At 43.3% G+C, this 115,343-nt stretch carries 111 protein-coding genes, 1 tRNA gene, 2 pseudogenes and 4 riboswitches (2 of these 118 running past the window's edge); of the genes and pseudogenes, 21 read left to right on the forward strand and 93 right to left on the reverse strand.

Annotation, left to right across the window (positions count from 1 at the left end; translation table 11 throughout):
• The 4 genes from DEHRE_RS08885 to DEHRE_RS08890 all read left to right on the forward strand — a co-directional run.
• Positions 1-313, forward strand: the 3' portion of a protein-coding gene (locus DEHRE_RS08885) for an epoxyqueuosine reductase QueH (protein WP_019226365.1). 224 nt of this gene lie to the left of the window's left edge; the window shows 313 of its 537 coding nt (coding positions 225-537); its start codon lies beyond the left edge, outside the window; the stop codon is at positions 311-313.
• A 288-nt stretch (positions 314-601) separates the two neighbouring features.
• Positions 602-742, forward strand: coding sequence for a hypothetical protein (locus DEHRE_RS15005; RefSeq protein ID WP_015043034.1), 141 nt, complete (start codon positions 602-604; stop codon positions 740-742).
• A gap of 47 nt (positions 743-789) precedes the next feature.
• Positions 790-927: a hypothetical protein gene (locus tag DEHRE_RS15010; RefSeq protein WP_019226364.1), complete on the forward strand. Its 138-nt coding sequence runs from the start codon at positions 790-792 to the stop codon at positions 925-927.
• A gap of 210 nt (positions 928-1,137) precedes the next feature.
• Entirely contained in the window at positions 1,138-1,563 is a 426-nt protein-coding gene (locus DEHRE_RS08890) for a CBS domain-containing protein (protein ID WP_019226363.1), read from the forward strand.
• A gap of 101 nt (positions 1,564-1,664) precedes the next feature.
• Here DEHRE_RS08890 and tatA read toward each other — a convergent pair whose 3' ends face one another.
• The 11 genes from tatA to DEHRE_RS15485 form a co-directional block, all read right to left on the reverse strand.
• Entirely contained in the window at positions 1,665-1,868 is a 204-nt protein-coding gene (gene tatA / locus DEHRE_RS08895) for a twin-arginine translocase TatA/TatE family subunit (protein ID WP_019226362.1), read from the reverse strand.
• A gap of 69 nt (positions 1,869-1,937) precedes the next feature.
• Positions 1,938-2,729: an SDH family Clp fold serine proteinase gene (locus tag DEHRE_RS08900; protein ID WP_019226361.1), complete on the reverse strand. Its 792-nt coding sequence runs from the start codon at positions 2,727-2,729 to the stop codon at positions 1,938-1,940.
• 267 nt (positions 2,730-2,996) lie between these two features.
• Entirely contained in the window at positions 2,997-3,965 is a 969-nt protein-coding gene (locus DEHRE_RS08905; RefSeq protein ID WP_019226360.1) for a polyprenyl synthetase family protein, read from the reverse strand.
• 3 nt (positions 3,966-3,968) lie between these two features.
• Positions 3,969-4,307: a Sec-independent protein translocase subunit TatA/TatB gene (locus DEHRE_RS08910; protein ID WP_019226359.1), complete on the reverse strand. Its 339-nt coding sequence runs from the start codon at positions 4,305-4,307 to the stop codon at positions 3,969-3,971.
• Positions 4,304-5,089 (reverse strand): twin-arginine translocase subunit TatC, encoded by a 786-nt coding sequence (gene tatC, locus DEHRE_RS08915; RefSeq protein WP_019226358.1) that lies wholly within the window; start codon positions 5,087-5,089, stop codon positions 4,304-4,306. Before tatC ends, DEHRE_RS08910 begins: the two co-directional genes overlap by 4 nt.
• 196 nt (positions 5,090-5,285) lie before the next feature.
• Positions 5,286-6,044, reverse strand: a complete 759-nt coding sequence (locus DEHRE_RS08920; RefSeq protein ID WP_019226357.1) for an isoprenoid biosynthesis enzyme family protein — start codon at positions 6,042-6,044, stop codon at positions 5,286-5,288.
• Positions 6,045-6,245: 201 nt separating this feature from the next.
• Positions 6,246-8,318, reverse strand: coding sequence for a (Fe-S)-binding protein (locus tag DEHRE_RS08925; RefSeq protein WP_176714442.1), 2,073 nt, complete (start codon positions 8,316-8,318; stop codon positions 6,246-6,248).
• Between the two features lie 69 nt (positions 8,319-8,387).
• Positions 8,388-9,584, reverse strand: a complete 1,197-nt coding sequence (locus DEHRE_RS08930; RefSeq protein ID WP_019226355.1) for an electron transfer flavoprotein subunit alpha — start codon at positions 9,582-9,584, stop codon at positions 8,388-8,390.
• Positions 9,585-9,598: 14 nt separating this feature from the next.
• Positions 9,599-10,387, reverse strand: a complete 789-nt coding sequence (locus DEHRE_RS08935; protein ID WP_019226354.1) for an electron transfer flavoprotein subunit beta/FixA family protein — start codon at positions 10,385-10,387, stop codon at positions 9,599-9,601.
• Positions 10,388-10,763: 376 nt separating this feature from the next.
• Positions 10,764-11,093 (reverse strand): toprim domain-containing protein, encoded by a 330-nt coding sequence (locus tag DEHRE_RS08940; RefSeq protein WP_025205825.1) that lies wholly within the window; start codon positions 11,091-11,093, stop codon positions 10,764-10,766.
• A 230-nt stretch (positions 11,094-11,323) separates the two neighbouring features.
• Entirely contained in the window at positions 11,324-11,455 is a 132-nt protein-coding gene (locus tag DEHRE_RS15485) for a hypothetical protein (protein ID WP_019226352.1), read from the reverse strand.
• A 190-nt stretch (positions 11,456-11,645) separates the two neighbouring features.
• On the opposite strand from DEHRE_RS15485, the gene DEHRE_RS14430 reads away from it, so the two are divergent.
• Complete coding sequence (locus DEHRE_RS14430) at positions 11,646-11,792, forward strand: DUF3102 domain-containing protein (protein WP_083221945.1); 147 nt, start codon at positions 11,646-11,648, stop codon at positions 11,790-11,792.
• A 165-nt stretch (positions 11,793-11,957) separates the two neighbouring features.
• Here the strand turns inward: DEHRE_RS14430 and DEHRE_RS08945 are convergent.
• From DEHRE_RS08945 to spoIVA, 3 genes are all read right to left on the reverse strand, one after another.
• Positions 11,958-12,034, reverse strand: a tRNA-Pro gene (locus DEHRE_RS08945).
• 114 nt (positions 12,035-12,148) lie between these two features.
• Entirely contained in the window at positions 12,149-12,595 is a 447-nt protein-coding gene (locus DEHRE_RS08950; protein WP_019226351.1) for an ACT domain-containing protein, read from the reverse strand.
• A 157-nt stretch (positions 12,596-12,752) separates the two neighbouring features.
• Complete coding sequence (spoIVA, locus tag DEHRE_RS08955) at positions 12,753-14,234, reverse strand: stage IV sporulation protein A (RefSeq protein ID WP_019226350.1); 1,482 nt, start codon at positions 14,232-14,234, stop codon at positions 12,753-12,755.
• A 252-nt stretch (positions 14,235-14,486) separates the two neighbouring features.
• Between spoIVA and DEHRE_RS08960 the strand changes: the two genes are divergently transcribed.
• The gene (locus DEHRE_RS08960; protein ID WP_019226349.1) at positions 14,487-14,666 is read left to right on the forward strand and encodes a hypothetical protein; all 180 of its coding nucleotides are present in this window, start codon (positions 14,487-14,489) and stop codon (positions 14,664-14,666) included.
• Positions 14,667-14,781: 115 nt separating this feature from the next.
• Here the strand turns inward: DEHRE_RS08960 and DEHRE_RS08965 are convergent, their stop codons facing one another.
• The 9 genes from DEHRE_RS08965 to DEHRE_RS09005 form a co-directional block, all read right to left on the reverse strand.
• A complete protein-coding gene (locus tag DEHRE_RS08965) occupies positions 14,782-15,792 on the reverse strand; it encodes an NAD(P)H-dependent glycerol-3-phosphate dehydrogenase (RefSeq protein WP_019226348.1) in 1,011 nt (336 codons plus the stop codon).
• 7 nt (positions 15,793-15,799) lie between these two features.
• The gene (gene plsY, locus DEHRE_RS08970) at positions 15,800-16,393 is read right to left on the reverse strand and encodes a glycerol-3-phosphate 1-O-acyltransferase PlsY (protein WP_019226347.1); all 594 of its coding nucleotides are present in this window, start codon (positions 16,391-16,393) and stop codon (positions 15,800-15,802) included.
• A 36-nt stretch (positions 16,394-16,429) separates the two neighbouring features.
• Positions 16,430-17,761, reverse strand: coding sequence for a ribosome biogenesis GTPase Der (gene der, locus DEHRE_RS08975; RefSeq protein ID WP_019226346.1), 1,332 nt, complete (start codon positions 17,759-17,761; stop codon positions 16,430-16,432).
• Positions 17,754-19,082, reverse strand: a complete 1,329-nt coding sequence (locus DEHRE_RS08980; protein ID WP_019226345.1) for a DUF512 domain-containing protein — start codon at positions 19,080-19,082, stop codon at positions 17,754-17,756. Before DEHRE_RS08980 ends, der begins: the two co-directional genes overlap by 8 nt.
• A 144-nt stretch (positions 19,083-19,226) precedes the next feature.
• Complete coding sequence (locus DEHRE_RS08985) at positions 19,227-20,345, reverse strand: FtsW/RodA/SpoVE family cell cycle protein (protein WP_019226344.1); 1,119 nt, start codon at positions 20,343-20,345, stop codon at positions 19,227-19,229.
• Between the two features lie 89 nt (positions 20,346-20,434).
• Positions 20,435-22,483 carry a bifunctional 4-hydroxy-3-methylbut-2-enyl diphosphate reductase/30S ribosomal protein S1 gene (locus DEHRE_RS08990; protein ID WP_019226343.1) on the reverse strand — a complete coding sequence of 683 codons (2,049 nt, stop codon included), beginning with the start codon at positions 22,481-22,483 and terminating at the stop codon, positions 20,435-20,437.
• Between the two features lie 88 nt (positions 22,484-22,571).
• Positions 22,572-23,153, reverse strand: coding sequence for a lysophospholipid acyltransferase family protein (locus tag DEHRE_RS08995; protein WP_019226342.1), 582 nt, complete (start codon positions 23,151-23,153; stop codon positions 22,572-22,574).
• Between the two features lie 4 nt (positions 23,154-23,157).
• Positions 23,158-23,835 carry a (d)CMP kinase gene (gene cmk / locus DEHRE_RS09000; RefSeq protein WP_019226341.1) on the reverse strand — a complete coding sequence of 226 codons (678 nt, stop codon included), beginning with the start codon at positions 23,833-23,835 and terminating at the stop codon, positions 23,158-23,160.
• Positions 23,836-23,941: 106 nt separating this feature from the next.
• A complete protein-coding gene (locus tag DEHRE_RS09005) occupies positions 23,942-24,604 on the reverse strand; it encodes a CPBP family intramembrane glutamic endopeptidase (RefSeq protein WP_019226340.1) in 663 nt (220 codons plus the stop codon).
• 112 nt (positions 24,605-24,716) lie between these two features.
• Between DEHRE_RS09005 and DEHRE_RS09010 the strand changes: the two genes are divergently transcribed.
• The gene (locus DEHRE_RS09010) at positions 24,717-24,896 is read left to right on the forward strand and encodes a hypothetical protein (RefSeq protein WP_015043061.1); all 180 of its coding nucleotides are present in this window, start codon (positions 24,717-24,719) and stop codon (positions 24,894-24,896) included.
• Between the two features lie 157 nt (positions 24,897-25,053).
• On the opposite strand, the gene DEHRE_RS09015 is transcribed toward DEHRE_RS09010, so the two are convergent.
• The 10 genes from DEHRE_RS09015 to DEHRE_RS09060 form a co-directional block, all read right to left on the reverse strand.
• Positions 25,054-25,473 carry a HutP family protein gene (locus tag DEHRE_RS09015; protein ID WP_019226339.1) on the reverse strand — a complete coding sequence of 140 codons (420 nt, stop codon included), beginning with the start codon at positions 25,471-25,473 and terminating at the stop codon, positions 25,054-25,056.
• 161 nt (positions 25,474-25,634) lie between these two features.
• Positions 25,635-26,093: a hypothetical protein gene (locus DEHRE_RS09020; protein WP_019226338.1), complete on the reverse strand. Its 459-nt coding sequence runs from the start codon at positions 26,091-26,093 to the stop codon at positions 25,635-25,637.
• A gap of 261 nt (positions 26,094-26,354) precedes the next feature.
• On the reverse strand, positions 26,355-27,602 hold the full coding sequence (locus DEHRE_RS09025) for a BaiN/RdsA family NAD(P)/FAD-dependent oxidoreductase (protein WP_019226337.1): 1,248 nt from the start codon (positions 27,600-27,602) through the stop codon (positions 26,355-26,357).
• A gap of 126 nt (positions 27,603-27,728) precedes the next feature.
• Positions 27,729-28,763, reverse strand: coding sequence for an NADH-quinone oxidoreductase subunit I (locus tag DEHRE_RS09030; protein WP_025205827.1), 1,035 nt, complete (start codon positions 28,761-28,763; stop codon positions 27,729-27,731).
• Between the two features lie 2 nt (positions 28,764-28,765).
• Positions 28,766-29,473 (reverse strand): FadR/GntR family transcriptional regulator, encoded by a 708-nt coding sequence (locus DEHRE_RS09035; protein ID WP_019226335.1) that lies wholly within the window; start codon positions 29,471-29,473, stop codon positions 28,766-28,768.
• A 70-nt stretch (positions 29,474-29,543) separates the two neighbouring features.
• Positions 29,544-30,302 carry a pseudouridine synthase gene (locus DEHRE_RS09040; protein WP_019226334.1) on the reverse strand — a complete coding sequence of 253 codons (759 nt, stop codon included), beginning with the start codon at positions 30,300-30,302 and terminating at the stop codon, positions 29,544-29,546.
• Positions 30,303-30,369: 67 nt separating this feature from the next.
• The gene (locus DEHRE_RS09045) at positions 30,370-30,909 is read right to left on the reverse strand and encodes a spore maturation protein (RefSeq protein ID WP_019226333.1); all 540 of its coding nucleotides are present in this window, start codon (positions 30,907-30,909) and stop codon (positions 30,370-30,372) included.
• On the reverse strand, positions 30,906-31,487 hold the full coding sequence (locus DEHRE_RS09050) for a nucleoside recognition domain-containing protein (RefSeq protein ID WP_019226332.1): 582 nt from the start codon (positions 31,485-31,487) through the stop codon (positions 30,906-30,908). The genes DEHRE_RS09045 and DEHRE_RS09050 overlap by 4 nt, the downstream gene beginning before the upstream one ends.
• A gap of 116 nt (positions 31,488-31,603) precedes the next feature.
• Complete coding sequence (ytfJ, locus tag DEHRE_RS09055) at positions 31,604-32,038, reverse strand: GerW family sporulation protein (protein ID WP_015043070.1); 435 nt, start codon at positions 32,036-32,038, stop codon at positions 31,604-31,606.
• Complete coding sequence (locus tag DEHRE_RS09060; RefSeq protein WP_019226331.1) at positions 32,031-32,726, reverse strand: DUF2953 domain-containing protein; 696 nt, start codon at positions 32,724-32,726, stop codon at positions 32,031-32,033. The genes ytfJ and DEHRE_RS09060 overlap by 8 nt, the downstream gene beginning before the upstream one ends.
• 152 nt (positions 32,727-32,878) lie before the next feature.
• On the opposite strand from DEHRE_RS09060, the gene cls reads away from it, so the two are divergent.
• Positions 32,879-34,336 (forward strand): cardiolipin synthase, encoded by a 1,458-nt coding sequence (cls, locus tag DEHRE_RS09065; protein WP_019226330.1) that lies wholly within the window; start codon positions 32,879-32,881, stop codon positions 34,334-34,336.
• 94 nt (positions 34,337-34,430) lie between these two features.
• Here cls and ybaK read toward each other — a convergent pair whose 3' ends face one another.
• The 7 genes from ybaK to DEHRE_RS09100 all read right to left on the reverse strand — a co-directional run bounded on the left by ybaK (position 34,431) and on the right by DEHRE_RS09100 (position 38,687).
• Positions 34,431-34,907 carry a Cys-tRNA(Pro) deacylase gene (gene ybaK / locus DEHRE_RS09070; protein ID WP_019226329.1) on the reverse strand — a complete coding sequence of 159 codons (477 nt, stop codon included), beginning with the start codon at positions 34,905-34,907 and terminating at the stop codon, positions 34,431-34,433.
• Between the two features lie 36 nt (positions 34,908-34,943).
• A complete protein-coding gene (locus tag DEHRE_RS09075; RefSeq protein ID WP_019226328.1) occupies positions 34,944-35,405 on the reverse strand; it encodes a Fur family transcriptional regulator in 462 nt (153 codons plus the stop codon).
• A 279-nt stretch (positions 35,406-35,684) separates the two neighbouring features.
• Positions 35,685-36,194: an HD domain-containing protein gene (locus DEHRE_RS09080; protein WP_019226326.1), complete on the reverse strand. Its 510-nt coding sequence runs from the start codon at positions 36,192-36,194 to the stop codon at positions 35,685-35,687.
• A gap of 209 nt (positions 36,195-36,403) precedes the next feature.
• The gene (locus DEHRE_RS09085; RefSeq protein WP_019226325.1) at positions 36,404-37,249 is read right to left on the reverse strand and encodes a DegV family protein; all 846 of its coding nucleotides are present in this window, start codon (positions 37,247-37,249) and stop codon (positions 36,404-36,406) included.
• An 18-nt stretch (positions 37,250-37,267) separates the two neighbouring features.
• Positions 37,268-37,489 (reverse strand): tautomerase family protein, encoded by a 222-nt coding sequence (locus tag DEHRE_RS09090; protein ID WP_025205828.1) that lies wholly within the window; start codon positions 37,487-37,489, stop codon positions 37,268-37,270.
• A 91-nt stretch (positions 37,490-37,580) separates the two neighbouring features.
• Positions 37,581-37,853: a putative signal transducing protein gene (locus DEHRE_RS09095; protein WP_025205829.1), complete on the reverse strand. Its 273-nt coding sequence runs from the start codon at positions 37,851-37,853 to the stop codon at positions 37,581-37,583.
• A gap of 96 nt (positions 37,854-37,949) precedes the next feature.
• On the reverse strand, positions 37,950-38,687 hold the full coding sequence (locus tag DEHRE_RS09100) for an EcsC family protein (protein WP_025205830.1): 738 nt from the start codon (positions 38,685-38,687) through the stop codon (positions 37,950-37,952).
• A gap of 131 nt (positions 38,688-38,818) precedes the next feature.
• On the opposite strand from DEHRE_RS09100, the gene DEHRE_RS09105 reads away from it, so the two are divergent.
• Entirely contained in the window at positions 38,819-40,345 is a 1,527-nt protein-coding gene (locus DEHRE_RS09105; protein ID WP_019226321.1) for an FAD-dependent oxidoreductase, read from the forward strand.
• A 44-nt stretch (positions 40,346-40,389) separates the two neighbouring features.
• Here the strand turns inward: DEHRE_RS09105 and DEHRE_RS09110 are convergent, their stop codons facing one another.
• The 10 genes and pseudogenes from DEHRE_RS09110 to nirJ1 form a co-directional block, all read right to left on the reverse strand.
• Positions 40,390-41,187 (reverse strand): inositol monophosphatase family protein, encoded by a 798-nt coding sequence (locus DEHRE_RS09110; RefSeq protein ID WP_019226320.1) that lies wholly within the window; start codon positions 41,185-41,187, stop codon positions 40,390-40,392.
• A gap of 33 nt (positions 41,188-41,220) precedes the next feature.
• Positions 41,221-42,360, reverse strand: coding sequence for a GGDEF domain-containing protein (locus DEHRE_RS09115; RefSeq protein WP_019226319.1), 1,140 nt, complete (start codon positions 42,358-42,360; stop codon positions 41,221-41,223).
• A 20-nt stretch (positions 42,361-42,380) separates the two neighbouring features.
• Entirely contained in the window at positions 42,381-43,025 is a 645-nt protein-coding gene (locus DEHRE_RS09120) for a class II aldolase/adducin family protein (RefSeq protein ID WP_019226318.1), read from the reverse strand.
• Positions 43,026-43,044: 19 nt separating this feature from the next.
• A pseudogene (locus DEHRE_RS09125) lies at positions 43,045-44,072 on the reverse strand (3-deoxy-7-phosphoheptulonate synthase).
• Between the two features lie 189 nt (positions 44,073-44,261).
• Positions 44,262-45,431, reverse strand: a complete 1,170-nt coding sequence (locus tag DEHRE_RS09130) for a Ger(x)C family spore germination protein (RefSeq protein WP_019226317.1) — start codon at positions 45,429-45,431, stop codon at positions 44,262-44,264.
• The gene (locus tag DEHRE_RS09135) at positions 45,428-46,489 is read right to left on the reverse strand and encodes a GerAB/ArcD/ProY family transporter (protein ID WP_019226316.1); all 1,062 of its coding nucleotides are present in this window, start codon (positions 46,487-46,489) and stop codon (positions 45,428-45,430) included. The genes DEHRE_RS09130 and DEHRE_RS09135 overlap by 4 nt, the downstream gene beginning before the upstream one ends.
• 32 nt (positions 46,490-46,521) lie before the next feature.
• Positions 46,522-48,183: a spore germination protein gene (locus DEHRE_RS09140; protein WP_025205831.1), complete on the reverse strand. Its 1,662-nt coding sequence runs from the start codon at positions 48,181-48,183 to the stop codon at positions 46,522-46,524.
• 187 nt (positions 48,184-48,370) lie between these two features.
• The gene (gene ahbB, locus DEHRE_RS09145; RefSeq protein WP_019226422.1) at positions 48,371-49,363 is read right to left on the reverse strand and encodes a siroheme decarboxylase subunit beta; all 993 of its coding nucleotides are present in this window, start codon (positions 49,361-49,363) and stop codon (positions 48,371-48,373) included.
• Complete coding sequence (nirJ2, locus tag DEHRE_RS09150) at positions 49,364-50,365, reverse strand: putative heme d1 biosynthesis radical SAM protein NirJ2 (protein WP_025205832.1); 1,002 nt, start codon at positions 50,363-50,365, stop codon at positions 49,364-49,366. It lies immediately after the preceding gene.
• A gap of 21 nt (positions 50,366-50,386) precedes the next feature.
• Entirely contained in the window at positions 50,387-51,577 is a 1,191-nt protein-coding gene (gene nirJ1 / locus DEHRE_RS09155) for a putative heme d1 biosynthesis radical SAM protein NirJ1 (RefSeq protein WP_025205833.1), read from the reverse strand.
• Between the two features lie 281 nt (positions 51,578-51,858).
• On the opposite strand from nirJ1, the gene DEHRE_RS09160 reads away from it, so the two are divergent.
• Positions 51,859-52,359: a hypothetical protein gene (locus DEHRE_RS09160; protein WP_025205834.1), complete on the forward strand. Its 501-nt coding sequence runs from the start codon at positions 51,859-51,861 to the stop codon at positions 52,357-52,359.
• 301 nt (positions 52,360-52,660) lie between these two features.
• The gene (locus DEHRE_RS09170; protein WP_025205836.1) at positions 52,661-53,197 is read left to right on the forward strand and encodes a hypothetical protein; all 537 of its coding nucleotides are present in this window, start codon (positions 52,661-52,663) and stop codon (positions 53,195-53,197) included.
• A 19-nt stretch (positions 53,198-53,216) separates the two neighbouring features.
• Here DEHRE_RS09170 and DEHRE_RS09175 read toward each other — a convergent pair whose 3' ends face one another.
• From DEHRE_RS09175 to DEHRE_RS09225, 11 genes are all read right to left on the reverse strand, one after another.
• Positions 53,217-53,570 (reverse strand): GIY-YIG nuclease family protein, encoded by a 354-nt coding sequence (locus DEHRE_RS09175; protein ID WP_025205837.1) that lies wholly within the window; start codon positions 53,568-53,570, stop codon positions 53,217-53,219.
• Positions 53,571-53,573: 3 nt separating this feature from the next.
• The gene (locus DEHRE_RS09180) at positions 53,574-54,053 is read right to left on the reverse strand and encodes a DUF6530 family protein (protein WP_015043096.1); all 480 of its coding nucleotides are present in this window, start codon (positions 54,051-54,053) and stop codon (positions 53,574-53,576) included.
• Between the two features lie 294 nt (positions 54,054-54,347).
• Positions 54,348-54,737 carry a PaaI family thioesterase gene (locus DEHRE_RS09185; RefSeq protein WP_025205838.1) on the reverse strand — a complete coding sequence of 130 codons (390 nt, stop codon included), beginning with the start codon at positions 54,735-54,737 and terminating at the stop codon, positions 54,348-54,350.
• A gap of 29 nt (positions 54,738-54,766) precedes the next feature.
• Positions 54,767-55,870 (reverse strand): o-succinylbenzoate synthase, encoded by a 1,104-nt coding sequence (gene menC / locus DEHRE_RS09190; RefSeq protein WP_025205839.1) that lies wholly within the window; start codon positions 55,868-55,870, stop codon positions 54,767-54,769.
• Positions 55,867-57,315 carry an o-succinylbenzoate--CoA ligase gene (menE, locus tag DEHRE_RS09195; protein ID WP_015045141.1) on the reverse strand — a complete coding sequence of 483 codons (1,449 nt, stop codon included), beginning with the start codon at positions 57,313-57,315 and terminating at the stop codon, positions 55,867-55,869. Before menE ends, menC begins: the two co-directional genes overlap by 4 nt.
• A gap of 92 nt (positions 57,316-57,407) precedes the next feature.
• Positions 57,408-58,250, reverse strand: a complete 843-nt coding sequence (gene menB / locus DEHRE_RS09200) for a 1,4-dihydroxy-2-naphthoyl-CoA synthase (protein WP_015045142.1) — start codon at positions 58,248-58,250, stop codon at positions 57,408-57,410.
• 40 nt (positions 58,251-58,290) lie between these two features.
• Complete coding sequence (menH, locus tag DEHRE_RS09205; protein WP_015045143.1) at positions 58,291-59,142, reverse strand: 2-succinyl-6-hydroxy-2,4-cyclohexadiene-1-carboxylate synthase; 852 nt, start codon at positions 59,140-59,142, stop codon at positions 58,291-58,293.
• A gap of 15 nt (positions 59,143-59,157) precedes the next feature.
• Entirely contained in the window at positions 59,158-60,888 is a 1,731-nt protein-coding gene (gene menD / locus DEHRE_RS09210; RefSeq protein ID WP_015045144.1) for a 2-succinyl-5-enolpyruvyl-6-hydroxy-3-cyclohexene-1-carboxylic-acid synthase, read from the reverse strand.
• Positions 60,889-60,995: 107 nt separating this feature from the next.
• A complete protein-coding gene (locus DEHRE_RS09215) occupies positions 60,996-62,159 on the reverse strand; it encodes an isochorismate synthase (RefSeq protein ID WP_015045145.1) in 1,164 nt (387 codons plus the stop codon).
• Positions 62,160-62,417: 258 nt separating this feature from the next.
• Positions 62,418-63,629, reverse strand: coding sequence for an NADP-dependent isocitrate dehydrogenase (locus tag DEHRE_RS09220; protein WP_015045147.1), 1,212 nt, complete (start codon positions 63,627-63,629; stop codon positions 62,418-62,420).
• 147 nt (positions 63,630-63,776) lie between these two features.
• Positions 63,777-65,030 carry an MFS transporter gene (locus DEHRE_RS09225; protein ID WP_025205840.1) on the reverse strand — a complete coding sequence of 418 codons (1,254 nt, stop codon included), beginning with the start codon at positions 65,028-65,030 and terminating at the stop codon, positions 63,777-63,779.
• Positions 65,031-65,340: 310 nt separating this feature from the next.
• On the opposite strand from DEHRE_RS09225, the gene rsgA reads away from it, so the two are divergent.
• A complete protein-coding gene (gene rsgA / locus DEHRE_RS09230; protein WP_025205841.1) occupies positions 65,341-66,417 on the forward strand; it encodes a ribosome small subunit-dependent GTPase A in 1,077 nt (358 codons plus the stop codon).
• A gap of 149 nt (positions 66,418-66,566) precedes the next feature.
• On the opposite strand, the gene DEHRE_RS09235 is transcribed toward rsgA, so the two are convergent.
• The 4 genes from DEHRE_RS09235 to DEHRE_RS09250 form a co-directional block, all read right to left on the reverse strand.
• Entirely contained in the window at positions 66,567-69,404 is a 2,838-nt protein-coding gene (locus tag DEHRE_RS09235) for a phosphodiester glycosidase family protein (protein WP_025205842.1), read from the reverse strand.
• A gap of 142 nt (positions 69,405-69,546) precedes the next feature.
• Positions 69,547-70,377 (reverse strand): class I SAM-dependent methyltransferase, encoded by an 831-nt coding sequence (locus DEHRE_RS09240; RefSeq protein WP_025205843.1) that lies wholly within the window; start codon positions 70,375-70,377, stop codon positions 69,547-69,549.
• An 87-nt stretch (positions 70,378-70,464) separates the two neighbouring features.
• Positions 70,465-72,045 carry a glycosyltransferase family 2 protein gene (locus DEHRE_RS09245; RefSeq protein WP_025205844.1) on the reverse strand — a complete coding sequence of 527 codons (1,581 nt, stop codon included), beginning with the start codon at positions 72,043-72,045 and terminating at the stop codon, positions 70,465-70,467.
• Between the two features lie 84 nt (positions 72,046-72,129).
• Positions 72,130-73,218, reverse strand: coding sequence for a glycosyltransferase family 2 protein (locus DEHRE_RS09250; RefSeq protein WP_015045153.1), 1,089 nt, complete (start codon positions 73,216-73,218; stop codon positions 72,130-72,132).
• 134 nt (positions 73,219-73,352) lie between these two features.
• On the opposite strand from DEHRE_RS09250, the gene DEHRE_RS09255 reads away from it, so the two are divergent.
• Positions 73,353-74,378, forward strand: a complete 1,026-nt coding sequence (locus tag DEHRE_RS09255; protein WP_427846241.1) for a DNRLRE domain-containing protein — start codon at positions 73,353-73,355, stop codon at positions 74,376-74,378.
• Here the strand turns inward: DEHRE_RS09255 and DEHRE_RS09260 are convergent.
• On the reverse strand, positions 74,345-75,445 hold the full coding sequence (locus DEHRE_RS09260; RefSeq protein ID WP_025205846.1) for a tetratricopeptide repeat-containing glycosyltransferase family 2 protein: 1,101 nt from the start codon (positions 75,443-75,445) through the stop codon (positions 74,345-74,347). The genes DEHRE_RS09255 and DEHRE_RS09260 overlap by 34 nt on opposite strands.
• A gap of 118 nt (positions 75,446-75,563) precedes the next feature.
• Here DEHRE_RS09260 and fliB point away from each other — a divergent pair, with 118 nt between their 5' ends.
• The gene (fliB, locus tag DEHRE_RS09265; RefSeq protein WP_242836926.1) at positions 75,564-76,838 is read left to right on the forward strand and encodes a flagellin lysine-N-methylase; all 1,275 of its coding nucleotides are present in this window, start codon (positions 75,564-75,566) and stop codon (positions 76,836-76,838) included.
• Between the two features lie 87 nt (positions 76,839-76,925).
• On the opposite strand, the gene DEHRE_RS09270 is transcribed toward fliB, so the two are convergent.
• Positions 76,926-78,314 carry a hypothetical protein gene (locus DEHRE_RS09270; RefSeq protein ID WP_015045157.1) on the reverse strand — a complete coding sequence of 463 codons (1,389 nt, stop codon included), beginning with the start codon at positions 78,312-78,314 and terminating at the stop codon, positions 76,926-76,928.
• Between the two features lie 219 nt (positions 78,315-78,533).
• Here DEHRE_RS09270 and DEHRE_RS09275 point away from each other — a divergent pair, with 219 nt between their 5' ends.
• Positions 78,534-79,433: a glycosyltransferase gene (locus DEHRE_RS09275; RefSeq protein WP_015045158.1), complete on the forward strand. Its 900-nt coding sequence runs from the start codon at positions 78,534-78,536 to the stop codon at positions 79,431-79,433.
• Between the two features lie 118 nt (positions 79,434-79,551).
• Here DEHRE_RS09275 and mscL read toward each other — a convergent pair whose 3' ends face one another.
• Both mscL and DEHRE_RS09285 read right to left on the reverse strand, forming a co-directional pair.
• On the reverse strand, positions 79,552-79,956 hold the full coding sequence (mscL, locus tag DEHRE_RS09280; protein ID WP_015045159.1) for a large-conductance mechanosensitive channel protein MscL: 405 nt from the start codon (positions 79,954-79,956) through the stop codon (positions 79,552-79,554).
• An 85-nt stretch (positions 79,957-80,041) separates the two neighbouring features.
• Positions 80,042-82,213 (reverse strand): two-component system sensor histidine kinase NtrB, encoded by a 2,172-nt coding sequence (locus DEHRE_RS09285; RefSeq protein ID WP_242836927.1) that lies wholly within the window; start codon positions 82,211-82,213, stop codon positions 80,042-80,044.
• A 185-nt stretch (positions 82,214-82,398) separates the two neighbouring features.
• Between DEHRE_RS09285 and DEHRE_RS09290 the strand changes: the two genes are divergently transcribed.
• Entirely contained in the window at positions 82,399-82,833 is a 435-nt protein-coding gene (locus tag DEHRE_RS09290) for a response regulator (RefSeq protein ID WP_025205849.1), read from the forward strand.
• Positions 82,834-82,838: 5 nt separating this feature from the next.
• On the opposite strand, the gene galU is transcribed toward DEHRE_RS09290, so the two are convergent.
• The gene (galU, locus tag DEHRE_RS09295; RefSeq protein ID WP_025205850.1) at positions 82,839-83,753 is read right to left on the reverse strand and encodes a UTP--glucose-1-phosphate uridylyltransferase GalU; all 915 of its coding nucleotides are present in this window, start codon (positions 83,751-83,753) and stop codon (positions 82,839-82,841) included.
• Positions 83,754-84,148: 395 nt separating this feature from the next.
• Here galU and DEHRE_RS09300 point away from each other — a divergent pair, with 395 nt between their 5' ends.
• On the forward strand, positions 84,149-85,441 hold the full coding sequence (locus DEHRE_RS09300; RefSeq protein WP_015042798.1) for an IS30 family transposase: 1,293 nt from the start codon (positions 84,149-84,151) through the stop codon (positions 85,439-85,441).
• Between the two features lie 616 nt (positions 85,442-86,057).
• On the opposite strand, the gene DEHRE_RS09305 is transcribed toward DEHRE_RS09300, so the two are convergent.
• Positions 86,058-87,782, reverse strand: a complete 1,725-nt coding sequence (locus DEHRE_RS09305; protein WP_025205851.1) for an ABC transporter ATP-binding protein — start codon at positions 87,780-87,782, stop codon at positions 86,058-86,060.
• A 293-nt stretch (positions 87,783-88,075) separates the two neighbouring features.
• Positions 88,076-88,159, forward strand: a riboswitch (cyclic di-GMP riboswitch).
• 120 nt (positions 88,160-88,279) lie between these two features.
• Here DEHRE_RS09305 and DEHRE_RS09310 point away from each other — a divergent pair.
• The gene (locus DEHRE_RS09310; protein WP_025205852.1) at positions 88,280-89,986 is read left to right on the forward strand and encodes a golvesin C-terminal-like domain-containing protein; all 1,707 of its coding nucleotides are present in this window, start codon (positions 88,280-88,282) and stop codon (positions 89,984-89,986) included.
• Positions 89,987-90,038: 52 nt separating this feature from the next.
• On the opposite strand, the gene DEHRE_RS09315 is transcribed toward DEHRE_RS09310, so the two are convergent.
• From DEHRE_RS09315 to DEHRE_RS09340, 7 genes are all read right to left on the reverse strand, one after another.
• Positions 90,039-90,497, reverse strand: coding sequence for a S24/S26 family peptidase (locus DEHRE_RS09315; RefSeq protein ID WP_025205853.1), 459 nt, complete (start codon positions 90,495-90,497; stop codon positions 90,039-90,041).
• Entirely contained in the window at positions 90,485-91,375 is an 891-nt protein-coding gene (locus DEHRE_RS09320; protein WP_025205854.1) for a hypothetical protein, read from the reverse strand. Before DEHRE_RS09320 ends, DEHRE_RS09315 begins: the two co-directional genes overlap by 13 nt.
• 110 nt (positions 91,376-91,485) lie before the next feature.
• Positions 91,486-91,626, reverse strand: coding sequence for a hypothetical protein (locus DEHRE_RS14810; RefSeq protein ID WP_158208299.1), 141 nt, complete (start codon positions 91,624-91,626; stop codon positions 91,486-91,488).
• 320 nt (positions 91,627-91,946) lie between these two features.
• Positions 91,947-93,080, reverse strand: a complete 1,134-nt coding sequence (locus tag DEHRE_RS09325) for a radical SAM protein (RefSeq protein ID WP_025205855.1) — start codon at positions 93,078-93,080, stop codon at positions 91,947-91,949.
• A 33-nt stretch (positions 93,081-93,113) separates the two neighbouring features.
• The gene (locus DEHRE_RS09330) at positions 93,114-93,380 is read right to left on the reverse strand and encodes a PqqD family protein (protein WP_025205856.1); all 267 of its coding nucleotides are present in this window, start codon (positions 93,378-93,380) and stop codon (positions 93,114-93,116) included.
• Positions 93,381-93,461: 81 nt separating this feature from the next.
• Positions 93,462-93,986 carry a VanZ family protein gene (locus tag DEHRE_RS09335; protein ID WP_025205857.1) on the reverse strand — a complete coding sequence of 175 codons (525 nt, stop codon included), beginning with the start codon at positions 93,984-93,986 and terminating at the stop codon, positions 93,462-93,464.
• 44 nt (positions 93,987-94,030) lie between these two features.
• Complete coding sequence (locus DEHRE_RS09340) at positions 94,031-94,579, reverse strand: hypothetical protein (RefSeq protein ID WP_144284045.1); 549 nt, start codon at positions 94,577-94,579, stop codon at positions 94,031-94,033.
• Between the two features lie 76 nt (positions 94,580-94,655).
• Between DEHRE_RS09340 and istA the strand changes: the two genes are divergently transcribed.
• Both istA and istB read left to right on the forward strand, forming a co-directional pair.
• Positions 94,656-96,170: an IS21 family transposase gene (gene istA / locus DEHRE_RS09345; RefSeq protein ID WP_025205859.1), complete on the forward strand. Its 1,515-nt coding sequence runs from the start codon at positions 94,656-94,658 to the stop codon at positions 96,168-96,170.
• Complete coding sequence (gene istB / locus DEHRE_RS09350; RefSeq protein ID WP_025205860.1) at positions 96,163-96,903, forward strand: IS21-like element helper ATPase IstB; 741 nt, start codon at positions 96,163-96,165, stop codon at positions 96,901-96,903. Before istA ends, istB begins: the two co-directional genes overlap by 8 nt.
• A gap of 374 nt (positions 96,904-97,277) precedes the next feature.
• On the opposite strand, the gene DEHRE_RS14815 is transcribed toward istB, so the two are convergent.
• The 4 genes from DEHRE_RS14815 to DEHRE_RS09370 form a co-directional block, all read right to left on the reverse strand.
• A complete protein-coding gene (locus tag DEHRE_RS14815) occupies positions 97,278-97,418 on the reverse strand; it encodes a hypothetical protein (RefSeq protein WP_158407243.1) in 141 nt (46 codons plus the stop codon).
• 90 nt (positions 97,419-97,508) lie between these two features.
• Positions 97,509-97,584: riboswitch (cyclic di-GMP riboswitch) on the reverse strand.
• Between the two features lie 23 nt (positions 97,585-97,607).
• Positions 97,608-99,677, reverse strand: coding sequence for a beta-galactosidase (locus tag DEHRE_RS09360; RefSeq protein ID WP_158407244.1), 2,070 nt, complete (start codon positions 99,675-99,677; stop codon positions 97,608-97,610).
• Positions 99,678-99,736: 59 nt separating this feature from the next.
• Positions 99,737-99,812: riboswitch (cyclic di-GMP riboswitch) on the reverse strand.
• Between the two features lie 29 nt (positions 99,813-99,841).
• A riboswitch (cyclic di-GMP riboswitch) is annotated at positions 99,842-99,917 on the reverse strand.
• 69 nt (positions 99,918-99,986) lie between these two features.
• Positions 99,987-101,075: an Ig-like domain-containing protein gene (locus DEHRE_RS14125; RefSeq protein WP_025205863.1), complete on the reverse strand. Its 1,089-nt coding sequence runs from the start codon at positions 101,073-101,075 to the stop codon at positions 99,987-99,989.
• A gap of 67 nt (positions 101,076-101,142) precedes the next feature.
• A complete protein-coding gene (locus DEHRE_RS09370; RefSeq protein WP_025205864.1) occupies positions 101,143-102,747 on the reverse strand; it encodes a beta-galactosidase in 1,605 nt (534 codons plus the stop codon).
• 88 nt (positions 102,748-102,835) lie between these two features.
• Between DEHRE_RS09370 and DEHRE_RS09375 the strand changes: the two genes are divergently transcribed.
• Positions 102,836-103,939, forward strand: coding sequence for a nucleotidyltransferase domain-containing protein (locus DEHRE_RS09375; protein WP_025205865.1), 1,104 nt, complete (start codon positions 102,836-102,838; stop codon positions 103,937-103,939).
• Here DEHRE_RS09375 and DEHRE_RS09380 read toward each other — a convergent pair.
• The 11 genes and pseudogenes from DEHRE_RS09380 to DEHRE_RS09425 form a co-directional block, all read right to left on the reverse strand.
• Positions 103,936-104,688 (reverse strand): CpsD/CapB family tyrosine-protein kinase, encoded by a 753-nt coding sequence (locus DEHRE_RS09380; RefSeq protein ID WP_025205866.1) that lies wholly within the window; start codon positions 104,686-104,688, stop codon positions 103,936-103,938. The two genes, DEHRE_RS09375 and DEHRE_RS09380, sit on opposite strands and share 4 nt — an antisense overlap.
• 17 nt (positions 104,689-104,705) lie before the next feature.
• Positions 104,706-105,377, reverse strand: coding sequence for a YveK family protein (locus tag DEHRE_RS09385; RefSeq protein WP_025205867.1), 672 nt, complete (start codon positions 105,375-105,377; stop codon positions 104,706-104,708).
• Positions 105,378-105,401: 24 nt separating this feature from the next.
• Positions 105,402-105,815 carry a UDP binding domain-containing protein gene (locus DEHRE_RS15570; RefSeq protein WP_427846248.1) on the reverse strand — a complete coding sequence of 138 codons (414 nt, stop codon included), beginning with the start codon at positions 105,813-105,815 and terminating at the stop codon, positions 105,402-105,404.
• 75 nt (positions 105,816-105,890) lie between these two features.
• Positions 105,891-106,720 (reverse strand): annotated as a pseudogene (locus DEHRE_RS15575) (UDP-glucose dehydrogenase family protein); the annotation flags it as partial.
• 138 nt (positions 106,721-106,858) lie between these two features.
• Positions 106,859-107,842, reverse strand: coding sequence for an SDR family NAD(P)-dependent oxidoreductase (locus DEHRE_RS09395; protein WP_199269234.1), 984 nt, complete (start codon positions 107,840-107,842; stop codon positions 106,859-106,861).
• A 22-nt stretch (positions 107,843-107,864) separates the two neighbouring features.
• The gene (locus DEHRE_RS09400) at positions 107,865-109,322 is read right to left on the reverse strand and encodes a lipopolysaccharide biosynthesis protein (protein WP_025205869.1); all 1,458 of its coding nucleotides are present in this window, start codon (positions 109,320-109,322) and stop codon (positions 107,865-107,867) included.
• Positions 109,323-110,567, reverse strand: coding sequence for an O-antigen ligase family protein (locus DEHRE_RS09405; protein WP_158407245.1), 1,245 nt, complete (start codon positions 110,565-110,567; stop codon positions 109,323-109,325).
• A gap of 30 nt (positions 110,568-110,597) precedes the next feature.
• On the reverse strand, positions 110,598-111,692 hold the full coding sequence (locus DEHRE_RS09410; protein WP_025205871.1) for a glycosyltransferase family 4 protein: 1,095 nt from the start codon (positions 111,690-111,692) through the stop codon (positions 110,598-110,600).
• 306 nt (positions 111,693-111,998) lie between these two features.
• Positions 111,999-113,216: a glycosyltransferase gene (locus DEHRE_RS14130; RefSeq protein WP_025205872.1), complete on the reverse strand. Its 1,218-nt coding sequence runs from the start codon at positions 113,214-113,216 to the stop codon at positions 111,999-112,001.
• Positions 113,217-113,251: 35 nt separating this feature from the next.
• Entirely contained in the window at positions 113,252-114,379 is a 1,128-nt protein-coding gene (wecB, locus tag DEHRE_RS09420; RefSeq protein ID WP_025205873.1) for a non-hydrolyzing UDP-N-acetylglucosamine 2-epimerase, read from the reverse strand.
• A gap of 5 nt (positions 114,380-114,384) precedes the next feature.
• Positions 114,385-115,343, reverse strand: partial view of a polysaccharide biosynthesis C-terminal domain-containing protein gene (locus tag DEHRE_RS09425; RefSeq protein ID WP_038603274.1) — the 3' portion only. The gene runs 154 nt beyond the window's last position; 959 of the gene's 1,113 nt are visible here — the last part of the coding sequence; its start codon lies beyond the right edge, outside the window — the gene reads right to left on this strand; its stop codon occupies positions 114,385-114,387.

The following is a 115,343-nucleotide window of genomic DNA, read 5'->3' on the forward strand; positions in this document are numbered from 1 at the left end:
AATGAAAGGTTTGGAGAATGAACCGGAGAAAGGAATCCGCTGTGACCGCTGCTTTGCTCTGAGACTTCAAAAAACGGCCGCGTATGCTTCGAGAAATAATATTAGCATCTTTACAACCACTCTGACCATCAGCCCTCATAAAAGCAGCCAACACATTCTGGAGATAGGTCAAAAGATTGCTGATGAAAACTGCCTCAAATTCCTGGCCAGAAATTTCAAGAAACAGGATGGCTATAAAAAGACGATGGAGATCGCCCGATCCCAAAATTTCTACCGGCAAAAATATTGCGGTTGTGTTTATTCCGTTCGATGAATAACAAAATAACCAAAACTTAACTACTAGATTTTTGTTTATAATCGTTGACTTTAAGGCTTTTCCATGTTAATTTTTTATTGAAGAGTCTCTAGATAATTGATGTCTAGGTATAAAATCTAGCCGCAGTTGTCTTTGGACTTTGCGCAAGAAGCTCCCGGACGCGGGAGCTTCTATTATTTTATTCGATTATTTTTGACTGTTAGAAAATACACCATTGCAAGTACCTTTACATATATTGCATCGAGTACCAATTCATACCAATTATACAGGGGGTGTCTTGCGATTATGGCTTACGAAGGTGCAGTTGCCGGTGGTGTTGTAACAGAAGGCGCAGTTGGTGGTTGTTGCTGTACGCCTAATTTTTGCGGAATTGCTATTGTAACAGTGATTATTCTGCTCTTGATTGCGATGGGTATTTTGTTCTAAGGATCTAAAATCTTATTATTTGATCTGTGTAAAAGAGGTGAAAATAGATGTACAATTATGGATGCTGCTGCAGAACTGCCCCGGTGGCTCCGGTTGCCCCGGTGGCTCCGATATATGGCGGTGCAGGTGTAGGTATTATCGCGATTGCGATTCTTATCCTTATTGCTCTGGGTGTAATCTTCTAAAAAATTGGCAAAACTAATAAAAGAGGGACAAAGGAACGTATCTTTTGTCCCCCTTTTTGATTGAAAATAAATAATACGTCCCTTTGTTCCCCTAAGCCGCGATACTTAATCTACCGTCAAAAAGCTTTTGGAACCGGGAAGGAATTCCATAGTTTCTATTGAATAATTCAAATAAACGGTTATCATAATAAAAGTGTCAGAGGTTTTGCTATGAAAAATATTGCATTTTTTCTTATCCCGAAAAAAGATGTCATCTTTCTTAAAAAAAATGCTACGATGCGTCAGGCGCTTGAACGTATGGAGTACCACGGATATGCAGCAATCCCTCTGGTGGATTCCAAAGGGCATTACGCGGGAACAGTAACGGAGGGGGACCTCCTTTGGAAGCTCAAAAACACCCCTGATCTGACGTTCGGCAACACGGAAAAAATACACCTTGATGAGATTGAACAACGCACCCAGAATGCAGCCGTTTCGATCAATGCTCAGATCAATGATCTCATTTCCAGGGCGATCCAGCAGAATTTTGTTCCCGTGATTGACGATCAGGGAATTTTTATTGGGATCGTCCGACGCCGCGAAATTATCGAATATTGTGCCAAGCTGCTAAATGAAAATAATCTTAGAATCATATAATTCAGGAATAATTTAAGGACGTTGCCGCTCCTTGCCAGCTATAGCAACGCGGTAACGTCCTAAACATTTCTATATGGATCATATGATGGTTAGATGGACTCTTATCCTTCTTTCTTCTCTTCAGACGAATCCTTGGTTCCTTTGACGCTGTCTTCCAGATCATCGGTCGCAGACTTAAACTCTTTAATGCCTTTGCCCATAGCTTTACCCAATTCAGGAAGTTTCCCCGGGCCAAAAATGATCAACACAACGACTAAAACGATGACTAATGTCATGGGAGCAATCATTCCAAAAATAGGTTGCACTTCTGTCACCCTCCTTTTCATATTACTATATCATGAACTCTACAAAAAAACCAATTTCTTTACCCTACATCATCCTATCGTAGAAAGAGAAAAATTACAAGCATTTTCGCCAGAAAACATGGATTGATAGACAAGATATAATTCCCAGATTAATTCCCACAGTTCTCCTGTAGCCTCAGTTACGCAAATGCCCATCTCTTTGGCTTCGGCCCGGCCTATCGGATAACCGTGCGAAAAATAACCGTTTGTAAGGTTTTGCGTGACCGCTTTCACCTTTTCCTTATCATTTTTCAGCATATATTTGGAAAGCAGGGATTCGGCATATTGTCTGGAAGCCTTTAAGGCTTTCTCATAATCCCCAATCAGCCACGGATCAAGTTTATTCAAAACCGAATTGACGATGATCTCAGAGACCTCCGTATTCGAGTTGTTTTCGATGAGTTCTTCAATATATTCGAAGCAGCAGCGCAGGGCCTGCACCGGTATCCAGAAGTCCTTATACAATGGATGCTTGACCAGTGGATCTATCGGTCCCAGCTCGGATATTGGGCCCATCACAACTTCATCCGCTCCCAGAACAATCATTGAAGCTGCTGATTTCGCTGAAAAAGGAACGATGACTGAAAACTCTTCACAAAATTCCCTGATCAGCATGACAACCTTATAGGGTGTATCAACCGCGCCGCCATAGCTGTGCAAGAAGAGGTCAATTTTTTGGGTTTTTCCAATTTTATTCAATTCTTGATACAACGGAACCAGGATTCCATCGTCGAGAGGTGTATAAGAAAAATAGACAATAACTTTGGAATGCCGTATCTTTTCTATTTCTTCCAATAACACTTTCCTTTTTTGGTCATTCAAAAATACACAGCTCCTCACTTAGTAATTCATGTATAATATAGTATTTTTTTCCATACAAATGAGTGTTTGTATCTCTTGAAAAAATAACCAAAGCCGCTGCGGCGGCTCTTAATGTAGTTTGAAGCAAAAAAAGAGCTGCAGTAAACTTCTTCGTTTTGCAGCGTCTCTATCATTATATTATTATAATTTAATTTGATATTTTTTAAGTATCTTGTGAGTCCTAAAATTATCATCTGAAGGTGAGCAGATTTTTCACAACTTCGTACCTTAGTAACTTCGCTCACCCATGTAATTAGCCAACTCGATTAAAGCATCCTTGGCCGGAACATCGGGAAGTTCCTGGAGGTTTGCTTTGGCTTTGTCGATATACTGCTCGACAATTTTTCTTGATTTATCGATTCCGCCTGCCTGGATGATCAGCTGGATTGCCTCAGCTACTTCAGCATCCGTTTTCGTCTTCCGCCCCAAAAGATCCTTTAATCTTTCTTTCTGTGAAGAATCCTTCAATGCAAAAATCATCGGCAGGGTAATGATCCCCTGGCGGATATCTCCTCCGACCGGTTTTCCCAATTCTTTGGGATTTGCAGTTATATCAAGAATATCATCAACAATTTGAAACGCGAGACCAAGGTAATTGCCGTATTTACTCATCAGCCATATCTGCCTCGGATTGGCATTGGATACCTTGGCGCCTAATTTGCAGCATAAACCGATCAGCAGTGCTGTTTTTCGCTGAATACGGTAGAGATACTGCTTCAAGGTTTGCGTTGTATCATAGGAAGACTTAATTTGCTGAATTTCCCCCTGACACATCTCAATACAGACATCAGCCAAGATGCTGGATACCGCGGGATTATCAATCTTCACAATCAGTTCTAGGGCCTTCGCAAGCAGATAGTCCCCTGTTGCCATCGATACGGTATTTCCCCAGCCTGCGGTCAGGGTTGGACGTCCTCGGCGGGTAAGGGATGCATCAACGACATCGTCGTGAATCAATGTTGCCATATGTATAAGTTCCACGGCCATTGTAACAGGAAGAAGCTTCTCAAACCGGTAGTCAAAAAATTTTCCGGCAAGAAGCGTAAAACTCGGACGTAACCTTTTTCCGCCAGCTTGTAGAAGGTAAAGACAAGTTTGCGAAAACATAGGATCATCGACATTAAGAAATTTATCAAGTTCCTTTTCTACTTTTTTAAGATCTGCATTGATTTCTCTAAATAATTTCTGACGTTTCAACTATTATTCACCCGCTTGCATGTCTTTCTGATTCACTTGTTTATCGGGAGACGATTCCTCAATTTCCTGATAGGAAAGAAGCTCTTCATCTTCCGCTATTTTTTTAGACTGAGCCGGTTTATCTTCAGGAGGATGGTCTTTAGGAGGATAGTCTTTAAGAGCATTTTCAATTAGACCGTTGGGAGCACTAAGTGTACTCTTAAATTCTCTGGTGACTTCATCGGTGAATTTCCGTACCTTAAATATCATTTTGCCCAAAGTCCTCGCCACAACGGGCAAATCATCCGGACCAAATAGAATGACAGCGATGACCAATATCAGCGCAATTTCAGTCATACTCATTGGTTCTGTCCCCCTCCCTCTTCGGCTTCGGAAGGCTGAAGTTCTTTTTTCTTTCTCGTAATGAGATAGCCCAACCATATACTTAGTTCATAAAGCATGTATATTGGGCCTGCCATCAGTAGCTGAGTTAAGAGATCCGGTGTCGGGGATACAACTACGGTAAGTATAATAATGGCAAAGAAAGCCCATTTGCGAAATTTGGCAAGCGTTTTTGGAGACAGATGTCCGGTTCTCATCAGGAAAAGCAGCACAACCGGCAGTTGGAATACTGCTCCGAAAGTCCCCATAAACGTTAAAATAAATTTCAGATAAGAGGATTTGGTCACAAAAGGCGTAGAATCTACGGCTCCTCCTCCTGCAAGCAACAGAAACTTCAAACAGACCGGCAAAACAAGATAGTAGGCAAAAGCGGCGCCGGCAATAAAAAGAATAAACGATGAAGCAACGATATAGTAAAGATACTTACGTTCATTTTTTTTGAGACCTGGAAGTATAAAGCTCCAGATCTGCCACAACACAACTGGAAGGGCAATAATGATACCGGTTACTACCGATATTTGCAGCTTTACCATAATCGGCTCCATCGGGGTTGTGGTAATAAAACTTACTCCAGCCATCCCAGTGACAGGCTCTGCCAGAAAACCGTATACATAGTCGCTGAAAATATACCCGATGACCGTTCCGATAGCAATCGCATACAAAGAAATAAGAAGTACTTTTCTTAATTCTTTAACATGTCCCATAAGGCTCATTTCTAAGTTTCTTTTTTTCCTGCGTTGCACTATTTCGCTCCTCCATCAGCTAAATAAGAGCCATTAATTATTCTATCACGATATTTAAAGAATACCAAATATACTTTCTATGTTCTAGAAAACTTTCTTATTCGTGTCAGACAAAAAAAAGCTCAGGTCTGAGATTGATATGTAGAAATGTTTCTCAGTGGCTTGAGAGCTCCAAGATCTTCACGCAGGATATTTATTATTGTAAGACCCCTGTACCGGCTTTTTTGTTTCGCTCGATTTCCGCGTATAGAAATTCCATTAATTCCTGCAAAGGCTTGATCGGTAAATAATCGCGGATTTGAGCCAGGTTCTCTTCTGCTCTACTGAGATTTTCCTGTAATATTGAAGCACAGGCTGGCTCTTCCGAAGCTGCCCAAGCCATCCCTATACAGTACCCAAAGTTCTCCAGTTTATCGATATAAGTTTGGGGAATCCCGGAAAGCTTTGCACTGAGTTTCACAGCCAGCGCCGTCAGAGAAGCTCTTTCATTGCCTAAGATCATGTTATATTCCTGGAAAGGGATACGCTTATTTTTATACCGCCAGCGCATCAGGATGCCTTCATTGATTGTCTTGATTAGTTTGACAAACTGACCGGCATATGGGAATATATCTTCCTGACATACCTTCTTCAGAGTTTGTCCAAACATAAAATCCCCTGTCAGTACAGGAAACTGCCTGGAATGCTCGGACATATCCTCATCAGTAATCAGTTTATGAATATGATGCGCTAAGAAAACATATTGAAAAACGGTTGCAAGGGAAAGAATCGTTTTGCTGATTTTTCCGGTCATACAGCTTACAGACAAAACCAAGGCCGGACTCATATACCTGTCCAGATTATTCATCGGCAGATTCAACAGATCATCAAGCGTTGATGAATTAAACTGCATTTCTTTATTCATTTCTGTTTCAACTGTTTTTAGTTCCGATTCAACGCTATAAACTTCGATCACCTTTGATTCCCCTCCAGAAATCCTAAGTATTCCTCATTGTTCTGTGTTATTTTACATTATTCGTGATTAAAAATAAAAATCCTGCCCTGTCGTTTCTGTCTATTATTCAAGAAACGACATAATTCTATACATAATGTATGTATTGTATCAAGTAAATAGACCTTTAGCAATCCCGAGACTGCCAAAGGTCTATCTTTTTTGTTAGATCATTTTTGCAATGAGTTCGGCCGGATCGACAACGTGAACATTTCGCTCAGGTTTAGCCTTATCTTTGACGCCGTCTTCCAGCATCGTAATGCAGTACGGGCAGTTGGCGCCAATGGCTTGAGGATCTTTGGAAAGTGCTTGTTCTACTCTTAGGTTGTTGATACGGTCACCCAGATTTTCTTCCATCCACATTCTGGATCCACCTGCACCGCAACAAAAGCTCTTGTCATGGTTGCGGTCCATCTCGACGAGCTGAACCCCCGGAATCTTATTGAAGAGTGCTCTTGGTGCATCATATTCCTGCTGGTAGCGTCCGAGATAACAGGAGTCATGATATACAATTCTTTGTTCCGGCAGCCGAACGTCTTTATTCAGTTTCAGCTTACCTTCTCCGATAAGCTGGTTAATGAACTGGGTATGATGAATCACTTCATAATTGCCGCCAAGTTCCGGATACTCATTTTTCAGGGTATTGAAGCAGTGCGGACAGGTAGTGATAATCTTCTTCACGCCATAGTTATTCAGGATGCCTACATTTTCTTTGGCCATGAACTGGAAGAGATATTCGTTGCCGGCACGGCGGGCAAAATCACCGCAGCATTTCTCTTCTCTGCCAAGGATCGCAAAGTTGACGCCGGCAGCTTTAAGAATTTTGGCAGTAGCTACGGAAACCTTCTTCGCGCGGTTGTCGAAAGAACCGGCACAGCCGACCCAGAATAAATACTCCGGATTTTCTGCCGTTTTCATAACCGGAATATCAAGGTCTTTGGCCCAGCCAGCACGCTCACTCCAGCTGACACCCCACGGATTGTATTTGCTTTCAACATTACGGAAAGCGAGCTGCAGCTCAGGTGCATAGTTGTTCTCATTCATCACCTCATACCGCCGCATATCAATGATTTTGTTGACATGTTCATTCGATACCGGGCATAAGGTCTGGCAGGCTGAACAGGTCGTACAGGACCAGAGTTCATCGCGCGTAAAGATATCGCCGATTAAATGCTTTTGAAGTATTTCCGCACACTCACGGTCCTCCTTGGCAATCTTCCTGAAATCTTCATCTGTTAAATGAGCTGTGGATTTAAGACCGAGCTTGGTCATCTCAGCGCCTTTTTCCAAAAGATGATCCTTCAGCTCTCTGCTTAAGAGCTTTTTCGGATTCAGCGGTTTACCGGAGATATTTGCCGGACAGTTATCCATACAACGGCCACATTCTCCGCACGAGAAGCAGTCCAGCAGCTGTTTCCAGGTAAAGTTTTCGATTCTTCCTACACCGTACTCCGTAACCTTTTCGTCTAGCAGATCCATTGCCGGAACCTGACCGCCGGCAGGTTTCAATGTAGCAAAATAGCCATTGAACGGTGAGGCCAGCAAATGCATGTGCTTGGAGTTTGGGATATAGACCAGGAACCCGAGAATGATCAGCACATGGGTCCACCAGCAGATCTCAATAATGACACTGAGCGTTTCAGCGCTGTAGCCCTGGTACAGTCCGGCAAACAGATGATAGATGAAGGCCAGGTTATAGGCAGAGTTTGCATCTAAGACAACTTTGGCTCCACTGGTCAGCCACTCGGTGATAATAACCAGGAAGATCAGAATCACGATAATCGCGGCTTCCGGCGTTCGGTAGAGACGTTTGGGCTTAACGATCCATCTTCTGATCACACCGATAATTAAACCGACAAATACAAGTGTCGACAGAATATCTTTAATTAGATAGAAGTAGGGACTCGTTCCGAGCAAAGGAACATGGACGGAGGGGAACAGTCCTTCGACCATAAACGGGATTTCTCCTAAGGCAATGAATATGAATCCCCAGAAAATAAACAAGTGAATATAGCCGTAAAATTCCCTGAGCATTTTGCCCTGCAATAAAACGTTTACGATAAAATTCTTCAAACGTTTGCGCGGGTTATCAAACCTGTTTTCTTTCGCGCCTAAGGTCAAAATACGGATTTTTTTACTTAAGGCGTGAACAAATGCATAAACTGCAAGTCCTGTCAGTACTAAAAATATAATCAGCTTTAAAGAAAGCAATCCTAACACCTTCCTTTTCCTACTCATCCTATTTTATCCGTCAGCCGGATCATCATATCATTAAAGATCGTTCATTATGCCCTTAAAGATCGTTCATTACGCCATTTTTAACGTTTTGATCTTTTGGGTCAGCATCGGCACAATTTGATGAAGATCCCCAACAAGACCATAGGTCGCGATGTTGAAAATGGGAGCTTCGGGATCATTGTTAATTGCAACAACGATTTCGGAGGTATTCATTCCGGCAAGATGCTGAATAGCGCCTGAGATACCACAGGCAATATAAAGTTTCGGGGAAACTGTTTTTCCGGTCTGTCCTACCTGACGGTAATGCGGAACCCATCCTGCGTCAACTGCTGCACGGGATGCACCGGCTACGCCGCCAAGGGCTTCAGCCAGTTCCTCAATCAAACGGTAATTTTCCGGACCGCCTATGCCTCTGCCGCCGGAGACAATAATCTCAGCATCCTGCAGATTGACGGTATGAGATATGCTTTGGATAATATCTAAAATCTTGGTGGTCATATCCGCTTCTTTGACGGAGCTTTCACAGCGGATCACTTCACCTATCCGACTGTAATCGGGCTCATCCATTTTCATGACCTTCGGACGGACCGTGGCCATCTGCGGACGATGATTTGGGCAAAGAATGGTCGCCATAACATTGCCGCCAAATGCAGGCCGGGTCTGTCTTAAAAGCCGCGTTTCCGGATCAATGGAAAGAGCGGTGCAGTCCGCCGTAAGGCCGGTGGTAATCCTGACTGCAATACGTGCTGCAAAATCACGTCCGTTATTGGTCGCGCCAAACAGTAGAATCTCCGGTTTATATTGATTAATAATTTCAACAATCGCTTCCGTATAGGAATCGGTACGATAATCCTTAAATACAGGGCCGTCTACCAGATAGACTTTTTCAGCGCCGTATGCAAAACACTCTTTCGCTAAATCGGCAACATTTTCACCAAGAAGCACGCCGGCCAGCTCCACCTTCAGCTCATCGGCCAACTTGCGGCCTTCGCTAAGCAGCTCGAGTGCTACAGTGTCAATCTTGCCGGTGCGTTGTTCGATGAAGACCCAAACACCTTTGTATTCATCGTTGTTTTTAGGAGCTTTTTTGGCTTTTTTGGTAACTTCTATGGCATTGTTCGGGCAGGCTTTGCCGCAGGCTCCGCAGCCGGTACAATTATCCTTTAATTTTGCGATGCCATCTACGATCTCTATAGCGCCGAAAGGACATCTATCAACACAAGCGCCACAGCCATTACATTGATTTTCTAGGATCTTTACACTCATTTTCCTGCTCCTCCTTATACGATTTCAGCAGCCTGCAGCTTCTTAATCAGCAAATTGCATAATTGTTCATCTGTTTCACCTTTAAGCATTTCACTCTGAATTTTAACTTCAGGCGTGAAGATCTGCATAACCTGGGTGCAGGAGCCGTTTAGTCCGGTCTTTTCGGCAGGTGCGTCAATATCCGCAGCAGACCAGATTGATACCGGCATTCTTGAGGCTTTGATCGAACCTTTAACACTCGGATACCTTGGTTCACCGATTGCTTTATCGACTGCGATGACCGCAGGCAATTGAACCTTGATCACTTCAAATCCGCCTTCAAAGGCGCGTTCAACCACGAGATGATCCTTATGAACTTCTCTGATTTTTTGAACATAGGTTGTTTGGGGAAGATGTAAATGCTCGGCAATACCGGGCCCTACCTGGGCGGTATCTCCGTCAATGGCCATTTTTCCGCAAAAAATGATATCCGGTTTGCCAATCTTTTCAATGGCTCTGGCCAGCGAATAGGAAGTGGCCCAGGTGTCGGCACCTGCAAACGCCCGGTCACTGATCAGCACTGCTTCATCCGCGCCCATCGCCAGACATTTGCGCAGCGCAGATACGGCCTGTGGTGGTCCCATGGTTAGGACGGTTACTTTACCACCGTATTGTTCTTTAATTTTGATAGCAGCTTCAGCCGCATATTCGTCAAACGGATTCACGATACTCGGAACACCGTCACGGATTAACGTGTTTTTAACCGGATCAATCTTTACTTCAGTAGTATCAGGTACTTGTTTAATACAAACAACGATTTCCACTTTCTTCATCCTTTCCTTGCATGGCTTTTTACCTTAATACAAAAAAGCTGTAAGTATTTATAAAAATAATGATTGAGTCCCCCTTCTGACCAAATAATGAATCTTAGTTTATTCTGTCGATAGTTGAATATCAATAGTGAAATTTTTCACAATATTGTTTTTACAAAAATATTGTGAAAATTTAATTAAGGATTAACCCCTTAAAATACCTTAGAAAGAAACAAACATATTTATATATACAAATATATATATTTGTATATACTACTTTATCAAGATAATATCAGAAAGTGAAGAATAACACAAGCGAATTTTGATATTTTTTGGGGATTATTAATATTTTTTGTTACTTTTTTGTTACAAGGCTGGATTTCTCTTATTAAGGTATTTCTTTCACGTCAAAGTGAGCATTTTTCAAAATATCATATATTTCCTCAAGCGGGGTTGATGCCACCTCCCGGTATATTCTTCTGGTATACATATGCCGGGCATTCGGAAAAATATTTTTGATGCTCCGCCTGAGCTTATTTCCCGGCTCGTCCGCATCGACCAGCACATAAATTTCATCATATTTCTCTTCGTCAATGAGCCTTTCAAGGTTCGTTTGATTAATGGTTCCGTACGTACAGATGATTTCGACAGGTTCGTCCAGTACCTTCAGCAGCTGTTCCCTGTCTGTCTTCCCTTCAACAATAATGGCTTTATTCATTTCATCACTTCTTTTATCCAAGATTTGTTTGCCGCCTTCTATCCCATATCCGGTATTCCTAGTCTGTTTATATGTTTCTCTTATTATAAATCATTTATCAATATCATCAATGAATAACAATCATTGGAAATCATAGAATAACAATCATTGGAAATCATAAAAAAATGTTCTAAATAGATCATATACATAAATAATCCGGGTTTCCCCGGATTACGATCGGTATCTTCGTTTCAGGAATGGCTCGGTTTGTCGGCTTGTATCTGTAGGATATTACGTTCCTTTTGAATATCATAATCTGTAAAATGCGGATCACTTACCGTCAGAGACGATTTGGCTCTTGCATTCTTTTTATGTTTTCCCATACCGGCTATCCTTTCATCGTTTGCTGCTTGAATATAGGTGCTTCCTGAATAGCATGCCCTTTCTCTATCCGGACTATGCTTACTTCTCGCTATTGTATGTATTCCCTTCTTGTCTGCCCTAAAGCCTGTATGTTCGAGAAATAATTTTTTCTATTTTCCAAATAACCGTCAGAGTACGGCGGAAAGCCTGATGAAGGTCTTCAGAGAGTACGGGTGCAAGCTGCCCGATGCTTCCGACGGCAACTCAAATTACGCACCAGTGCGCAATTTGACATACACCCAGGCGGTGATCCTCTTAGGAGTCCAGGAAGAAGGACCAGAACAATGCCGGAAATAAAAAAACAGGCTGCAATTAACTTAAACAGCTTGTTTAAAAGAAAAAATTTACACCCAAAAAGAATCCCATTTAAACGCATAATTTCAAATTGCACTAAAACTTACACTACACGGTCATTTTCGCCTTTCCGGGCAACAAAAAAAGCCCTGATAGGCTTTATTTTACTGGTCGGAGCGACACGACTTGAACGTGCGGCCTCTACCACCCCAAGGTAGCGCTCTACCAAGCTGAGCTACGCCCCGACATCTGTCCCTTGCGAAACACTAATACAATTTATCATACCGAGGTCAAAAAATCAAGCAAAATTCGGCAAAAAACAAACTACAAAAAACAAAAACAAATCACATTGGTACATTTCAACTTTTAGCAATCAATTCGATTTTACGTACACCATCCAGCTCACCCAGATTTGACACCAGGCTTTCCACAGTTTCTTCCATTTTTTCTGTTTCGATCGAAAGGGAGACATTGGCAATCCCCTGCAGCGGGATTCCCTGATTGATGGTAATGATATTTCCGGAGACTGAAGCGACATAGTTTAAAACATTTGACAAAATCCCTGCTTTGTCCATTAGCAGCAAAGACAGCGTAATCATCTTCTCTTTACTTGCTTCATAAAACGGAAAAACTCCGTCTTTATATTTATAAAATGCGCTCCGGCTTATTTCGACCCTCTCACAGGCTTCATTCACAGTCAGTACATCAAATTTCGCCAAAAGTTCTTTAGCCTGAGCTGTTTTCGTAATCGCCTCAGGAAGAATCTCCTTGCTTACCAACAGAAAATCTTTTTTCTGTTTGCTCACACAATTCAGCTCCCAACTTTTTTAGCATGCTTTTTCATCTATTATAATCATTTTTTGACGGTTTTGACAACCAGATTAGTTAAAGAAAGGGAAAGCCTAATGTGTGAGGCTTTCCCTTTCTTTCAAAAAAACGAAGATAAAATCTGTTCATGCTCCTCTAAATAATGATGCAGATCAGACCGCCGTGTCCTTCATTCACGATACGCTGCAGCGTATCCTGCAGTTTGATCTGGACATTGTCCGGCATCTTGTAAAGCTTGTTCTGAATTCCTTCCCTAACCAAGTCATGCAGGGACTTACCGAAAATATTGGACCCCCATAATTTCTTCGGATCAGATTCAAATTCTTCCAGAAGATACTTGACCAGTTCTTCGGCCTGCTTTTCTGTCCCGATCAGCGGCGTTATTTCCGTCGTGACATCCGCCCTCAGAATATGCAGGGACGGTGCGCTTGCTTTAAGCTTGATTCCGAAATGACCTCCGGATTTTACCAGTTCTGGCTCTTCCAGAAACATTTCATCCAGTTGCGGCGTGACAACACCATAGCCGTTTGTTTTGACTTCTTCAAAAGCTTTCGAGAGTTTATCCCATTCTTTTTTGGCTTTGCTATAATCCAAAATCATTCTTAAAAGGGTATGATCGCCTTCAATATTAATTCCCGTCAGCTGTTCCAGGACTTGTTTAAACAGATCTTTTTCGGTGGTGATCTCGATTTCGGCATGGCCAGTTCCGAGATCGGTCTCTTTCAGAATAATGTCTTTGGAATGCGGACATTCAGACAATATCTCCAGGGCATGATCGATATCCCTGATCCGCTTGATATCCCCAACCGATTTTTGAATGACGTTCTCAAACTCGGCCCGGATCGGATGGGAAAGGTCCAGTTCTTCAACCCATTTGGGGAGCTCAATATTGACTTCGGCAACAGGGAACTCATACAGAATTTCCTCAAGGATCTGAGAAATGTCATTTAAGTTCATTTCCATGCAGTCTACCGGAATGACCGGCACCTGGTATTCCTGCTCCAGGCCGCGGCATAGCTCCATGGTGCTTTCCGCGTAGGGTTTGGTCGTATTCAGCAGCAGAATAAATGGTTTGCCTATTTCCTTCAGTTCGGAAACGACCCGCTGCTCCGCCTCAAGATAGTTTTCTCTCGGAATTTCGGATATAGATCCGTCTGTCGTGATGGCAATACCCAAGGTAGAATGGTCAGTAATCACTTTGCGGGTACCTATTTCAGCCGCTTCCTCGAAAGGAATCGGTTCGTCATTCCAGGGGGTATGAACCATTCGTGGTTCATCTTCTTCCCCCTCATAACCAAGTGCACCACTCACAGCGTATCCGACACAATCCACCATTCTGACATTCATGTGAATCGTATCCTTCAAAACAACTTCAACCGCCTCAGAAGGAATAAACTTGGGCTCCGTCGTTGTGATTCGGCGGCCCGCGCCGCTTTGCGGAAGCTCATCCCGTGCTCTTTCCCGCTCAAATACATTGACTATGTTCGGCAAGACCAGGAGTTCCATAAAACGTTTAATAAATGTAGATTTTCCAGTCCTGACGGGACCGACAACACCGAAATAAATATCCCCTCCTGTCCTTTCAGCAATATCGCTGAAAATATCATAGTTTTGCATAGATCTTTTCCCTCCCTTTTAGTATGCTGTCCTTCCAGCAAGGACCTGAAATCTACTTTTTTTGCTTGTTTTGTCTTCTCACACTTAACAACAGGACTAGCACCTCAAGCATTATATTTATATTGAAGAAATGACGAATTTATGTCTAAATTATTTATCCATTTTTTCTGAGGACTCAAGAATATCTTCCGCTATTTGCAATACATATAGGCAAGAACACAGTATCCACAACAAAACGGAGGTGCGCTGAATATGATCTCGTCACTGTTAATCATTATTGGAACCATCATCATGCTTATGCTCGGGATCTTTTTCCTGGTATTATGTATCAAACTCGGATTTCTTTGTCACAAGGCATTGGAAATATATATTGTGAAGAACAGCCGGGAGGATGAACCGCATCAGATCTCAGGGCGCGTCAAAGCAAACTAAATTAAACTAAAAGAAGTAAGCAAAGCAAAAGGCTGCTAACAAATTTGTCAGCAGCCTAGTACCTTGTCAACTCTAAAATGCATGCTAAGCTTATCTCAGGACTATATCCCAAGACTTAACGCCCTAATATCCCCATATCCTCTGTTTCATGTTTTTTACCTCGCATCATGAGGTTCTCAAGTGCTTCGCTCGGACTAAGTCCTTCAAATAGTACTTTGTAGGCCTGTTCGGTGATCGGCATAGAAATACCATATTTTTTACTCAGCTCAAAGGCGACTTTTGTCGCGCGAACGCCTTCCACGACCATGCCGACTTCCCTCAGGACTTCATCTAGCGGCTTACCGGCGCCCAGTGCCCTTCCTGCCCGCAGGTTCCGGCTGTGCAGGCTTGTGCAAGTCACAATAAGATCCCCTATTCCGGCCAGACCGTAAAAAGTCTCAGGCTGACCGCCCATAGCCACCCCGAGTCGGGTCATCTCAGCCAGGCCCCTGGTCATTAAGGCTGCTTTGGTATTGTCTTTCGGGTTCATCCCATCCAGGATACCGGTACAGAGTGCAACAATATTTTTGAGCGACCCGCCCATCTCAACGCCGATCATGTCAAGATTTGTGTACACTCTGAATTTCGAAGTCATGATCAGATCCTGAACGGCTTCGGCCACTTTGATATCCTTGGCGGCAACGGCGACGGCTGTAACAACATCTCTGCCGACTTCCTCCGCATGACTCGGGCCGGATAAGACCGCAATCGGATGACCCGGCAGTTCTTCCTCAAGTACCTGGGAAAGCCTTAACCCTGTGTTCTCTTCGAGTCCTTTGGCCGTATTGATCATGATGCAGCCAGGTCTTAAGTATGGCTTGATCAGACGTGCGCTTTCTCTGACCGCGTGGGAAGGTACGCTGACGAAAACGGCTTCAGCATCAATCTCTTTTAAGTCCGTCGTCGGGGTAATCTCGTCCGGCAGAAAGCATCCCGGAAGATACTGAATATTTTCCTTTTTTCGTTTCATCAGCTCTATCTCATCTGAAAAAATCCCGATAAGGGAGACCTTATGTCCTGCCCTGACCAGCAGAAGAGAAATTGCTGTTCCCCAGCTCCCTGAACCAAACACTGCAATTTTTTTCACTTTGTTTTCACTCCCCTTTATTTTTACCAAACTTAGCTTCAGTCCCGTTAAGGATTCTTTTAATATTGGACTGATGCAGGAAAATCACTGTTGAGGCGCCTACCAAGGCCAGTACTTTATACTCGAGCGGCTCCTGAAAAACAAAAGCCATGATAATCACGGTAACTGCGGCTAGAATTGATCCCAACGAAACGTACCTGCTTACGAGCACAACCAGAATAAAAACCACCAGGGCAACAATTGTTACCTTGGGCACCAGAACAACAATGACACCCAAACCGCAGGCAGCACCTTTACCGGTTCGTTTAAAGCCAAAATACGGATTAAAGCTATGTCCGAGCATCGCAAGCAGACCACCGGCAATGCCACCCCAGGGGCCGAAGACCAGCCAGCAAAGGTAAGCTGCAAGGACGCCTTTAAGCGCATCCGCAGCCAGTACGCCGATTCCCCACAATGGACCCAGAACACGGAAGGTGTTTGTAGCTCCCATATTGCCACTTCCATGCTTCCGAACATCTATATTTTTGATCTTGCCTGCCAGAAAAGCAGATGGTAGTGCTCCCAGAAGATAAGCAAGCAAAAAAATCAGATACGCAAACATAATGAAACTTTCTCCTTCATTTCTCTTACTTGCAGATTATTGTTTTTCTTCGTCTCTTTTTCGCATGATCATTCTGATTGGCGAACCTTCAAAGCCAAAGTTCTTACGCAGCTGATTTTCCAGATAGCGCTTATACGAAAAGTGAACAAGCTCCGGATCATTCACAAAGAATATAAAGGTCGGGGGCTGAACACTGCTTTGTGTTGCATATAAAATCTTTAACCGTACGCCTTTATCCGATGGCGGCGGATTCAGATGCACCCATTCCCGTAGCAGGTTGTTTAAGGTGCTGGTCGAGATACGTCTGCTGGTCTGCTCCGCAACAAATTCCACCAGATCCATAATTTTATTGATTCTTTGGCCTGTCTTGGCCGAAACGAATTGCGTGGGTGCATAAAGGACAAAAGCCAGTTCTTCCCGGATATCTTTTTCATATTTATTGATGGTTTTCTCATCTTTGATCACTAGATCCCATTTATTGATCACAAGAATGAGACCTTTTCCTGCTTCATGTGCATAGCCGACAATTTTCTTGTCCTGGTCTGTTACGCCTTCGATGGCATTAATCACCATCAGTACGACATCCGACCTGTCCACCGCCCGGAAAGAACGCACTACACTGTAGTTTTCCGTGACTTCGGAGATTTTTTTCTTGCGCCTGATGCCGGCCGTATCGATCAATACATAATTTCTGTCTTCATACGTAAACGGGGTATCGATCGCATCCCTGGTCGTTCCGGGTATGTCACTGACAATGACCCGTTCCTCCCCGAGCAGCATATTGACAATGGATGATTTGCCGACATTCGGTCTGCCAATCACGGCGATTTTAATCACATCTGGGTCATAGTCGGCCGCGGCATCTTCCGGCAGGGCCGAAACAAGCGTATCGAGAAGATCCCCGGTATTCATGCCGTGAACGGCCGAGACCGGAATCGGATCACCGAAACCCAGCGGCAGAAATTCATGGGCCTCTGCCTCAAACCGGGTAAATTTTTCTACTTTATTCGCAACCAGCAATACCGGTTTGCTCGATTTCCGCAGGTATCTGGCGATCTGCTGATCATCCGGCGTAATCCCGGATTTGGCATCGACAAGAAACATGATGACATCAGCTTCATCGACTGCGATTTCGGCCTGCTGTTTCATCTTCGATGAAAGCGGTGTCGTTTCATCTTTAAATTCTATACCGCCGGTATCAATCAGCGTAAATTTTCTGCCAAGCCATTCAGCATCAAAATATAACCGGTCCCTTGTTACCCCGGGGGTATTTTCAACGATGGCCACCAAGCCGCCGACGATTCTGTTAAATAGCGTCGATTTCCCGACATTCGGACGCCCGACAATTGCTACCACAGGTTTACTCATTTTCCGAACCTCCAATCGTTATCCCAAAAAGTCCTTCTATAAAAGATTGACCATCATTCTCCACAACTACCGGTATGCCATTGACCTGTTCGGTCAACCACCGGACATCATATCCATCGAGGAATACTTCTTCACCGGCTCTCAGCATCACGCGCGACAGTAAGAAATACTCTCCCTGCAGGTCACCCAGTTGCAGTGCGATGTCCTGAGCCGTGAGCAACCCTGCTACGGTCACCGCAGGTCCAAAAAAACGGTTGCCAATCTCATGAACTGTAATATGTACACCCTGAACTGCAGGCAGCTCCGCGACCCTGGACCGGAAATATGCCGCTGCCGATGAACCAGTTACGAGATGTATCTTTCTTTCCGGAATCTGCCTCGGCAGGTCACAGAGACACATCCGGATTTCTTCCTGAAACTTTCGGGCCATGCCAATGCCGTTTTCCAGTTGCGGAAAGTCATCATATTCTGGATATGACGGAATATCTCTGCCGGCAAGGATATAAAATTCATCAGAAAAATAAACAAGGTTTAGGCCGGTCCGTTTTCGGTATTTCTGCTGCCATTCTATGCCGATATCCAGGACTTCCTTGGCCTCCTCCGGCGTTACAGTCCGAAGTTCAGGCAATCCATCCCTGTACTTTGTTAAGCCGACCGGAACAATCCCAATGGACTGAACCTGTGGGAAAAAGGCCGCAAGGTTCTCCACGGTTTCCTGCAAGATCTCCCGGTCATTGTAATCAGGAACCAGAACGATCTGCGTATGAAGAACAAGACCAGCTTCAGCAAGCCTTTTTATTTGCTCCGCCAGCTTCCCGGCCTGCCTGTTTCTCATCAGTTTCTCCCTGACGACGGGATTCCATGCATGAACGGAGATATACAAAGGACTTAGATGCATGTCGATGATTCTCTGAAAATCCTTCTCCTTCAGGTTGGACAGAGTGATATAGCTCCCCTGGTTCACCGACAACCGGTAATCGTCATCCAGATCGTACAGCGATGATCTCATCCCGGGAGGCATCTGCCGGACAAAGCAGAAAACACAGTTATTCCGACACTTCATTAGTCCGTCTCGGCCTACGCTGCTGACTTCGATACCAAGCAGTTCCTCCGGTTCCTTGATAATCTCCAGTTCCCAGATCTCATGATTCTTCTTCTGAATGATCAATGTAAATTCTTCTTCAGCGGTCCAATACTGCAAATCCAAAATATCCTGAACATTGTGCTGATCCACCTGGAGAATCTCATCTCCGGGTTCGATTTCCATCTCAGCAGCAATACTGTTTTTCATGACAGCAGATACCATCAACCCATTGGGCATCTTTTCCATCCTTTTCCAACGTAAAACGTTTTAGCACTTGGTTAACCTTTTTATTATACTATAATGGCTATTATAAAGGTACTAGTAAACCATTTTTCAAATAACTACCCAAATTGAAACATAAACAACCTTATGATTAGTCTGCTAGCTGCTTCGCAACAGCTTATCCTGTCGGAAGCGCGAAATATTCAACAAAATACCTATTTCAAACATGGTTACAAGCAGGGAGCTTCCTCCATAGGATACGAGAGGAAGCGTGATCCCCGTTACCGGAAAAAGACCGGTTACAACACAAAGATTAATCATGGTTTGGATGCCCAGGATCGTTGTGATCCCAAATCCGAGCATCCGTCCGAATCCATCCGGACATTGCCGGGATATGGCATAGCCGCGCCCAATGAGTACGATAAAACACAAAAGCATAAGCGAAGTCCCGAAGAAACCAAATTCTTGTCCGATCACGGCAAAAATAGTATCCGTATAATTTTCAGGCAAAAACCCGAGCCCTTCATTGCTTCTCCCGATACCTATCCCGAGCAGTCCACCCGACCCGAAGGCTATCTGGGCATTAATCTGCTGGTAGCCGAAGGTCGTTGCATATTCCCATGGATGCAGCCAGCCTAAAATTCTGTTCCACTGATACTCTTCACCTTTGACCAGGTAGAATCCCGGGATGCCAATTAGAGGTATCGCAGCCAGAAAATAACCTGTCGGAAGCTCGGTCATCAAAAGCATAAACCCTCCTGCTGCCAGGATGACAATCGCGGTTCCAAGGTCGGGCTGTTTATAAACCAGCAAGAAAATGACCGCGAGCACACCAATAGGCAGGAAGATATCCGTAAACTTCTTTATCGGATAGCGGTTAAGAATATAGGCGAAGAAAAAAACGATGGCCAGTTTCGCAATCTCCGATGGCTGTACGGACATCCCAAAAATATCCAGCCAGCGGGCCGATCCTTTCGTAGTAATAGACATATTGCTGAATTCGACCAACAGGAGCAGGATGACACTGACGAGAATACTCAGCCCGGAAATCTTCCGGAAAAACTTCAAAGGAATAAAAACCGCCGCCCCGGCTGCCACTATTCCAAGGCTTACCCAGCGCAGCTGCTTAAAAAATAAATAATAAGAATTATTGGTATTCTCATAGGAAAAAGAGGAGCTGGCACTTAAAACCATAATCAGACCAACTGCCAAAATGATGACTGCAGAAAATAACAGAATAAAGTCAGGTTTTTTTGTTTTTATCTTCTGAACAGCCATCTTTTGACCTCCTGTTGCATTAATTCCGTCTGAAGTGAAATGACTTCCTGCCAAATCAAAGCAAGAAGCCATTTGATGCATTAATTTTATTAAAGTGTGTCCACGTCTGTATCCGGAATATTTCCGATTTTCTCGCCTATCGTAACTTCAGGTATTTCCGGTTGGTTCTCCAAATCCTGACGGGCACTGGCCTCACTGGCTTCCGTAAGCAGTTCCCGGATACTCAAGCTTATTTTTTTATCTTCCGGTTTAAAATCGATGACTTTGGCTGTGATCTCCTGGCCAACCTGTACGATATCCTGTACTTTCATGACCCTGTGGTCGGCCAGCTGGGAAATATGCACCAGCGCATCGATCCCGTCCTCCAGTTCTACGAAAGCACCGAAAGGTGCGATTCTGACGACTTTGCCGTGTACGATGGATCCCACGGCATATTTTTCAGCAGCAGCAGACCACGGATTCGTTTTAAGCTGTTTTAACCCGAGGGAAATCCTGCCTTTTTGGGTATCAATCGCTAAGATCTGAACTTCAACTTCATCATCGACATTCACGATCTCCGACGGGTGTTTTACTCTGGAGAAAGCCATATCCGAGATGTGCAGCAGCCCGTCAATACCGCCAAGATCAACAAACGCACCAAAATCGGCCAGGCGGCGGACTGTTCCCTTCACGATATCGCCTTCTTTAAGCGTCTCCAGAAGCTTTTCTTTTTTACCTTCCTGCTCTTCAGCTAAAATAGCCTTTTGGGAAAGAACCAGTTTCTTCTTGTATTCATCGTACTCGATGACTCTTAAACGAAGTGTTTTCCCAATATATTTTTCAAGATTGTCTACGAAGCCGGTCTCAACCTGAGAAGCAGGCACAAAGCCTCTCATTCCGAGGTCGACCAGAAGTCCGCCTTTGACTGCTTCCGTAACGACTGCCTGAACTTCTTCTTTTGATTCGGCCAGATGGGCCAACTGTTCCTTCGCTTCAACCTCATTGGCCCGTTTACGGGATAAAACAGGGTAGCCTTCTTGGTTTTCAACACGCATGACCATCACGGAAATCGTGTCACCAATTTTAACGAGATCATTAATATTCGAAACCTTAGTAGCGGAAAGCTCCTCAAAAGGAATCATGCCCTCCGATTTCCACGCAATATCCACAAATACCTCATCGCCTGTTATTTTTACGACGGTCCCTTTGACAATCGCGCCCCGATAAAGTTTGGGCAGTCCCTTATCAAAATTTTCCATCATGTTCTCTTCATCACTAACTGTACTAACCGTCTTCACAACGCTTTCCTCAGCCTCTTGGATCTGTGTTTTTTCCATAAACTCCGACATTTTCTTGTAAACCTCCTCGATAATCCAATCCGGTGTGGAAGCTCCTGCTGTCAGGCCTGTAATTTTAGCATCCGTAAACCAGATCTCCAGTAATTCTTCAGCTGTTTCGATACAGTATGTTTTCGTTTTCCCACTGCAGATCGATCCCAGTTTTCGTGTGTTGGAACTGCTCAAGCCCCCCACGACAATCATCAGATCCACTTTTTCAGCCAATTCCCTGGCTGAGGCCTGACGTTCTTCAGTTGCCGCGCAGATCGTATTCTGGACGATCAGCTCCCCAGTATGTTTTTTCAATTCTTCAACAACCGTAAAAAAATGGCTTTTTTGCTGTGTTGTTTGGGCCAAGACTGTAATTCTCGGGTAGTACGGCAAATCTTCAGCCTCGGCCAGCGTCTCTATGGCGAGGGCATTACTTCCTGCCCATCCCAGGATCCCTTTAACTTCCGGATGGCTTTTGTCACCGACAACAATGACAAAACTGTTTGCTGATGAGCTTGCGGCCATTCTTTGCGCTTTTTGAACATAAGGACACGTTGCATCAATAATGGTAATTCCGCGTTCCTTTGCTTCCTCGTACGTTTCCGGGGGAACGCCATGCGACCTGATTACAAGCTGTTGACCCATTTTAGCCTCATCAACAGAGTGAATGACTTCCAATCCTTTCTCAGCCAAATAATCAACAACTTGCTGGTTATGAATGAGCGGTCCCAAAGATGCAGTCAACCCGGTGCCGGCAGCTTTTTCAGCCAATTCAATCGCCCGTTTAACTCCAAAACAGAAACCTGCTTTTGCCGCTCGCTGAATCGTCAACAAAACTGCCCTCCTTTTATGCCTATCACGTCTATTTCGCTGAGAAAAACAAAATTCCTTCTAATACTTTGTTAACCTTTTATGATTTTTACATTTCATTCACAACATCCATGATTTTATTGGCAAGCCATTCCCTGCTATTTTCAGTCTTTTCAGGGATTTCAAGGTTATCGGCATAAAATGGCTTACCGATAATTATCCCTATCTTGCCCCTTTTTTGGGTTAATAATCCTCTGGCTCCATATACCTTGACCGGCAGAATCGGGGCATGGCTTTTGTTTACAATCAAAACGATCCCTGCCATGGCTTCCTGAATGTTACCGGTTTTGGAGCGGGTACCTTCCGGAAATATCCCCAGAACTTTTCCTTCTTTTAACAGCCTGACCGATTTTCGGAATGCCCCGATATCGCCCTTCCCACGTTTAACCGGGAAAGTACCAAGTCCGTGCAGAATCTGCCCTAACAATGGTATCGAGAAAAGCTCCTCTTTCGCCATGAAATATACCTGTCTTGGCATCGAACAGCCAACAATAATCGGATCCCAGAGGCTTATATGATTGCAGGCTATAATCACAGGTCCTTCTGCAGGAAAATTTTCCAGGCCTGTTATCTTACATCCTTTGACCTTCAGAACAAGGGTCATGATTCCCTTCGCCAATGAATACAGCATCACTTTAACCCTCCCTGATAATTCTAATGATCTTGGCAACAACTTCATCAATCGTTAACCCTGTCGTATCGAGGATCACCGCATCCTTAGCTGGTTTCAGCGGTGCAAATTTTCTCTGGGAATCTACTACATCTCGTTTTTCAATATCCGAGCGTATTTCTTCCAAAGATACCATCTTACCCTCTTTGATATTCTCAAGGTATCTCCGACGTGCACGTTCAGAAGCCGAAGCCGTCAGAAAAATCTTAATTCCGGCATCCGGTAGGACGTATGTACCGATATCCCTGCCATCCATCACGATATTGCCCTTCAGTGCTTCCTGACGCTGTAGTTCAACCAGCCGGTTACGAACCCCGGGATAAGATGCAATCAGTGATACTGCCCTGCTTACCTCAACATCCCGGATTTTAGAGGTAACATCTTCCCCGTCGCAGAATACGGTTTGACGGTCATTATGGCTTAGTCTGATGTCAATGATCCGGGCTAGACCTGTTACTGCCTTTTCATCCTGAAGGGAAATTCCTGAAGCAAGGGCTTTATAAGCTACAGATCGATACATCGCACCTGTATCAAGATAATACAAGCCAAGTTTGTCGGCAACGATTCTCGCAATGGTACTTTTTCCTGCCCCGGCAGGACCGTCAATCGCCACCTGCAAATGATTTTCACGCAAATGTTCCAAAACAATGCTCCAATCGAAAAAATCTTAATCTTGCGCGCTGTTTCGAAGCTCGCATCTGCCAAAATTATACCACAGCAAAATGATCGCTTACAATTCACTTTACGGTTTAAGATACTGAGACCCCGATAACCGCCAGTAAGTTATTCAGCGCATGAAGCCCGATTGCCGGATAAATCGAATCATGTTTGGTATATAAAAAGCCAAGTCCGATTCCGAGAACCAGCTTCGGAATGAAGCCGGTCAAATCAAAATGCAGAGCGGAAAAAATGCAAGCACTGATTACAATCGCCGTCCATTTGCCGAAATAATTCCGCAAACAGCCGAGCAGTACTCCCCGGAACAGCGTTTCCTCAATAAAAGGAACAATAACGGCGATCAGAAAAATGTTCGCAATGAACATGGAAATTGTCGGGTCCTGCAGGAGCTTTACCAGTTCATTTTCTGCCGTCGTCTGGCCTGAATAATACAGAAGTACCATATAGATCATATTAATCAGCCAGACCAAAAAACAGATTTTGAATACATCAATAAGGGCGGAAGCAAAACTGGTCCTTCTCCAGCCCAGGTCATTCAGGGAAAGCCTATTTTTGAACATAATCAGCATAATCAAAAAAACAAACAGGGTATTCGAAGTAATCATGGAAAGATAATAGGCCGTTTTGATTTCAGGAAAGAACTGATAGATAGAATAACTGATGAATGGCATCAATAAAAAAACAACTGCCACACCGATCACAAAATAAGCTAAGGCCTTAAAATTCAACTTCATATTTCATCCCCTGCAATTACATAAATTATCCTAGATTATTTTTTTCAGATCTATACATAATAAATTCAAATGAATTACACAGAAATATATACAGCGGAAGGAGGCTGTTAGGATGCTTTATTCCAAAAAATCGGATCATAGCTTGCTGTTCATGGGTTCTGCCATGGTGGGGGGATTTTTGCTGGGTTGTACTTATAAAAGATATGGCAAAAAAATCGAAAAACACATTCAGAAGTTCTGGCAAAAAGATTCGAATGATGATATGTTCGCAGCACACGAAAGCGAAATCTGAATCAGCGATCATCGCCTCTTATCTTTATTCACTGACACTCTGCTCCTTAACCGGAGCCTTTTTATTCTATCAGAAAGAATACGTTCCTTTCTGATAGATCTAAGTGCAACTAAGGCTGTTGCCAAAAGGATTGGCCACAGCCAAGTCTTCTATATTTTCAGCTTCGTGGGGCAACCCTGTGTCCAAGGCCTACGGCTACTTCATCCAAATGCAGCAGCCCTACCCCAAAAAACACGGCCACGCTGAGATGATCACCGCGGTGGGCAATCCCAATTTTTCCTCCGATATTCAGCCCCGCTGCTTTCGGCATAATCTGGCTTAAAGCCTCACGTGTCGCGCCCGCGACGGCGCCTTCGTCGCCATGGGAATCGTGGATTACCCCTTCACGTTTCGAAGCAACAATCGCCCTTTCGACAAGCTTTTTAATTGAAGCAAGATAATCTCCGCCGTAATCTACGGCAACTGACTTGATGTTATCCGCTAAAAATTTCTGTTTAAGCGCACTTTCCTCTTCTCTGGTTTCACTCATTGCCATTCTTAAAGCAGCCAGAGCAACCGTCTTACTATCCGGCACCATAGTCAATCCTCCTTCTAGGCAAACGTTCTTCATGACGCTAACAAACAATTACACGCTAAAAAAAGAGGCGATGTCAGAAAAAAACAACACCTGCTTTCATTATCTTACATGAATTTCCGGAGATTAGCAAAGCTTATCTTGAGGGACTTACGACGAGCTTATCAGCTGGCCTCCGCAGATTTTAACTTCACATCAAAACTTTTGACATCCCCGTTAAGTTCAATCGAATATGTTTTACTATTCAGAATCACATTGACAGTGACCGGATAAGGAATGCTGGTTGCATCCAGAACAACGGTTCCCGGTTCAACTGTGATGCTTTTCCCATTTTCAATGGTTCCAATATCCTGGTCATTTTGTCTAACCATTACAACACTGTCAGGAGTTATCTCAAAGGAGAGACTAATCGAGCCGCTGTTTACATTTTCGCTGTATTTAAAGGCCGGGGCATCTATTTCTCCGGAAAATTTCAAATAGAACTCGACGGGGTCGGTAAATGCTTTCAGCTGATACAGCCCTAACAATACTGTACAAACTGCCATAATCCTGATGGCTGTTTTCTCAAATCCCTGAAACCTTGACACTTTTTGGCGCGGGAAAGAAAATCTCCTGGAGCGCATCTGACTCACCTCAGTAATATGTATGCGCCGTCAGGAATTTGCATACCGACATCATTCTGTAAGGCATCTATAAAACCTTATCTGGGGTAGGTCTGGGGGCCACAGTTCCGCTGTGAGCGGAGCACGATGCGGAGCGCGGCTTTTTGCGCCATGGAGGGCGCAATAGCCGAAAAGTGGTATTGTGGCCCCCAGACCTACCTAAGAGTGGTATAGCCGTCCGCCATAATCTTGTCGCTCCTGGCTTCTATGGCTCATTCGCCATTAGCTCATCCTGGCCGTCGCTTTTCCGGCTTTGTAGCCGGTTGAGAAAGCTGCCTGGAGGTTGTAGCCGCCTGTTACGCCGTCGATATCGATGACCTCTCCAGCAAAATACAACTCTTTAACCAAACGGGATTCCATCGTAGCTGGATTAATTTGCTTGGCATCAACACCCCCAGAGGTAACAATTGCTGTCGCCATACCGAGTGTCGCCGTTATATGAAGTACAAGCTCCTGAAATAACCGGCAGAGTCTTTTCCTTTCTTCTTTAGTAACTTTATTAACAACCTTCTCTGGGTCAATCTCCGATAAAGCGACCATCACAGGAATCATACTCTGCGGGAGAAGATCGTCCAGGGTGTTCTTAAACTGCTTGTTGCCATACTTCAGAAAATCCCTCTGCAGCCTTAAATCTATCTGCTCAGAAGTAAGGGCGGGCTTTAGGTTTATTTTCAGCTCAACCTTCTGTTTTTGGTCCAAAGCCTTGGAAGCAATCCTGCTTAAGGTTAGAATAATCGGACCGGATAAACCAAAATGCGTAAACAGCATCTCCCCAAATTCTTCTCCCTGCTTTTTCCCGTCGATCCAGATTGAGGCAGCCGTATTCTTCAGCGTCAATCCTTGAAGCTCTTTCGGCCATTTTTCAAGGGTTTTGAGCGGAACAAGCGCAGGCAGCGGCTTAATGATCCGATGTCCTGCTTTTTCAGCCAGCGTATATCCGTCCCCGGTTGATCCTGTTCCAGGGTAGGATGCTCCTCCCGTGGCAACGATCACAGCATCTGCCGGAAGCACTTCATCGGAGACAGCCAGCTGAACACCGGTTACTTTCCCGTCTTCGATCATGACTTTTTTGACAGCCTGGTTAAGCCTGATTTTTACGCATGTTCGTTCCAGATACTTCTTTAAAGCCTTAACGATTACCTCCGAATCGTCGGCTGTCGGAAACACTCTTCCACCTCTTTCTACTTTTGTTTCGACACCATAGTCTTGAAAAAAATGAATCAACGCCTCATTGCCGAACTCTTTTAAGGAAGCGTATAGAAATTTTCCGTTTCCGGGATAAAAACTTACAAAATTACTGATATCCCCCGCATTGGTAAGATTGCACCGACCTTTACCGGAGATCGCAATCTTACTGCCGAGTCTCGTCATTTTTTCAAGGAGTACCACCTCTGCTCCAACGAAAGCAGCCTGGCCCGCTGCCATCATGCCTGCAGCCCCACCGCCTATTACAACAACCTTTTTAACCACAATCCATCCTCCCTGCTTTCCAATATGTTGATCGCAAACCAACAACACTTTCTAAAATAACTTTAGAGATCAGTCTCCGTAATATCTAGACAACTTCAAATGGAGTAGGATGCATAGCGTGGCTGTTTACCTACCTTCAATATTCGTGGAATGCGCTGCACAAGCAGCACATAGGCCTGAATCCGTATCGATGAAGATCTGTTTGCCGCACTCCCGGCAATAATAGGAATTTGCTTCTCCGACAATAACCTTACCGGCCAGAAACTTGAACGGAAACATCAGATATGCAAAGCTCAGAGCCCGGAAACCGCAGATGTCCACACAGCGACCGCATTGAACGCACTGGAGCGGTTCATAAATCAAAAGCATTTTATTCTCTTTCTGTTTCAGTGTGAGCGCCTGCTGCGGACATATTTTGGTACAAACGCCGCAACCGTTGCACTGGTCGGTATATCTGATTGCCTGAAAAGGCACCTTCTTATTTGGTTTCTGTTTCAGTGTCTCTGCCAGCCATTGACGGGTCCTCGGAATGGTATAGGATTCTTCTGCTTCGATAGCCGGAAACGCTGCCTTGATTCTATCTTTGCCAAATTCACGCAACCTGTTTTTCAACCCTTTTTTCGATCGGCCACGAGCAAAACGTCCGGGACCGTAATCCGATTTTGCTGCGCCTTCTTCAGCAGGGAGAATCTCCAGCTTTAACCCGGGATGATCCGTCCATTGCTGGCTAACCTCCAGATAGAAGCGCTGGCTGACCGCTGCAGCCTGTTTATCCTGGCAATTGGAACAGTCCCCTGTAAGGATTCTGACCTGTTTGGATTCAGCCAAAAGCATTAAAACTGTCCAGGCATCCCTGTCCAGCATCCCGAGGCAGGCAATTTCATAACCGGCAGGCGCAGCCATTGGACAATTTAATACGCAATTTCCGTTTTCCAAAAGGAACTCTCCGAGGTTTTTCATGTCTCTGTCCACAAAACCGTCAGAGGGGCAAACAGCCATACAGACACCGCATTCCGTACAGCTTTCTATCGAAATCTCTTTCTTATCACCGATGGACTTATGCGGACAGGCTTCAATACAAAGCCTGCATTCCCGGGGATAGGGCTTCTTCTTGTTCAGACAGTTGTCGGGATGATACAGCATTTGATTGTATTTCTTCATGATTATTCATATCCTTTGCGAAATTCATTTTCAATTCTTTCGAGATGACGAAGCATTCCGGCATGCGCTTCTTCAGGTAATTCTGCTTCGATCGCCTGATATATTTCCTCATGTTCCTGATAAAGAAGTTCCGACATGCCCTCTTTTTCAAAAGTATCTGCCCAATTCGTCTTCAATGTCTGGTGCATGATATCTGAAATCATATGGAGCATGTGAATCAGCATCTTATTCTTCGTTCCTTTAGCTATAGCATCGTGAAAATCCCGGTCACAGGGATAGCCCTGCCGGCCCGTATTCTGACCCTTTCTGATCTCAATAAGAGAACCCCTCATTGCGGAAAGATCCTGATATTCAGCCCTTTCTGCTGCCAGTGCGGCAGCCTGGGTCTCCAGGATTTTTCTTATCTCCATCATTTCAAAAATGGTATCTTTCTCCAGAGAAAGCACCCATGGCAAAGGAGCAATAACAGACGCGATATTAACATGTTTGATATAGGTTCCTTCTCCGCTTCGGATTTCCAGCAAACCCATAATTTCCAAAGCACTGAGCGCTTCCCGGACAGACGCCCTGCTGACCTGCAGCCTCTCCGCAAGATCCCGTTCGGAAGGAAGCTTATCACCTGCTTTGATTTGTCCTTCAGCAACCAGCGTACTGATTTGATCAACTATTTCTTCGTAGATTCTTTTCGTTTTTGCTGGTTTCAGATTCATGCTTTCTCCCCGCAATTATCAATATTTATTTCGCATTGATTACCTATTCCTTACAAATGATATAAAATAATCACCGTATACTTACTGCTTCCTTCAAAGCATTGACTTCAGAAGTCGTTAACAGTCGGTATTCTCCTGCCGTCATTTTTGGATCCAGCTGGAGCGGGCCAAAACAGATTCTGCGCAAGCGAAAAACGGGGTATCCGACCTGCTCAAGCATTCTCCTGACCTGCCTGTTCTTTCCTTCGTGAATGGCAAGCTCAATTTCGGTCTGGTTGCCGCTTTTATAACGGGAAAGCTTCTTAATTTTCGCAGGAGAAGTCATACCATCCTCGAGGTGTACACCCGACTCAAGCGTCCTGATTGCCTGATCAGAAATATTACCGGCGACTGAGGCCCGGTATACTTTTTCCACGCCAAAACTTGGATGCGTCAGCCGAAATGTAAGTTCCCCGTCATTGGTCAGAAGCAGAAGTCCTGAAGTGTCATAATCCAGTCTGCCGACCGGATAGACTCTTTCTTTAATATTTTGGCCAAGTAAATCAATGACCGTTTTCCTTTGATGGGGGTCCGTAACACTTGTAATAACACCCGCAGGTTTATAAAGCATGACGTAGACCAGGTCTTCGCTTGGTCCTGAAGAATACGTCTTAGCGTTGACTTCGATGACATCCTCAGGCGTTACCTTAAAACCCGGCTGCGTTACGGTCTGTCCATTCACTTTTACAAGTCCCTGACTGATCAGAATTTCGGCATGACGCCGAGAAGCGACGCCCAAACGAGCCATCGCTTTTTGCAAACGTTCAGATTGATCTCCGGAACAATCCATCAAAAAACCACCATTAACGAAACATCTCTCAATTGATTTTAGCAAAAAAACTGCAGAAAGCAAACCCTTAGCCAAAGACCCTGCTGACGATCCAGATTGAAGCAATCAGTCCGACTGCATCAGCGAGCAGTCCGACTTTTAAAGCATATTTGTGTTTTTTGATGCCGACTGAGCCAAAATAGACGGCAAGCACAAAAAAGGTGGTATCTGTGCTTCCTTGGAGCGTGGAAGCAAGCCGGCCGATAAACGAATCAGGTCCGTATTGATGGATCAGTTCAGTTGCAACCCCAAGGGCCCCTGAACCGCTCAGTGGCCGCATAACGGCCAAAGGAATAATGCCTAACAGGTCTGGATTCCAGTCCATAGCTAAAAAAAGAGGTCGAAGAAGGTTGATTAACAGATCCAGGGCGCCAGAATCCACAAACACTTTAATGGACACCAGCATTCCAATTAAAAACGGAATAATTTTTACGGCGGTTTTAAAGCCATTCTCCGCCCCCTCAACAAATGTCTCATAGACTGGAACTTTATGAAGGTAACCATAAAGCGGCACAAAAAATAAAATAAACGGAATAGCCCATCTGGCAAGCTCAGAGATGATGGTCATAATCCGTTCCTCTTTCTAAAAAGAACATCTGCAATGATGGCTGAGGCCATGGCACACCCTGTGGCAAAAACTGTCGTCCCAATGATCTCGACTGGATTGGCCGATCCGGCTTTCATTCTGACAGCAATGATTGTAGCCGGAATAATCGTAATACAGGACGTATTCAGCGCCAGAAACGTAATCATCGCCGGACTGGCTGTTTCCTGATCCGGGTTTTCTTTCTGTAACTCCTGCATGGCCTTCAGGCCAAACGGCGTAGCGGCATTACCCAGACCGAGGATATTCGCACAGAGATTCATGACAATTGGGCCGAAGGCAGGACTATCCGCCCTGAGCGACGGAAAAAGTTTTCTGACCAACGGGGCGCTTATTCTGGCCAGGTGCCGGATGAGTCCTGCTTTTTCGGCAATATGCATGATACCCAGCCACAGGCTCATGACACCCATTAACTGGATTGCCACTTCTATCCCGAGTTCAGAAGCCTGAAGGGCCGACGCAGTGACCTGATCAATATTTCCATTCAGGGCAGCGACAATAATGCCGCAGATCAGCATAACCAGCCAGATCAAATTGACCATAACAGAAACCCCCTGCTTAAAATGTATGTTTTCAGCAGGGGGAATAGAAGAATAGACAATTTCAAAAATATCTCGACGATATCAGGGACATGCTGTTTGCCGGCATATATACTTTATTAGCATCTTTCTTCATACCCGTCTTCACGGTGGAATCTCTTTCTATTGACCATATGGGACAATTTATCCATTAGATTAGGCATTTCGTCAATGATACGTTCTGCAATCATATTCCCTTCGACCGGAAGCAGTCGGACCTGATTTTGGTTTACAACCAGAAAACCTACAGGTTTTACCGATACCCCACCGCCGCTTCCTCCACCAAAAGGCATCTTGGAAGCGTTTTCATTTTTTTTCTCCTCCTCTTTTTCTCCCTCAGCGGAAGAGAATTCGCTGCCGCCGGCTGCAAAACCGCAGGATACCCTGGAAACAGGTATAATGACAGAGCCACTTGGTGTTTCGACCGGGTCTCCAATCACTGTGTTTACATTTATCATTTTTTGGATACTATCCATCGCTGTCTGCATCAGATTTTCAATTGGATGTTCATCCATAATTCCTAGTCCTCCTGTTTTTTAAGATCATTAATAGGAATTTATAGCCTGTAAAAATAATATGGCTGCTTTTTAGATTTAATATGCAGCAAAGTCTAAATAAAAATATATTTTCGGTAAAATTCGGAATTACCCGGTATCTAAAGTCATCTTGCTTTAGTGGGTTATACCTGTGCAGTCTTGCCGAGATAAACCCGAAGGCTGTCCAGCAGGCTCCCGTCAAGTAACCCGTCTCAGCAGCATCCCTGCCGCCAAGCTCAAGCTCGGCCTGGAGGGAATGAACTGTCATTTTGCGATAAAAAGAGCGGATGATTTTGGAAAAACCTTGTTGCAGCCGTCTGATACTTGCGGAGGAATAGCCATAATGACGAACAACCTCCCGCAGAAAATGCATTATCAACCGGTAACGTTTTCTGGTCGAGTCAGCATTATTTTTTGATTTTCTGTCCTGGCAGTCATTTTGCTGTATATTTTCTATGCTGTTCAACAGAAAATAAAGAAAGCCGGTCGAGACCATCTCTGCCGGAATGTTTATCTCCAGATTGGACCGGAACAATGCAGCTTGATAATGTATCTTCAGCATACTGCTAAAATTTTTGAAAGTATAATCGATGACCAGATTGATTTTGAACAGCGCTAAAACCAGCAGCCAAATCAAGCAAGCTGTGAGCAGTGCAAGAATCGTCATGGCTTGCCTCCAATTAGGAATATTTTATCCTCTCCATGTTATTCCCAGTATTGTGCCGTTCTATGAAAATTTGCCATTTTACAAAATAATTGCCAGCTTGACATCTTTCTGATATAAAAGAATAAACAGATGTTTTTGAGAGGAACGATATAATGACACTATCCTTTACAGAACTCAGTTCCCACGTTGTTACCGTTTTATATATTATCAATATTTTACTGGCCTGTACCGTTATCTTTTTAGAAAGAAGAAATCCAACCTCCACCTTGGCCTGGATTCTTGTTTTATTTTTGTTCCCCGCCGGTGGAGCGATTCTATATTTTATGTTTTCTCAGAATCTGACGCGCAAAAAAATGTTCCAACTCGGAGCGGAGGAACATTTGAAATATGCTGCGCTTTTAAACAAAGAAATTGAAGATCTTCAGTCTGGAAGATTGACCTTTAATGACCCAGCGATGGAAAACTACAAAGATATGATTCTGCTACATCAGATTCAGAGCCAGGCACTCTTTTCCCAGGACAATAGCGTAGAAATATTTACAAACGGCAGAAAGAAATTCGAAGACCTTTTTCGCACGATCCTCGAAGCCAAAGACCATATTCACGTTCTGTATTTTATTATTAAAAGAGATTCGTTGGGGCTGCAATTAATCAAAATTCTGACCGAAAAAGCCAAAGAAGGCCTTGAAGTCAGGCTATTGGTTGATTCCTTCGGTAACAAACTGCGGAAGGATGATTTTCAGCCTCTGATTGATGCCGGTGGAAGTGTCGAAAAATTTTTCCCTTCATTTCTGAGTTATATTAACCTAAGGCTCAATTACAGAAACCACCGTAAACTAGTGATCATTGACGGTCAGATAGGTTATATCGGCGGCTTCAATGTCGGCAACGAATACATCAACCTGAAGAAAAAGATGGGGTATTGGCGTGATACTCACCTCAAAATAACAGGCACCGCCGTTCTCAGTATGCAGACGAGATTCCTGCTGGACTGGAAAGTTGCTTCAGGTGAAAAAATCAAGCATTCGGCGAAGTATTATCCGGAACCAGCAGTTGTCGGAACGAGCGGTATTCAGATCGTCTCCTCCGGCCCGGATTCTCCCCACGAAGAAATCAAGCAGGGTTATATCAAAATGATCAACTCCGCCAAGAAATCTATCTATATTCACACGCCTTATTTTGTACCTGACTCCAGTATCCTCGAAGTTCTGAAAATTGCCGCGCTGTCCGGTGTCGACGTAAAAATAATGATCCCGAACAAACCGGATCATATTTTTGTCTACTGGGCAACGTATTCCTTTGTCGGGGAACTGATCAAAGCCGGGGCCAAGATCTATATCTACAATAACGGTTTTCTGCACTCGAAAACCATCGTGGTCGATAAAAAAATAGCTTCTGTCGGTACGGCGAATTTTGACATCAGAAGCTTTCGACTGAATTTTGAAGTCAATGCATTTATTTATGATGTCGGCATTTCGGAAAATCTCTGTAAAATTTATAATGAAGATCTGCTTTTATGTACCGAACTGACGCCCGAAAAATATGCGAAGCGTTCCGGTCTGATCAAGTTTAAAGAGTCCATTTCGCGACTTCTGGCACCGGTACTATAGCGAAGTATAAAGATTTGTTCTTACTAGGATGCTCTTACGGATAATTCTCAATTGAGAAGTTCTAACCGGTTCTAGAAAGTACAAAGCCGATGAACTATACAAGGTCAGCCAGTTTGGCATCCGTCAGTTTGACGAGTTCCGCCGTATCAAGTTTCACTTGCATCCCGATTTTTCCCGCGCTGATAATGATGTAATCATATTCCGAGGCCATCTCCTCAAGATAGGTCGGAAAATCCTTCTTCATCCCGATAGGGGAACAGCCGCCGTGAATATAGCCAGTGAGCGGCAAAAGTTCTTTAGATTTAAGCATCTCAATATTTTTGTCCCCGGCTGCCTCGGCAGCTTTTTTTAAATTCAGCTCGCAATTTCCAGGGATAATGAAAACATTGGTACCTGTTGTTTTTCCGGTTGTAACAAGCGTTTTAAATACCCGTTCCGGGTCAAATCCCATCTTCCGGGCTACGGATACAGCGTCTATCAGTCCGTCTTCCACTTCATATTCATAGACTTCATGCCAGATCTCTTTTGATTCAAGGATCCTTACGACGTTCGTTTTTTGATTTACTGCCATTATTCCTCATCCATGCCTTATGACATCATAATTTTTTTACGTTAATGATCTTTGATCACGTTCGATCTTTGCCAGACATTTTTCGCAATAACCATAAAACTTAACACGATGGTTAATCACTTTGAATTTATTCTTCTTCATAATGTTTTCTTCAATTGTTCCGAGCAAATCTTCCTCGACTTCTTTAATGGCTCCGCACTCCAGACAAATCAAATGGTGGTGCCGGTGTTCCTCGTCATCTTTCACGATATCGTACCTGCGGAATCCATCTTCAAAATCAACACCGTAAATCAGCCCCATCGCTTCCAACAGTGATAGCGTCCTGTAGACGGTAGCAACACCAATTTCGGGAAATCTATTACGGACAAGCTCGAAAATCTCCTGACTGTTCAGGTGCTTTCCCTGGTTTTCCGTTACTACCTCAAAAACATACTGTCTTTGGCTGGTAAATTTATAGCCCTTTTCCTTTAAGAGCTGATTTAACTCTTTGACTGTCATAAGAAAACACCCCGTTCTCTTTGTTCTATTCAGATTTTACCATATCTTTCATCAAAAACAACCGTACCGTCGGGCTTTTGTTCAGCATGGCTTATTTCTGTCCCAAAAACAGAAAAACCGGTCAAACCGGTTAACATTCTGTATCTGGTGGGTGTCATTCTTCGTCGATCATGGTGATTATTATTAGATTCTTATATATTTTAATTAATTCGATTCTATTTAATTCTATTCTATTGAATACTTTAAAGTTATCAGTATAAATTTTTTAATGTATTCGCGTTAAGCAGATTTTTGAACCAGATGCAGATACAGTTTCAGATAGGCAAAGCAGTATACTCTCGTGGTGTATTCGGTCAGCGCCAGGCTTTTATCTGCGATTGTGGTTACCCAGGCTTCATAACTTCTTGGCAGTCCGACCGGGAACATATGATTGGAAATGATATCCCGTTCTTTTTTGTTCAGTTCAAAGTATTTCTGCGCATTTTTCACCGCGATCTTCGGATGATTGCGTGAATGCCGGTAGCTTTCTGCGAGCAGGTTCTTGTCTTCTCTTTTCTTAAACTTGTATAAGTAGAAGTCGTGAAGAAGTGCCCCTCTGATCGTCGAAATGACATCAAGTCTGAACTTCATAGCAATCTTATAAGACAGGTAAGCAACGTCCAGAGAATGCTCAAAGACTGAGCCATGGTGATGCGGGATCACTTTCATTTTCTGGTATTCATCGTGCTCGATAATAGGTCTGGCTACTGCAAGAAAATAATCATCATACTTTAATAATAATTTTTCCATGATTGCTCCTAACTTTATTAACTAAAACTTATTATATTAGAAACAAACCATGATTTCAATGGTCTTTGTTACAATTTAATAGTACTTTCGTTACATTTTCGTAAACGTTTTGTCAAAATTATAATTTCTTTATTAATATTTGGCATAAGCAATACTATTTTTAAGTAATTACGATTAAACAGCTAAATAGCACCATAATTTTGAATGTTTTATTTTCTGATATAAATCACACCGATTGTCTTCTGGCCGCAGTGACTGGAAATCACGCAGCCTGCATTGGTAATCAGAATTTCTTTATACGGATAAATATCCTGCAACGCGCACTTCAAGTAGATGGCTTCCTCTTCACTTCCCAGGGAGTGGGTGATGAAGATTTGTTTTGAGTCTACAGAATCCCGCCTGGCATTCTCAATCAATTTATCCAAGGCCTTTTTCTTTTCTCCGCGCACTTTATCAACGACAAGCATTTTCCCATTTTCTACACCGATGGTCGGCCGGATTTTCAGGACGCTACCCATTAGGTTCTGCAGAACATTGCACCTGCCACCTTTATAAAGATATTCCAGCGTATCGATCACAAAGCTCACATGGACCTTGGCAACCGAATCCCGGATCTTTGCCGAAATTTCTTCCGCCTTGAGCCCCTGTCGGGCATATTCGGCAGCTGTAATCACCAAAGCTCCTATGCCTGTAGACAGGTTTTGGGAATCGATTACCCAGATTCTTCCCTGTGGGAATTCCGAGGCAGCAAGGGCGGCATTTTGGTAAGATGAGGACATCTGAGCAGAAATGGTGATCACAATAATGTCCTGCCCCTGATCAAAATATTCCCGAAAACATTCTGCATACGCATACGGTGAAGGAGCTGCCGTCTTCGGAAGCAACTTTTTTTCTTCCACAAGCTGAAAAAGCCTTGCAGGAATTAAGTCTATGCCATCCCGGTAGGTTTCTTCTCCAAAATCAACATGCAGCGGAACAACATCAATATCATATTCTTGAAGCAATTCTGCTGAAAGGTCATTGGTACTGTCGGTTATAATCTTAACCTTCCGCATTCACACCACTCCTAAACATTAATAACCCGGCTTTTTATACAACAGACTTTCTTTGGCCAGGATGTCAGTATTATAAACCTCTTCGGTCCACTTTTCCTTGGCTACTTCTTCAAAAGAAACCGAAATATTCTTATCGGGAATTCCCATTATTTCCGTCATCGCCTCGGCCATTTTGTCGGCTAAGGCTATTTTTTGTTCGTCACTTCGGCCGGGCCATAATTTAACGATGATATGCGGCATGATAAACTCCCCCTTTGAAATAAATTGAATGATGATTATCTATCACACTTTAAGTTATAACACAAATCTTAAAACTCGCATAGAATATTTGTTATTCCTGGTCATCTTGCGTACTCATTGAATTCAGAAGGCCTTCCGCCTTTTCCTTCAGATTTCCCGGGATATAGATTCCCACACCAAAATTGGTCATCCCCATATAGATCCGAAGATAATCCCCGGCTTCATTGTACCTTTTATAGCAGGGAATCTCTTCAGAATCAAGGATCGATTCAATAATATCCGCCTCAATTTCATTCGCGGCTTCAGTGATTAATATCCATTCTTCAAGTTCAGCTTTATGATCTTGTTCAGCGGGTTCCTTCATTTGCACCCTCCCTTTCCGCGCCAAATTCCATATTGGTATATCTTCCGTTATGATTTTATCTATAACATAATCGAATTGAATTATCGGATTTTGTAATCAGATCTTAGTATCTATCTTATCTTTTAATAATCTCAGACGGTAGCCATTCATAGCCGTATCGCCTAGTTCCCCAAGCAGCCGGTAATTCGCTACTGCACCGACAAAGGCTCCGATGACAGGTACCAGCTGCAAAAGCTTGGCGAGATCAATATAATCTCTGTATTCCTGCTGAAAAGTGCGCCAATCAACTGTTTCCATTGAAATCGGATGCCTGTAAATGTATTCATCCCAGTCCAAAATCCTTTGAAAGACCTGCATCCGTTTCTCTCTGCTGGAAAAAGCCAGCTGAAACAGATGAAGGATATATAGTCTTTCCCTTAAATCTTTGACATCAAATCCATAAATGCTTGCCATCTCAAATAAGAACTTAATCTTGATGCTTAAGAGCAGAGGAAAATCTGCAAATCCAAGCAAGATGCCGCCTGCTCCTGTGCCCGCCCCTTCCAGACTGGCCGTTTTTTTGTAGACGCTGATTTTAGCCAAAGCAAGTCTGTCCCGTTCCTTCAGGTCAATATTTTTAAGCGGTTCTCTTGTCGTAAATTCGGATCCTGTCAAAACAGCCCCCACCATATTTTTGATCGCAGCTGTAATGATTTCATGACCTTTATCCGGAATCAGCCTGTTCGTTCTGTTCTGAATATTTTTTGCTACCCTGTCCGTCAGCGATGCGTTCCTGGTCATTTTTCTCTGCCATTTTTTCAGTTCTGCGAGCACCTTCACATCATATGCTTCCACCGATGTATCTCCTTCGTCGCTTATCATAAGACTATTTTACACGATTGCCGGGTCATTGGATATTTTTATTTCATCTGCTAAAGATAATACCGTAAGATTCAAAGATTATTCACTTTCAGGAGGATAAACCGATGGAAAATTATCCGACAGATTTCCGAAGAGTGCCCCAGTCTTACTGGATGGCTTCGACACCCCGGACCGAGTATCCGGCTCTGAATGAGGATGTTGAAGCCGATATTGCAGTCATTGGCGGCGGAATCGCAGGGATTACTTCTGCTTTTCTTTTAAAAAAGGAAGGCTATAAGGTGGTTGTCCTTGAGGCCGACCGCATTCTTCAGGGGACTACAGGTCATACGACCGCCAAGATTACTTCACAGCATTCCTTAATCTATGCAAAGCTGCAGAAAAAGTTTGGGGAAGAAAAAACCCGGCAGTATGCGCAAGCCAATGAAATTGCCCTACAGTTGATTGCCGGACTGATTCAGGATAACAACATAGACTGCGATTTTATGCGGCAAAGCGCCTATGTTTTTACGCAGCAGGATCGATATGTTCCGGAAATTATGGAAGAAGCGAAAATTGCTGACCTTTTCGGCATCAGGGCTTCTTTCCTGTCAGAAATCCCTCTTCCGTTCCCGATTAAAGGCGCTGTATGTTTTGATGACCAGGCTCAGTTTCATCCGCGAAAATATTTGCTCGCACTCGCTAAGGAAATACCCGGAAACGGCAGTCATATTTTCGAACAAACCAAAGCTGTTGACATTCAGCAAGGCACACCTTGTTTGGTGCTCACCGATAACGGGGCAAGAATTGCTGCATCAAAGGTGATTATTGCGTCTCATTACCCTTTTTATGAGGCTATGGGCTTATTTTTCACGAGACTCTATCCCGAACGTTCTTATGCTTTAGGTGTCAGAATCAAAGGAGATTATCCCGGAGGCATGTATATTTCTGCTGAAGACCCGACCCGTTCCCTACGTTCTCAACACGACAAGGAAAACAATTTGGTAATTGTTGGCGGCGAACATCACAAGACGGGGCAGGGAGAAGATACCCACAATCATTACCTAAAACTCAGAGATTTTGCCAGGCAGCTTTTTGAGGTTGAGGATATCCCTTACCGGTGGTCTACACAGGATTATACGACGATGGATGAAGTCCCTTATATCGGTAATCTCACGACCGATACGCCTGATGTCTACGTCGCTACAGGGTTCGGCAAATGGGGAATGACCACAGGTACGGCCGCCGCTCTTATTTTCCGGGACCTGATCCTAAACGGCTACAGCCCCTGGATGAATGTGTATTCCCCTTCCCGCTTTACGCCGGTCGCCTCAGCCAAAAACTTTGTCCAGGAAAACCTGAACGTTGCCAAACACCTGATTTCCGGCAAACTGTCATCCGTCCCGGGCATAGCGGAAATTCCCAGAGGCGAAGGCAAAATCATCGAACATGACGGCCAACGAGCAGGTGCTTATCGCGACCAGCAAGGGGCCCTGCATATTGTCGACACGACCTGCACCCATCTGGGATGTGAATTGCAGTGGAATTCAGCTGAAGCATCCTGGGACTGCCCCTGCCATGGATCCCGTTTTACCTACGAAGGTGAGATCATTGACAGTCCTGCGCAAAATAAATTAGAACACATTCAGGAGTGAGGGCAGCAATCCTCTGCTCAAGGGTTTTGAATGGTTCAAAGTCATCAACTGATACCTTGCTGGTCAACCGAAGACATTCCTTGAAAGATCTGGCCAACAATATTTTCATTCCCTGCAATCAGGGATATCCCTCTCTTTTTCTCAAGAAGCGCGACTTTCCCGCCTGCTTCCTCAACAAGCAGAATGCCCGCGGCAACATCCCAGGGACTTAGATTCAGTTCCCAATAGCCGTCAATGATTCCTGCGGCCACATTGGCAAGGTCATAGGCTGCGGAGCCGATTCTGCGCATCCCCCTCGATCTGGGCACAAAGAATGCAAAATAGTTCGTATTGTTGTCCGGATTTTCAGACTGGTCATATGGGAAACCGGTAGACAGCAGGCATTCCTTTAACCTGGATTTAGCAGCAACGTTTATTCTTTTGCCGTTCAGGCTGGCTCCCTGACCGACCACCGCTTCAAAAAGCAGATCCAGCATCGGCAAATAAACAACGCCCAGAACCGTTTTTTTCTTATATTGAAGTGCCACCGATACCGCAAAGACCGGCAGGCCCTGCGCGTAATTCGTCGTTCCATCCAGCGGATCAATAATCCATAGATAATTCGAATCCTTGTTCTGATGCACCCCGGATTCCTCAGACAGAATGCTGTGGCTGGGGTATTTATCCTGAATCGCTTTCAGAAAATAATCTTCCGAAAGCTTGTCGACCTCCGTTACCAAATCTACTTCTGTCGACTTCGTTTCGATATAAAGATTCTCCTTGCGGAAGTTTTTTTTCTGAAGATTACCGACTTCTCTTACCCAGGTTTTAACATTACCCAAAATATTTTCAAAGTCCGACATATCTTTCCTCCTATAATGGTCGAATGACCGTGTTCATTCAGTGAGCAATGTTGGCTTTTTTAAATGGACATCGTCACTTTGTACATTGTTTTTACCCATCTCCTTGGCATTCAACAATAGCGTGTCAACACGCTGCACAAAACTGTCCCGTTCTTCTTCCTTGCGCCAAGAATCTACTCCGAAACTGCAGGTTAGATGGCCGGAAGTGAAATCATAGCCTGATATCCTCTTTCTTATTCTTTCTGTTATTTCCACAGCCTCACTCTTATGGGTATTCGGTAGCAGAATAACGAATTCCTCGCCTCCCCAGCGGGCAAAGATATCTGTTTCTCTTATCATTCCTCTGACCAGATCCGTGACCTCCGTCAGAACCTTATCCCCAGTTAAATGTCCAAAGCAATCGTTAATTTTCTTAAAATAGTCAATGTCGAAAATCATAAGTGAAAGATCACAAGGATATCTTTTCGCATAGGATATCCATTTATCAAGCTCATCATCAAATTTCAACCTGTTATAGATCCCGGTTAACGGATCTCTAATAGACAGTTGGATCAGATCTCTGCCGTTAAGGAAATGAATTCTTTTAAAAAGGTGGGTCCTAAATGAAGCGCTACTGCTCAGGGCCGCCACTAATAAGATATAAAAAATTACCGCGGAAAAATCCGAAGCATCCATTTGCTCCAAGAAATAGATCGAAGCAGCAAAAAAAGTGACCGCAGTAAATACGGAGACCATGATCATATTGATCCAACGGTTCGGGACTAAACAAACCGCTAAAATAATCGCGATAATACCAAAAGCTTGAATAAAAAAATCCGGAGATTCATATTGGTAAAAGACAAAAATAAATACAACAGACGCCATTACTTCATAAAGCGTAACCCAGAAACACAGCGTTGAATACTTTTTTATGGATTTCATTCTGAAAAAAAATATACCTATCAAGATCAAATAGACGGCTCTTACCAGAAATATCAATTGAAATGCTTTCGGGTTCTTCACAAAATAGAAGTCCGGAATAACAAAAAGGAAATATAGGATTCCCAGAAGAAGTACGATTGGCCGGAGATATTTAAATAAAACAATTAACTCAGACTCTTCGTACTCCTTCTCTAATTTTTTATCTTTAAATTCACCGAAACGGTTTATCATGTTCGTTTGGTCTACCTTCATTGTTTTCCCTCTTTTGTTCTCTACTGTCCGTAATTTTCCGAGATCCACTGCTGAAGCAAATTGGCCTGCCCGGGAGAAATCGCTTTTGGTTTTCCAATACTGACTGCATAGCAGGCAATCTTGGCAGCCTCTTCGACAAGCTGCGCATTGGCCAGGGCTTTGTCGAGCGTCGGGCCTACCGTCAACTGGCCATGATTGCTCATCAGTACAGCATTTTGTATGCCAAGGGTCTGGATCGTAGCCTCAGCCAGCTCCTCGGAACCCATCGGGAAAAAAGGGGCCGTTTCAAGTTTTTCACCCAGCACAGCAGCCATTTCGGCCAAGACAAGCGGAAAGGGTTCCTCCACACAGGCCCAGGCTGTCGCAAAGCAGGAATGGGTATGACAAACACCGAGCACATCCGGTCTTTCCTGGTAGGCAAGACAATGCATCCCGCTTTCAATCGAAGGTTTTCGGCTGCCATCGATCACAATCTGCTGCGTATCCATCACAACTATATCTTCCGGTCTGACCACAGAGTAATCCATCCCGCTCGGGGTTATACATACATAGCCTGTTTTCGAGTCCCGCATGCTGAAATTCCCCATGGTCCGCATAATTAACCCGGACTGAAGGGCCTGTCTGGCAATATCAATGACCTGTTTTCTTTGTTCTTCCAAAAGCATGGTTCTTAAACCCCCAAGCTCAAACGTTTTCAGCTATTTTATAAATCAATTCTTCCGTTTTCTCCCATCCCAGACAAGCATCGGTAATGGACTTTCCATAGATATTCGCTCCGATCTCCTGCCTGCCTTCCACCAGATAGCTCTCAATCATCAGCCCTTTAATCATTTTATTCAACAGCGGATCATACGTTCTGCTTGTCAGAACTTCCCGCGCGATCCGAGGCTGTTCATAGAAGCGCTTCATCGAATTGGCATGGTTGGTATCCACAATGATTGTTGGATTGACCAGTTCGAGCCTTTCATATTCGTAGGCGGCATAGATTAAATCTTCATAATGATAATTCGGGATATTTCTGCCGGAGGAATCCACAGCCCCTCTTAGGATCGCATGGGCAAGCGGATTACCAGATGTCTCTATTTCCCAGCCGTTATAGATAAAATGATGCCCTTGCTGGGCGGCATAAATCGAATTCAGCATAACCGTTATGTCCCCGCTCGTTGGGTTTTTCATGCCGACCGGTGTACATACGCCGCTGACGGTTAAGCGGTGCTGCTGATTCTCCACAGAGCGGGCACCAACTGCAATGTAACCCAGCACATCGAGAAGATACGTGTAGTTCTCCGGATAAAGCATTTCATCAGCTGCCGGCATATGGAATTCCGACAGGGCCCGGATATGGAGCTTACGAATGGCTATAATCCCCTCGCATAAATCAGGTTCTTTGCTCGGGTCAGGCTGATGGACCATCCCCTTATAGCCTTCCCCCGTAGTACGGGGCTTGTTGGTATAGATCCGCGGGATTATCAATATCTTATCCTTGACTTTTTCCTGCATGACAGCGAGCTTTCCAATATATTCACATACCGAGTCCTCATTATCTGCCGAACAGGGTCCGATGATCAGAATAAAGCGGTTATCCTTGTTTTCTAAAATATTGCTGATCTGCTCGTCCCTGTCCTGTTTTATTTTTTTATATGTTCAGGTAAAGGTATCTGTTCAATAATCTCCTCAGCCGTCGGTATTTTCTTAATAAATTTCATGTTCATTAATGCATTCTCCTTTTATATCATCATTCACTAAGAAGGTCGGTAAATCGGATAAGTCTGAACCGAGCCGATCCTGCAGCATGATAATATTAACTATATATTAGGAATTATAGTACATTCTGGTTCTTTTTAACATCTATTAATTTGCATGAAAATCTTTAAGGCCATTTTGAATACGTTGAAATGTTCCTAGTCCTTCAGATCAAAGGATTGCGATAAGGTCCCTTCCGCTACAATCTTTGCTTGAACTTCTACTTCGATTTCCGCTTCCCGGAAGGCCTTCCGCCAGTCAGTCCCAACTTCTTTCCAAGCTGACGGCTTATGACGGTGCAGATACTGCATTAAACCCAAAAAATCCGAATCATATTCACGGGCTTTTGAGATGGTCTTTAACGCTTTCGCTCGGACACTTTCTGCGGCTGCTGTTTCCATTTGGCTGGCACTTTTCGTAGAGATCTGGAAATTGGAATTATCAGGAATTGCTCCAACAGTTTGGATTGATATTCGAAAGACTGGTTTTCCATTCACCAATTCTGCTTTGATTTTATGCTTAGAGGCCCCTACTTGGTAAGAGATCATCTGGGAGCCATATCCAAACTTAAATGTCATTAGCCCGTCTTTTAAATCTTGCGTGAGAAACAAGTATCCTGTAGACTCATCCCTGTCCAGCCAGCCAATAAGTTTGTCGCTTCGAAATACGCCAAAGCCTTCAATATGCAGACTATCGCTTTGATTTTCGTCATTCCATTTAATCTGCGGCACTACCGGATCCCGGTCCGGGCTAAGGAGCCATTGACAAAATTCCAGAAAGGTAACCCCTCTTGAAACTCCCGTACGAAGTGCAATCTCCTGCTGTTTTTTTATCTGCTTAAAAAGATTCGATACAAGCGTCGGCTTGGCCTGAATAAAAAGCCCAGCATTTCCTTTGGTCACAAATAACCATTCATTGGGTCTGCTTTCAGGATAACGCAGGAAGTTTTCCGTCACCTTGGCCGTCACTTCCTTAGCCATATTCTCCCCGTAAATGATAAATATTGCATGGCTGCTGGTCTGCAAACGCGGCAGCTGTTTATTCAGACCCGTTGTGCTTTCCAAAAATGTTTCACCTTCCCCTTTAAACACCATATCCGTAGATTTGCTGGAAGACGCACCACCGTCTGAATTACTGGAGCTGGGCGGACTAATGATTAGCCATTGACCCTCATACTTTTCCTGAGCTTTTTCGGACGAGTAATCGATCGCCCCGCCAGTCAGCATAGCCAAATCCTCAACCTCATTTCTACTCCAACAGCCTGAAAGGAAAAGCAAACTAAGCATCAAAAGAATCATCCGGGCATATCCTTTTGCTTTTGATGTCACTGCATACAACCTCCTTTTTTCTTTCTGATTAATGTAATGGCAAGCAGTAGCAACGGCAGTATAACTTCAAATAACAAAGATACGGACGGCCAGTATGTTGTCAGAAATTCCAGCAGCGCCATGGTGTTGGGTACAAGGAACGTTGCCCCTGAGAATACGATGACCATCACTGAAGCGGCAATAAGTTTGGGGTACTTTCTGCTGACTGACTGTTTGACTGCGAGTATCGTTACATAAAAAAGCAGAGAGGATTTGACCATGATCCCGGTCAGCCATAACGGCAACGCCAATAATTCTACACGTTGAATGTAATTCCCGTATTCAATTGTTTTCGCAGTAAACCATATTGGGAAGATCATTTGACCGGCGACATCCGCCCCTAAGACAGTCAGTACAACCAGCGATCCAAAAGTCAACAAAAGCATTGCGCTAATAACTGCGTAGGATGCCTTTCTCAGCACTTCCTGAGGTTTATTCATCAGAGGGATTAACATCAGTAACACGGCAATCTCGCCATACCATTGAACCGGTATCCATATATTCTGTATCACCGGACTTATCCCGTCTTCCAAAATAGGGAGCAAACTGCTTGGATCTGCTTTCGGAATCGCCAAGATACAGGCCATTAGATAAGCAAATAAAAATAGAGGCAGGATGAATTGGTTCATCCGTGCGATCACTTCAATCCCTTTTTGCGCAGAATACCAGCAAATAAGTACAAATACCAAATTGATAGGAATGCCCGGTGTTCCAATTAAAGCGGATACGGTTAAAAATTCCGAAGTTTCCCTGACAACGAGGATATTTAGGACAGTAAAAAATAGGATATAGGAAACAGCCAGCACCCTGCCTCCGATTTTCCCTACAATGAGCGGCAGATATTCTGCTATTGTGAGCCCCGGAAACCGCTGTGCCAGCTTGGCCGAAATGATCAATATGCCAAAAGAAGATATCCCTGCCCCCAGGCTTACTAGCCAGGCATTTTGTTTGGCTGTCACCGCAGTTAATCCCGGAATAAACAAGATTGCGGTTGAGGTCATTACAATAAACAGCAGCATCGCGGTCTGCGTACCAGATATTCGTTCCTTGCCTATTTTCTATTCCCCCTCTTTTTAAGTTTCTGCTTCAACTGATTAGCATCGCTGCGCAGAGGTTCCTTGTCTCCGAAGAACCTGGGCCGGGTAATCATTGCCCACCAAGGTACCCGGATAACGGTATCTTTCAGATCCTGCGGTGTCAGCGGCGCGATGGGCGACAAATACGGTACCCCAAAAGAACGCAGACTGCAAAGATGGGTAAGCAGAATCATCAGTCCAAAGATAATTCCCACAATTCCAAAAACACTGGCCATGATAATTAAACTAAAACGGATGATCCGGATGCTGGTCCCGACATTGTAATCCGGAAACGTAAACGAAGCAATCGCTGTCAGACCAACAACTACCACTGAAGTCGGACTGACAATCCCGGCATCGACTGCGGCCTGCCCGATCACCAAACCCCCTACCGTACTGACTGCCTGGCCAACAGTCCTAGGCAACCGTACACCAGCTTCCCGCAGAAGTTCAAAAACCAGTTCCATTAAAAATATTTCCATAGAAATGGGCAGTGGAAGACTTTCCCTGGCTCCGGCCACCGTATTTAGAAGGGATATCGGAATAAGCGCCTGATTGATAGAAAACGCTGCAACTGTAATTGCAGGAACCAGTAAAGCGATATTAATTGCGATGAAGCGGCCTATTCGTGCAAAAGAACCAAACAACGCACTGTAATAATAATCCTCAGAGGCCTGTATCAATGCTATAAAAGTACATGGAACGATTAATACTGAGGGTGAATTGTCGACGATAATGGCAATTCTGCCTTCAAACAGCGAAGCTGCCGCCTTGTCCGGACGTTCTGTATACTGTACAAGTGGAAACAGACTAATTGGCTCATCGGAAATAAATTCTTCAATATAACTGCTGTCCAGAACATTGTCGATCGTGATCCTTTCAATACGCGATTTGACTTCAGCTACAACCTTTTCGTTCGCTACACCCTGGATATAGCAAATATTAACCTTCGTTTTGGACAACGTTCCGACTGTCATGTTCTCGGCCTTCAGACGGCTGGTCCGGATCCTGCGTCTCAAAAGACTTAAGTTTGTTCCCAGATTTTCCACGAAACCATCCCTAGGCCCGCGAATGTTCGGTTCGGTCGTCGGCTCATTGATCTGTCTGATGTTATACCCCTGGACAGAAGCTTTAATGCCAATCGGATACCCGTCAACAATCAAAACGAGATTGTCCTCCAGCACAGCGTTTGCTGCCTCGGAGACCAGAGACAACGTATCGGCTTTGTAATTAGTTAGCAGATGTTGAAGGATGATACCGGGCATATCACCGGCGTTTGTTTCGAGATTCGTGTCCGTATATAGGGCTGTGTTCGTAATAAGATCTGCTTTTGTTTGAAGATTTTCTGTCCTTGCAGAAACCTCCAGCATGATCGGTTTTAAAATTGCGTCATTAATAATTTCAGGCTTACACAGGCTGTCTGAGTAGACAATAAACGCTTTGATTTTTTTGGTAGAGTGCAGCTGAAATTCTCTGAAAGAAATATCCGAACATTTTTCAAAAATCTGCTGCAGGGCTTGCTGGTTATGCTCAATTGCGCTTGACAGAGGCTTCCCGGCTTGGGATTGTTCATCAAGTAAAGGTTTTTCTTTTCCTGTGTTCTTACTGCGTATTTTTGTGATAAGCTGGTCAAACATCCCGCCATTACCGTCCAAATTTATTCTATCCGTTTATTTTGTGTATTAATTCAGTTTTTACTCTAATCTGAAGAAAGATACCGACAGATAATCACCGGACAACAGACACAGATCAATAAAAAAGCATAAAGAATGAGGGGCGCAACAGAACTTAAGTCCCGTTGCGCCCCTCATTCTTTATGCTTTTTTACTCTTCTTCCCTGAAATATTCCATGCTTGTCTTTTTCAATTCAGCATGACTGAACAGCATCTCATATCGTCGTATGCCTGTAACCTTAGAAATTCTCTCCATCGTTTTTCTGCACTCCGACGGCGAATGCCCATGGATCATGGTAAATAGATTATATGGCCAATCCGGAAGATCAGGGCGTTGGTAGCAATGGCTTACTTCCTTAAAGGCGGCCATGATGTGGCCGGTTTCTTCAATCTGCGCTTCTGGAACAACCCATACCCCCATCGCATTTGAAGTAAATCCAGCTTTCCGGTGATACAGGATGGCACCAAAACGTCGCAGCACCCCGTCATGCTTATAGTCCTGGATTCTTGCCCGGACACTTTCTTCTGACCATCCCAGTCTGGAAGCTGCCTCAGAGAAAGGACAAAGCGACGGATTCAAATCACCCTGCAAAATGCGGATTAAGGCCTTATCCCCTTCCCCTGCCTGAAAAGCCGGCTGCCCTTCCGGAGACGAATACCCGGTATTCGCAATGGGCAGCTTATTATTTGTACGCTTTTCCAGGTCAAACAGCACGCCAATCTTGAACAGCCTGGTAGCGGGAAGGCTGTAAACTTCGGGACTTCCCAAAATGTTCTTTGCCTGTTCTAAAATCTGCATCAGCCCGGCCTGCGACCGGGAGATGACCGTAAACCACATATTGTAACGATGATCCCGCAAATAATTATGCGTAACTCCCGGGATTTCCATTAAAAAATCCGCAAGAACGGATATTTTTTCTTCCGGGACCTTAGCCGCGCAAAGCGTGCTGAAATACCCAAGACGACGAGAATCAAAGACTCCGCCTATCCGCCGGATCATTCCTTTCTGCCGAAACTGGTTAACCCGCTGCCATGTTTCTTCTTCATTTAGCCCCAGCATTTCTCCCAAAACCTGATAAGGACGTTCCTCAACCGGGAAGGCCGCCTGGATTCTGGTCAGCAAAATCCGGTCCTTTGTCTCCATTTAGCAACTGACCCCCTTGCGTCCGTGGTATAAACACCAGGGCTCTTCAGCCATGTAGTCTCCATTTTCATAAAAAGCAGCACGAGCCCGGCAGCCTCCGCAGGCTTTTTTATACCCGCAGCTGCCACACCCACCTTTATACGCCAGCGTGCGCAGTTCTTGCAAAACCGGATTGCTGCGCCATATTTCATCAAAAGGTGTGTCCCGGACATCACCGAGAGGCAGATTCAAATACGCACAGGGTTGCACCTGACCCTTCGGACTGATAATGCAATATGCTGTTCCGGCCAGACAGCCGCGGCTGAACCGAGTGTTTACCCCCATCTGTTTGGCAATTCGCATAAACTGCGGTGCACAGGTTGGTTTCAGTTCAATATCAACGGTTTGCTGCTTCTTCATGATCCTGGTCAGCACTTCTTCGTAAGCTTCCGCCCTTAAGGACTCTTCTTCTATAGACACTGCCCGACCTGTCGGCACCAGAAAGAAAAAATGATGCGCCACTGCTCCTTCCCGGACCGCAAAATCCGTAAGTGTTTCAAGTTCATGTGCATTCCAGTCCATCACTGTTGTATGCACCTGGAAAGGAAGCCCCACTGCCTTGCAATTGCGCATACCTTGCACAGCCTGATTCCAGGCTCCGTCATAGCGACGGAAATCATCCTGCTTTTTTCGATCCATTGAATCAAGGGAAATTCCCATCCCCATGGCGCCGGCTTTTTTAAGCTTCGCGGCAAGATCTTCCGTCAACAAAGAACCATTGGTTCCGAAGACAGGCCGTAAACCAAGTTCTTTGGCATAGGCGACTAGTTCAACAATATCTGGGCGCATGAGCGGTTCACCGCCGCTAAAAATCATTATCTTAAACCCTGCTTTGGTGATTTGTTCCAGCAGTGTCCTGGCCTCAGCCGTGTTGAGTTCCTCCTCGGCCCTGCATCCGGCATCGCGGTAACAGTGATCACAATACATGTTGCAGGCATTTGTCGTATTCCAAGAGACAATCATATTCTTCTTCCTCTCCTAACGTCAATCATTAATTGCAGTTTTTTTCCCGATCTCTTCATCCGTTAAGTAACAGGCCGGATCAGATTCCCAAAAATCGCCTGTCACAGCCTCTGCCCTGGTGCGGAAATTGCCGTTGCAGAAATCTAAATACCGGCACTCGGCACATCGCCCTTTGAGAAGTGGTTTACGGTCTTTCAAACCTGCCAGCACTGGTTGGCTCAAGTCAGTCCAGATATCTCCGAACTTTCTCTCTCGGACATTGCCAAACGAGATATGCTGCGTAAACTGATCCGGATGTACATTCCCTGAAGGATCAACCTCTCCAAACGCAATCCCAGAACGATTTCCGCCATTGCAGCCGATGAGTGTCTTTATTTTCTCCGCTCTGGCCGGATCTTCACATAAAGCCCGCAAATAGAGATAAACACCGTCGGCGTGATTATCAACTGTCAGGATTTCCTTGTGCAATCCGCGTTTTTCAAAGTCTCTTGTTCTGCGGATAATGGTATCGAGCGCCTGTCTCGACTCTTCGGGTGTAATATCATCAGCGACCATTTGCTTGCCCCGTCCGGAGTATACCAAATGATAAAAACAAACACGGTCAATTTTTTCTGCTTCAATAAAATCAAAGATACGATCCAGTTCCTCATAATTATGACGGTTAATCGTAAAGCGCAGACCAACGCGCTGACCCGCCTCCACACAGTTCCGGATTCCTCCCATAGCAGCCGCAAAAGCTCCTTCTCTGCCCCTAAACTTGTCATTCACCGCTCTCAGACCGTCAAGCGATACCCCAACATAACCTACACCGATTTCTTTGATGCGCCGGGCAGCTTCCGGTGTTATCAACGTACCGTTCGTAGATAAAGTTGGTCTGATTCCTTTCTGAGCAGTATAGGCGGCAAGTTCAAAAAAGTCGGGCCGCATCAAAGGCTCCCCGCCTGAAAAAAGCAGGACAGGAACGTGAAACTCCGCTAAATCATCAATGAAACTCCTCGCTTCTTCCGTCGTCAGTTCTCCGTTATATTTCTGCGAATCTGAGTCCATATAACAATGGACGCACTGCAAATTGCAGGTTCGCGTCGAATTCCAAACAACCACCGGTCCTGAACTACCTGTTGCTCCGTTTTTAGCCCCATGAGCATGCCTGCTATAACGCAGGGAATCCCCGAAATATTCCGTATCAAATAGCAGCCTCGTAACACTAATCATCATTATGCCCCCAATTATCTTCAATTAAATTTACCTTTACGTATAAATGCTGCCTGAATCTCCCCAATTGGAAATCCCCTCATAGTCAATGTTTTGGAACAATGAGGATGCTTGGCTCTTCGTACAATTATACAGTATAAAATCAAAAATGAATAATGTAAGCTCTACATTAATATAATTCTAAGAATTAATGTCTATATTACCAGTAGGAACCTTTTTAAAATAAATAAAGGTCTGCAAAACAATTAACGCCGTGGTAGGCAAAAGGAGAAATATCTTTTATGAAACAACAAAAGAAATCCCAGTCAAGAAAAAAACTCCCCGGAAGTTCGATTTTCATGTATATCGCATCTGCTTTTATTGCTCTTATCGCTGTTGCACTTTTAGTCAATAATATTTTGTATTTCAACAACACCATTTCGCAGTATACCACGCAAGGCTATCCATATGAAATGGTCGCCAAGGAATTGATTCCCGGTCAACTGCTCCCTGGAATCTTCCAGCCGCTTAGCATCCTTGGCATTGCCGTAGTCCTGTACGCTGCAGCTCTCATCAATCAAAAAATCACCGGATACTTCTGTTCATGTTCCAACAGTGAAACCGTGGTCCATGCTGAACCCGCAGTGGTAAATACAAACACCGTTAATACCGCAGCTGAAGATACCGTATCTGAGGACCAGGCTGAATCCCCTGCTGCAGTGCCCGAGCAAATTGAATCTCAAACTGTAGAAGTACAAGACGCCCAAGACAGCACTAACAACAAGGACAGCACGGATAAATAGAATCTCATACAAATAAAGAATCGTAATAGAACAAGTCTTAAGCCTATGGCGTTGTGCCATAGGCTTTATGCGTATATTTTTCAGTAAAATACGTACCCTTCTGATCATCAGTATAACTAAGATCATCAAGACAAAGGTCAGCACTGCAAACAGAAAAAATTTCTGGGACGTGGTTAAAATAAAAAACTCCAGACTCCAGTTAGATAATAATGCAGATTTTTTTGACCAAATTTCAACGGTAAAAAATACCATTCTAAAATTTCAAAAATAAGTGCACTCTATATAAAAAAGGAGTACTTTAATGCTGAAAATTGGCAGGAGCGAAGATACAATCATCATTGGCCTTCTAGGAGGTTTAATTGGGACGATTGCTATGGATGTATCTAATTTATTAATTTTTAAGGCAGGGAAAACTGAAACACTATATGGTCATATAGCAGGTGGATTATTTGTAGCTCCATATAGAACAAAACGACGCGAGAATTTCATATTAGGTCAATTGGCACATTTAGGTATAGGCTCATTGTGGGGAATTCCCTTAGTTTATACGCTTAAGAAAACGGGTAAAGATCATTACTTGATAAAAGGAGCAGCCATTTCTATGCTTTCTCTAGGCACGCTTATAGGTGGACAGAAAGTTGGTTTCTTAAAAAAATTTCGCTTAACGAAAACGTATTATTCAGCAATCTGGAATCATCTTCTTCATGGTTTAGTTTCTTCTCAGGCCATTGTAATGTTAGCCAACCCAACTATGATTAAAAAAACTAATGCCCGTGAGAGGGATACATCCTTCTCACGGGTCAAAGATTCCAATATACATCATTCCTTGGATACCTAAGAAAACCGCATTGGATACCTTAGAAAATCCTTAGTTCCGGATCCAACTTTTCCGCCCATATCTCTTCAAGAAGCTGAAGGTCTTCTTCAAATTCCTTCATGGTCTGGGTATCTTTCATTTCGATTTCTTCCAGAATTTCAAACTTAAAAGCCTTGGCCCCATATTCATCCCATTCCTGTTGAAGTTTTGTCAGCACACAGGAGCCGGTATCTTTAGAAAAATCAAAACGGTTCTGGAACCGCCTGACATTAACAGCGCCCTGCAGAACATACCTGCCGTTTTCTTTATTGGTAATCATAAAAACTCCACCGGAAGTTTTCCGTTCCTTATATTCATTGCGAAGCTCCCTTTTCCGGTCGGATGTACCCGTCATCGTCTAATACCCCATTTCCTTCAGCAGTTTGGAAAGCGTACTCAAACGTTCTCCGATTAATTCATCGTCATTGCTGAGTACTTGCCTGAATAGTTTGATGTCTCCTTCAATCATTGGATTATCAGTACATACGGCTACGGTCATTGCATCTCCCTGCAGCCCGATCCTGTCAATGACGGGTTTCTCAGGATCATACATTTTTTCATATCGGTAGGCCTCACGAAAATGAAGTGTCGATCTGCAAATCAGGATCGCAAGATCGATCACCCGGTGAAGCGGAAGCTCCTCGGACTGTCTCGACCATTTTTCTCCGGTGAACCGCCAGACCTTCGCAGATATCTCCAGCTTCCCCCTGTCATTCCACTGGGCCAGCCCCAGGGATAATCCTTTGGCGTCGGAATCATAGGCATTTCTGCCGTCAATCCTTTCATAGTCTTCCGATACAATCACAGGTTTATGTTTCAGCGTCGTTGGAATCTTCATAAGTTACCTCTCCTAATTTAGCAAAATTTTATTTTGTCATTTCTTTTATATCAACTAATTTATTATTCACTAAATTACTAAATTACTAAATTACTAAATTACTAAATTAATAAATTAATAAATTAGTAGATTGTAGTAAGAAGATTATCACATTACACCATCTTTGTCAAAAAATACGCCATTACAGGCACAGTGGTACAAATATTTTGACGTCCACAGCTGGACCAGTGTGGTATTATGGCACACAGACCTACCTCCATAATATTTTAAAAAAAAAGGCTTTAACAGCCTTTTTTACACTCTATTGTAATTTATAACCGCATTTGTCACAGTAACCACGGAAATCAGCTCATCCTTTTCATCAAGCATTTCAATCAACCAGACATGGGATGTTTTTCCCTGATGCAGCAGTCTGCCTTTCGCGAGGATATAGCCTTCTATGTTTTTTGTTTTCATATGATTTGCCGTAATATTCTGGCCCACAGCAACCTGGCTATTATCCAGCAGTTGGTTGGAGGCATATCCTGCAGCCGATTCCCCCAAAGCAATGGTTGCCCCGCCATGCAATATACCATAAGGCTGGCTATGAAAAGTCGTTAAATTCATCTTGGCTTCAAACGTATTGTCCTTATACTGTATATATTCAATATTCAGGTAATCTATCAGGTATTTCTGGTTTTCCATCAAGTGGCCCTCCTTTCCCGCGCACGCTGCTAAGCGAATATGTGATGCTCAACGGTATAATCAGCCAGGACATTTTCATCGACAGCAATTCCCAATCCCGGACCCCGGGGTACTTCAATCCTGCCGTTTTGAACCGTGACCTCAGGCCGGATGATATCCTGTGAAAAATAACGCTGGGATGGCGACAAATCTCCGGGAATATAGGTATCCTTCAGACTTGCCAAATGAACGTGCAGTATTTTCGAAATTCCGCTTTCCACCATACTCCCGATCCAATAGTAGATATGATGTTTCCGGCAAAGCTCAATCATCTGCCTGACATAAAACAAGCCGCCAACCCGGCCGGTCTTGATGTTCAAGGCGCGACAGGCTTTTAATTCGATCGCCTTCTCCAGGTCAGCTACACTTAAAATGCTTTCATCCAGACAGACAGGCGTCTGCATTTCTGCCTGAAGTTTCTGATAGTCCGTCAGTTCCGCTTCAGCCAAAGGTTCCTCCAAACACAGCAAACCAAGACCGTCTATTTTCATCAATTCGGGAATGTGCTCGGAGCGAAAGCTTCTGTTGGCATCCGCGAGCAGCTTGAGATAGGGATAGGCAGTTCTGATCATGTTGAGTTTGGCAAAACCGTCCTGCGGTTTGATCTTTATTTTAAAACGGACGTAACCTTCCTGCAGGTACTGTTCAATCTGTTTTAACAGGCCGGCGTTATCCAGATCTCCCAGAACCATACCCGCCTCAATCTGCGTATTGGTCTCCTCCAGAAACACAGCCGCCATGACAGGGATATGCTGACGCCTTGCGTACACGTCCAGCAACGCATTTTCAACCCCTGCGCCTGTCATCGGATAAGCTCTGTCCAGCCAGGCATGAATGTCGAAAGGATGCACAGTCTCTTCCTGCAGCAGCCGCGGAAGATAAGTTTCCAGCAGAAGATGTTTGGCATCAGCAAGCGTTTCCGAAGTATAAAAAGGATCAGAGAAAGCGACAACTTCCCCATAGCCGGTATTCCCAAATTCGTCTGTGATTTTAAGAATGATCGTTTCCCGACAGTTCAGCCTGGTCTGAGATGTTTTAAAGGTAAATTTCAAAGGCATGTCTAAAAGGAATAGCTCTGCTTTTTTTATGATCATGGGTCTCCTCCTCCAGCCAGCATATCTTCCAGCGCCTTGTGACGGATCTTTCCTGTGGTATTCCGGGGAAGTTCAGCCAAAAAAATGATCTCGCTGGGAAGTTTATAGCGGGCAAGTCTCGGAGACAGATAGTCCCTGATCTCTTCTTCGTTTAACGAAGATACTGCAAATAAGACAGGTACCTGTCCCCACTTAGGATCTTTTCTTCCGATGACAGTGCATTCTTTGATCCCAGGGTGTGCGTAGAGTATATTTTCGATTTCCCGCGGATAAATATTTTCCCCGCCTGAAATGATCATATTTTTGCGACGATCGAGAATATACAGGAAACCGTCCGGATCCAAATAACCGATATCTTCCGTAGGGAAAAATCCGAAGATCGTTTCCCGGCCAAGATATCCGTCCATAACCATGGGACTCTGAATCAGGACTTCGCCGCTGCCGTCAGACCCTGGATTTTTGATCAGAATTTCCACTGAATCCAGTGGAAGTCCAACTGAATCAAGCTTATCCGGGTATTGGAGAACGGAAAAGGTTGCCGATTGGCTGGTGGTTTCCGTCATACCGTACGTTTTATAGATAGGGATCTGCCTAACCATACATTTTTCAACCAAGGGTCGGGGTATGAACTCCCCCCCTATAAGCACCACTCTCAAGCAATGCCTGTCAATCCGGTCAATGATTCTGTTCAGCATGGTCGGAACAACCGACAGCATATTGACTTTTCCTTCCTGAACCAGGCTTAACGTTTCCTCTTCCCGAAAGCTTTCCAGCAAGGTTACCGCAGTCCCGTTGTATAAACTGCGCAGTAGAATCGTTAAGGCGCTGATATGATACAACGGCAGAATCATCAGCCAGTTATCTTCTTCTGTAACTCCGAGGCTTTTTTGAGAAGCCTTAACATGGGCAGCAAACTGTTTCCAGCGCAGCGGAACAGATTTGAATTCCCCAGTCGTGGCGCTCGTATTCATAATGACTGCAATTTGTTCCGGGTTAAAATCCGCCGCCGGATCAAATTCTCTGCATGCTTCCGAATCATCTTGTTCTGCAGCATCAGCCTTTACATCATCCGTAACATCATCCCCAACTACATCCGAAAATGACTTCACTTCGGCCGGAAATGACTGGCTGAAATTCACGGCGGCCAGACCATTCTGGGCCAAAACCAGCTGAATATCCAGGGTTTTTACTTGTTTGCCGATTTCTTCCGCAGTTAAACGTGTATTCAGCATCAATACTTCTTTTTGAAGCAACTGTAAGGCCAGAAAAAACAAGACCGTTTGTTCAGAATTATTCGAAAGGAGCGCTACCCTTTTTTGTTTTTTGACATGCGGCAAAAGCCTTACCGAAAGTAAGCTTACGCGTTCGGACACGTCCCGAAACGTCAGGTCGTTGATAAATTTCTTATCCGGTTTTTCAAGGGCTTGTCTTTTTAACCAGTTCATCTTAATTCATACTCTCTATTAAATCCTTAATTCCATCCATACAGATCGTGTATTACATTATTTGGGGTAGGTCTTCGTAATATCCTGCCGGATCAGGGGAATTTCGGGAACTTTTTGAAATCGGGCTCGCGTTTTTCTTTAAAAGCGTCTCTGCCCTCTTTAGCTTCGTCTGTGGTATAGAACAACAGTGTTGCATCCCCAGCCAGCTGCTGCAGTCCGGCGAGACCGTCTGTATCTGCATTGAAAGCTGCTTTCAGGAAGCGAAGGGCAGTCGGCGAATGCTGCAGGATTTCCTGCGCCCATTTCACGGTCTCCTTTTCAAGCTGCTCAAACGGGACGACTGTATTAACGAGTCCCATCTCCAGGGCTTCCTTAGCCGTATATTGACGGCAGAGATACCAGATCTCACGGGCTTTCTTCTGGCCGATGATGCGAGCCAGATAGCCTGCACCGTAGCCGGCGTCAAAAGAGCCGACCTTTGGTCCGGTCTGGCCGAATTTGGCGTTCTCTGATGCGATCGTCAAATCGCAGACAATATGCAGAACATGGCCGCCGCCAATCGCAAACCCGTTGACCATCGCGATCACCGGTTTAGGAATGATGCGGATTAAACGCTGCAGATCCAGCACATTTAGACGCGGGATCTGATCGTCACCGACATAACCGCCATGGCCACGCACCTTTTGGTCACCGCCGGAGCAGAATGCTTCTTTTTCCTGGCCCTGACCGTGATTAGCACCGGTCAAAATAATCACTCCTATATTTTCATCCTCCCGGGCAATCGAAAAAGCATCAATCAGTTCCATAATCGTTTTGGGGCGGAAAGCATTGCGGACTTCCGGGCGGTTGATGGTAATCTTGGCGATTCCGCTGTATTCCTCATAAATAATATCCTCATAGCTGCGGCTGAGTTTTTCCCACGGAAATGTGCTCATTGAATAACCTCCCTATAATACGTATTCTTTTTCTCCGGGCTCATATTCTTTTTCCCGAATTCTTATTACGTCTTTCCGTATTTTCATCTAAAGCATCAACGCTTAGGAACTCGCTAACGACCGCCCGAAAAGTCTGCGGGTCTTCCAGATGCGTATTATGCCCTACTCCGGAAATGGTCTGCCGGATGATCCTGGCATTTAAATGACTGAACTCTCGGCTGATTTTCTGGTATTTTGGATCAAGTTCACCGCTGACAAAGAGGACGGGCATCGTCAATTCGGCCACCCGATCTTTCAAGCAAGGAAACGTTCCCTGACCGCTCGCCAGTAGTGTATTGGCAAGCGCATATGGTTCATTTTGCAGGCGGCGCTGCCTGATTTTCGCTCGGACTTTCTCGGGAAGACGGGCTTGTGTTTTGAAAAGTTCCAAACCTGACCAATAGCTTTCAAACCATTCAATCCCGTTCTGCCGAATATCTTCGGCCAGTACGGCATCATCTCTGCGCCGTTTCTCCCTGCTTAGCTCACCGTATTCCCCATAGGAAGCGCTTTCCATGATAAGTTTAGCAATTTCCCGGGGATATTGTAAAGCATAGGCCAGCGCAATCCGGCCGCCCATGGAATACCCTATCACGCTGTACTGCACCAGCTCTAACTGCTGTATCAGATCATGCAGCGTTTCCAGCAGCGTGGGAAGTCCGTACGGCTGAAGGGCAGACGGTTTTTCAGTACTGCCGTGCCCGGTCAGATCCACCAGGATCAACCGGAAGCCGGAAAGATCAATTTCGTCCCAGGTACCGAGGTTCTCTGAAAATCCGTGCAAACAGACAACCGGCTTCCCGGTTCCCCGTACTTCAAAGTGAATGTTTAGACCATTTGCGGTGATCATCATTTCCTATCATCCATCTTAGTCATTTTCTGACGGCAGCCGGGTATATTTGTCATGCAGTTCCTTGCTTAACTCCAGATCTATTTTTACTTCAATAAGCTTGATGCCTTGTGTGTTCTGAGCTGTTTGGAAACTGAGCTCAAATTCTTCATAATTTTTCGGTTCAAAGTAGGCGATGCCATACAAAGAAGTTAATGCAGAAAAATCCAAGCCCGGGGGGGTTAAGAACAGCGTTTCAAAATATTTTCCCCGGCTCTGGGGCAAGTACCTGAAGATCCCCCCGCCATTGTTATTGAACAATAGGATGGTCAGATCCAACGGGTGATTCTTGGCGATCTGAAGCCCGTTTAAATCATGGAAAAGCGCAATGTCTCCGGTCAGCAGCACCGTCGGTTTACCGGCAGCCGCTATACCAAGGGCTGTAGAAACCATGCCGTCGATTCCATTAGCGCCTCTGTTTCCAAGTACCTTCAGATTTTGCGCGCGGGCCTCCAGAAAATCATCAACATCGCGGACGGCCATACTGTTGGCTGCAAGAATCCTGGATTCTTGAGGCAGAAGATCTTGAAGCCTTTGAATCAAGGCCCCTTCAAACAGTCCTTTTTCCTGTCTGGCTTGTCTTAGCTGCACCCGCATTCTTTGTTGGTAAATGAGCCACCTATCCAAATATTCCCGGCTGCTGTTTTCGGTTTTGACCGACGCTGCAAAAAGTTTAGGTGAAGCCAGTACATAATGATTCGTGGAAAGTGCCGGGTTACGATAGTCAAATACTGCATCGGCCTGGACAAATAATGCGTCCTGATGCCGGGCCAAATACTGCTGAAGGCTTTTCGACACAGGTGTCTGTCCAAACTGGATGACATATTCCGGTTTTAATTCGTCTTTGACAGCATCATCTTTTAGAAATGCCTGGTAGCTGTCCAGAATGACTCCACTTGAGAAGCCGCGGAAATTGGACAGCGGATCGGCAAGTACAGGCGCTTTCAAACGTGCCGCTAGGGCCAGTACCTCTGTATGATAGTCGGCATACGCGTCACCGCCGCAAACAATGATTCCGTTTTTATTGCTGAATGCTGCATCAAATTTCGGATGAACTTCCAAAGGCTCGGCAGGATGCGGATACGAAGACGGGTCGTTGAGGCTGAAAGGTTCTCGGTGAAGTCTAAAAGCATCTCTGTGGCGGCCTGCTGTAAAATCAAGTTTGCTTAAATCCGGCACCAATGGTTCACGCAGCGGGATATTCACGTGGGACACGCCAAAGCTTCCCGTTATGGCGCTGCCGTAAGCTTTTTGCATAACTGTCCTGGCATAGCGGTACATCCGCTCATCTTCTTCGGGTAATGCCAGTTCCTCAAAAAAACTTGCATACTCTCCGTAAATCCTGGTCTGATCAATGGTTTGAGGCGCTCCGACCTGACGCAGTTCGGGCGGCCGGTCGGCCGTCAGGACAATCAGCGGAACCCTGGAATATTTGGCTTCTACCAGAGCTGGCAAATAGTGCGCTGCAGCAGATCCTGATGTACAAACCAGCACGACGGGTCTCTGCATCTCTTTGGCTGCCCCGAGTGCAAAGAAGGCTGCGCAACGTTCGTCAATACTGACATAGATCTCAAATTGATGTTCACTGAATAAAATTGCCAGCGGGGTAGAACGCGATCCCGGGCTGATCACAACTTCCCTTACGCCCAGTTGGTACAATTCATCCACCAGGGCCGCTATGTAATTCGTTGCTGCAAAAGAATCGGTCATCGTCGTACTATCCTCACCTTCATGTCCAACATATTTCAGATCCCAAGCTTAAAGATTTCCAAAGTTGGAATCATAAGATTCCAGGATTGGATTTAAGGACATGGGGGTCAGGGTACCAGGCCCTCCAGAATCGTCCTTAATTTATCGTTCGTCTCGATGTATTCCTCCAGACAATCGGATCCTTCCACGATCCCGCATCCCGTATACGCATAGACCATATTGTCCTGAATAAGGGCCGACCGGATACCGGCCACAAAAATGCCATTACCGTTCTGATCCATGATTCCCAGGGGGGCCGCATACATCCCCCGCTCGTGTTTTTCCTCTCTGGCAATAATGTCAAGGGCAGGTCCGACCGGATTGCCGCCAAGGGCTGGCGTCGGATGCAGACGGGTGACCCAGTCGGTTAAAAGACTGCGGTCTTTTGCCCCAAGACGGGTTTTTAGATGATAAAGGTTTTTCAGGGTCAGAATCCTTGTCTCGTCGATCCATACCTCAGCGCAGTATTTTTTCATCACATCGGCTATGGTATCCCGCACAATTCGATGCTCATGCAGGTTTTTAGGGTCGTTTAGCAGGATCTCCATTTGAGTCCCCTCATCAATGGCGTTACGGGGAATTGTGCCCGCCAGGGCATAACTGATAATTTCATCGTCCGCTTTCTGGACCAGGATTTCCGGCGTAGCACCCAGAAAAGTCCGTCCTTCCTTCGCATACGCAAAAACAAAGCTGTCCGGGTTTTTTTCCCGGAGGCTCTTGAGTACGCTCTCAACATGAACCGTCGTGGCACAACTGATTTTCACTTCTCTGGAAATAACCACTTTATCTACGTTTTTTAAGGATATTTCCTGTTTGACATTGGTGAATAATTCCTGCCACTGCGGGTAATCATCATCAGCGATCGTATAGGTATGGCGGACAGACTTTGTCTCCCTGTCCTCTAACCCACAAATTTCTTCCTTCGGCGCCTGCTCGGGATAGTATAAAAGCTGCTTGCCGTCCTTTTCAACATAATAGTACTTGAAAGCAATGGTTTCATTGCCAAGTCCGGCCCATTTGGGATCACGGACCGACTGAAAAAAGGTTCTGGCAGAAAACACTAGGTCGTAATTCTGATAACTTTCTCCTTCAGCAAAGGTTCTCCAGCGTATTGCCCCGATGATCAGTTCACCGGTCAAGGGATTGTAAAAGAAAAGACGATCCTGTTTGTCAAAATGAGTCCAAAAAGCCAAAGGATTTTCCAATTTCATTTCTTTTTTTAGATACTTCAATTTTTTCCGTCTCCGCTTGTACAAAATTAATTTCCTATAGTATTATCCTACATTTTCGGCGATATATATACTATTTTATCAAAAGGAGGAAAATTTTTCACGTAATCCGCAGTTTTTTTATAAAAAACCATGTTTACCCCATAAATTAAAAAATTTTTTGATATAATAAACAGCCCTAATCCGATGGAAGCTCGGACCAAGGCTGTTTAATCATCCAGTCATTTCATTCAGTTAATCGCTCAACATTATGTGCACGATTTACCCACGGATTCTGTCCAGGGTCTTTTTGGTTTCAAGTAGGAATCCGTCCGTGCTGACAACCGTCTTTTCAGGAAGATCGGAAATCAGGGCCAGGTCTTTGGTCATAATTCCTGCTTCGATTGTCTGCAGGGAAGCGGCTTCCAACTGATCTGCAAACTCGATCAGATCTTTCAGTCCGTCGATTTCGCCGCGTTTTCTTAATGCTCCGGTCCAGGCAAACAGGGTAGCCATCGCATTCGTCGAGGTTTCTTCGCCTTTAAGATGCTTGTAATAGTGACGGGTTACTGTCCCGTGTGCTGCCTCATATTCATAGCAGCCATCGGGAGATACCAGAACCGATGTCATCATGGCCAGACTTCCGAAAGCTGTCGCGATCATATCGGACATCACGTCCCCGTCATAGTTTTTACATGCCCAGATATATCCGCCCTCGGAACGGATAACACGGGCCACTGCATCGTCAATCAGCGTGTAGAAGTACTCAATATCCGCATCGGCAAATTTCTGCTTGTATTCCGCATCAAAGATTTCCTGGAAAATATCCTTGAAGGTATGATCGTACAGTTTGGAAATCGTGTCTTTGGTCGCAAACCATAGATCCTGCTTGACATCGAGCGCATAGTTAAAGCAGGAACGCGCAAAACTCTCAATGGATTTGTCGACATTATGCATTCCCATAATGACGCCTTTGCCAGCAAAGTCAAAAATCGTCTGGCGGTTCACTTCACCGGTTTCACTGGTGAAAACGAGTTCCGCCTTTCCAGCTCCCGGAACTTTGTATTCGACATTGCGGTAAACATCACCATAAGCATGACGGGCAATCGTGATCGGTTTCTTCCAGGCAGAGACCATTGGAGTGATGCCTTTCACAACAATCGGCGCCCGTAAAACCGTTCCATCCAGAATCGCTCGGATGGTGCCATTCGGACTCTTCCACATTTCTTTCAGATTGTACTCTTCAACCCTTTGGGCATTCGGCGTAATGGTAGCGCACTTTACGGCAACGCCATATTTCTTGTTGGCCATAGCGGCATCGATCGTAACCTGGTCATTCGTCTGATCCCGGTATTCCAGGCCAAGATCGTAATACTCAGTTTTTAAATCGATATAGGGCAGAAGCAAGATTTCTTTAATAGATTTCCAGATGATTCTGGTCATCTCATCGCCATCCATCTCTACCAGTGGGACGTTCATTTGGATTTTCTGCATTTTGTCCTCCTTAATATATCTAAAAATGTCTAAAATCGAAAGCTTTTGTCAATGACATAATTTCGACTGCTATTATACTATAAAATATCGAATTGATATACAAGCAAACACAAAGAATAATACAGAATTCATTTCTGCCATCTTCTATTACTCTTGTCTTTCCGGCTCAATCCGGGTTTTATTTCCAAGCAGGAAAAACCCCTGAATAAACAGCAACACACCAGTTACGATCAGCATCCACTCTATTTTAATTACATCAGCTAAAGGACCGAACACCAGCATCCCAAGCGGCATCATGGAACTTGATATCATAGTCAGAACACCGAATACCCTGCCTAGAAAATCCCCTTCCACTTTTTCTTGCAGCAGAACCATTGCCGGGACATTGAAGATGGGCATGGCGACCCCGATCAGGAACATAAAAAGAAGGTAAATCCAAAAAACCGGAACAACCCCAAGCGCGAGGGTACATACCCCAATCATTAACGCTGCCACGGTCATCGTGTTGACCCGGTTTTTGAGGCCTCCCCAGGATGCCATCCCGAGTCCGCCGATAACCATGCCAAGCGAAAACGCAACTTCAATTGCAGTCAGCCGCCAGACATCATTACCGAAACTGCGTGTAACCTGAAGCGGGGTTAAAAATGCAGAAGGCGCTGCCAGGAAAAAGAAAACAGCTGTAAATAGAAAGAAAATTTTCAAAAATGGATGGTTAAGAACATACCGGATCCCTTCTCTCAGATCACCGAAGTAACTGACGGTTTGCTTCTGCAAGGCTTTGGCATGGGCAGCTACCCTCAGGAATACAAACAATACCATCACAGCAATGGCAGCTGTGACCACATCAATAAAAAAGATTGTTTCAATTGCAGCTATGGCTAACAATGCTCCGCTGATCATCGGTGATACCAGCATGACCAGCGACTGAATACTGCCGTTGATGCCGTTGACCTTGGTCAGCTTATCCTGCGGAACAAGCTGAGGTAAAAATGCACCTACAGCTGGCGTCTGAACAGCTGTTCCAAACGCACGCAGGGCAGCCATCACAAACAGAAGCCAGACGGTTTTGTAGCCCAGCAAAAAAAGAATGGCCAGAATAAGGGTAACTGCCGCAATGAGCGTGTCCGACAGCATGATCAGGTTTTTACGGTTATAACGGTCAGCCCAGACTCCGGCAAACGGAGAAAGCAAAAATGTCGGCAAAAATCCGCAGATGATATAAACCGTCATCATCACACCGGACTGCGTGCTTAAGGTGATGTACCACATCATCGCGTACTGAACCAGCGATGTCCCAAAGAGTGAGAGCGTCTGGCTTGCTATAAACAGAACAGTGTCTGTCTTCCAATTCGATCCGTTTGGCAATTCCGTTATGCTTGGCGTATTTTTTAGGTCAGGCATAGCAGTAATTTCTCCCATCTATTGATACTTTTTTCTAAACGTTTCTCAGAATAAACCTGATCTTTTGACATCAAGGATAACACGAATACGATTATCCTTGATACACATTTTCCTCTGGTGATTGGCATTATGGTATAATTATACTGTATTTCAACATTTACTTTAAACCAAAGGAGTATTTTTTATGATGAAGTTCTATCTCACTTACGAGCCCCTTGTCCTCTGTCGGGAGGGCAAACAGGTTTACTAAACTTGTACCCTCCAAAAGATTTTCTAACATGACTTGAGATGAATAATTTTGGAGGATGAAATGAATAACAACTTTTTAGCTGCCTACGGGCTGAACGATCGTTTTGCACAAGAAGCAACTTTATATCAGGGTTTATATTTAGCAAGGGTCATTGAACAGTATCGGGATTTTTATCATGTGATCGCTGAAAATGGCGAGCTTCAGGCTGAGGTATCCGGCAAGTTTATTTTTAACGCCAGAAACAACGCAGATTTTCCGACCGTCGGGGATTGGGTCATGATTGACCGCTTAAACGAGCATTCCGGCAACGCGATCATTCACCAGGTGCTTCGCCGCCAAAGTGTCTTTGAGCGGAAAGCTGCAGGAACAACCCATGCTGTCCAGATTGTCGCGGCCAATATTGATGTCGTATTTATCTGCATGTCCCTAAACTACGATTTTAACGTGCGCAGGCTGGAACGCTACCTTACCATTGCTTTCAACAGCATGGCAACTCCGGTCATTGTTCTGACCAAGGCTGACCTCTGCACGGATTTAGACAGAAAGCTTCAAAAGATTTCGGATGTCTGTGCCGGCACAGACGTCATTGTCTGTTCAAGTATGACAGAAAACGGTTACCGGGATATTTTAACCTATATTGCCAATGGTAAAACAGTTGCCCTTATCGGTTCTTCCGGCGTCGGAAAATCGACCCTGATTAACCGCCTGCTGGGCCAGGAAGTGTTAGCTACCCGGGAGATCCGTGATGACGACAGAGGTCGGCATACAACGACCAGCCGCCAGCTGTTGCAGCTTCCTAACGGAGGCCTTGTCATTGATACGCCAGGGATGCGGGAGCTGCAGATTGAATCCGGTGATCTGGCCCAAACCTTTGATGATATTGCGGAATTTGCCCACAAGTGCAGATTCAAAGATTGCTCCCACACCACGGAACCAGGATGTGCGGTACGCAAAGCGATTGAAAATGGTGAACTGCTGCAAGACCGGGTAAACAGCTATCAGAAACTGCAAAAAGAGCTTGCTTACGAAGGTTTAAATTCGCGGCAGCTTGAGCAGGAAAAAATCAAAAACATGTTCGGCAGCAAAGGCGAAATGAAGCAGGCCATGCGCCAGATCAAAAATAAGAAACAAAGATAGTACGAACCCCAGTAAATTGATTTCTAAATCCCGTTAAAAAAGATCCGGAACTTTACCTCGGGAAAGCCGAAATACAAGTTGACTTTAGCTGATTGGTTTTTTTCCATTCAGCTAAAGTCTTTTTCTTTCTATAGCGCTTTTTCACGTTTTTATAGCGCTTTAAATTCGTAGGTAACTTGATCACCTAGAACGGTAACAATCAGCTTATTGGCCTGTTTGCCTGCTGCGGAAGTGTTGAAGCCCGCACAGGAAATGTATCGTACTCCCCTGTCCAGCTGAACTTGATCCGTGGAGCCCGGATAAAAGACATAGACATTTTTGCCGGTCTCCTTGTGGTAATCCGCTAAAGTATCCTTAAGTAAAGCAGCTTCTTTGGCATTAACAAATGAACCAGGGGCACAGTCCATGGATACAAAGATTTGATCGCCTTTGCTGCTGTTTAATTCTTTGAACAGCGAGGTCCATTGCGCCGGGTCAGTTCTCCGGAGCCCGCCTTTGCAGCAATCAAGCTGAATGAAAGTACTGTTCTTGTAATGAAAGGTTTTATACCCGCTGCCAGTTTTCATAGCAGGTTTGGTCACTCCTCCGGCTAATTTGGCAGCGTTTGCTCCGGTGTAAATGGCAAGATCCATATTTTTATTGATAAACGTATTCAGTTGCATCAAGCTTTGTTGTTTGGATTTGCTGCTGGGCTGCACACTGCTTCCAAACACCGCAAACCTGAAATTGCTTGATCCCGCAGAGAACGTTGCCGCCCGGTTGGCCTTATCCGTAAGTACAGTATTTTGGGGTATCTTGGCAGTATCAATGGCAGGATGATTGCTCACGCTTGCCGTAAGCTCATCCCAATAAATCACTCCGCCGCTATTGGAAGGATCCGTGTTCCGGACGTAGAGTCTTGTCAAATAGCGCGGGGAATTGATACTTCCAAGAGACGTGCTGACCTGTCTCCATCCATTCCAGCTCATATCCGCTGAAAATTGGACCTGATGCTTTTTACCGTTGGCATCAATAATTTCTCCCATGAGTTTATTGGTATTCTCCAGAGAATTATAAACCCAAACAGCAAGGCCTGACGTATTGGCGTTAAGCGGAACCCCTTTGTTTCCAAAAAGGATGGATGCCTCACCAGGGTCCTCCGTATAAAGAAAATCATACATCAGTTCTCCGGATGTTTGACCTGCATAAACCTGCCCGCTGCTGATCCGGTAAGAACCCCTGACATTTTCCGAGCTTGCTGAGAATGTCCCAAAGCTGTCTTCAAAAGCATATTTATTTTCCGCATTTTCCGAAGATACGGCAACCGCACAGTAGGCATGAGCATTGCCGACGGAAGCCTCGATATAGCCTATACCTGCGTTCTGAGCCTGGAAGACACCATTAAGACAATCTCCGATGCCGATGCTGCCGTATACCTTCCACTGAATATCTTCCGGCTGAATCCGAGCTGTAAATCCCTCCAGACTGCAGCCTGTAACCTGTATCGTCTGGCTTTGCCCTGACGGCAACTTGCTTTCATTGGTACTCAGAATAAGTCTTGCAGGGGCGCTTAAAGAGCAAATATCCAACTCAGCCGTCAAATCCCCTACCTTTGCGGTGACTTTTCCATCCCCCACGGAAGTCGGACGAAGCGTACTTCCTGTAAACGTGCCTTTGATACCGCTGACTCCCCACTTCACATCCTCAGGGTCAATGTCCACCGGGTTCGCGTATTGGTCTACTCCTTTAAGTGTAAAACTTCTCGAAGTATTGACAAAAACATTTGGACTTTCGGTTTCAATGATTAATCTTGAAAGTGTTCCGGCAGGAGCCAAAGAAAAAATCCCGATGGCGTTCGCAACCGGCCTTAATGTTCCCTCTGAAGGGACATTGGCAACCTGGAGCTGCTTTGTCCCAGGGGTTCGGGCTACCATAGTCGTTGACCCGCCTCCGTCAAGTATCATGGCATTGTAAGCGCCCAGCTGCAGCATCAGTTCTGCTGACTCTTTTTGGGTAAGACCGATACTGTTGTCCTGTCTTCCGTCCACAGTAACCAGAATCAGTTGTTTGCCGTCCTGCGTACTTCCTGCGAGCGTGCGGGGATTACTCTGATTAAAGCTGCTAACATTATATGAGAATTTATCGGGTATCTGACCGTCTCTAACCAGAATAGAAGCTCCGGTGACTGACATTTGAAGGCCGGACCAGTCCGGGGTCGAGTTTAGGCTTAGGGAAGCTTGTCCGCCAATTTGCAGACTTTGCACCAGTTCTGCTGCTTGTTCTCCCCTGGAGATGATTACAAAGCCATTAGTAGGAATCGCTGCGGCTGACTGAGCCTGACGCACCTCCACAACCCGGCCGTCAGATACAAGAACTTCAACCAGGTCAGGATAGGCAGCCGAAGCCCCTAGTGTGGAAGCCCCCCATTTCTTATCAAGAACGGTAATATCGGTATAATTCCGACGGCTGGGCTGGTTGTACTGAGAAACAACAAACGGCGCAAAATCAGGGCCAATCAATTGAAGCTCATTTTTCCAATAGTCAATACTCAATTCGCCGTAATTGCTTAAGCTTAAAGAAGCCATTTCATTTTTATTTTGATTATACCAGCCGGCTGTCGACAACAAGCTGCCATCTTGAACGATTGGTCCGTCGGCATAGCCGGTTCCCGCATTTATTGCATTGAAAAAACTGGCATTCACCGCTGCCACAGCGTTATCTTGTTGAGCTAGAGCGGGAACAGTGACGAGTTTTTCTGTGATCTGATCGTTTGTCAATGTATCAATTCTTATATTAGGATTCGTCGTATCGATTCGTAAAACATTAATGTTTAACCAGCCGTTCAAAGTGAATCTCGATATATTCTCCAAAGTTGCCCCAGCAGTAATCGTTTGCAGGGTGCTTGATTGGTAAAGCGCAGCCGGCAAGGCTGCTGCTTCACTTGAAAGCGTTGCGACGAATAACATCATGGCGATAACAACGGATAATGCTTTTTTAAATTGAATCATGATTATTTGTTTGTCTCCTCTTTCCGTCTAATATTTCTGTCTATACACAACAAAAATTTGGAATTTCTTCCAACTTATTTTAAGTATACACCTTTGCCTGCTGTTTTATCTACCTTTTTTACATAGTTTTTCAGAGCACGACCTATAAAAATAATGAAACTGCAATACAGAACAGTTCATGCCCCTGGTGCTGAGACTGCAGCCGTGCTATCATTCCCATCATCTGATCGAGGGATCCGCTATCAGGCCTGTTCGATATTTTTGATAAAGCGTTCAGGTCCGATTCCATTTTTTGATACGTTTCCCTCGAAAAAAGTGAAACTGGCTTGAGTCCTGCCTCTTCCAGAAGCAGGGTCAGATTCGTAGCATTATAATGAAACAGGTGATCCCTTTCCATAAAAAGCGGGGAATAAGGTCCGTAAACCGCGTTGGTGAATGAATCCCTGTTTGGAATGCTGAAAAATATTTTCCCATCCGGTTTTAACAAACCGGATATTTCTTTGAGGAATCCCACCGGATCAGCCATATGCTCCAGAACATGCCAGAACACAATTGCCTCAAATTTTTTATTTTGTTCCAATACGCCAGTCTGCCATACATGATTAATCATTTGAATTCCGAATCGTTCATCAGCAAATATACATGCCTTTTCAGACGGTTCTACACCCGTGGCCTTCCATCCCGCATTTTTAGCCATGAAAATAAATTCGCCTGTACCGGAACCGATTTCCAGAAGGTCACCTTTATGGGGGCAAAACACTTCCAGCAGCAAAATATTAAAACTTGCATGCTGCAGAAAAGTATCCTGGATGTACCGCTGGCGCATCATGATCCAGCTGTCGTCATACGTTGCGTCAATCAGACCGTCTGGGCTGCTGCCCTGTATGATCAAAGCAACGTGCTCGTTCATAATTAAGTCGCATTTCAGGCAATGAATCAGTCTGAATCCGCTGTATTCAAAAAAAACTTCCAATTTACATCCTTCACATATAGGGCATTTTTCTATTTTGATACCTTCCATCACGATATTCGGTTCTCCCAACAAGTGTATTTGATATAACTAGCGCAATGGACTGTCTTCCCATTCGACCAGTCTGGGGTTCGGGTCAAGGATAGACTCATACTGTTCTTTCCAGCCATAACGCGATTCAGGATCAAGCTGCAAATACCGCAGGTACTTCGCCAAACGGTCTTTCGGGTCCGCCCAGCCCAGATGTTTGATCCTCAGATCGCCTAAAGCATAGGAAAGCATTGTAATATTTTTGGGAAACCTCCCGCAGTGCAGGGGGATTTCATTCCACTCGGCTTGAAAATCCGGCCTGTACCTGATCAAGAAAGGCCGATAAATGGAATGGGCTTGCCAGTACTTATCTTCCCTGTAATGATTGTCATCCCAGAAATCATATAAACGGAAAAAATAAAGGTCCACATCAGGATTACAGATTAAATCCTGGACTTTCTCCTTAAATTTACGTTCGAACATTTCGTCTGCATCCAGGTTTAGGATCCATTCCGGATTTGTCCGGACCGTTTCTTCCCACTGCTGTTTTCTAAGTTCCACTTCATTTTGAAATCTTGATACCGGGTTCTGAATGATCTGATACGGAATCCCCCGAAGTATCTTTCGGCAAAGATCGACACTGTTGTCCGTACTGCCGTCATCAATAATGACAGCTTCATCTATATAGTGCCTGTGTTCTTCCAGCACTTTTTCCAGATAGCGATTTGCTTCATTTTTCATAATCATTGACAGCGTTAATTTCGGTCTATGAACACTTAAATATTTTTTATTTGTTCTCTCTTTTATTTCTAGTCTACCTTTATCGACGTCGCACTTTTTCTTAAAATCACTTACACCTTCCAATGCTGATTCCCGGTAAATATGATAAGCAGGATAATGCGTATCCACAAACAAGTCTAACCCTAGCGCCTTGACCCGAATGCAGAAATGGCGGTCTTCTCCCCATAAAGTCAAATTTTCTATTTCCCTGAAACAGATTCCTTGAAGCAGGGCTTTTCTGCTCATCAGTGTGCATGCTCCGAGACCTCCTACTTCGTAAACGCCGGGGACTTTCAATTGATTGAGAAAAGCCTGCTGCCTCTTCATTTGTTCCTCCGGGGTCAGGCTCTCCCCCCTGGGCCTGCGAACCATATCATAGCTGTCATACAGCCACACATTGGGCAGCTCCGGAGTTTCCGGATACCACGTCGTCCAGAAGATTTCAGAAATAATATTTTTGCCGGTTCCAATCAGGTGGGTGATGGTTCGAGGATAAAGAAGCAAATCCGAATCAACTAAAAACAAATAATCGTAAGAACCTTCAATCGCTTTTTGAATCATAAAATCTTTAAACTTAGCAACCTTCCATATCAGGTGCTCTTTCCAGTAATGGGTTGCGTCATCACATACGTAGGTTTCAGGATTCTTTTCTTTGTCCACGGATTGATACAGTCTGACCGGTTTGTTTTGGGCGAAAAGCAGCAGCTGCCGGCTGGACTCTTCCTCATGATTATCATCAACAAAAATATACTCGATGCATACATCTTCCTGTTCCAGTCTGGTCAGCGAATCAAGGAATTCTCGTAAGATATTGGATTTTTGGCAGACAGGGCTTCCCAGCAGAATCTTTTTCTTCTCCATTATTTTGACTCCTGATTATAGATTGCCGATGCCTAAAGTGCGTTGGTTTATTTTGTATATCATCATCTTTGTATATCATCATCTTTAATTTTTACTGACGACGCTACCCAGTAAAGTTTCAAAATATTTTTGATTATGCAGAACCAGCTTGTCATCCGGCTTATACTCACCGGCCTTCTTGTTATAGCGGATGGCCTCCGCCAAGTTACCGGATTTGAAGTAACAGGCGCAAAGCTCCATACACGGAATATAACCGTAACAATCATGGACGACAGACCCCCAGCTTTCTTCCGGCTTTTTTATCGTGGCTGCCAGCTCATACCAGAATATTGCTTTGGGATAATCCTCCGCAGTTTTATACAAATGACCGATCTGGCAGCAGACTTCCGCCCTGGGAAGATCGTGCTCCATACTTCGCAGCAACGCTTTAAGCGCATTTATCCGGTCATTTTTGCTCAAATAGCAGTTGCTCATATCGATGCTGGCATCAATATAATTAGATAAAAGCCCTCCCTCGGTATCGAGGAATTTGTCGTAGTATTGAATGGCTTCGTCAATTCTGCTGTTAATATAAAGCTCCCGTGCGTAATAAAAACAATTTCTGTCGCTTAAGATCCGGCCTTCGGAAATAATCTTTTCAAAGATCTCCAGATTTCTTGCGGTCTTCCGTTCAACTTTTTTATGGGTCACACAAATGTCCGAGTTGATAATGTTTCCTTCAATTTTTATATATTCGTGAATCGGGTCTTGCCAAGTATAATTCATCGACCTTTTCAGGAGTCTTTCCCGAAAAAAAGTACAGACAGCATTCCCTTTATCATCAACGCCAAGGTTGTATCTCATCATCACAATATCCACTTGCGGATTCAGGGTCTCTTTCAGCTGCCGGAGCTTATTTCCGTCATCCTCCAGCAGCACATCATCCGCATCCAGCCAGAGAATATAGTCCTGGGTAGCTTGGGCAAAAGAAAAATTCCTGGCTGCTGCAAAATCATCTATCCACGCAAAATCATAGACCTTGGCTTGATAACGGGCAGCAATCATTTTGGTTTGGTCCGTCGAACCAGTATCCACAATAATCATTTCATCGGGTATATCTCTGACACTTTCAAGGCATCTTCCGAGCGTCTTTTCCTCATTTTTTACAATCATGCACAGGCTAATTGTGACCATTTCTTTCTCCTTGAACTATATCAAATTCACAATTCATACTATGTGAATCGAGCAAGTCTGGTGAATCTCGATGCGCAATCCGCGGACAAGCAGAATACTATATAACGTAGAAAAACCTCGTTCAAAAAGGAAAGGTGATAGAATTGATTCACACATTTTACGCGGCAGCCGATGCCTATATAACCAGTCTTACTCCAACGGCAAATAATGGAAAGACAGGTACAATGTATACAGGCCTGGATCCGTATTCCGGTTCAATCTACAGAAACTTGCTAAAGTTTGACCTCGCCATGCTTGAACCCAATATTACCATCCAGAAAGCGGTACTCCGGCTTTATCTGACTACCCGTTATCAAGCAGGCGCGCCGCAGCAGCTGGATATTTATCGTTTAACCAATGCCTTTGAAGAAACTGCTGTAACCTGGGATAATGCTCCCGGATCCATTTTAACTCCTGATTATACGCTGGTTGATGATAACAACCCTAATGGCTATATCGATATCACCATGACCGATCTGGTGAAAGACTGGTATATTACACCCGCCGCCAATTATGGCATTATGCTTCAAACTACAGAGCTTACAAATTCCCTTTTGGCTTTCAGGACAAGAGAATATGCCGAAAGTGCCATGTGGCCTATGCTGATTATCGAGTATTCCCTGACCCATACCGTCATTTACACCAGTCCTGTCATCGGTGACTTCTCCTATTTATCCACAAGCTTTGTTTTAGAAGGGCATGCCTTAGAAACAGCTTATACAATCACCTATGAGTCATCGGCCCCCACAGCAGGTCTTGCTATCGTGGAGCAAAGCCAGGATGATGATACTTGGGCCCAGTCATCCTCTATTAGTTTGGACCCTGGAGAGACCAGAACAATGAATGTTTCTACACCTATGGTCTATGAAAGGCTGTCATTTGTAAATGCTGCAAGCGCCGCTATGACGGATACCGTCGGCAGTACAATTGATGTCAATAGCAATATTAATAATTCCAATGAAACTGCTTTACGTTACGAATCATCGAATACGCTTCTTCCTATTGACCCTGATACCGGGGTCATGACGCTAGCAGTTGCGGATACGACGACAATTATCATAACCGCCAAATACCTCGATAACTTCAACTACTTTAGCTTTGAAGTAATTGCAGCCCCTTGATAGCCAAGACTACTAAATAACTTGCGGTTGAATACGACTCCCGGATTATCCGGTTTGTATTGAGCCGCTTTTTCATTGTATTTTTGTGCTTCTTCCATATCCCCGATCCTGTAATAACAGTAACATAGCTGAATGCTCGGGATAAAACCCCAGAAATCATACAGGACGGTATTCCAGCTGATGTCAGGCTTTTTGAGGGTAAGCGCCAACTCGTACCAGCCGATTGCCTTCGGGTATTCTTCTTTTTCCAAATATAAGTTTCCGATATAGCACAGTGTCTCGGCGCGCATACTGCCGTATTCGAAACTCCGGATCAATATCCGGAGCGCTTTTTCCCATTCCTGAGCCCGATGATAGCAATCGGCAAGGTCCAGACAAGCCAGTATCGCATAGTTTTCAAACATATTTTCACTGTCCAAATAGCGCTTGTATTGCTCAGCGGCCTCCTCATAGCGGCTGTTGATATACAGTTCCCTCGCATAATAGTACAGGTCCCTGGCGTTGATTTTGCTGCTTTGTCTTATGAGTTTTTCCAAGATCTTTAAGTTTCGGTCGCTTGTACCGCGTTCTTTACAATGCGTAATGCAGATTTCAGTATGAAGAATATTGCCGCTGAACTCAATACACTCATGAATTGGATTGCACCATTTGAAACCGGCACTTCTGTTAACCAGCCGTTCCCTGTAAAAGGTGTCGGTCTCATGCCCCTTTTCATCCCTGCCAACATTGTATTTCATCATCACAACATCAAAGAACAGCGGTATTTCCAGCTTCAATTCCATAAGAAGTTGACGGTCCTCTTCCAAAATTACATCATCAGCATCCAGCCACAGGATATAGTCCATCTGAGCCATGGAAAAAGAATAGTTCCTGGCCGCAGCAAAATCATCAATCCACGTAAAATCAAAAATCTTTGTGGTGAATTCTGCTGCAATTTCCTTGGTTCGGTCAACAGAACCGGTATCCACAATGATAATCTCATCGACAATGTCCCTAATCCCCGTCAGACATCTTTCCAGTGTCAGTTCCTCATCCCGGACAATCATACATAAACTGATCGTAATCATTGCGCTCTCTCCGGTGCTTTATCATTTTTCTTTGCTATATTTTTATGTTGCGGAAATTGTTATGTGCAGTCTCAACCCGGAATATGGTTACATAGGATAGTAATATGAATATAGGGATATGAATATAAACCGCGATGAGGTGCATTCCATGACCGAAGCAAAAAGAAAGGTTTTGTCCCCTTCCTATCTGAAAACCTTCAACTGTATTGCCTCAGCCTGTGAAAATTCTTGCTGCATAGGGTTTAACATTCGAATCGATCCTGAAACCTTCAGTAAATACAAGGTGGAAAATGATCCGGTAATCCGCAAGTTATTTGAAGAAAATATTTATATCATCCGCAGTTCGACAGCAAAACAGGATTATATCACCATCAATCCAACCAAAGATTATCGTTGTCCTTTCCTCACGGAAGAAAAACTGTGCTTCCTGCAATGCCGGAAAGGAGAACAGTACTTATCCGAGATCTGTGCTTCCTTTCCGTGTATCGGCAATATTTTTAACGGTGTCCTGGAAAAATCAGCGACTCTAGCTTGTCCGGAGGCGGCGCGTCTGGCTCTGTTACAGACTGAGGCGATGGATTTAATCGAAGTTGAAGAGCCCGATGATACCCGAAATTTTGTTTACAATTTGCTGAACACCGAAGACGAAATATTTCAGAATAAACCTGCGAAGCACCTGTCTGAACTCAGAGAATTCACTTGGAGCATCCTGAAAGACAGAAGATACCATTTAGATGACAGAGTTGTCTTTCTTGGGGCCTTTATGGAAGAGGTTGACCGGCTGGAAAAAGTGTCTGCTGTTGATAGAATCCCGGATCTCATTTTGAGCTACACAGCTCTTTTTACAGATGCTTCAGCAATGAAGGATATAACAACCATTCCTGTTTCTCCGGTCCCACGTATTTCCCTGTTTCTACCTCCTGCGATCCGTGTGATTCTTCCCTCGATTGAATCAGACCGGTATCTACGTTGTTTCAGTAAATTCTTAGAAGGAATTCGTTTTTATGCCTCAACAAGTTATACCCAAGTTGGTAAATGCTATGAAGAAGCCTACCAAAGGTATTACTCCCCTTTTATGCGTGAACATGACTATATCCTGGAAAACTACCTCTTAAATTACGTTTTTATAAAGCTGTTCCCTTATGACTTGAATGGGAATTCAGTTTATTACAGTTACTTGCTTCTGGCAGTCAATTATGCCTTGCTCAAAATGCAGCTCGTTGGAATATCGGCTTATCAGCAGGAACTGACCGTTGATACTGCCATCATGGTGATTCAATCCTATACAAAGGCTGTCGAACATAAATACCCGATTCTCCATAACCTGATTCAAGCGCTGAAACAAAACCATTTGGATTCTCTCGCCCATATCACAGTTTTCGTCAAGGATTAAGGCAAAGACACTTTCGAATAGCGAGAAGCTCACCCTGAAATAATACAGGCGGGCTTCTCTAACGCTCATCTTATACCTATTTGACAATCAGGGATCAAGAGGCTGTTGCAGGGGTAGATAATTACTGCTGAAAAGTGGGTCTACAATTTGGTCACTGACCACAGTAGGTGTTGTTCTTGACCAAATAAATACCTTCCCTGGGGTCGCGCCGGATACTTCAATTTCTATCTGGGTGTTGGGCAATTTTTGATTGAAGAAAATGCTTGTCGTGCAGTAAGGTGGCAAGGTAACCGTTGATTTGAAAGTTGGACTGAGAAGTGTCTTGGGACAGACATCTACATTAAAGACCGAAACATTTATAGGCCCGATAGTGGATGCACTGTTGTTCATGACTTTAACATCCAGGATATTCCCTACACTGGCATTACTGAGTTTGAACGGTCCTGAAGTCTGGGCGTTGGCAGCACCTAGACTTGCTTCTATCGCTGCTACTTCAGATTTTATTTCCAGCAAACCAAAGGTGGGACTCAAGACAGCGTTTTGGATCTGGAAGATTTCCGTTTTAATTTCTGCTAAGCCAAATGTTGGACTGAACACTGCCCCTTCGATTGCGGCTACTTCGGACTTAATCTCCTGCAGACTGAAAGTCGATCCTACGATACTCGTGAAAATACCTTCAACCAGTGTTCCGATACTGAAGACTTCCGTCTTGATCTCTGCCAACCCAAATGTTGGACTGAACACTGCCCCTTCGATTGCGGCTACTTCGGATTTTATCTCCTGCAGCCCAAACGTTGCTCCCATCATGCTCGTGAAAATGCCTTCAACCAGCGTGCCAATACTGAAGACTTCCGTCTTGATCTCTGCCAACCCAAACGTCGGACTGTCTAGCTTATTTTCGATATTCTCAACCGCGAATTCAATAATCTGAACTTCGGACTTAATCTCCTGCAATCCAAAAAATGGATGATTCACTGCTTTTTCTATCGAAAATATCTCTGTTTTGATTTCTGCAAGCCCAAATGTCGGGCTTTCCAACAGTTTTAGGATTTTCCTACAATCAGGCCAATGCTTGGGACAGCAGCCTTTTTTCTTGCAGAAAAATTTAAACGAACTGCCAAAGAAAAACAAGACGCCTACCGCAGTTACGCTTATTTTCAGATTTCTTACGATTACAATCTTTTTTCTACCTACCTGATCTTTGGGACTGGTTTGATTGTCCACCTTGCTCTTGTGAAGAATTTTTATTGTCGCCCCACCTAAGAAGAGTCCCGACAATACACCAATACATATGATTGTTGTATTCACAGCTTGTTTAATTGTAGCAAAACGTGCGTATAGCCCGGACTCAGCTGCATATCCAGTTTCTGTTTGATTATTACGCAATTCATCTTGGATTATCTGCAAGTGACATAAGAAATTTGCCAAAGATATTTTATCCAATATCTTTTTACCATTTTCGTAGTCATCAGACACCACAATACCTCCTTTGTATTTCTAACATTATCCAATTTTAGTACGTGCTTATTAATATGATTTTGGGAAATTTGTTGTGAAGAAAAACAAGCATTTTTTCTAAATAATGCAGATATCTTAAACAAGCTCAACCCATTTTTCATACAATATGCTGTAATAGCTCCTAAAACATGCTCCAGAAGTATTTGGAACAAGATATGGAAAGAGGAAGGGAAGACAATGATTCCACCTTTCATCAGTTATATTACATTTAACCGCTTAGGCCTGACCGCGAGAAATCTTGATTCGATCCTTGATTCTTCAGAAGAATTTGAAATGCACATCATCGACAGCAATTCCAGGGATGATACCTGGGAATATTTAAGATCCCTTCAGGACCCGCGCATTCAATCAGTAACCAGGCTTCCTCTAAACTGCGGACCCATTTATCCCCTGAACTTGAATCTTTCCAGAAGAAAACCGGAACAATATTTTTTTACCATTGACAGTGATGTTTTTATGATCAGCAAGAAATGGATCTCACGTTTTATGGAGGTTTTTGAGACGTTTCCTGAGGCAGGTCTTCTGGGCGTTAAAAGAGGAAGACCTTACCCTCTGTATTACCCTCCGGTTATTCCCAGAGTTAAAGACAATATTCATTATTTACAATTAGAAAACGGTCATATTGACGCTCCGCTCGACTTTGTTCCAGGCTGCTGCCAAGCGTTAAGACCGGAATTAATCAATCAGATCGGTTATTGGAACGAAGAATGCTGTTATGGTGATTCCGAACTATCTGCGCGGATCTGTTGTTATACTGATTTGAAGGCAGGTTTTATCGATACCGTTGAAATTGAGATGACGCAGTCCATTAACTGCGCCGAATGTCAGGCTGAAAGATGGTGCAGCTTGAATCATCCGATAGACACCTGTTTCGATATCTGGCGCAGACATTATATTAATAGAGCTGCCGCCGCAAAATTCCGGCCAAACTTTCTCAAGGTATTCCAGGAACTTAAGCAAGGAAAAAGGTCAGCCTATTCAGCCTCAATGTCCGATCCCGAGTCAACCCAAAAAAACCTGTATCATCAAAACTGGGCAATGGAAAATATCAGATATTATATTCAAAATTCCAATTAAAGCAAGAAATGAAAAGAATTATGCAACAAAAAAGCACCTTTCCGCCATAGGAAAGATGCTCTTAACCATTCGATTCGTTGTTCGCAGCTTCATTTTATGTTGATGACATATGCCAAAATTACCTGGATTTCAGGATATCCCTTATCTCCGTAAGCAGGATTTCCTCTTTAGAAGGTTCCGGAGGTGATTCGGGAGCGAGCGGCTCTTCTTCTTTCTTTCTCCTTAATTTCATCAGCACTTTCAGCATAAAGAAGATGGCCAGTGAAATAATCAGAAAATCAACAATCGATTGAATGAATGCGCCATACCTGATCGCCGCTTCCGGTACACTGTCTGTCGCTTCCGTAATGACAATTTTCAGATTAGCAAAATTAATCCTTCCGAGCAAGAATCCGATAACCGGCATCAGTATATCATTAACCAGAGACGTGACAATCTTCCCGAAGGCACCGCCAATAATTACAGCTACCGCCAAATCGACAATGTTACCTTTCATGATGAGCTGTTTGAATTCATTAACCATCGGATCACTCCCCTCTTTTACCATTATAATCAAACAAACTGTCTTGCACAACGGCGTCTCGCCGCTCCTTGTCATCCAAATAATATTATTCCCAATGTTCCAACAAACGCTGCACTGTACTGATCAATCCGGTCAGATCAGTAGAATGTTGTATATAGTTTACTTGCTGGTTCCCACTGTACAGTATTGCTTCATCCGTTTCTTTAACCATCGATGGCGGCTGTATTGATGTCACAAGCAGCAGGATCCTGGAATCAGGCCAATGTGTGCAGCATTCAGCAATTAATGCTGACGTCTTCGGGCCGTCCTCCCCATCCGGTGATTCGGCAATAACGACTTTGGGATAAATTTCAAAGGAACCCATTTCATCGGAACCTTGTAGCGCCCTTTTCAGACCCGAAATCGTTGTCACTTTTACCCCAGTGCTCAAAAGGGCCTGCTCCAACGGATAATTAAATAAATTATCTTCCAGTGCGATCAGTACGTCGGTCTCACTGTTTTTTTTGTTTGCCGCCGGGGGGAAACTCATTGAAAAGACAGCGCCACCCTCTTCCCTGTTAAAAGCCGTAATTTCACCGCCATGATTATGTACGATGGCCCGAACAATTGGAAGTCCAAGGCCGGTTCCCCTTTCTTTCGTGGTAAAAAACGGACGGAATAAATTTTTCATGGCTTCCGGCGTTAGTCCCGGCCCGTTGTCTATGACATTGATACAAACCTGATTGCCGGGTTCTTCCAGCCGAATGATTACTCTTCCCCCGGCGTCTGCAGCCTGGACTGCATTTCGTACCAGATTCAGCATGACCTGCGTTAATTGTCCCGGATCAGCTGCCACTGGTGAGACCTTCCCTGTTTCCAGAATAATATCTGACTTTGTGCCCATAGCTTCTCCTTGAAACAGCGGCATCAGTTCCTGGAGAAAAGCAACCGGGTCAATCGGTTCGGCTTCAATGTTGGATGGTTTTCCAAGCAGCAAAAATTCATTCAATAAACGGGTGACCCTGTCAAGTTCCCGCAAAACCAGGTCTTTATAATTGCGTGTTAGTTCAGGATCTTTCTTGCGGCCCATGAGCTGTAGAAGCCCGCTTGCCGCACTGATTGGATTACGCAGTTCATGCGCCAGGACGCCCACCATCTTTGCAGTCGCCTCAAAACGCTCAGCCTGACGGGCACTCTCCTGCCAGTGGTAATAATCCGTCCGATCCTCCAACAGCAGCAGCCAGCCTCTGACTGTCGTTTCTTCCAGCAGTGGAGATACCTGCCAGTCAACGCGGCAAATGTCGGAATCACTGTACTTATCCGGGAAAGAATCCATTTGCCCGCCAACCGGGATAACGGTATTGGAACGGATATAACCCAGCCACGGTCCCGGCCAATCAGCGAGCGGGCTTCCGAGCAGGTCAACATTTGCACCATTCATCAATTGCTCTGCCTGTCTGTTTGCATAGATAATTCGATAATGACGGTCAATCATAACAACTGCACTGCCAACCGCACCCAAAAGTACATCCAGCTGTTTTTTGAGCAGCCGGCATAAACAAACCCCATCAAAAGCAATTATACACTCTTCAGCCATTAGAGGGAGCAGAAATTCCGCCCGGCTGAAATCACGAGGCTGTAAAACGCCTAGCTCTCCGTGTAAATTACCTTGGTTGATTTCAAAGATCGTTGTTTCAAAAGAATATCTGTTTAAACGGGCAGCCTCTACCGCACGCTCATCTCCTTTGATCAGTAAGGCAGAGAATCCTGAGTCTGCATACTCTAGCCAGCTCCCCTCTGCATCAAGCAGGATAATCAGGGCATTTAAAATAAGCTCAAGCAATTGATCCTGAACATTTTCTTCTCCGTGACAAAGAGATATAACAGTATGGTTCAATTTACGCAGCGCAGATAATTCAACAGTCCGTATCTCTCCGCTAAGTCCGGCCAGCGCATTCTGGAAGCTACTGAGCATATCCGCAGCTAAACGGGCCCGGTCAGCCACGGAAAAATTTGATTTTCCCTGCCGGCAGGAAGAGCACTCCACTGCATCCAGAAAGAAACCATAATTCAATGGCCAGCGAACAGGTTGCCGGCTGAAAGGTTCATACGTCTGATGACAAATGGGGCAGGACTCAGGCCTTTTCGTTAATAACGTGCCATCTTCAGATACAATCATCAATTTCAAATGTAAGCCTGTTCCGATACATTCCAAAAAAATGTTCCAGCGTTCCGACTTGATCATTTCGGCTGCCTCAATCCACTCGGACACGGTCATGGTCCTCCTTTGCCTATCCTATCTGTACATAAGCAAATTCGACCAGAATTGATGATTTCCTTCCAGATATTACACTATTTTTTCCATGTAAGTCTGATTAAGGAAACACGACTCGACACTATTCGCTCAATCCCGGTGTTATACTGAAATTAGTCCTAATCCATATTAATTTGGAGGATTGACACATGAATAAAATATTGGTCGTTGAAGATAACCCCGTTATTGGAATGGTTATTCAAACCGTGTTAACCGATGAAGGACATCAGGTTGAAGTGCGGAAAAGCGCCATGGAAGGTCTGTACCTGATGTACACCGGTTTTATTCCTGATTTAGTCCTTACTGATTTGATCATGAGAGAAATGGATGGCAGAGATCTTATCCAAAAAATGCGTAATGACAAAAAGCTTTGCAGTATTCCTGCAGTCATTATTACGGCTTCAATCCCTAATGCAGAAAATTTGCCTGATAAAGATCAATTCCAGGGTTTGCTAAGTAAGCCCTTTGACCTGGAAGATTTGGTCAAAACCGTTGACAGGCTGGTCAATCATCAAACACTTGCAGCCAATAACACTGCACTTCAGGCTTCGACATCTGTCGCACCGGCGCCTGTCGCAGTATAAGCTTCTTAGGAAGCAGCGGAATCGCTTCTCTTTTTGGTTTGTTTTGCTTTATTTCTTTCAAGATACAGTTCATCCAGATATTTTTCAAACTTGTCCCCAAGATTCGGGGATTCCAGTGCAAATTCAACCGTCGCCTTTAAGTAGCCAAGCTTATCGCCTGCATCGTACCGTTTTCCTTCTAAGAGGCAAGCGTATACTTGTTCATGTTTGCTTTGCGCCCGCAGCGCATCTGTAAGCTGGATTTCCCCTCCTGCCCCAGCCGGGATTTTTTCAAGATATTCAAATATTGAAGCGTTGATCAAATACCTGCCCATAATAGCGAGCCTGGAAGGAGCGATCAACGCAGATGGTTTTTCAACCAAGTCTTTAACTTCCCAGACATTTCCCCAGTTATCCTGCGGATCGACAATCCCGTATTTATGTACCTCACTATGCGGTACTTCCTGAATGCCGATCACGGTCGAAGATGTCTCTAAGGCAACATCTATCAACTGTTTGATTGCCGGCACCTTGGACTTGATAATATCATCTCCTAGCAGGACTGCAAACGGATCCTTGCCCACAAAAGACCTGGCGCAAGAAATCGCATGTCCCAGCCCCAATGCTTCATTCTGCCTGATATAGTGAATGTTGGCTAAAGAGGAGAGATTCTTTATTTTTTCCAGGATTTCCAATTGACCATTCTTCTCCAGATGAGCTTCCAATTCAGGTGAGCGGTCATAGTAATCGACAATGGACCCTTTTCCTCTGCCGATAATAATCAAGATATCTTCGATTCCGGAAGCAATCGCCTCATCTACAATATATTGAATGGTCGGCTTGTCAACAATCGGCAGCATCTCTTTCGGCAAAGATTTCGTCGCTGGCAGAAATCTGGTCCCCAGTCCTGCTGCAGGAATTACGGCTTTTGTAACTTTCATGGATGAAACCTCCAAATATAAAAATAAAAATATCATTTATATACGTGAATTGGAAAATTAAATTCCAGTCCAGCCAAACCCTAACTGGAACTTACCATTGCAAAGATAGTGCTGGAAATTACTCTTCCAAATACCTCGTCAACCGGTTGAAACCAACCAATGGTTATCTTAAAATATAGTTACTTTACTTCCGCGTAGGATAGGGCAACACTGAGGAGTGACCCGAGCGGCGCGGAAGGTTTGCGGGAAGGCAGCCCATATCGTGCTGTCTTTTTTTGCTGCCTTTCCGGAAACAAAAGCGATAAACCTCGGGGTCAAGGGGCAGAGCCCCTTGGGTTATACTTGAGATTCAGCAGCATTCCGGATGGTGTTCTTTACCAGGGAGGATTATCATCATGGCAAAGAATACTCATTTAACATTGGATGAAAGGATCTCTATCCAGTCCTTAGTATCAGCCGGAGCAAAATTCACTGCTATTGGAGCGGAATTAGGAAAAGATCCGTCTACTATATCAAAGGAAATCCGCAATCACTACAAGGTAGCGGAGAAGGCTTCATTTAATCCCTGTATGCATCGTAAGGCTTGTAAGCATCATTCAGACTTATGTCGGGCATGCAGACAACGTTGGAGCAAAGATTGCCGCAAATGTGATTATGAAAAATGTCACACTATCTGCCCTGACTTTAAAGAACTTATCTGTCTTAAACTGAGAAAGCCTCCATATGTCTGCAATGGCTGTAATGAACGCCACAGCTGCAAGCTTCGCCGACATCTCTATGATGCTAAGTATGCTCAGGCTGAGTATGAATCTGTCCGCAGCGAAAGCAGACAAGGCTTTGCAATCACTTCGGATGAGCTTGCCAGAATAGATAGGATTGTCTCTCCGCTGGTCAAGCAGGGACAGTCTGTTCATCAGATCTGTGTCAATAATGGTGACGCGATCATGCTCGATGAAAAGACAATCTATAACTACATTGATGCAGGACTCCTTTCTGTCGGAAATATTGACCTTCCAAGGAAGGTAAGGTACAGAGTACGAAAGAAGAAAAAACCTGTGAAGGTCGATAAGCAGTGTCATAAGGGCAGAACCTATGATGATTTTCTTGAATACATGGAAGCCAACCGAGATATAGCTGTTGTTGAGATGGACTCGGTTGAAGGCCGTAAGGGTGGCAAAGTATTCATGACGCTGTATTTCAGAAACTGTAGCCTGATGCTGACGTTCATTCGCGATGCCAATACGGCTAGAACCGTCACTGACAAGATTAACTATTTGTATGAGACTTTGGGACACGATGCATTTGTTAAGCTGTTCCCAGTAATACTTACAGACCGTGGAAGTGAGTTTACGGATCCGTTATCCATTGAATTCACGGAAGACAAGGTTCGCCGTACACATGTGTTTTACTGCGATCCACAGCGCTCTGATCAGAAAGGAGGCATCGAGGTTACCCATGAATTCATCAGAAGAGTCCTGCCGAAAGGCACTTCCTTTGACAGCCTAGATCAAGCAGATGTCTCTCTAATGATGAGCCATATCAATTCATACAAAAGAAAAAAGCTGGGCAACCAGTCCGCCAACCAGTTGTTCAGCCTTTTCAATGGGGGAGATATCTTGCCTATGCTTGTCATACAAGACATCCCTGCTAATGAAATTAATCTAACACCATTGCTGCTGAAGAAATAACAACAGACAGAACACCATCCGGGCTTTGTAGAATAATACCCGATCGGGGGTGGAATTTAATTTTGCGAAAAAAGCGAGTTAAATTCGACCTCCGCTTGGTGTGCGTCAATTTTGAGCTGAGTGTTCGATTAATGTAATGCTATCACGGCTGGTGCCGGTTATGCAATCTATTTGGTTTAGTAACTTCCGGTTTGGAATCGTAAATTCCGGAAAATCGCGGATTTTTAGATGACTAGAATTTACTCTTGCAACAGGTGTGCTGAACTAGAATTTACAAATGCAAACTGGAAGTCAGGTTTCCAATTCACCTATCATTTATATATTCAAGCTAAATTTCGAGTTATATACTTATAATGCCATAAATTAATAAATATTTCCAGATATTTATATTCTTAACATAAATGTTGGTCAAACTTCACATCCGTATCAAAAGTCGTTAAAGTTAGTTTTAGGAGTGCTGCAAAAGGCTTTAAGGCGTTCAAGACTTCTACGGAGCCAGGATAAATTGTGCATGAAATGTCTTCCTGTAATCATCCACTGATGAATGCCAAGCTACCGAACGGTTATTGAAGAGATTTTATCGCTTTCCTGAAAAGGGTTTAGCTGCCGGTCATTTTTATTCTTCTTTATGATCCTCCTCTTGTCGTAAATATTTTAATTTTGATTCAACGAAGACATTTCCGTTATCTATCTTCAAAATCCGCGAACACATCTTTAATGCCGTCTGACGATGGGTAATGAGCAGACAAGTGCTCCTGCTGCTAAAATTTTGAATAGCCTTGAGTACTTCCAACTCTGTTTCCATGTCCAGGGCAGACGTCGCTTCGTCCAGAATCATCACAGGGGCTTTTTTTAAGAAGGCCCTGGCAATCGCGATTCGTTGCGCTTGTCCCTCGGAAAGACCATGCCCGTCCTCTCCGATGACCGTATTGACTCCATGCGGCAGCTCTTGGATAAAGTCCAAAGCACATGCAGCCTGAAGGGCAGTTTCCATCTCTTCCGCCGTCGCACTGAGTTTGCCGCTCCGCAGGTTGTCGGCAATGGTCCCACTGAACAATGTATTTCCTTGCGGAACATAGGTAATCCAATCCCGGGTCACAGCAGTAATTTCATATTTCCGACCGATCGCATCTGTAAAATAGACCTCGCCATCCGAAGGTCTGACCAAAGCCAGCAGAAGCCTGATCAACGTCGTTTTTCCGACCCCCGAAGACCCTACCAAGGCTACCATCTCACCGGGTGCTATATCCACCGAAATCTTATCCAAGACCGGTTTTTCTTTCTCATCTGAATAATAGAAGCTAACCTGACGGAAACGAATACCGACATCCTTCTCTTGCGGGACCTGCCCTTCCCGCCTCTCCATTTGGATCTTTTCCAGTTCCTGCAGTCGCTCCGTTGACGCCAGCATCGCGATGATTTGCGGAAAGGCCCTGGCCAAGCTGACAAAAGGCCCTTGAACTTGCTGAACCAATGTCAGAAAAGCAGTCAATGTCCCATAGGAGATTGCCTTTTGAGACAAACGGACGATCCCCCAGCCAAACGCAACCAGGTAACCTGTCCAATATCCCAGCGAAATGATCGTATTGGCAGATAAGGTCGTCTTGTTTCTCTGAATCACCCACTTCATACGGTTTTGATGCAATCCCTGCAAGGTATCTGTATTTCTGTTTTCCAACCGAAACGCTTTCGTAATGATGAAATTTTGGATGGCTTCCTGAATAAACGAGCGGTAGATACTCTCCGATTCCTGCACTTTATGATTCAAGTTCTTCATCTTTCGGCCCCAGATCCGGCTGAACAACACGGTCGAAGGTCCCAGTATGAACGCAATTACTGCCAATCGCGGCTCATAATAAAGCAAGGTTACAAAAGAACCCACTAACTGCACGCCTAATGCCACAATACCCGGGATCACACTAATAATACAACTGGAGATGTTATTGACATCACTTGTCAACCGTGTCATCAGATCCCCGCTATGATAGTTCGAAAGCGGCAGCCATTCTGTCACCATCATCCTTTTGAAAAAACGCTGCCTCAGGGCGTTGGAAAAGCCTTCGCTGACGCGTACAGAAAGCAGTGACCCGGCAATCGATAACATGATATTAAGAAGTATCGCACCGCCTAAAGCAGCACCGGCCATACCGGCATAAGCCAGTTCTCCTGCAATCGCGTAGTCAATCATATGCTTGGAGAGTATGGCGTTTGCAACACCGAAAAGTGCCCCTGTCGAAGTAATCAGCAGAATGACGATGAGCCTGGGAAGAAAGGGGAGAACATCCGGTTTTATCCAGCGAACAAAAACTATTCCTTTTTTAATTTCATCTTGAATAATCATTCTTTTCTCCTGATATTTTGGGAACATACTATTATAGTGCCATAGTTCCGTTAAAATTTCTACTTGATAATTCTTTTTATGTAATATTCGCTAAGATATTATCTTTTTTTAAATAGGACAAAATCCCAATACCCTAGTCCGTTTATCCTATTGAATTTTGTCATTCGGCTTGATATAGTAACTTTAAGTAAGTTTATTACAAAAAATACATAAATTTAACAAAATAACGTAAATTATCGCGTTATTTTCCAACTGGGAATAAAATAGGAGATGAAAGGAATGATCTACAAAACATTTGCTCAAGGCAAAACAGTCGAAAGGCTGTGGCGCAAAGCTAAAGGGTCTAAGGGGATTCCCTATGACAGCCAGTTGCCAAATTAGTTTTTATATAGTCATCTGTTTTTTCAGCTAGAATGAATATAAAAAAACTAAGCTGGCGGCAGCTGGGGAACCAGTTGCTTTTTGTATTTTTATCTAGTTTGGAAAGGAAGAGACCAATGATTAAGAAACGTATCACAAAAATCGCCGCTGGAATCTTCAGCTTCACACTTATTGTGAACACGTGCTTCGCTGTTCATACCGACAAAATGGTTTCTGCTGCGACTACAGTTAAAGATGTAACCCCCCAGGTGGAATTACTGGGAAACCCGTTCAACAAAGCTACTTTTGCCAAGAATGTCTGGGACATGCAGGTCTATAACAACCGTATTTATCTCGCCCATGGTGATTTTAATACGAACGCCGGTCCGATCCCGGTCATCTACTATGAGCCATCCGCCCAAAAATTCATCACGCAATATACCGTTGATGAAGAGGAAATCGCCCAATATAAAGTACTGGACGGCAAACTCTACATCCCTGGCACCGATTCACGGGGAGATTGGAACAATGGCAATTTCTATACCCTTGAAGATAATGACCAATGGCTCAAAAACGCAACCATTCCGAATGCACTTCATGTTTTCGACATGGCACTCTATAACGGTCAGCTTTATGCAGCCTGCGGAACCAGTAAAACAGGTTGGGGCGAAGTTCTTGTCTCCAATGATATGGGGAAAACTTGGACCAGCCGGGTTCCTCTTGGCTTTACATTTTATGGTTCCTGGGCCACTTCCCTCTTTGAGTTGAATCAAACACTGTATGCTTCAGGAAAGATGATGTACATGAAGCCAACTTCGATCACGACATCATACACCAAGTATGTCTCAATGCTTGGAATCACTGACAGCAGCTCCGCTAGACAGATCTATTCAACCAATTTCGCCAATGGCCTCACTTCGTCCTACGTCTACTATATGAAAAAACCTACAACCTTCCAAAATAAACTTGTATATCTAAATAACCGGATCACCACCTCTCACTGGCTTCCCGATTCTATGTATATTGCCAAAAGCATCAATGAATCCACAAAGGTGATATTCCCTGAGACTTCGGCTGTCCCTGCAGATCTGCTCATCAGAGGCAACAGTCTGTATGCGTTAACCAATGTGAAAAATTCTGCCGGCAATTACACGAGTGTCGTCTACCAAACCACCGATCTTCAAACTTGGGACGAAGTATTCCGTTTTAATACAGACACCTTTGTCAGATCCTTTGAAGAAATGAATGGCGACTTTTACTTCGGTCTAGGCTGCGATTCCGCAACTGTGGCCGCTTCTACAGGCAATATCCTTAAGGTAGCTAGTTCTGCCTATCAGGACATCCCCCTAATTCCCGTAACCAACAATCCCTCAGCGAGTGAATTAACACCATCAACCGCTGAACTCACACAAACCATTCCTGCATCGGCTACAGCCCCTATTATTGTGGACAATACCGACAGCAGCTTTATGAGCAATTCCACTTGGACCATCTCTACACAATCCATCGGCTATTACGGCAGCAACATTCTTAATGACGGTACCGTCGGAGCCGATCAAGGCAAATGGGCCATGTGGGTTCCGACAATAACCGAGTCAGGAAACTATCAACTCTATATGAGATGGACAGCAGATTCCACCAGGCCAGCTGCCGCCCCCCTCGAGATTAAATACAACGGTGGCATGGATACGAGCAAAACGGTCAATCAACAGGAAAGCAACGGTACCTGGGTCCTCATCGGCACCTATGCTTTATCCGCAGGAAGTGATCAATACATCAAGATACTCTGCTCTTCCCCAGGATATACTGCCGCTGATGCTGTAAAATTAGAAAAAGTGAACTGATTTCAAGGAAATGAATAATATAGACAAGCTTCGAGAAAAGCCCGAGGCTTGTCTATATTAATTTACGGATTTTCCGGTACACTTTCATGATGAAGTATCGGCAAGGCCTGAGAATCAGCCAAATATGAACCAGTGTCTTCAGCCTAAGATCAGAGCAAGGAATACGTTTGTCTTTCCGCCATATTGCGGGAACGACAGCGATGATTTGTTCCGGATACAGCGGACCTTCAATCCATTGCTGGGCATCCCCTACCATGAAAAAATGGTCTTTCTTCTTTTTAAGAACCCGATGCATGACATAATAGCTATTCATTCTGCGGATCAGGACAATATCTCCTCTTTTAATCTGGTCGAAGCTGCCCTGGGAGAATTCCACACTATCGATTGCATCCCGCAAAAACGGAACCATGCTGCTGCCGGATACGGGAAGTCTGACATCCTGTCCCTGGCTGAGGAGATCCGAGACTACAGGAAACAAGCCATTGGCTTTCACTTTTTTCACTTGATGCACTGATATACCAACTCCACCGCCTCTTGATCCGGTCTGCAGCGCAGCAAATACACCGGTACGGAAGAGACTATTTTCTCAAAGATACGCATCGCCTCGTTCATATGTTCCTGATCAAAAAACGGCAGGAAAGCTCTTGGCATGAACTGAATGATCGCCTCCCTGAGGTCCATCCTACGAATAGAATTCTCGGCTGCTTGTTCCAGAATAATCACTGCTGACAAGGGTGCAGAATCATTCGTATTAATATTTGATGACCCGCTCCAAGGGGTTCCATAGACAATCACATGGTCTTCCATAATCCGCACAGCAGGATTGTCATCGTTCAACACAAGCACATTCTCCTTATGTTCCTGCCAAAGCCTGGACTGTGTAGACTTCCCCGTTCCGGACGGCGCTGTAAACATGATTGCTTTATCCTGCCACTTTATCGCAGAAGCATGAATTACCAGTCCTTGTTGTTTTAACAAGGCATGCCTGAAGACAATCCCCATTAGGGTAAATGCTGTATGGCGCAGCTTCATTCGGACATAGGATTCTTCCAGCTCATTTTTTTCTTGAATTGCTGCACAGGTTAGCCCAACATTTCGCCACGCGGCATCAATATCCAACAGTACAAGGATTTCCTCCACAGAGCCATATTTCCTTGTATAAAAATAAAACCCGGCTGCATTCGGTTTTTTAATACATTTATAACCGGAGCTCTCGTCAGAGAAATTTTCCCCTTGCGGCAAATCAATTTGTTCACTGGTTTGATAGGTAAAGCATAAATCAGCGGCCTGAGGTTCCGACACATTGTAGTCAATTAGCCCTTCGAACAGCTCAGCGGGGGTGCTTTCATCCATGTGAATGACGAGTCCTGCGACTTGATACTTGGGCAACAAAAACACTCCTTTTGCAGGTATACCTTTTTAAACAACAGGATCGAAAAACAGAATAGCACATCCGTCAAAGGACATGCTATACGTACTTCCATTTGGTACTGCTCGGCTTATGCATTCGTTCTAGGCTGTACACCGTCAATAATACAGATACCTACGTAATCACATACAGAACCTTGCTGCACTACAGCAAACTCATCTTCAGAAGAGAGCTGTACAAATTCAAATTCTGGCTTATTATACTGTTTCAATATAATCACCTCTTAACATTGTAAATAATCAAAAAATCCTATTCTTGGTTGTTAGCAGTAAAAACCTTTCCGCCATAAGTAAATGTACAGAATGGCACATTATCCGGGCAAGACCCGGTCGTTGTACATTGCTGGCTTCCTACTCCCACAGCTGCAAAGCTTTCTTCAACACGTAATGAAATAAAATGAAACTCGGGTTTAAAATAACACTTCATCCTTCTTCACCCCATTCAAATAATAACCTATGAAAGGAGTATACTCGCAGATTCCAGTTTTTTCAAGTCCTATTTTTTGTATATTTATAGAAACAATTAGTGAACTCAGTTGTTTTTTTGGTTATTATAGTCTGTCCTTCTTTTCGCCAGTTCACAGAGATACGGCGCTGGCTTGTCATAGCTTCCGGTTTCCTGATACAGTCTTCCAGGGCAGTGTTCACATAGTACTTGATATTCGCATTCCTTGCACGCCTTGCAGACCGGGATCTGGGCACACTTTTGTTTCAACTCCACCCAGGCATTTTGAAATCCGGAGATAAGCGGATACACTTTGGGTTCCCCCATGATCCCGCAGGGAGCCATGCTGCCATCCCAATTCACCCAGCCGGTACAAGATCCGGACATACATTGAAAGGCAAAATTTTCATCAGTCTGGGCCTTTGATGCAAGGATTTCCCGCATTGCCTCAGCGACAGCATCATCGTTTGGATTCACGGTTTTTTCCGTTTCCCCGATGATTTCGTTGTCAAAGCCGATCTTTCCTCTCTCCGTCATATGGATTTCAAAATTCAGCAATTCTTCCGGAGAAAGGCGGCATTCGCAAGAAGCAGTATTACAGCCTTCACGCACCGGCGCGATATAATTGACCACGCCCAGAACGCATTTCCTCTTCAGGGCAAAATTATGGATCTCGTCAAAGTCCGCTCTATTATATTGTGTAACCGTGGTTTTGATCTCCGTAGGGATCCCTTTGTCCATTAACAGATCAACAGCCCGCGTCGCCCGGTCATATCCATCGGCAAATCCAGTTACTTTCTTGTAGGTATCACGGGAAGCACCATACAACGTAATACTCACAAGTTTCGGCGGAATTCTGGAAAGCCAATTGACAAATTCCGGCGTAATCAGTGTTCCGTTGGTGAATATTTTAATGATTAAACCCAAGTTCATCAATTTTTCATACAACTCTTTAAAATCCTTGCGTAACAGCACCTCTCCGCCGGTCAGCGTAAGAAACAGCAGTCCGGCATCTCGGGCCTCTTCAGCCAATCGAACCCATTGTTCTGTTGTTAACTCTTTTGCTTTGGCCTGTTTATCATTCGCGGCATAACGCACATAGCACATCTTACATTGCAAGTTGCACCTTGCTGTCAGCTCAAAGGAAGAAGCAATAAACTCTTTTCTTTTTTTGCTCTCCAATGCCAAATTGAGATAGAGCTCATTCCAAGTTTTTGCCATCAGACAGAAATCTCCTTATCAGCGTTCACTTTACTACGCTTCAATCAATCCTTTATCTTTAATGCTTTGGATAAATTCCTGAATATCCTTCTTGGCGATATCTTCGTCAACGCTGTATTCCGCCATCAAAACCTGAAGAAGCTCTTCCTCGGTTGTACCCTCTTTCAACTTCCCCCACAGAAGCGCGCCGCTTTCACTGAGTGTCATAATGCCATTAAATTCAACAACGCGCTCACCCAGTGGCACAACAACCCATTGACCGGCTACTTCGCGTAATAAGAATCCCTCTTTTAATTTCAATTACTATCACTCCTCATATACGCATAATAACTAAATATTACCATATAGAATTAAAAAAACATACAATTATTTTTAAAAATTTCATTTATTTCTCTGTTCCAGTTCCCAGATCCGTCTTTTCAACTTTTTAATATAATGAACTATTCCAAATAAAAGCGTGACAAGTAGAACACCCGTCAAAACCCCCGCAGTATCGATGCAAATATCCAGGATCCGCGACGTGCGCATCGCAGAGAATCTTTGATGATATTCATCAATGATCCCGAAAAGCGGGGATAGCAATACCGAAAACACAGCTGCCGGCACAACACGGTTAAAAGCGATATTCAGCATGATGCACATAACGGTGCCAATGAGTGCATATTCAATAAAATGAGCTGCCTTTCTGAGCAGTTGATTAAAGGTGACTTTCCAAAACATATCTCCTCTGTCCAGATCAAAATACCGATCCAGCCAATCAATCATCTGGTCAGCGATCCTGATGCTTAAATGATTCGACTGCGTTCCTGTCTGACTGCTTAGCTTCCATGAAAGGAAGACTAGAAACACAAGCACAATAAACAAGCCAACTGTCCCAATTATTCTTCTTATGATGCTGCTTTTCATTTGTTACCTCAACCATATACTGTTCAAAATATATCCTTGTCACCTTAATGGACCAGACAATGCTGCAACATCTCCACTGCCTCCCTGTCAGGACGGCATTTCAGACTGTATACGCCTACACCTGAAAGTACCTCAGACAACGTATGTAAGCACATTGCCATGATGCTTTGATCATAATACGGCAAAAAACACCGCGGGGTGATCTTGGCTGCAGCCTGTGCTACGGGGATCCGTGTAATCTGATTTTCCGGAGCCTGCTCCAGTAAGACGATGGCTTGCAAAGGCGCAGATCCATTGAAATAAAGTGTTTTCGATCCGCTCCAACCGTGTTTAAAAAGCAAACGATTGTGAAATAAAATCTCCATTATGAAGCCGGACACAATCGGATTAATCATCTGTTCATTACCCGCATACGTTATCTCATCCCGGCTCCAGTCCGCATTCGCATCAGCTCTCGCAATCACTTTTCCGGTCGTATCGTCCGTCAAATAAATGGAGGTAGGGTAATGTGAATGGTAATATAAAGCATACCGATTTACGCCAATGAAAGCATACAGGTTTCTGCCACAAAGCATACAACTTTTCGCCAACAACCATACAACTTAAATCAAAAGACGCTACCGGACTTTTGTTAGAATAGATCTAGCAAAGAAGTCAGGAGCGGATGGGATGAAAGGATTTAAGATGTATAAAGAGATACAGCAACTTAAGGAAATTGGATTCACTCGGTCTCGGGCAGCGAAGCAGCTGAACATAAATCGAGAAACCGTAACACGGTATTGGAACATGACAGCGGATGAATTTGCTAAACAGCTATATAGCATTTCCCGGGAAATGCTACTTTCGAAATATGAGGAAATTATCACCGGTTGGTTACGCCAATATCCAACGATGACAGCCGCACAAGTATGCGATTGGCTCAAGGAGCATTACAAAGAGGATATCAAAGAACGTACTGTCAGCCGTTATGTCAAAGGGTTACGAGAGGAATATAATCTAAAAAAATCAAATCATCCCAGGGATTATGAGGCTGTAGAAGAGCTCCCAATGGGGCAGCAGTTGCAGGTGGACTTTGGTGAGAAGTGGATGCAATCCATTGGTGGAGGGCGTGTGAAGATTCGTTTTGCAGCCTTCGTATTGGCTCATGCACGGTACAAATGGGCCTTCTTTCAAACCCGACCATTCACAACAAACGATCTAGTTTCAAACTGCCATGAGTGCTTTAGATATATGGGTGGAATGCCGCTAGAACTGGTATTTGATCAGGATAGCATCGTCAGCGTTTCAGAAAACTATGGAGATATCATTCATACTTTTGAGTTTGAGAAGTTCCGGCAAGAATGCAATTTAAAAGTATATCTCTGCCGTGCAGCTGATCCGGAAAGTAAGGGCAAGATTGAGAATGTGGTTAAATTCATCAAGTATAATTTCCTTGAAAACAGACTGTTTGCTGACGAGGAAGTTCTCAACAGTTCATTTCTGAATTGGTTGGATAGAACCGGCAATGCGAAAATTCACGGCACTACTAAAAAGGTACCGGCCAAAGTGTTTGAGGATGAACGTGAACACCTTATACCCCTGCTGGACATCCGCTCAAACAGTGATGTACCCATCTACAGAAACGTCCGCAAAGATAATACCATCGTCTACGACAGCAATCGGTACTCTTTACCTCTTGGTACATACAACAACCAAAAAGAAGTCAGCATTGAGGCTAAGAGTGGAAAATTAACAATTATGACCGTATTCGGTGAGTTCATCTATGAACATCCAATCTCAACCGGCAGAGGTCAATTAATCAAAAGCACCAGTCATTCCAGAGACGTTACAGACTCCGTGGATGAAGCTCAAAACACCGTTGATGAGCTACTGCTGTTCAAAGCAACAGATTTTCTGAAAACTATTCGAACGGAAAAGGCTCGTTATGCCCGTGATCAGTTCAGGCTGCTACAAACATTATGCGATAAATATAGGATTGATGAAGTACTAAATGCCATCAAATATTGTGAGGTGAGCAAACTCTTCGGAATAACTTATGTAAAGGATTTTTTAGAGCACAGTGTCAAACCAAAACAAGTAATCGTCCTCAATACTATTCCGGTTAGCAATAGCAAATACCATGTAACCACTGAGAAACGCTCCCTGGATGTTTATGCAAAGGCAGGTGGCATCCATCATGAATGAACGGATTGAGCGTGTCAATGCATTAGTTTCAGGACTGCATTTGCCCGCTGTCGATATAGAAAGGCTTTATGCTAAAAAGAACAATCTTACACCGCTAGAAAGCATCGAAGTTTTTCTTACCGAGCAGCAACGTCTTAGGACGGAAAAGCAAAATCTCATTCGTAGAAGAAGAGCCAATCTACCCGCCGAAAAAACATTGGAAACTTTCGACTTCGGATTTCAACGCAGCGTGTCCAAAGAGCAGATGCTAAGGCTATTCGACATGACCTGGGTAGAGCAAGCTTTCAACATTTGTTTCTTGGGACCACCTGGTATTGGAAAATCGCATTTGGCCTTATCCTTAGCGGTACAAGCTTTAAACCTGGGTTATGCCGCTGCTTTCACTACCTTAGATGAACTCATGATTACCCTGAAAACCTCGCAAATCTCGACAGCCAGTAATAGACGAATCAAAATACTAAACTCAGCAGCCCTGGTTATTATTGATGAGGTTGGCTTTATGCCACTTTCTACAACAGAAGCAAATTTGTTCTTCGGCTTCGTCTCCTCTATGTCCGAGAAAACATCATTGATCATTACCTCAAATAAGGGTTTTGATGAATGGGCTGACTTTTTAGGTGATGCTACAATTACAACAGCGATTTTAGACAGACTTATCCACCACTGCGAGATAATAAACATGACAGGCAACAGCTACAGACTCCAACACAGGAAGACTATTACCCAGTTATAAAATGTTGTATGGTTTGTGGCGAAAAGTTGCTGGTTTTACTTGACTGCTTACAGGTAATCACCATCAGAAATACAAACCCATTTGGCGCGGTCATCTACAAGGATCTTCCCTTGAGGAACTGCAATGCAATTACTTGCTCTTGTCACAATCTCCAGGTCGATGAATTCCGGGTATTATTTTACTGCAAATGCTTCGAGTATCCGAAACCTTCCCGCCGCTCCGAAGCTACTCGGATCGTCAGCCCGGCAATTTGATAGTAATAATAATTAATAACGATCAACCCTTCTCAAGGAAATGAACCTGCCTAATATTGACAGGTCCAATAAATCATACCATATTTTCGCAAGCTGTACTATCCCTTTTACGCGTTTTTCTTAATGCCTGCCTCTACCATTACCTTTGCCCCAGCCATTGTGATTACCGTTATTCCCCAGATCAGAAGGTACTGGTATTTCAATTGTTGTCGATGCTGTGCAGGCCAGGCTTTCTTCCGCTCTTAATTCAATGTACTCCAAACTTGGTTTTACATACGCTTTCATCATTCTTCTCTGTTTTTAAATATTTTTAATTTAATATTTTTCTATGGGAAATAAAAAAACTTCATTTTTGGTAGCTGGCTGCCATTTTACAGGCCCTCTAGCTTTGCGTCCCTGCTTTTCAACAGGTTTGCCATTATCAGTAATAAGTTCTACCCATAATTATCTTTAATTTCTAAGAGAATACACATTACCATTTGTTGCTTTCGCTACACTGGTAACCAAAGCATAAGGTTCATCCTTTTCATTCACTAGTCCGTAATTTGTATCTAGCTTATAAGATTTTGTTAATCCTTCAGCCGGAGGATCAACCCACATGAAAAATTCAGAACCGACAAGAAATGGCATATTGAATAATGCTTTTTGATATATTTCATAAGCTTTTGCTCTCTCCGTCTGCGTATCTACTCGCATCCCAGCCCCTACGGTACACGGGAGTCCGCTATCATACGCCGGAAAAGACCATTCGCTTATCATTATTGGCTGCTTTGCTTTATTGTAAATCTGTGCAAATATCTCACTGAGCTCAACGTTCTGATAAACACCATTCACTTTTATTTGGTCATAAGCTGTTTCCGCTTGCAGGTCAACTTTTCCATAGTAATTAAACGTACTTATATCCGTATAATTTCTGCCGATACCCCATACCAAATCATAACATTTCTCAGTTCCGCATGCATTTCTGCTGCCTAATATCATATGGTTTTTATCGTATTTCTTTATTGCCCCTGTTGTTATCGTATAATATTTTTCTATAATCGCTTTTTCAAAGTCTGTTTTATCCGTATTGATGGCCAACTGGTTCTTTCCGGTAAATAAGGTCATTTTTCCAAGTGTCTCGAATGAAGGATAATCTGTCCCCCAAGCCTTGTTCAAACTACTAATATTTCCATATCTATTTTGCAGCCAGTTGATCAAGGCAATCTTTGCCGTATGGGTTTTATCTTTTTTTATGACCAAGTCCGTAAGTCCGTATGTCGTATCAAAACTTTGGCCCCACCAGGAAAGTTCGTTATCCAGATAATAGCCGAAAAGCCATGGGTCATTCTGATCTTCTTGGATCACCTTTCTAGCTAAGTCATCACAATAGTACTCAAATTTTGGACTGAAAACATTCGGAAAACAATGATTGCTTGCGTCCAATCCGTATATTACATAATCTTCTCCGTATTTAGAAAAACTGCTCCCGAATCCAAATGATACCGTATGCGCTAGTCCACGATACCTCAAAGACGGTGCTGAATCTATTCCCAGAAGATTAAATCCCCAACTGTTTAACCGCTCCGCAGTATTTTCTGCCCATTCTTCCTCAGAACCATAGATGCTTTTTACATTCTGTTCATAAGGGGAATAACCCAATGCCTCTGAGTAAATTCCTTTATATGTCATTCTCTGTGTTCCGACGGCAATAAATCCATTCCCATTAGGCGCAATCACCCACCATTTATCCCCTATTTTTTGGGTATGAAAAAATCCCGTTTTTTTACCGCTTATCGTCGTATCTGTTTCGATTTTAAGCTCAGGATATGAGCTAACTGCATTAACTTCATAAACTTTTTTATTTATTGTGCATTTTGCGTTATCGTACTTTGTTTCTACGGCCGCACTTGTCAGAGCAGGAATTCCTTTCTTTGTACAATTCTCCGAAGAAAAAATATATTCTTTCTCCCATATTTTTTTACCATCTAACTCGCATACTACCCCTGTAATTGATTTATTATTTAAACTTATCTTGAGCACATACGGCTGGTTATATTTCCACTCAATTCCATCTCCTACGTATGAACCAACTTTTAGTTTTGTCTCCCCATAATCTTGCACACACCATTGCCCATTAAACATTTCTTGAAGTTCAATATAATGCATTTCATTTTTAGCCTCAGGCCCTTCAACAAGTGCTAACGACCAATAATTATTATTGTCTGAATAAACTGATATCCCCGCCGACTTATACTTATCCCCTTGCGATACTTGAATAGTAACTTCAGATTCAAAAGTCAAATCAGTCCCAACGGTAGAATCATATTTAGCAAAGCTCTTTTTCAATGAATTATTTTCGAAACAACCATTATTTACTTCCCAAGATATATCGTCAGTGATCCACTGAGGGCTACCATCACTTCCAGCAACGTAGGCGGAGAAATCATCCTGCAATCTTTGACTGCTTACACTGGGTTCACTTCCAGCTAGTGTTGTTGGTGCCACTAAAACTAATATTAGGCTTATCGTGATTAACATTTTGATTGTTTTTCTTAAAATGTACATATTCTGTCCCTCTCCAAAACAAAAAACTTATTTTTGGTAACTGGCTGCCATTTTACAGGCCCTATAGCTTTGCGTCCCTGCTTTTCAACAGGTTTGCCATTGTCAGTAATAAGTTAGACAAAAACAAAAAACTTAATTTTGGTAACTGGCTGCCATTTTACAGGCCCTCTAGCTTTGCGTCCCTGCTTTTCAACAGGTTTGCCATTGTCAGTAATAAGTTTTTGTCCGATATTCATTTAATTAATAACTATCATATCTTCATTATTTAGTCAATAGTGTTTTTTATATTTTTTCTTTTGTCCTAATATATCTAAAAATAAGTAAAGCAATGATTCCAACAATTAAAACGTATAAACCCACGAATAAATATACGCTAAACGAAGTAACTGTCACTTTACAAGTATCTGATATACTCTTATCTTCTGTACTAACCCTTATGAAAACTGTTCCTGGAGATAAGCCTTTGACCACTCCATCATTAACTGAGGCTATTTGCGGGTTATCTGACGTCCAATTTATTGTTTTATTAGAAGCGTTTGTAGGTATAATTAACGCTTCTAACTTCCGGGTCTGACCGACCTTGATAAATAACTCCTCGGGACTTATTTTAATATTTGTCACCTTTATGTCGTCCAAACTTGTATTTGGATTCTCATCAGCGACAGTTTTTGTAATATTCACCTTAACATTATCAAATTGCGCTTCAAAGGCAGCTGTCGTTAGCGAGGGGATACCTGTTTTAACACAATTATCAGGTTTAAATAGATATTTTGTTTTCCAAATCAAAGAGCCATCCAATTCATATACAGCACCCGTAATACTCAATTCATTTAGAGTTATTTTTAATCGATAAGGGTGATTATAGTCCCAATGTAAGCCACCTGGCTGCAAAGTTCCTGTTTCTAATTTTGTATCTCCCCTTGACTCGGCACACCATTTGCCATTAATCATTTCCTCAAGTTCTACATAGTGAGTATTCTTGTCCGGTGCCTCAACTAAGGCTAAATGCCAGTAATTCTCATGATCTGTATAGACAGCTATTCCTGCAATTTTATACTTATCACCATTAGAAGATTTGATCATCACTTCCGATTCGAAGGATACTTCAGCGCCAGTTGGCGAGTTGAGCAATGCAAAGCTTTTCTTCACCAAGTCATTCTTAAAATAACCGTCATTAATTACCCATGAAAACCCATTGGTCACCCAATTAGGCATTCCATCACTTCCAGTTGCATATCCAGAAAAATCGTCGTCATATACAAATACCGTATTATTTGACGCATCATCCAGTCCGGCCAAGGAGGCCGAACTGAAGGTTAACAGTATCTGAGATACCGTCAATAATACTGCCAGTGCCTTTTTCAGAATCACAATCCTATCGCTTTCCTTTCTAAATATACGATTGGTTTACGAAGACCATCATAATTATGATTTATCTTTAATTTCTAAGAGAATACACATTACCATTTGTTGCTTTCGCTACACTGGTAACCAAAGCATAAGGTTCATCCTTTTCATTCACTAGTCCGTAATTTGTATCTAGCTTATAAGATTTTGTTAATCCTTCAGCCGGAGGATCAACCCACATGAAAAATTCAGAACCGACAAGAAATGGCATATTGAATAATGCTTTTTGATATATTTCATAAGCTTTTGCTCTCTCCGTCTGCGTATCTACTCGCATCCCAGCCCCTACGGTACACGGGAGTCCGCTATCATACGCCGGAAAAGACCATTCGCTTATCATTATTGGCTGCTTTGCTTTATTGTAAATCTGTGCAAATATCTCACTGAGCTCAACGTTCTGATAAACACCATTCACTTTTATTTGGTCATAAGCTGTTTCCGCTTGCAGGTCAACTTTTCCATAGTAATTAAACGTACTTATATCCGTATAATTTCTGCCGATACCCCATACCAAATCATAACATTTCTCAGTTCCGCATGCATTTCTGCTGCCTAATATCATATGGTTTTTATCGTATTTCTTTATTGCCCCTGTTGTTATCGTATAATATTTTTCTATAATCGCTTTTTCAAAGTCTGTTTTATCCGTATTGATGGCCAACTGGTTCTTTCCGGTAAATAAGGTCATTTTTCCAAGTGTCTCGAATGAAGGATAATCTGTCCCCCAAGCCTTGTTCAAACTACTAATATTTCCATATCTATTTTGCAGCCAGTTGATCAAGGCAATCTTTGCCGTATGGGTTTTATCTTTTTTTATGACCAAGTCCGTAAGTCCGTATGTCGTATCAAAACTTTGGCCCCACCAGGAAAGTTCGTTATCCAGATAATAGCCGAAAAGCCATGGGTCATTCTGATCTTCTTGGATCACCTTTCTAGCTAAGTCATCACAATAGTACTCAAATTTTGGACTGAAAACATTCGGAAAACAATGATTGCTTGCGTCCAATCCGTATATTACATAATCTTCTCCGTATTTAGAAAAACTGCTCCCGAATCCAAATGATACCGTATGCGCTAGTCCACGATACCTCAAAGACGGTGCTGAATCTATTCCCAGAAGATTAAATCCCCAACTGTTTAACCGCTCCGCAGTATTTTCTGCCCATTCTTCCTCAGAACCATAGATGCTTTTTACATTCTGTTCATAAGGGGAATAACCCAATGCCTCTGAGTAAATTCCTTTATATGTCATTCTCTGTGTTCCGACGGCAATAAATCCATTCCCATTAGGCGCAATCACCCACCATTTATCCCCTATTTTTTGGGTATGAAAAAATCCCGTTTTTTTACCGCTTATCGTCGTATCTGTTTCGATTTTAAGCTCAGGATATGCACGTATTAAAATGGGTTCTTCGTCTCTGTATGCCAAAGCAACTATATCAATCTCTATAGTTATTTCAGATTTAACCGAAACATCAGGCTCTGATTTTAATACAGAAGAGCAAAGAAGATCGTTTTGCGAATCGTATATTATTTTTGCTGAATTTTGTTCACTAAATCCAAAGGCAGGAAAACCTGTGGAAAAAATAAGAAAGAACAACAATAAATAAAATATTTTTTTTGTTAAAATCTTCAAAATATAATCCCCTTACTTTATAAAAAAATCTCAAATATAAGAAATATGATATAATATAAAAGAGATATTTTGTCATCGGAGGAAAATAATGAAAAGTGTGTATAATCTGCTTCTTCATCTGCTAAGAGTATTTATTAACGGTGAAATACCAGATAAGGAATTACTTGCCTCCGTTGATGGCGTTGAACTTTATAATCAAGCCAGACTACAAGGTGTTTCTTCATTTCTGTTTGAGACTGTTTATCAACATAATGATTTGTTAAAAATCGATCACAATGTATTGACTCATTGGAAAGAGAAAACGGTTGTGACTGCCGCACGTCAGTTGATGATGCTTCCAACGATAGAAACAATCTTTAATCTTTTTGAGACCAATGGCATAACAGCTATATCACTTAAAGGACTTGTCTTTAAGGAACAATATGCTCGGCCTGAACTACGTTCGATGAATGATCTAGATGTATTAATCAACGAAAAACAGATGAATCAATGCATAGAAGCGATGACTTCTCTAGGTTATAAGCCGAATGAACTAAATTACAATGATCCTGATCATATGCATATCGATATGATAAAAGCGGGTACATTCGCCGTTGAGCTTCACCGAACCCTTTGGCATCCCAAATATATGCAAAAAATCGACAACAGCGACTGGGTAGATCATATCTGGAAAGACAAGCGTCTTCAAACGGTAGCCGGATTCCAATTTTATTGCTTATCTCCGGAGGATGAATTGATCAATGCTGTTATTCACACAGCAAGGCATTTAAAACACTCTAATGCAAATCTTCGTCTTCTATCAGATTTCGTTCTATTTTTTAATTCTTACCGCAATCAAATTGATATAAACTACATTGAACAAACCTTAAAGTCAATGGCAATCTTGGATTTCTACTATTATTTAATGGATACATGCCGATTATACTTAGGATTACATCTTCCTGATAACTATCAATTAAATTCGACCAAGAATTCAGTGATAATCATTCAGAATATCATGAACAAAGAGGAAATGATTATAAGCAGCGATAGAGATCAAGAAAAAAAAATTAATGGTTATCAGTATTTGCTCCAAAAGATAAAACTTGTTATCTCCAACAGCTCCATATACAATAAGCTCTTAAAAATCGTTCATCCTTTACGATCAAAAGCACGTTTTCTACGGAAAATCGGACTACATTTTCGGTATTAAACCTTTGCTGTATCCTTAGATATTCCCTTATTTAATGACCTAAATTGCTTTTTTGCCTTTTTCAAAAATCGATTGGAATTAAAGAAATAATTATAAGAGCTGTAGTATCTTTTATAATCACGCTTCTTGACTTTATTCAGAACAATCCCGATCAACTTGGCATTAATGCCATGCAATTGTTCTTTGGCCCGTTGCAGACTTTTTTTCGAAGTGAATCCCGCTTTTACAATCAGCATAGTTGCATCTGCTTTTGACGCGACTATTGCTCCGTCAAAAACGCTTTCTAGCGCCGGCGTATCGAAAATTATATAGTCATACTCAATTTTTACTTGCTCGAATAACTTCTGAAAGCGTACTGCACACAACTTTTCGATCGGATTCGAACAGTCTGTTCCACAGGATAAATAGGTTAGGTTTGGAATATTCGTGTTGCTGATTACCTCCTCTAGTCGACCTCTCCCCTCAAGATAATCTGACAAGCCTAACTGCGCTTCAGCATTCAACCTCTTTGCAGCCGTCGGTTTACGCATGTCTGCATCAACGAAAAGCACCCTCCACCCAGAGCGTGCAATGGATATCGAAAGACTAATCGCAAGCGAAGTTTTTCCTTCTTCTGGCTTGCAACTCAATAAAGCAAACGTTTTACTTCTTCCATTATTGTTAATGAGAAGACCGGCTGTAAGCATTTCATAAGCGTCCCTGACCGCATTATTATCATTATCATACACATTAAAAGTCTTTATCTGCATAATATTACTTCTCCTCTTTATTGAAGATCATGCTCGGGTATAATCCCAATGACACGAACCCCGATATTATTTTCAATATCTTCAACTGAACGGATGGTTGTATCAAAATATTCCAACAAATAAATAATTCCCAAGGAAAAAACTTCTCCTGCAACGATCCATAGAATCATTTTTATAATGCCGTTATCCGGGATTGGCGTATTAGAAACCTGAGCTTTATCCAATATCCCGATAAAATCACTATTTGTGATTTCTTTAACTTTTGACGAAAATACTTCTCCCATTACATTCGCGATTGATGCAGCCATTATCGCATCATATGCAGTCACTCTGATTTTTAATAAACCCGAGTCTTCGTTGATTGATAAATTCGCCATTGAGGAAATTGTGCCCGCAGATAGACTATATTGATCCAGCTTCCTAGCGGCTTCAGCAGCTACAGAGCGGCTATAAAAAATCCCGGAATATTGTTTAAGAAATTCCTTCCCCATCGTGATGTCAGAATAACTCAAAGACTCACCTGCCGTCACTCTATCACGATTGAGAACATATAGCGTTGTATCTGCGTTATACGTTGGAGATGATAAGAAAATATGAAAAAACCATCCCATTCCTCCAAATAAAACCGCAGAAACAACGCATAACCACCACTTGCGACTGATTGAATCGATGATTCTTCTAATTTCCACGTATATCTTCCTTTCAATAACGTATTATTTTCCGACTCCGTCATATATAAAACCTATCGTTTCAAGCTCATTCCTGTCATAAATATTTCTGAAATCAAAGAAATAATTGCCGTTCATTTTACTTTTCATCTTAGCTAAGTCCATACTCCGAAACTGGTTCCATTCCGTAAGCAGGACAACAGCCTGAGCATCTGCTATAGCTGCATATTCATTCTCGGCATAATCAAGATCCAAATTCAGAAATGCAACTTTTTTGGCGTTCTCCATTGCAATCGGATCATAAACAGAAAGACGTGCCCCTCTTTTATGCAACTCATGAATTATCGTAATTGAAGGAGCCTCCCGCATATCATCGGTCCCTGGCTTAAAAGCAAGTCCTAAGACGGCAATCCGCTTGCCTTGAATATCCCCCATTTTTGTGATGATTTTATCAACCATGCGTAACTTTTGAGATTGGTTCGCAATAATTACAGCATCTACAATTGAAATATCAACGCCAAACTCTCTTCCAATATGCACTAACGCCTTTGTATCTTTTGGAAAACAACTGCCCCCGTATCCCGGACCTGCATGCAAAAAAACTTTCCGATTCGCTTATCCAATCCCATCGCCCTTGAAACATGCTGCACATTTCCCCCTGCAGCCTCACATAGACGAGATATCTCATTAATAAAAGTGATCTTTGTGGCAAGGAAGGCATTTGAAGCGTATTTAATAATTTCTGCTGTTTCGATATTGGTGAGAACAAAAGGGTGATTATTGAGATAAAGGACTCTATAAACATCACGCATGATCTCTTCAGCCTTTACATGATCTGATCCAATGACAATCCTTTCTGGATGCATGAAATCATTGACCGCTGCTCCCTCTCTAAGAAACTCAGGGTTAGAAACAACATCATAATCGATGTTGAGCTTACGTTTTTCTAAAACTTCTTTTATCGTCTGTTTTACTAATTTCCCAGTTCCTACTGGCACGGTGGACTTATTCACAATAACCTTGTAGCAATTCATGTTTTCTGCAATTTTCCTTGCAGCTGCTAGAACATAATCTAAATCTGCGGATCCATCATCCTGAGGCGGTGTCCCGACTGCAATAAAAACAACATCCGACACATCCACAGCCATTGAATAATGGGTGGTAAAATCCAATCTGCCTGCATAATAATTCTTCGTCACAAGATCTTGAAGACCCGGTTCATAGATTGGAATGATCCCCTTCTTTAATGTCTCTATCTTATTTTCGTCAATATCCACACAGATCACACTATGTCCAAACTCAGATAAGCAGGCTCCTGTTACCAAGCCAACATACCCTGTGCCAATAACTGCTATTTTACTCATATTATTTAATTCTCCTCACTGAAGCAACAGATATTGTGATTATAGCTCATTTTGAATCTTTTTTCTATCTGATTATTTTTTTCTAGATAAGTCAGATCAAACTAATGCCTATTAAAATTAATACTTGATCATTCTACACTAATAACGATAATACCAACTAACGAATTTCTTAATACCTTCTGAAAACATCGTAGTTGGTTGATAACCAAGCAGTTGTTTTGACTTCATAATATCGGCATATGTATTTTTAACATCTCCCGGTTGATCCGGCAAGCTATCTAGCTGTGCTTTTTTTTGCAGATTTTTTTCTAATTCTTGAACCATTTCACTTAATGAAATGGTTTTTGATTCGCCTAAATTAAAAATTCCATACCGTGTTTCTTTGTGATTAACCCAATCTAATGCCTTAAGAATGCCATCGACAATATCATCTATATAGGTATAATCTCGCTGTGTTGTCCCATCTCCATAAAACGGAACTGGTTTACCTGATGTGATTAGATTTGTAAACTTATGAATTGCTAAATCAGGTCGCTGACGCGGGCCGTATACCGTAAAGAATCTCAAACAAGCAACACTCAGATTATACAGATGGTGATAAGTATAACACAATAGTTCACCGGCTTTTTTGGTGGCAGCATACGGTGATATCGGCTGGTCAACTGAGTCATCCTCTGAAAAGGGTACTTTCTCATTATTGCCGTAAACAGATGACGAAGAAGCAAAAATAAAGCGTTTAATCCGATACTCTCTGAGGCACTCCAGAATATTCATTGTCCCATTGATATTAACATTCACATAAAGCTCAGGATTTTGTATTGAAGGCCGTACCCCGGCATAAGCCGCTAAATGTATCACAGATTGAAACTGGTAATTCTGAAATACCTTCATAAGAAAAGACTGATCTCGAATATCCCCCTTTTCAACGATAAATCTTTCTTTAGGGATTAATTTCTCATTACAACTTTTTCTTATTTCATAAATATTTCGCTCTTTAATTGTAGGATCATAAAAGTCATTAAAACTATCAATGGCAACAACTGTTTTCCCTTCTTCTAGCAACCTTTCACATAGATGTGATCCAATAAAACCGGCCCCCCCGGTTACAAGTATTATTTCCATAGCCTATCTCCTTCAGATTAATTCATGATTCCGCTGATTGATTACGTCCCAAAAATAGGTTTATTGTTTTCCTTATGAATGTTCTTTCGGGGATTAATCCAATGAAGTAAAAAACACAGCAAAATAAAGCCCCAACGATCTGTGCCATCATTGTATCATATGGAATCAGCCAAACATACACAACATAACCCGCTGCCATTAAGCCGCTGGCAGCAAATATCCACCTCAAATTCTGAATAGTCTGAACAAATGAGATTGCAAGATATTTTTTCCCATAATAAAAATGCGCCGGGGCTTGAAGGAGCTTCACTATCGAACGAACAGCAACAAATGTCAGTAATCCATAAGGTGCCGAGATAATTATCGCTGGAAGCAAAATACACATATTTGTGCATATCACAATTACATTGAGCTGAGGTTTGCCCTTCGCTCTGTAACCTATCCCGTTAACGCCATAAACCAGCGAGATCGCACTGACAAACCCCCATATACGAATGATATCTCCTGCTCCATTCCACTTGCTGCCAAATACAATGGCTGCTACCGTTTCGCCAAAAAATAAAAAACCTATCCCCAACGGAAAAGCAATCATACAAATAATCTTATTGGCATTTTGAAAAAAACTGCGAAAAGCCGCCTCATCGCTTTGCAATCTTGAGAGTGTACTGAACAGAACTGGCAATATTGCACTTAGCAGCAGGTTTACCAATACATTAACTAAGTTTGTTGATGTCCGGTATAGTCCAAGCGCGGACGCAGTCATCACCGCGCCGACAACAATTTGATCCGCCCAAGCAGCGAGCCACAAAGCAAACGTCTCAGCCATATTGAACAGACTGAAACCTATCATTTCTTTAAATAGCTTAAGTTCCCAGAACAATCGCGGTTTCCAGGGTGATCTTATCCATACTACAACCGTATTGGCTAAGGAACCAAATAACGCTCCCGCAACCAACGCCCAGTAGCTTATCCCTGTATACGCCAACGGAATTGAAACCAGCGCCGGGATTAGCGTCGTTGTCAGCCGAATATAAAAAAGGATTTTAAAGTTTAATGCTCTCTGAATCAATCCAGTCTGTATTGAGTTCAAACTATTGAGAATAATTTGTATCGCCATTATCCGTATGACCATGACGGACTCCGGAATTCCGAATAACAGGGATAACGGTCCTGCCAGCACAAAAATAAGCACATATAGTATTATTGCGACAAACATATTTGCTAGAAAACCTACCGAAGCTGCTTTGGATAGTTTTTTTTCATCATAATCTTTCTGAATCAATGCATTTTGAAATCCTAAATCACTAATCATCTGCGTAAAACTGACAACAATCGTCGCTACAGAAACCACACCATAATCTTCAGGGGTCAATACTCTGGCAAGCAAGATTAATGAAACAGGGGTTATCGCCCTTGAAGATATTTCTGCTATGGTAGACCATTTCGATGCGGATGCGACCTGTTTATATAGATTTGCCATCTATGCTCCTTCGTATAATTTAATAAAAGCAGCGGTTACCGCAAATAAGACATAGGTAACTGGAAACATGTAGGAAACAAAACTAATATCCGTAATCAAGGTTACCATAATTAAAATGATCAATAGGATGCTTAAGTTCTTTGATTCATCATCGCTTTTTTTATAAATCGAATATAACCCTTTCAGAAGCCAAATCGGTAAAGCATAATATACCACCAAACCTGTTACCCCCATGTCGGCTAACAGTTCAATATAATTATTATGCGCATACTTCCCGTATGCCACGGTATTGATATAAGGGAAAGTATAATAGCCATGCCCGGAGAAAGGCGCAGACAAAAACTGCTCCCATCCTTCAGAAATAAACATTTGCCTTTCAAACGTTGACGCATCTATGGAACCCTGACCTGTCAGCGAATTAATCATTCCTTCAAACCGGTATCCAACAACCGTATAAAACAACGGGATATCCATTAAGGCATTGTAAAGAATCAATATCAAAATGGCGATGATGAAAGCTTTTAACAGTTTCACTACAAAACTGCTTTTAAGATCTAAGATGAACAAAGAAGCTATTGACAGCAGCAAAAACAACAATGCTCTTTTTGATCCTGTAAAAAGTATGTAAATGAGAATTGGAATCAAAAAAAGACAATACAGAAAATTCTTTCTTTTGTATAGCAAGAATGCTCCAAAAACAAAAGCGATCGCATACATTCCGCCAAGAACGTTTGGATTATCCCCTAACGTCTCCGGCATTCGGTTTACCCATGTGTATGATAAGCTTCCGGATAATGTCCATCCATAGGTGTTAACTAAGAAAACGGCAGCGCTCACTCCGGCTATTATTGCTGTGAGACCTAAAACCCTGTACAGATTTTGTTTTGATCGTATTGCTTCAAAGATAAGCAAACTGGCAATAATATTTTTTTGATCAGCAACCAACTGCCAGAAAGAACTTGAGAATAAAGTCCCGGCTCTCAATGTGAAAACAATTGAGACAAGAAGAAAGGCACCCCACCAGACATGGTATCCGCTTAATTTATAGTTCCAGTTTCCTTTTCGTAATACAATATATAAGACTATACCGACAAAAAACATTATTTTCGCAAGTTTGGCAATTGTCGTCGAGTATAAGCTTAAGTGAGCATAAAGATTGATCAGATATAACGAAACGCTCGCTATGGCTAAATAGTTTAATAATAATTCTTTTTTCGTCTCAATACTTTGTTGCTCTATAAACAAAGATTCCATTCCCCTTTGTTTTCCTCGAAATTATCTTTCAACAAAACCTTCGATATATTGTTCCCACATCAAAGTAATTTTTTCTGGGGCTAACTGTTGAAGGATTTTTCGCGCTTCGTGTGCCATTTTTTCTGCGGCAACCGGATTCTCCAGTATATCACGCATGGCGAGCGCCAACTCCTGAATATCATCAACTGGTGCCAATAAGCCGTTTTCTCCATGGTTGATCAAAAATTCCGGCCCCCCGCATGGGCAGTTAGTAGAAACAACAGGCATCCCAACGGCCATCGCCTCAATCAAAGCATTCGGCATTCCTTCAAAGTTTGAAGATAAGACAAACAAAGCGGCATCTCTTATTCTATGCGGTACATCCGCCTCCGCCCCCGGCATGAATATTCGGTTTGTCAAGTTAAGCTTTGTAATCTCAGCTTCCAGCTCAGGCCGGTCCGGCCCTTCTCCGTAAATAACCAAATGATACTCGGGGTAGTCTGAGGCAAGTAAAGCAAACGCCCGAAATAACAGTTTATAATTTTTTTGTTTATCATCCAGTCTCCCTACTGACACAATGTCTTTACGGCGTTCCCCAGAATAAGGAGTCGGAATATTTTCTGCTGCGACAGGATTCGGAATTACAGCAGCCTGACTTTGTATCGAAGTTGAAAAGAACGCCTTTGCTTCCTCCGTCTGAAAGACATACCCCTTGGCCGAACAATACAATATTTTTCTTCGGATGCGGAGCGTTTTTTTGAAAGGATATATCTTTGGGTCGTTGCGCTCTGACACAACAACCGGAAACCGACAACCAAACAGAGCCGGCAATAGAATGCAATTGCATTCAACACCAAAAGATACAACAACGTCAGGATGAACTTTATTGATGATCTTTCGGATATTTAACATCCTCTGTATTTTTGAAAAGCTGTTATTAGAAGCAAGACCTGCATCAATACAAATGATTCTGGGATCTAAACCATCCGTATATGTTTCTTCCCTGCCAGTAAGTATTCCGTTTAAAAGCAAAATATATATCTGATTCCCTTTCTTCGTCATTTCATTGGCGATTGAGATCAGAACACGCTCTGCTCCACTAAACCGAAGTGAACCAATTACAAATGCAACCTTCATTTATTTTCTCCAATCAGTCTAAGCTTTTCATTTAAAACACTGCCCCGATAATACTTTATTTCCCAAACGTAACACCTTTTATAGGTGTTACGTTTCATCTAATCCAAAAATTTTCTTCAAAAACAATACTTATTTGCATATATATTAAAAATGATAATTTAGAAATAAATCATTTAACAAATCTTAAATGATGCCCCAATGATTTTAAAAAATTAGCATATTTATTGTTTAATAATATCAATCTGTAACTATCTGTAATACCAGTGCTCAATTATATCCAACTAATGTGTTTTGAAATATACTACCTTATTGATTGATAAGATCGTAAATTCGTTTTCCCTGAATGATATTATTCTTGTTTGCCATGACAAAATTTCTTGCCCTGATACCGAACTCTAGAAGTTTTTCCTTTGGCATAGAACATACTTCGACTATTTTTTCCGCCATCCCCTTCGCAGTTTCATTTTCAATAAAAAAGATATAATCAACGTACTCTTCTGGAATCCCAGGTAACATATTCATAATCGTAGGCGTTCCTGACAAGAGATACTCCATAATCTTAGAAGGAAACGAATATTTTGTATAAGCTTCTTCTCCTCCCCTCGGATTAATTAATACTGTGGCCTCTCTTTGAAGTTTTAAAGCTTCATCCCTGCTTACTTGGCCAAAAAACTTTATTCTTTTATCTAATGCTGCCAGGTGTAAAATATCTTCTTTCGCTTCACCCTCTCCACATATCCATAGACTATAAGAGGGATTGGTTATTAGAGAAAAAGCATCCAATAACTGCATTATGCCGTAAGCTTTAAAAAGAGTTCCTGTGTATAATATTATCTTCTGTTTATCAATAAGGTTGCAGCTTTCTGTTGTTTTTAAATCCTTAGTATTAACCATCCCTTCAACAACAATCCATGGCTTATTACCAACCCTAATTGGTTCGGCCATATACTTAGTAAGCAGTACAAAAGAATCAATATATTTGAGAAAGATGTTCATAAACAGTCTGTCAGCCTTTTTCAAAAGCCTTAAGATAACATTTACTTTCTCGTTAAGCATCATAAATTCTGGAAGATCCGGAGCAATTAGACATAGGTGAATACTTTTATTTATCACTTTTCCTATCGCACAAGCAAAAATTAATGGAGAGTGCATGGAATAGATAATGATCGCTTTCTTCTTTTGTTTTTTTAAATTGGCCCACCGTACTACTTTTTTGGCTAAAGAAATTGCTTTCCATATATGTTTAATTACGAATATATTTAAGAAGCCAATACTCTCATCCTTAGAATAGGAACTGTGTCTAAGTTCAAATGATCTAAAATATATGTCCTTATATAGACGTGGATATGAACCAACAAAAGGAGCATTAAGAATATCTACATGGGTATCATTAGCTTCCTCTAAACCAAAAATTACATTCCATTGCAAAGCATTTGCCGCGAATTGTACTGTACCTCGACTCTTAGCTAGAATTTCATCTTGCATCTCGCTTGGAAAAACTCCGCCAACAAATAATATATCCACCTTACCCTCCGTCCATTTTTCAGTAAATTATTACTCTAGATTTTTCTCCAAATGAATTGATCAATAATTTTTGAGTAGCTCTGTATAATTTTTACTACCTTCACAGATATATTTTCATCAACATAGTCAGGTGCTAATACTGTCTGTTCATTATTTTCCTGCATTGCTTTGGCGAGTTCAATCGACTGTTCAATATCTTTACTGTTAATTCCTCCAATGATGACTGTCCCTTTATCCAATACTTCCGGCCTTTCAGTCGAAGTTCTTAGCAAGATACCTGCAAATCCTAAAATGGCACTTTCTTCCGAAAGTGTACCACTGTCGGAAAGTACACAGAAAGAATTCTTTTGTAATTTATTATACGCAAGAAATCCAAATGGTTTGACGCACCTGACCTGAGGATGAAATACAAAATTTCTTTGTTCAATAAACTTCTTACTCCGCGGATGTGTTGAGTAAATGACCGGCATTCCGTATCGCTCAGCGATATTATTTAGCGCTGTCATTAAAGATAAGAAGTTTTGTTCTTGGTCAATATTTTCTTCTCTGTGAGCAGAAACTAAAATATACTTTCCTGCTTCAAGATTAAGTTCTTCGAGCACTCTGCTCGCGTCAATTCTTGCCATATGTTCCTGCAACACTTCCTGCATTGGGGAACCTGTTACAAATATGTGGTCTTTCCTAAATCCTTCAGACAGGAGATATCGGCGAGAATGTTCCGTATACGTCAGATTAATATCTGATATATGATCGACAATTTTCCGGTTAATCTCTTCCGGTACGTTCTGATCGAAACACCGGTTGCCAGCTTCCATATGAAAAATCGGCACTTTCAGCCTCTTCGCGGAGATTGCCGACAGCGCTGAGTTCGTATCCCCTAGTATCAAGAGCGCGTCAGGTATTTCTTTCTGTAGTACCCCGTAAGACTTGGCAATGATATTTCCCATCGTCTCTCCAAGGTCTTTGCCGACACTATCTAAGTAATAATTTGGTTCTCTCAAACCAAGATCCTCAAAGAATACCCGGTTAAGCGTATAGTCCCAGTTTTGTCCGGTATGAACAAGAATGTGGTCGAAATAACGGTCACAGGCTTTAATCACTGCAGACAAACGGATTATTTCAGGACGAGTACCGAGAATTGTCATTACTTTAAGTTTTGACATTGATGTTAAACCTCCAAATAAAACGTATCTGGTTTTTCAGCATTAAAAATTTCATCCGCCCAAAAAAGGGTGATAACGTCGGTCTTTCCCAAATTTTCGATAGAATGTGTATAGCCGGTTGGAATATCCAATACCTGAAGTTTATCCCCAGATACGCTGTACTCAATGACTTTTGTGCCGTTTATTTCCCTAAACCTGATCAATGCATCTCCCTCGATCACAAGAAACTTTTCCACTTTTGAATGATGCCAGTGGTTTCCCCTGGTAATACCGGGTTTAGTACGAGAAATAAAGATCTGGCCCATAGCCGGCGATTTGATGAACTCAGCCAGCCATCCCCGTTGATCATATTTCATCTCTAAATCATAACTGAACCCATTTTCAGGAAAATAAGAAAGATAGGTCGCATATAAAAAACGCTCAAACTCACCTTCAAAATTCGGCATGACTAGCGAACTCCGGCTTTCTTGAAAAGCCTCCAATGTATTGGCTATCTGATGCAGGGTTATGCTGAATGTTCTAGTCACAAAGCAGAAACCATTATCCATTCTTGATTCACTGCCGTTAAAAGCATGAATAAACTCTTGAACCACGTCGTCAATATAAACAAGGGATAACACAGTTTCCGGGTTATTAATCTGTATCGGCAGTCCACGAGATATATTATAGCACCAAGTCGCTATCACAGAGTTATAATTGGGCCGGCACCATTTGCCGAAAACATTAGGCAGACGGTATATATACACTGGATTTCCTGTCTCTCTCGCATAATCTTCAAGCAAGCTCTCAGCGTTCTTCTTGCTTTGACCGTAAGGATTATCTATCTCGGCTTGAATCGATGATGTCATCAGCACTGGAACTTTTTTATTGTTTTCCCGCAACATCGTCAGTAGCAGTTCAGTGAAACCGCTATTACCTTTTTCGAATTCACCGACTTCCAAGGGTCTGTTTACACCGGCCAAAT

The organism is Dehalobacter restrictus DSM 9455 (assembly GCF_000512895.1).
Classification (GTDB): domain Bacteria; phylum Bacillota; class Desulfitobacteriia; order Desulfitobacteriales; family Syntrophobotulaceae; genus Dehalobacter; species Dehalobacter restrictus.

Bases quoted from the DNA above. Each gene is read 5' to 3' on its own strand.
- DEHRE_RS15005 (WP_015043034.1), top strand. From the start codon at position 602: ATGGCTTACGAAGGTGCAGTTGCCGGTGGTGTTGTAACAGAAGGCGCA.
- DEHRE_RS15010 (WP_019226364.1), top strand. From the start codon at position 790: ATGTACAATTATGGATGCTGCTGCAGAACTGCCCCGGTGGCTCCGGTT.
- DEHRE_RS08890 (WP_019226363.1), top strand. From the start codon at position 1,138: ATGAAAAATATTGCATTTTTTCTTATCCCGAAAAAAGATGTCATCTTT.
- DEHRE_RS08910 (WP_019226359.1), bottom strand. From the start codon at position 4,307: ATGAGTATGACTGAAATTGCGCTGATATTGGTCATCGCTGTCATTCTA.
- DEHRE_RS08925 (WP_176714442.1), bottom strand. From the start codon at position 8,318: ATGAGTAGGAAAAGGAAGGTGTTAGGATTGCTTTCTTTAAAGCTGATT.
- DEHRE_RS08930 (WP_019226355.1), bottom strand. From the start codon at position 9,584: ATGAGTGTAAAGATCCTAGAAAATCAATGTAATGGCTGTGGCGCTTGT.
- DEHRE_RS08940 (WP_025205825.1), bottom strand. From the start codon at position 11,093: ATGAATAAAGCCATTATTGTTGAAGGGAAGACAGACAGGGAACAGCTG.
- DEHRE_RS15485 (WP_019226352.1), bottom strand. From the start codon at position 11,455: ATGGGAAAACATAAAAAGAATGCAAGAGCCAAATCGTCTCTGACGGTA.
- DEHRE_RS14430 (WP_083221945.1), top strand. From the start codon at position 11,646: ATGAAGGTCTTCAGAGAGTACGGGTGCAAGCTGCCCGATGCTTCCGAC.
- spoIVA (WP_019226350.1), bottom strand. From the start codon at position 14,234: ATGCAAAACTATGATATTTTCAGCGATATTGCTGAAAGGACAGGAGGG.
- DEHRE_RS08960 (WP_019226349.1), top strand. From the start codon at position 14,487: ATGATCTCGTCACTGTTAATCATTATTGGAACCATCATCATGCTTATG.
- plsY (WP_019226347.1), bottom strand. From the start codon at position 16,393: ATGTTTGCGTATCTGATTTTTTTGCTTGCTTATCTTCTGGGAGCACTA.
- der (WP_019226346.1), bottom strand. From the start codon at position 17,761: ATGAGTAAACCTGTGGTAGCAATTGTCGGGCGTCCGAATGTCGGGAAA.
- DEHRE_RS08980 (WP_019226345.1), bottom strand. From the start codon at position 19,082: ATGCCCAATGGGTTGATGGTATCTGCTGTCATGAAAAACAGTATTGCT.
- DEHRE_RS08985 (WP_019226344.1), bottom strand. From the start codon at position 20,345: ATGGCTGTTCAGAAGATAAAAACAAAAAAACCTGACTTTATTCTGTTA.
- DEHRE_RS08995 (WP_019226342.1), bottom strand. From the start codon at position 23,153: ATGCTGTATTCATTGGCGAAGGGAATCATGACCCTTGTTCTGAAGGTC.
- DEHRE_RS09005 (WP_019226340.1), bottom strand. From the start codon at position 24,604: ATGAAGTTGAATTTTAAGGCCTTAGCTTATTTTGTGATCGGTGTGGCA.
- DEHRE_RS09010 (WP_015043061.1), top strand. From the start codon at position 24,717: ATGCTTTATTCCAAAAAATCGGATCATAGCTTGCTGTTCATGGGTTCT.
- DEHRE_RS09015 (WP_019226339.1), bottom strand. From the start codon at position 25,473: ATGGTGCCGGATAGTAAGACGGTTGCTCTGGCTGCTTTAAGAATGGCA.
- DEHRE_RS09020 (WP_019226338.1), bottom strand. From the start codon at position 26,093: ATGCGCTCCAGGAGATTTTCTTTCCCGCGCCAAAAAGTGTCAAGGTTT.
- DEHRE_RS09030 (WP_025205827.1), bottom strand. From the start codon at position 28,763: ATGAAGAAATACAATCAAATGCTGTATCATCCCGACAACTGTCTGAAC.
- DEHRE_RS09035 (WP_019226335.1), bottom strand. From the start codon at position 29,473: ATGAATCTGAAACCAGCAAAAACGAAAAGAATCTACGAAGAAATAGTT.
- DEHRE_RS09040 (WP_019226334.1), bottom strand. From the start codon at position 30,302: ATGGATTGTTCCGGAGATCAATCTGAACGTTTGCAAAAAGCGATGGCT.
- DEHRE_RS09045 (WP_019226333.1), bottom strand. From the start codon at position 30,909: ATGACCATCATCTCTGAGCTTGCCAGATGGGCTATTCCGTTTATTTTA.
- DEHRE_RS09050 (WP_019226332.1), bottom strand. From the start codon at position 31,487: ATGGTCAATTTGATCTGGCTGGTTATGCTGATCTGCGGCATTATTGTC.
- ytfJ (WP_015043070.1), bottom strand. From the start codon at position 32,038: ATGGATGAACATCCAATTGAAAATCTGATGCAGACAGCGATGGATAGT.
- DEHRE_RS09060 (WP_019226331.1), bottom strand. From the start codon at position 32,726: ATGACGATTCTTGCACTGCTCACAGCTTGCTTGATTTGGCTGCTGGTT.
- cls (WP_019226330.1), top strand. From the start codon at position 32,879: ATGACACTATCCTTTACAGAACTCAGTTCCCACGTTGTTACCGTTTTA.
- ybaK (WP_019226329.1), bottom strand. From the start codon at position 34,907: ATGGCAGTAAATCAAAAAACGAACGTCGTAAGGATCCTTGAATCAAAA.
- DEHRE_RS09075 (WP_019226328.1), bottom strand. From the start codon at position 35,405: ATGACAGTCAAAGAGTTAAATCAGCTCTTAAAGGAAAAGGGCTATAAA.
- DEHRE_RS09080 (WP_019226326.1), bottom strand. From the start codon at position 36,194: ATGGAAAAATTATTATTAAAGTATGATGATTATTTTCTTGCAGTAGCC.
- DEHRE_RS09085 (WP_019226325.1), bottom strand. From the start codon at position 37,249: ATGCGGAAGGTTAAGATTATAACCGACAGTACCAATGACCTTTCAGCA.
- DEHRE_RS09090 (WP_025205828.1), bottom strand. From the start codon at position 37,489: ATGCCGCATATCATCGTTAAATTATGGCCCGGCCGAAGTGACGAACAA.
- DEHRE_RS09095 (WP_025205829.1), bottom strand. From the start codon at position 37,853: ATGAAGGAACCCGCTGAACAAGATCATAAAGCTGAACTTGAAGAATGG.
- DEHRE_RS09105 (WP_019226321.1), top strand. From the start codon at position 38,819: ATGGAAAATTATCCGACAGATTTCCGAAGAGTGCCCCAGTCTTACTGG.
- DEHRE_RS09110 (WP_019226320.1), bottom strand. From the start codon at position 41,187: ATGTCGGACTTTGAAAATATTTTGGGTAATGTTAAAACCTGGGTAAGA.
- DEHRE_RS09115 (WP_019226319.1), bottom strand. From the start codon at position 42,360: ATGAAGGTAGACCAAACGAACATGATAAACCGTTTCGGTGAATTTAAA.
- DEHRE_RS09120 (WP_019226318.1), bottom strand. From the start codon at position 43,025: ATGCTTTTGGAAGAACAAAGAAAACAGGTCATTGATATTGCCAGACAG.
- DEHRE_RS09135 (WP_019226316.1), bottom strand. From the start codon at position 46,489: ATGCTGCTGTTTATTGTAATGACCTCAACCGCAATCTTGTTTATTCCG.
- DEHRE_RS09140 (WP_025205831.1), bottom strand. From the start codon at position 48,183: ATGTTTGACCAGCTTATCACAAAAATACGCAGTAAGAACACAGGAAAA.
- ahbB (WP_019226422.1), bottom strand. From the start codon at position 49,363: ATGGAGACAAAGGACCGGATTTTGCTGACCAGAATCCAGGCGGCCTTC.
- nirJ2 (WP_025205832.1), bottom strand. From the start codon at position 50,365: ATGATTGTCTCTTGGAATACGACAAATGCCTGCAACATGTATTGTGAT.
- nirJ1 (WP_025205833.1), bottom strand. From the start codon at position 51,577: ATGATTAGTGTTACGAGGCTGCTATTTGATACGGAATATTTCGGGGAT.
- DEHRE_RS09160 (WP_025205834.1), top strand. From the start codon at position 51,859: ATGAAACAACAAAAGAAATCCCAGTCAAGAAAAAAACTCCCCGGAAGT.
- DEHRE_RS09170 (WP_025205836.1), top strand. From the start codon at position 52,661: ATGCTGAAAATTGGCAGGAGCGAAGATACAATCATCATTGGCCTTCTA.
- DEHRE_RS09175 (WP_025205837.1), bottom strand. From the start codon at position 53,570: ATGACGGGTACATCCGACCGGAAAAGGGAGCTTCGCAATGAATATAAG.
- DEHRE_RS09180 (WP_015043096.1), bottom strand. From the start codon at position 54,053: ATGAAGATTCCAACGACGCTGAAACATAAACCTGTGATTGTATCGGAA.
- DEHRE_RS09185 (WP_025205838.1), bottom strand. From the start codon at position 54,737: ATGGAAAACCAGAAATACCTGATAGATTACCTGAATATTGAATATATA.
- menC (WP_025205839.1), bottom strand. From the start codon at position 55,870: ATGATCATAAAAAAAGCAGAGCTATTCCTTTTAGACATGCCTTTGAAA.
- menE (WP_015045141.1), bottom strand. From the start codon at position 57,315: ATGAACTGGTTAAAAAGACAAGCCCTTGAAAAACCGGATAAGAAATTT.
- menB (WP_015045142.1), bottom strand. From the start codon at position 58,250: ATGAGCACATTTCCGTGGGAAAAACTCAGCCGCAGCTATGAGGATATT.
- menH (WP_015045143.1), bottom strand. From the start codon at position 59,142: ATGATGATCACCGCAAATGGTCTAAACATTCACTTTGAAGTACGGGGA.
- menD (WP_015045144.1), bottom strand. From the start codon at position 60,888: ATGACCGATTCTTTTGCAGCAACGAATTACATAGCGGCCCTGGTGGAT.
- DEHRE_RS09220 (WP_015045147.1), bottom strand. From the start codon at position 63,629: ATGCAGAAAATCCAAATGAACGTCCCACTGGTAGAGATGGATGGCGAT.
- DEHRE_RS09225 (WP_025205840.1), bottom strand. From the start codon at position 65,030: ATGCCTGACCTAAAAAATACGCCAAGCATAACGGAATTGCCAAACGGA.
- rsgA (WP_025205841.1), top strand. From the start codon at position 65,341: ATGAATAACAACTTTTTAGCTGCCTACGGGCTGAACGATCGTTTTGCA.
- DEHRE_RS09235 (WP_025205842.1), bottom strand. From the start codon at position 69,404: ATGATTCAATTTAAAAAAGCATTATCCGTTGTTATCGCCATGATGTTA.
- DEHRE_RS09245 (WP_025205844.1), bottom strand. From the start codon at position 72,045: ATGGAGAAGAAAAAGATTCTGCTGGGAAGCCCTGTCTGCCAAAAATCC.
- DEHRE_RS09250 (WP_015045153.1), bottom strand. From the start codon at position 73,218: ATGGTCACAATTAGCCTGTGCATGATTGTAAAAAATGAGGAAAAGACG.
- DEHRE_RS09260 (WP_025205846.1), bottom strand. From the start codon at position 75,445: ATGATTACGATCAGTTTATGTATGATTGTCCGGGATGAGGAACTGACA.
- fliB (WP_242836926.1), top strand. From the start codon at position 75,564: ATGAATATAAACCGCGATGAGGTGCATTCCATGACCGAAGCAAAAAGA.
- DEHRE_RS09275 (WP_015045158.1), top strand. From the start codon at position 78,534: ATGATTCCACCTTTCATCAGTTATATTACATTTAACCGCTTAGGCCTG.
- mscL (WP_015045159.1), bottom strand. From the start codon at position 79,956: ATGGTTAATGAATTCAAACAGCTCATCATGAAAGGTAACATTGTCGAT.
- DEHRE_RS09285 (WP_242836927.1), bottom strand. From the start codon at position 82,213: ATGACCGTGTCCGAGTGGATTGAGGCAGCCGAAATGATCAAGTCGGAA.
- DEHRE_RS09290 (WP_025205849.1), top strand. From the start codon at position 82,399: ATGAATAAAATATTGGTCGTTGAAGATAACCCCGTTATTGGAATGGTT.
- galU (WP_025205850.1), bottom strand. From the start codon at position 83,753: ATGAAAGTTACAAAAGCCGTAATTCCTGCAGCAGGACTGGGGACCAGA.
- DEHRE_RS09300 (WP_015042798.1), top strand. From the start codon at position 84,149: ATGGCAAAGAATACTCATTTAACATTGGATGAAAGGATCTCTATCCAG.
- DEHRE_RS09305 (WP_025205851.1), bottom strand. From the start codon at position 87,782: ATGATTATTCAAGATGAAATTAAAAAAGGAATAGTTTTTGTTCGCTGG.
- DEHRE_RS09310 (WP_025205852.1), top strand. From the start codon at position 88,280: ATGATTAAGAAACGTATCACAAAAATCGCCGCTGGAATCTTCAGCTTC.
- DEHRE_RS09325 (WP_025205855.1), bottom strand. From the start codon at position 93,080: ATGGCAAAAACTTGGAATGAGCTCTATCTCAATTTGGCATTGGAGAGC.
- DEHRE_RS09335 (WP_025205857.1), bottom strand. From the start codon at position 93,986: ATGAAAAGCAGCATCATAAGAAGAATAATTGGGACAGTTGGCTTGTTT.
- istA (WP_025205859.1), top strand. From the start codon at position 94,656: ATGAAAGGATTTAAGATGTATAAAGAGATACAGCAACTTAAGGAAATT.
- istB (WP_025205860.1), top strand. From the start codon at position 96,163: ATGAATGAACGGATTGAGCGTGTCAATGCATTAGTTTCAGGACTGCAT.
- DEHRE_RS09360 (WP_158407244.1), bottom strand. From the start codon at position 99,677: ATGTTAATCACGATAAGCCTAATATTAGTTTTAGTGGCACCAACAACA.
- DEHRE_RS09375 (WP_025205865.1), top strand. From the start codon at position 102,836: ATGAAAAGTGTGTATAATCTGCTTCTTCATCTGCTAAGAGTATTTATT.
- DEHRE_RS09380 (WP_025205866.1), bottom strand. From the start codon at position 104,688: ATGCAGATAAAGACTTTTAATGTGTATGATAATGATAATAATGCGGTC.
- DEHRE_RS15570 (WP_427846248.1), bottom strand. From the start codon at position 105,815: ATGGTTGATAAAATCATCACAAAAATGGGGGATATTCAAGGCAAGCGG.
- DEHRE_RS09395 (WP_199269234.1), bottom strand. From the start codon at position 107,842: ATGGAAATAATACTTGTAACCGGGGGGGCCGGTTTTATTGGATCACAT.
- DEHRE_RS09400 (WP_025205869.1), bottom strand. From the start codon at position 109,322: ATGGCAAATCTATATAAACAGGTCGCATCCGCATCGAAATGGTCTACC.
- DEHRE_RS09410 (WP_025205871.1), bottom strand. From the start codon at position 111,692: ATGAAGGTTGCATTTGTAATTGGTTCACTTCGGTTTAGTGGAGCAGAG.
- wecB (WP_025205873.1), bottom strand. From the start codon at position 114,379: ATGTCAAAACTTAAAGTAATGACAATTCTCGGTACTCGTCCTGAAATA.